Consider the following 114322-nt stretch of genomic DNA (forward strand, 5'->3'; position numbering starts at 1 on the left):
TCACCGGCTGGACCGCGCACATCATCGAGCAGCAAGGATCAAATGCGCTGATCCGCCCACTGTCTGCCTATAACGGGGTTGCCGAACGTCACCTCGGGTGACTGCTCTGACCGCGGGGCCATGCTGTGCGTCTACAGGCATAGTATGGCCCCGTGGTATCCTGGGTACACATGCAGAACATTACCGAAGCCTCCTAGTCCGCACCCTCGAGTTCTTTGTCGAGGGTTTTTTTGTGCCTCAGCGGCGCACACGGCTCCGGGCTACGCTGCTTCTGCATGCGGACATTGGATACGGAATCGGAGTGAAGTTACGTGAAAAAGCGTGTAGCAATTATCGGAGCAGGCCCGAGCGGAATGGCTCAGTTGCGGGCGTTCGAATCAGCCGAACGGAACGGCCACGACGTGCCAGAGATCGTCTGTTTTGAGAAGCAGTCTGACTGGGGCGGCCAATGGAACTACACGTGGATGACCGGCCTGGACCAGCACGGCGAGCCGGTGCACTCAAGTATGTACCGCAACCTCTGGTCTAACGGGCCGAAGGAAGTGCTGGAGTTCGCAGATTACACCTTCGATGATCACTTCGGCCGCGCGATTTCCTCATACCCGCCGCGCCCAGTGCTATGGGATTACATCTCCGGGCGCGTCGAAAAGACCGACGTGCGGAGGCTTGTGCGCTTCGAGACCGTCGTGCGACTCACATCGTTTGACGAGGATTCGGGCATGTTCACTGTCACCAGCGAACACCTGCCCAGCGGCGAAACCACCGTTGAGGAATTTGATCACGTGGTCGTTGCCAGTGGGCATTTTTCATTCCCCCGAATTCCTGAATTTGCCGGCATCGAGACCTTTCCGGGGATCGTCGGCCATGCGCACGATTTCCGTGGCGCGGAATCACTCGTCGGACAGGACGTGTTGCTGATTGGTGCGAGCTACTCAGCAGAAGACATTGGCTCGCAAATGCACAAGATGGGTGCCCGACAGGTCACCATGAGCTACCGGTCAGCACCCATGGGCTATGACTGGCCCGAGGGCATGGAAGAGAAGCCGCTGGTGGAGCGCTTCGACGGCAACACGGTGCATTTCATCGACGGCACGAGCCGAGTGGTTGCTGCGGTCATTTTGTGCACCGGTTATCAGCACAATTACCCATTCCTTGCAGATGATGCGGCACTCGATTCACCGAACAACGTGTATCCCGCGGGGCTCTATAAGGGCGTGGTGTGGAATGAGAATCCTGCGCTGTTCTACCTGGGTGCTCAAGATCAGTGGTTCACCTTCAACATGTTCGATGCGCAGGCCTGGTTGGTGCGTGATTTCATCACAGGGGAGCGCGACATGCCCGCACGTTGGGCTCGCGATGCTGACATCGCCGAGTGGATGCAACGGTTTGAAGCGATTCAGACACCGGCTGATGAGATCCGTTTCCAGGCTGATTACGTGCGCGATCTCATTGAGGCAACCGATTACCCGATGTTCGATCTCGAGCGGGTTGTGGAAATCTTCCTCGCGTGGAAGGCAGATAAGAAGCGCGATATTCTTCGCTATCGAGACGAGGTCTACCGCTCGGTCCTGACGGGAACGCTGGCGGCCAAGCATCACACCCCGTGGCTTGAGGAACTCGATGACAGCGTCGAGCGCTACCTGTCGACTCCAGAGCCGGACGGTGAGAAAAGCAGCCTGAAGGCCGCCTGACATCACGAGACCGCAGACGTGACGAAGTCGCATGATGCGTGTCTCCAGTCTCGGGTGATTCTCAGGGCTGCGTCGCCTGAGCCCGCAGCCTCGCACGGGTGGGCGGCATTCAGATGTCGTTCACTCTTGCGTCAGGTGCGGGCCATGTCGGGGTGGTCGTTCGTTTGATCGGGATCCCTAGGCTCACTCTGGTGCTCGACCCTTTGAGCCTGCGAATCGGCGGGCGGGGCGGGCCACGAGAGGACTACCGTGATTCGTCGCAATCTCATCGCTACCGGAGTAATCGCCACAGTGGCGCTGCTCGGCCTGAGCGCCTGCAGCTCGGGGTCGACCGAGACACCCGATGCCGGGGCCACCGTCGATGCAGCCACTGCCACGAGCGCCGAGGACTTCGGCGGCTTTGAGGCCTTGGTCGCCGCGGCGCAGGCCGAGGGCGAACTGAATGTGATCGCGCTTCCCGAAAACTGGGCCAACTATGGCAAGATCATCGCCGCGTTCGAGGACGAGTACGGGATCACCGTAAACTCCGCCTCACCTGACGTTTCAAGCGCTGAGGAGATTCAGGCCGCCGAGAACCTCAAGGGCCAAGACACCGCCCCCGACGTGTTCGACCTCGGCACGGCTGTCGCGCTCGACAGCCTCGACTACTTTGCCCCGTACCAGGTGCAGACCTGGGACGATATCCCCGCTGAGAACAAGGAAGCCACCGGCCTCTGGGTGAATGACTACACGGGGCTGATGTCAATCGGCTATAACGCGGATCTGGTCGATGCCCCGGCATCACTCAATGACCTTCTGGGCGAGGGCTACAAGGGTGCCGTGGCGCTCAATGGCGACCCGACCCAGGCCGGAGCCGCGTTCGCGGGTGTGGGCCTCGCCACCGTGCAGGGCGGCGGCAGCCTTGACGACTTCCAGACCGGCATCGACTTCTTCGCCGATCTGAACGCTGCAGGCAACTTCCTGACAGTCGATCCGACCCCCGCGACGATCGCCTCGGGTGAGACCCCAGTGGTATTCGACTGGTCGTACAACAACATCGCCGAGAAGCAGAACGTGCCCACTTGGGAGAACCTGGTGTTGCCCGGTGCTGCGTACGGTGCCTATTACAATCAGGCGATCAACATCGGCGCGCCGAACCCGGCTGCTGCCCGCCTGTGGCAGGAGTGGATCTTCAGCGACACCGTGCAGAACCTCTACCTCGAAAGCGGCGCCTTCCCGGTGCGTCTTGCCGCGATGCAAGCCGCTGGCTCGGTTGATGCAGACATTCTGAAGGCAGTTGGTGGACTTCCAGAGGAACTCGTGAGCGCGGACGAGGCGCAGACCACCGCAGCGAACGAGTTGCTCGCCGCTGCGTGGCCCGGCGTTATTGGCTGACCTGCCGAATCGGGATCCTGGTGCCGGGCATCGCCCGGTGCCAGGATCCACCCGCGATTGGACACGCTCATGAAATGGCTTGGTCTTACGCCGTTCGCGCTCTACGTGCTCGTCTTTCTGGCGCTCCCCGCGACCCTGGCGATCGGCACTGGATTCTTCGACTCGGACGGCGAAGTGACGCTCGACAACTTCGCGGTGCTCCTCGAGCCTGCGGTTCAGCAGACCTTCTGGGCATCGATCTGGGTGAGTGCACTCACAGCGCTGCTCGGCGCATCGCTGGGGGCGCTGCTCTGCTATGCCCTGCTTGGCGCGAGAGAGGGCGGTCCGCTGCGTCGTGCGATCGACGTCGCATCCAGCGTGCTTGCCCAGTTCGGCGGGGTCATGCTGGCGTTCGCGTTCATCGCGACTATCGGTATCCAGGGGATCCTCACCGTGTTGCTGCGTGATCAGTTCGGTCTCGATATCTTCGAGAACGGCGTGTGGCTCTACCAACTTCCCGGCCTGATTCTGCCGTACCTCTACTTTCAGGTTCCCCTCATGGTCATTGTGTTTTTCCCGGCGATGCAGGGGCTGCGGCGAGAGTGGGCGGAGGCGAGTGCCACGCTCGGCGGTGGATCGCTGACCTACTGGGGCCGCATCGCGGGCCCGATCCTCGCGCCGTCGTTCCTGGGTTCGCTGCTGCTGCTGTTCGCTAATGCCTTTTCGTCGTATGCAACCGCGGCAGCGCTGATCAGTCAGGGTGCTCAGATCGTTCCCTTGCAAATTCGCGCCGCGCTTATCGCCGAGACCGGGGTCAACCGTGCGAACTCGGCTGGCGCACTGGCGCTCGGCATGTTGCTCGTGATGCTCATCGTCATGGTGGGCTACTCCGCGCTGCAGCGCCGCGCCGCGAGGTGGCAGGGTTGAGCGCCGCGGCCACCTCCCGCGTGGCAAGATCAGTAAGCGGACTGCCTGCGCCGTGGCTGCGACGCACGATTCTCCTGCTGATCTGCGGGGTGTTTCTCGTTCCGATCGTGTCGATGCTGTGGTTCACTTTCCGGCTACAGGGTGGTGGCATTGGGGTTGACCATTGGGTGGCGCTCTTCAACCCGGAGAATGAACGCGCTTACCGCAACCTCGTGACGGGCATCACCAATTCGCTCATTCTCGCGTTGATTACCATCGCGATCGTGTGGCTGCTTTTTCTGCCCACTATCGTTCTCGTGCACCTGCAGTTTCCGAAGCTCGCGCGGGCGTTCGAACTGCTTACCGTGCTGCCAATCGCGATTCCGGCCATCGTGCTTGTCGTCGGATTTGCGCCCCTCTACCGGGCCATCGCGCAGGTGGTAGGCAGCGGTGTGTGGACGCTCAGTCTGGCCTACGGCGTGCTGGTCTTGCCTTTCGCCTACCGCGCTATCGCCTCCGATCTGCAGAGCATGAATGCGCAGACCCTCGCTGAGGCTGCCCGCACCTTGGGGGCGAGCTGGCTGACCGTGCTCACACACATCATCGCCCCGGGACTGCGCTCGGGGCTCACGAGCGCAACCCTGATCACGGCGGCCGTGGTGTTGGGCGAATTCACCGTATCTTCCCTCCTCAACCGCGTCACCATGCAGGTGGCGCTCGTCGAGGTATCCAAGAGCGACCCGTATGCGGCGGTTATCACCTCGCTGCTGTCGCTCATCATCGTTTTCGCGCTGCTATTCGCGTTTGCGTCGCTGAACTCAGCGCGCGGCAGGCGAAGAATTCGACCCCAGGAGGTTGGCACGAATGGCTGACACAGCTGCAGCGCCCATGCTGAAGGGTACCCGGATCACTTTTGCCGGGGTGACCAAGGCCTACGGTTCGAATACTGTCCTCAATCGAATCGATCTCGACGTGCAGCAGGGCGAGTTCGTCGCGTTGCTCGGCCCCTCGGGTTGCGGGAAGACGACGATGCTGCGCTGCCTCGCCGGGCTCGAGGCGGTCACGAGCGGCGGGATTGCCATCGACGGCGCCGACATCGCCCGAGTTCCGGCCAACAAACGCGACATGGGTGTGGTGTTCCAGGCATATTCGCTTTTCCCGCACATGACCGTCAGGCAGAACGTCGAGTTTGGTTTGCGCATGCGCAAGGTCGCCGCGCAGGAGCGCGGAGCCAGGGTGCAGGAGTCCCTCGAACTTGTGGGGCTTGCGCACCTCGGTGGTCGATATGCGCACACGCTCTCTGGCGGTCAGCAGCAGCGAGTTGCGCTCGCCCGCGCGCTCGTTACCAGGCCTCATGCCCTGCTCCTCGACGAGCCGCTCTCCGCGCTCGATGCCAAGGTGCGGGTGCGTCTCAGAGATGAGATCAAGGCGATTCAAACCGAGCTGGGTATCACCACGATATTCGTGACCCACGATCAGGAGGAGGCGCTCGCTGTCGCCGATCGGGTCGCTGTCATGAAAGACGGAGTGATCGAACAGCTCGGTGCACCGGAAGAACTCTATCGGCGCCCGGCAACTCCGTTCGTCGCTCGCTTTATCGGAGAATCCAACCGCATGCAGGGGACGCTCGCTGGCGACGGTGTGCGGATGCTTGGCACTCAACTCCCGGTCATCGCTCACTCCGGTCTGCGCGAGGGATCCGCTGTACACGCATTTGTGCGACCCGAGCAGTTGTTATTAACGAGGGTACCTGCGGGCGAAGACGCGGGGGATCGGCAGGCACGCCTGGGGCACGGCACCGCCGCGGTCGTGGTCTCGAGCGGTTTTCTCGGTGCCCAGCGACGAACCGTCGTTCGACTATCGACTGGAGAGCTGGTGACGGTGCAGCACCCGGCCAGCGAGAGCTTCTCCGTGGATGACCAGGTCAGTGTTCGACTCGTTGGAGACCCGGTCGCAGTGGAACGCGCTGAGCCTGACCCATCGGCTGTTTAGGCGAGATCGCAGCGTTCCGCGAGCAGCGTGACGTGGCGGCCCTGTGTCCGAGTCAGGATCAACGTGGCTCGATTTGGCCCGCGGAGCTTGAGTCGAGTGCGCAGGGCTGCCGGGTCAACGTCGGCCCCACGCTTCTTGATTTCGAGAGCACCGATGCCGCGTTCGGAGAGGGCTCGGCGGAGGTGTTTCTCCTGGCCGGGCAGCTCTTCGAGCACGCGAAATGCCTGCGCGAATGGGGTGGCCCGCAGCGAGTCGGCCGTGAGATAGGCGATCCCCTCACTGACCATGCCCGCTCCGAGTTGCTGGGCGAGCAAGCCGATCAGTCGCGCCCGAATCACCGCACCGTCTGGCTCGTACAGAAACGCTCCGAGTTCACGCGTCTCGGCATCGGGGAAATCGGCTGCCGCTGTGAGCTCGTGCTGCCGGTCGCCGCGCACCACGAGCGCAGCGCGGCCCACTCCCGGGCGAGCGACAGCCCCGAACCACAGCCCGGTCTCGACCACTTGGCCGTCAACCGAGACCCACTGCGCTTCCGCGGACGGCGGAATGAGTTCTCGATCGAATCCCGGGCCTAGCTTCACGCCGGTAGGGAAACGGTCGGAAAGGCCGAACGCGAAGTCAAGCGAGGGGGAATAATCGTCGGGGGAGGAGAGCCTGCGGGTGTCGCGGTGCCCCGCGGTGCGGCGGGCGGGATCCAGGAAGACACCATCGACACTGGTGAGGCTCACCATTTGCGCATCGGTTACGTAAACCCGAGGGGGCAGTGTTGCGTGAGCGTCGGATGCGATGGCGAGGTTGTGTTCGGCAACCCGGGCAGTGAAAGGGTCGATTTCCACGGGCCGCACCTGGACTCCTGCGGCCACGAGTGCGAGTGATTCCGCGCCAATGCCGCAGCCGAGGTCAGCAACAACGCGACAGCCCGCAGTCGCGAAGCGCTGTGCGTGGGTATTTGCCACGACGGCGCGTGTCGCCTGCTCAAGTCCCGCGGGAGTGTAGAGGTAGCGCCTGGCGTGCTCGCCGAATTTCAGGGTGGCCTTCCGGCGCAGATCGGCTTGGCTGAGTAGGGCGGCAGATTCGTCTGGGGGTACTCCCTGAGAGCGTAGCCGCGCTCCCAACTCAAAGGCACCCGATCCGCTCTCAAGCGCACGTTCTACCTCGGCGAGGCGCTCGAGGCCGAGGGAGGTGAAGAGTGTCGACCACCCCGGTGGTGCCTCACGTGAAGCGGGCCCCGGGGTGTTCCCCCGGGGCCCGCTTGCGAATGCTGTCATCCGTTTAGAACGAGTTATCGAATTCGGAAGGATCGAATTCGGAGAAGGCGGCGCCCATGGTTGCGATCATGATGATGATGAACGCAAAGTAGGAAACGACCGCGAGAATCACACCTGCAACCATCACATAGCCGACGATGAGCGCGGTGAGCGCCACACCTCGTCCGGTATCACCGTTGCGCTTGATCTGGCTCATCCCCATGTGGCCAAAGACAATGCCAGCGATTGGCTGCACGAAGGCCAGCACGATGGCGATGAGCGCGAATGCGTTCATGTGCGCCAGCGTGGTGGGTCGAGCTGGAAGCACCGGTTCGGGCTGGTAACTGGCCTGCTGCTCCGAAGCCATCACGGGGGAGGGCTCGTTGCTCTGAAACGGGTCGGTGTCGGGCAGCACCGTGGTGGGCTGTTCCGTTCCGGGCGGGGTGGGTGTTGACATGACTTCTCTCTTTGGTTGTGTGGCCAGTGATTCGACTAGTAGCTGACGCCGCTCATGCCAATCGACGCGATGACCGCGATCCAAATGAAAATGCCGATTACCCAGGCGGCAACACCGATGTAGCCGATGATGAGTGCGGCGATCGCGAGACCGCGCCCGCCCTCACCGGTCTTCTTGATCTGATTCAGTGCGATGTGACCCAGAATGACGCCAACCAAACTCACAATGATCGACGCGATCAGTGCGATGATCGCCATCGTGTTGGTGGGGCGAGGTGCGGGTTGTTGGGGTGCCGCGTACTGCTGCGGTGCCGCGTACTGTGGGGCGGCGGGCTGCTGCGGGGGCACAGGCTGCTGGTTGGGGTCATAGGGGGTCGTCATGTGGGACTCCTCGAATCAGCTGACGGGCTCTGTTGCCCCGGTCAGTCAGTCATGATTATCCCATAGGGGAGCCAAATATTGGGCGAATTTCAGGGGTGAGGCATCGGAACTTTCAGGGGTCTACTGAGCGGAGTGGGTGGGAAGGAAACGCTACGTCTGTGTTCGCCCGCGGCGATACGAGCCCGCAATGCTGGCACTCACCTTGCGAGAGTGCTAGCGGAGACCATAGAATTCCAACAGGGCGCCCGACCTTGGGCGCAGGTCCAGTTTTCCCGCTTCAAGAAAGAGGTCACCCGTGTCGGTCTCCATCAAGCCGCTCGAAGATCGCATTGTTATCAAGCAGGTCGAAGCAGAGCAGACGACCGCTTCAGGTCTGGTCATTCCCGACAGCGCCAAGGAGAAGCCCCAGGAGGGCGAGGTCGTGGCTGTGGGCCCCGGTCGCATTGATGACAAGGGCAACCGCGTGCCGCTCGACGTCTCCGTGGGCGATATCGTGCTCTACTCGAAGTTCGGTGGCACCGAGGTGAAGTACGGGGGCGACGAGTTCCTCGTGCTCTCCGCTCGCGACATCCTCGCGGTGGTTGTGCGCTAGTTTCGCGCGTCACGAGAAGGGCCGGTGCAGTGCACCGGCCCTTCTTTTTTCCCGGAGCGATCGGGCTGTGCTCTGGTACTAGGCTGGCGTGGTGACGAATCGTTCGGGCTACTTCTACGGGGTCGCCGCGTACCTGTGGTGGGGTGCGTTCCCCCTCCTCTTCAGCTTGTTGAGCCCGATCAACCCCCTCGAGATCGTGCCCTGGCGCGTGCTGACTGCGGTTGCCTTTTGTGGCATCGCGATCGCGGTCATGCGGTCGTTCGGCCCCGTTGCACGCATTCTTAAGTCCCCGAAACAACTGACATGGTTCGTGGTTTCGTCGATCCTGCTGTACGCCAACTGGCAGATCTTCGTGATCGCGATCGTCACAGGGCAGATACTGGAAGCCTCGCTCGGGTACTTCATCAACCCGCTCATGACGGTGCTGATTGGTGTGCTCGTGCGGCGAGAGAAGCTGCGGTCGGCCCAGTGGGTGGCAGTCAGCATCGCCGGCATCGGGGTGATGATCGGCGCAATTGCCTACGGAACTTTCCCCTGGCTTGCGCTCGGAATAGCGTTGACGTTCGCCCTCTACGGCGCGGTGCGCAAGCAGGTCAGTGAGGAAATTGACCCGCTCTCTGGCCTCACCGTCGAGACCATCATTGCGCTGCCAGTTGCCTTGGCACAGCTTCTCGTGCTCTTCCTCCTGGGCGGGTCGCTCACCGCTTTTACTCACGGTTCAGCAGTGACAATTCCCCTGTTGCTGAGTGGGGTTGCAACCGCGATTCCGCTGCTCCTCTTTGGAGCGGCGAATCGTCGACTCCCGTTGACGCACCTGGGGTTCATTCAGTTCTTGACACCAATCCTGGGTTTTCTCAGTGGGTATTTCATTTTTCACGAAGAAATGCCACTGACGCGCTGGATTGGTTTTGTCGCGGTGTGGATCGCGCTCGTGATCCTCGTGACCGATATGGTCTTGGCGAGTAGGCGCATGCGAGCCCAGTCGCGGGTCAGTATCGAGCCTCCCGCAACCACAGCTCCAATTACCACTCATCCTGCAGCGTAGCCATCCCGGGAACAACCAGCGGGTCGCTGCGATTACACTGGTGACACGGCCACACCCCGGCCACAGGACGGCGTCGTTCGCTCCCACCGCACCGATCTGCAGAAGAGGTCTTCATGGAACAGCGTGATCCGTTCGCCTTCACCGGGCTCACCTACGATGATGTGCTGCTGCTTCCAGCGCACACCGACGTGATTCCCAGCGAGGCGGATACTTCAACGCAGCTAACTCGTCGCATTCGGCTTGGCATGCCCCTCGTCTCAGCTGCCATGGACACGGTGACCGAGACGCGGATGGCCGTGGCGATGGCACGAAACGGTGGCATTGGTATTCTGCACCGCAATCTTTCGATTCAAGATCAGGCCGAAATGGTTGATCGGGTGAAGCGCAGCGAAGCCGGGATGATCACGAACCCGGTCACCACCCATGTCGATGCGACCGTCGCTGAGGTTGACGCGGTGTGTGGTGAGTACCGAGTATCCGGACTTCCGGTGATCGACAAACAGGGCACGCTCGTGGGCATCATCACCAATCGCGACATGCGTTTCATCGATCCGGCGGAGCGTGCGACGCTGCGCGTCGGCGAGGTCATGACTCGCATGCCACTCGTCACGGCACCCGTGGGCATTTCGCGCGCTGCGGCGGCGGAGATCTTTAACAAGCACAAGATAGAGAAGCTGCCGCTCGTGGATGCAAGCGGTAAGCTCACCGGCCTCATGACGGTCAAGGATTTCGATAAGGAAGAGCAATACCCCAATGCCACGAAGGACGATGCCGGGCGGCTCCGCGTGGGTGCCGGTATCGGCTTCTTCGGCGATGCGTGGAAGCGCGCAGGTGAGCTGCTTGAAGCCGGAGTCGATGTGCTTGTCGTGGATACCGCGAACGGCGACAGTCGGGGCGTGCTCGACATCATCTCAAAGCTCAAGGCCGACCCGGCCTTCGCGGCGATCGATGTCATTGGCGGAAACGTTGCGACATATGCTGGCGCGCGCGCCATCGTTGAGGCGGGTGCCGACGCAGTGAAGGTGGGGGTGGGGCCCGGTTCAATTTGCACAACTCGGGTGATCGCCGGGGTCGGGGTTCCGCAGGTCACCGCCGTGTATGAGGCGGCAAAGGCGGCGACGCCAGCGGGTGTGCCCGTGATTGCTGACGGCGGCCTGCAGTATTCGGGCGATATCGCGAAGGCCCTCGTTGCGGGTGCGTCATCGGTCATGCTCGGTTCGCTCTTCGCCGGTACCGATGAGAGCCCCGGTGACCTGGTCTTTGTGGGCGGAAAGCAGTACAAGAGCTACCGTGGAATGGGTTCGCTCGGAGCGCTGCAGACGCGAGGCGAGCGCACCTCCTACTCGAAGGATCGCTATTTCCAGGCCGACGTGCCGAGCGATGAGAAGCTCATCCCCGAGGGCATCGAGGGTCAGGTGCCCTACCGTGGCCCAGCCGGCGCCGTTGCGCATCAGCTCATCGGTGGCCTGCGCCAGTCGATGTTCTACGTCGGGGCGCGAACGATCGATGAGCTCAAGGAGCGCGGCCAGTTCGTACGCATCACCGCAGCGGGCCTGAAGGAAAGCCACCCGCACGATGTGCAAATGGTCGTTGAGGCACCGAACTACAAGCGGTAGTGAGTTCACCTCGATGTCACACCGAGCCGGTAGGCTGGTGTGGTGAGTAACGAGATCGAAATCGGCCGCGGAAAGCGCGCGCGACGCGTGTACACCTTCGACGAGATCGGCATTGTGCCGACGCGCCGGACGCGCGACCCCGAGGTGGTCTCGACCCAGTGGTCGATCGATGCGTTCCAGTTCGAGATCCCGGTGCTGGGTGCGCCGATGGATTCCGTCATGTCGCCCCAGACCGCCATCGCGCTGGGGCACCTCGGCGGGCTTGGCGTGCTGAACCTCGAAGGGTTGTGGACGCGGTACGAGGATCCGCAACCACTGCTTGACGAACTGGCGACGCTGGGCGATGATGCCGAGACGGTCAAGCGCATGCGGGAGATGTACGCTGCGCCGATCCGCCCCGAGCTGATTCGTGACCGTCTGGGCGAGATTCGCGCCGCTGGGGTCACGGTCGCGGGTGCACTGTCCCCGCACCGCACCGCAGAGTTTCACGACACGGTAATTAAGGCAGGCGTCGATCTCTTTGTGATCCGCGGCAACACCGTGTCTGCCGAGCACGTGTCGGTCGACGGGCGCGAGCCGCTGAATCTCAAGCAGTTCATTTACGAACTCGACGTTCCCGTGATCGTGGGCGGTGCGGCGACTTACCAATCGGCACTGCATCTGATGCGCACGGGCGCGGCCGGTGTGCTCGTCGGTTTCGGTGGTGGCGCATCATCGACCACGCGGGCCACGCTGGGCATTCGCGCACCGATGGCATCGGCGATTGCTGACGTTGCGGGCGCACGATCCGACTATCTTGACGAGTCGGGCGGACGATACGTGCACGTGATCGCTGACGGTGGGCTGGGCACCTCTGGTGACCTCATCAAAGCGGTCGCGTGTGGCTCTGATGCGGTGATGCTCGGTGCGACGCTTGCGCGTGCGACCGACGCCCCCGGGCAGGGTTGGCACTGGGGCCAAGAGGCCCACCACGAAGATCTTCCGCGCGGTAAGCGGATGCGCGTGGGCGGGGTTGCGCCGCTCTCCGAAGTCATCGCGGGGCCCGCGCATGTCGCAGATGGCACGGCGAACCTGATGGGTGCGCTGCGACGGGCGATGGCCACCACGGGCTATTCCGAGTTGAAGGAATTTCAGCGCGTCGGCATTGTGTACGCAGAGCGGTAGGCATCATGGCGCAGCAGGACTCACGAAGTACCGATCGGCTCGGGCCTGCTGAGCGCGACGCAGCGCTCGCCACGCTTCGTGACCCCGAACACGAGCTCGATGTGCTCGTCATCGGTGGAGGCATCACCGGTACAGGGGCTGCGCTCGACGCGGTGACGCGCGGGCTCTCCACGGGAATGGTCGAGTCGCGCGACTGGGGATTCGGTACCTCCAGCCGGTCCTCGAAGCTTGTACACGGCGGGATCCGCTATCTCGAGCAGATGAACTTTTCGCTGGTGCGCGAGGCTCTCATTGAACGCGGCCTACTGCTGCAACGGATCGCGCCGCACCTCGTGCGTCCCGTGCGCTTCCTGTACCCGGTCACGACCCCCGTCATCGAGCGCGTCTACGTGGGTGCCGGAATGATGCTGTACGACCTGTTCGCGCGTTCAGGTGGGCGAGCGCCGGGGGTACCGTGGCATCGCCACGTCTCGCGCAAGGGGTTGCAGCGCGATGCGCCGGGCCTGCGGAGGGGCGCGTTTCGCGGGGGGCTGAGTTACAGTGACGCGCAGGTCGACGATGCCCGATACGTCGCGATGCTCGCGCGCACGGCGGCCTCGTACGGTGCGCACATCGCGAGCAGGGTTCGTGTCGAGGGATTCCTGAAGGTTGGCGAGCGCGTGGTTGGTGTCACCGCGCGCGACCTCATGACCGATGAGACGTTCGAGATTCACGCCAAGCAAGTGGTCAATGCCACGGGTGTGTGGACGAGCGATCTGCAGAAACTCGTGGGGGAGCGCGCCACGTTTTCGGTGCGGTCGTCAAAGGGGATCCATCTGGTCGTGCCGCGCGATCGCTTCCGCTCGAAATATGGTTTGCTGTTGCGCACGGCGAAGAGCGTGCTGTTCGTGATCCCGTGGGGTCGACACTGGCTCATCGGCACCACCGACACTGATTGGGAGCTCGACAAGGCCCACCCCGCGGCGACTGCGGCCGATATCGACTACCTGCTCGAGCAGGTCAACCGAGTGCTGAAGACTCCACTGACCCGCGACGATGTCGAGGGTGTGTTTGCGGGGCTGCGCCCGCTCCTCGCCGGTGAGAGCGATGAAACCTCGAAGCTCTCGCGCGAGCACCTCGTGGCGCAGCCGGTGCCTGGTCTGGTGATGGTCGCTGGAGGGAAGTGGACGACCTATCGCGTGATGGCGAAGGATGCCATCGATGCTGCAGCCGATGCGCTCGATGGTCGCGTGCCGGAATCAATCACGCATGACGTGCCGCTTCTGGGCGCGGAGGGCTACAAAGCGGCCTGGAACCGCCGCAGCCGCGTCGCTCGTGCCTTCGACGTGCACCCCACGCGAATCGAGCACCTGTTGCGCCGGTACGGCTCACTCACCGGTGAACTGCTTGATCTGATCCGGGAGCGACCCGAGTTGGCGGACCCGCTGCCCGGTGCCGACGACTACATCGGGGCGGAGGTGGTGTACGCGGCGAGTCACGAGGGTGCCCTGCACCTTGACGACGTGCTCGCCCGGCGCACCCGCATTTCCATTGAGGCTTGGGATCGCGGGGTCTCAGCGGCTCCGGTTGCCGCCTCGCTCATGGCGGGGGTGCTGGGCTGGTCGAGGGCTCGCACCGAGACCGAAATTGAGCGTTATCGAGCCCGGGTTGAAGCCGAACTCGCGAGCCAGCAACAACTCACTGACGTGGCGGCGGATCGCGTGCGCCTCGGCGCTCCAGAGCCGTCCGCCTGAGCCCTCCGTCCACCTGACTGAGGCCACCACCAGATTCGGTTCAGCCTCGCGGGCTACAATTTGGGGGTGCCGCGCCACACTTGTGGCGCGCGGAATCCGCACCAGTCCCATTCAAGGAGCGCTGCACCATCAGCACCACACTGCCCGCCTCCCGGCGCCCCCAGTACGCGGGGAAGCCCACACTCGGGCAGGTGATGCGCAGACCACAGTGGATCGGCGCGCTCCTGTTGGCGCTCGTCGTCGCGGGCGCGTTCGCCTGGCTCGGTCAGTGGCAGTTGAGTTTTGCCGTACAAGCGGAGAACGATGACGCAGCGAGCAGCGAGATTGCGCGCCCCATATCCGAGGTGACCGATGCCGGCACCTCGGTAGCCGACACCGCCGCGGGCATGGTCGTGACCACCTCAGGCGAATTCGTGCCCGGCGATTTTCAGATCATTGAGCAGCGAATGCACGGCGACGAGCTAGGTGTATGGGTGAGCGGTCACCTCGCTTCTGATGAGGGGCACCTTGCCGTTGCGATTGGGTGGGCGCGAACCGATGCTGATGCCGCGCGAGCGATCGACGCGCTCGAAGTCCGCAGCGCCGTGTCGGGATTGAGCCTTGGGGTTGAAGGGCGGTATATGCCTCCCGACGGTGCGATGCTACCGAGATCTGACGAAGACCCAATGAGCATCACGAGTATGGCCCCGGCGCAACTTGTCAATCTTTGGCAACCCTTCGATGGGTCCGCCTACGCGGGATTCCTCGTCATGCATCCAGGGGAGGGTGAGAGCCCGATCGACAGCTCGACGATGACGAAGCTCGGTCTCGTCGCGATCGATTCGGTTCCGCCGCTTCCCGTGGAAAAGATCAACTGGCTCAACCTCTTCTACGCCGTTGAATGGGTCGTGTTCGCGGGCTTCGCGATCTTCTTCTGGTACCGACTCGCCCGCGACGCATGGGAGAAGGAGCACGAGCTTCGACTGCTTGCCGCAGCCGGGCCGGATGCCCACGAAGCCGGGATCCGCGGAACGGACGCCCCGAGCGGGTCACCGGCCGAACAGGGTTCGCCCTAGTGCAACCGCCGATCCACGATCTCGCACTCGAATAGAATGGACCCCATGGTTCTGCAGCCCAAGCCAGCCGACTACCCGCGGATTCGTCGGGCGCTCAAGGTCTACAAGGTCACGTCTGTGATCACCGGCACAATGCTGTTACTGCTGTGCGCAGTGATGGTCATGAAGTATGCGTTCCAGGTGCAACTGTTTCTGTTTACACCAGACGGCTTTGCCTCGTTCGAGCCGCTTGCGCCCGAGGGTGTGGAGAGCGATTATCAGCCAGCCGGGTTCGACCTCTTCAAAGCGATTCTGATCGCGCACGGCTGGTTCTATGTCGTGTACCTGATCTCGAACTTCATGCTGTGGAGCCCGATGCGCTGGACCTTCACGAAGTTCCTGGTGCTCGCGCTCGGAGGCGTCATTCCGCTCATGTCTTTCTTTCTTGAGGTGCGCGTGGCCCGTCAGGTCAACGCATTCCTCGACTCCCACGGCGATCCGTCACACCCCCAGATTTCACTGGACACCCCCGCGGCCGAAGCCGCCCATTCCTCGGAAGGCCGCCCATGACCGAAAATACCCAAACCTCGCACCAGCCGGTTCTCGTTGTTGACTTTGGCGCTCAGTACGCGCAGCTGATCGCGCGTCGCGTGCGTGAGGCTGGCGTGTTCTCCGAGCTGGTGCCGCACACCATTTCGGCGGCAGAAGTTGAGGCGAAGCGGCCACTCGCAGTGGTGCTGTCTGGCGGGCCCTCGTCGGTCTACGAAGCGGGTGCCCCGCAGTTTGACGCGAGCATCTTCGAGCTGGGCATTCCCGTGTTTGGTATTTGCTACGGGTTCCAGGTAATGGCACGCGCACTGGGCGGCGAGGTTGGGAATACGGGCGACCGCGAATACGGGGCCACGACCGCGACGGTGCACGGTGGCGGTGGCGCGATCCTTTCGGGGCAGCCCGCCGAGCAGAACGTGTGGATGAGCCACGGCGATGCCGTGCAACAGGCGCCTGAGGGTTTCGATGTGTTGGCCGCGACGTCGGTGACCCCCGTCGCCGCGTTCGGTTCCGCCGAGCGCAAGATGTACGGCGTGCAGTGGCACCCCGAGGTGCGGCACAGCGATTTTGGTCAGCGCGTGCTCGAAAACTTCCTCCACGAGGTCGCTGGCATTCCCGCCGACTGGAACGCCGGAAACGTCATCGCCGAGCAGGTGGATCGCATCCGCGCCCAGGTGGGCAGCGGCAAGGTGATTTGTGGGCTCTCGGGCGGCGTTGACTCCGCGGTGGCTGCGGCACTGGTACAGAAGGCAGTCGGCGAGCAGCTCGTGTGTGTCTTTGTGGATCACGGCTTGCTGCGCCAAGACGAACGACGCCAGGTAGAGGAGGACTTCGTCGCCTCCACTGGCGTGCGTCTGGTGACCGTTGACGCGCGGGCCCAGTTCATGTCTGCGCTTGCGGGAGTGACCGACCCCGAGACGAAGCGAAAGATCATTGGCCGCGAGTTCATCCGCACCTTTGAGCAGGCCGAGGCTGAGCTCATCGCGGAGGCCGCTGAAGGTGATGGCGAGCCGATCCGTTTCCTGGTACAGGGAACGCTGTACCCCGACGTGGTCGAGTCGGGCGGAGGATCGGGCACCGCGAATATTAAGAGCCACCACAATGTGGGGGGACTTCCCGAGGACATGAACTTCGAACTGGTCGAGCCGCTGCGCGATCTGTTCAAGGACGAGGTGCGGGCGATTGGACGCGAGCTCGGGTTGCCCGAGGAGATCGTTTCGCGCCAGCCGTTCCCCGGACCAGGCCTCGGTATTCGGATCATCGGCGAGGTCACGGAGGAGCGCCTGGATATTTTGCGGGCGGCCGATGCGATCGCTCGTGAGGAGCTCACGGCGGCCGGCCTCGACGGTGAGATTTGGCAGTGCCCGGTCGTGCTGCTCGCCGATGTGCGTTCGGTGGGCGTGCAGGGCGACGGCCGCACGTACGGGCATCCCGTGGTGCTGCGCCCGGTGTCGTCGGAGGACGCGATGACCGCCGACTGGACGCGCGTGCCCTACGACGTGCTCGCGCGCATCTCGAACCGCATTACGAATCAGGTGCCGGAGGTCAACCGCGTGGTGCTCGACGTGACGTCGAAGCCACCCGGCACAATTGAATGGGAGTAGGCGTGAAACGAGAGGCCATTTCTGGCCTCTCGTAGCCTACTCCGAGGCCGTCTCGGCCTCGGTTGAGTCGTGACTTGGCGTGAAACGAGAGGCCATTTCTGGCCTCTCGTAGCCTACTCCGAGGCCGTCTCGGCTTCGGTTGAGTCGTGACTTGGCGTGAAACGAGAGGCCATTTCTGGCCTCTCGTAGCCTACTCCGAGGCCGTCTCGGCCTCGGTTGGGTCGTGACTTGGCGTGAAACGCATGAGGGGGTGGGTGCCAATGGCACCCACCCCCTCATGCGTTGATCCGCCAGCGAGATTAGTCGCCGCGCAGGATCGCGAGGATGCGCAGGATCTCGAGGTACAGCCAGATCAAGGTGACGGTCAGGCCAAACGCGGCCGACCAGCCGTAACGTTCGGGTACGCGGTTGCGCACGCCGTTCTGGATCAGCTCGAAGTCCATCACGAGGGAGTACGCGGCGAGAAGCACTGCCAGGCCGCCGATCAGCAGGCCGAGCGGAATGCCGAAGACGGTTGCGCCGCGCATGCCCCACGGGTCGTCGGTAGCGCCGAACATCATCATGCCTACGTTGATGAGAGAGAAGACGAGGTAGCCAACCATGGCGACCAGGAAGATCTTGGTCATCTTCGGGCTGGTGCGCACCTTGCCGCTGCGGAAGAGCAGGAGAGTGACACCGAAGACCGAGAAGGTGCCGATGATGGCCTGCGTGACGATGCCCGCCCACTGCGCTTCGAAGATGCCGGAGATGCCGCCCAGGAACAGGCCCTGCGCCGCGGCATAGCCCACGATGAGGGCAACATTCGGCTCTTTCTTGAACGCGTTGACGAGACCCAGCACGAGCCCCACGAGCGCGCCGGGGATCATGAGGATCGGGACGAACCATCCGACCGCCGCGGTGGCGAGTACCACGATGAAGAGCATGACTGTCTTCGAGATCGTGTTCTCGTAGGTCATCGGCTTGTCGCTGCCCACAACGGGGGGCAGCTGTGAGCCGCCGGCGACAGGGGGGCTTGCCGGCTGATCTACGCCCGGCCGCTGCAGGGAGGCGGCTGGCTGGTCGTAAATGCGGCGCAACTCATCGGCAGTGAGGGTCTTGCCATTCAGCGCCGGGTTGTTGGATAGTGCGGGGTTACTCATTCGTCGGGCTCCTTTGCGGGGCGGACTGGATAACCCAACTCTATCTGGGCACCCTTTTCTGCGGGCTGTGATTCTGCCGTGGCACAGTGCTCGTTCGCTGTGGGCGTGCTGCCTGTCTGGCGTGCTCCAAACGTGCTGGGCAAGTCGCCGGGGCGCTACAGTTCCCTTATGCCTCACGACGCAGTACGCCCCGCAGCCCGAGACGCGGCCCGCAGGCCGCTCATCATCGGTCACCGGGGAGCATCGGGGTACCGACCCGAGCACAGCCCCTCGGCCTATCGGCTCGCGTTCGCACAGGGGGTCGATGCGGTGGAACCCGACATCGTGGCGAGCCGGGATGGCGTGCTCGTCGTGCGTCACGAGAACGAAATCTCGGGCACCACTGATGTGGCCTCCCGACCCGAATTCGCAGAACGTCGCACCACCAAGACGGTGGACGGGGTGCGACTCACCGGTTGGTTCACCGAAGATTTCACTTGGGCCGAGCTGCAGACGCTGCGGTGCAGGGAACGTTTGCCCCGGCTGCGTTCCGAGAACACACGATTCGATGGGATCGAGCCCGTTCTGAGGCTCTCTCAGGTGCTCGAACTGATCGACGACGAGGGGCGGTCGCGGGGCACCAAGGTCGCGGCGGTGGTGGAGATCAAGCACGCCCACTATTTCCTCGGCATCGGTCACGACCTCGGTGAGCTTCTCATCGCCGAGCTTGAAGCGGCCGGGTGGGCCGACCGAGAAGACCAGCTCATCATTGAGAGTTTTGAGCTCGGCGTGCTCGACCGGTTGCGGACGGCCGGGGTGAAAGCGCAACTGGTGTTTCTCACTGAGTCCATCGGCACCCCGGCTGATGAGGTGGCGCTCGGAACCGGCGCGCGCAGCTGGCCCTGGTATCGCAGCGACGAGGGCCTTGATTTGCTCGTGGGGCGGGTGCACGGGATCAGTGTGGGGAAGGCTGATCTGTTGGCGTTCGATGGCCGTGGCCGGAAGACCGGTGCGACCGATCTGGTACAGCGCGCCCACGAGCGCGGTCTCATCGTGTACACCTGGACCCTGCGGCCCGAGAATGCGTACCTCAACGCGGCGCACACCCGGGCGGGCGGCAAGGGCGCAGCCGGGGACTGGCGCACCGAATGGGCGCAGGTGATCGCGACCGGAGTTGACGGAATCTTCGTCGACCATCCGGATCTTGCCCGAGGATTGCTGACTTAGGCGCTCCGCTCGCCGACGAGATTCGCTTCCATGAGGGCGCGCAATGCGGTGCCGGAGGCACCGCGATCCACTGCGAAGGCGAGTTTGGCCAGCGCGGATTCGAGCGTCATGTCACCGCCATCGATCACGCCGGTCGCGGCCATCTGGCGGCCGACCGCGTAGCGTTCGAGGTCGATACCCCCGGTGGCGCACTGGGTGATGGCGACCACAGGAAGCCGCGCCGAGACATCACGCAACGCCTCCGTCATGCCCGGGCGCGACATCGGGGCGTTGCCGCTGCCATAACACTCGAGCACGAGGCCGTCGGGTCGTGCGCTCGCCGCCGCGCGCAGGTCGTCAGCGGTCACCCCGGGCACGAAGCGAAAACTCACCACGCGTGCCGATTCTGTGGGGGAGTGGTCTTCCCCGAAATCGAGGCGTGGAATGCCGGTGGCACCCGGCCCCAGCGGGCGCTCCGCGCGAAAGGCTTCGCGCGCGTCCGTTTGATACTTTGTGGCGCGTACCGCGGGAACGAGCGAACCACCAAAGGCCACCGATGCCGGTGCGGTCGAAGCCGCGCGTACCGCAGCCGAGATGGCGAGCGCGAGATTGGCGGGGGCATCGCTGCCCGGGGCTCCGTGTGGCAGTTGACTGCCCGTGATCACGACCGGTGCGCCCAGGTGCGCGAGTTCAAACGCGAGGCGCGCGCCGGTGTAGGCAAGCGTGTCGGTGCCGTGCGTGATCACTACGCCGCGAGGTCGGTGCGTGTTGATCCGCGCTCGGACGGCGCGGGCGATTCGGGGTGCCGTTTCGGCATCTGCGTTCGCGCTGTCGATGGGCGGAGTGAGATGGTTGATGCGAAAGTCCACTCCGCTCCTGGCGCAGATACCGGCGACGAGCGTTTCGAGGGCCTCCGGGAAGTCGGGGTCTGGAACGAGACCTCGACCAGAATCGTGCATCCCGATCGTGCCGCCGGTGGCGAAGACGAGAACTGAGGGGCGTTGAGAGGGGGGCATCCCTCCATTCTCTCGGACTTGTTGAGGTTCGTGTCGGTGGCGGCTTCTAGACTTAACCCACGATGAGTGACTTCGAACTGATTGCGCCAGATGGCACCAACCTCGACAGGCCTGGCGATGCCCGGGCCACCGCAGGAAACGGTGGCGAAGACCCCCTGCTCGCCGGCCTCAACCCGCAGCAGCGACGGGCCGTGGAAGCGCGTGGGCAGGCACTGCTGATCGTCGCCGGGGCAGGCAGCGGCAAGACGCGTGTGCTCACGCACCGTATCGCACAGATCATTCGAAACAGGGAGGCCTGGCCAAGTCAGATCCTTGCGATCACCTTCACCAACAAGGCCGCCGCCGAGATGCGTGAGCGGGTACAAGAGCTGCTAGGTGACGCAGCCGAGGGCATGTGGATCTCGACCTTCCACTCGGCGTGCGTGCGCATTCTGCGCCGGGAGGCGGAGAAATTCGGCTACGTTTCCGGGTTCACAATCTACGACTCGGCCGATTCGAGAGCCTTGCTCAAGCGCTTGATCAAAGACCTGGAGGCCGATACCTATGGCTTCACCCCCGCGAACACTGGCGCCAAGATCTCGAAGCTGAAGAACGAGCTCGCCGACGCCGACTCGTATGCTTCGACCGCAAGTTCGAGCGATCCTCGAGACCGGCTCTTTGTCGAGATCTTTCGCGGGTATGAGCAGGCACTTCGTAAAGCACATGCGTTCGACTTCGACGACCTCATTGGGCAGACGGTGCATCTCTTCCGCTCCCACCCCGAGGTTGCCGCGGTCTACCAACGCAGGTTTCGTCACCTCTTGGTCGATGAATACCAAGATACGAACCACGCACAGTATTCGCTGATTCGCGAGTTGACCCTGCCCGTCGAGAGTTCTCTAGCGGATCGCCTCCAGCCGCCCGTGCGGGAGTCGGAGGTAGATGCGACTGGCCGGATTCCTGGGGCGAGTCTCACGGTGGTGGGTGACAGCGACCAATCGATCTACGCGTTCCGTGGCGCCGACATTCGCAACATAGTGGAGTTCGAGCGCGACTTTGCCGACGCCGAGGTCGTCAAGCTGGAGCAAAACTATCGCTCGACACAGAACATCTTGAGCGCCGCAAACGCGGTGATCGGCAATAACTTCGACCGTCAGGAGAAGAACCTCTGGACAGCGGAGGGGGATGGCGAGAAGATCATCGGGTTCACCGGCTATTCGCAGCACGACGAGGCGCGATTTGTGGCGGAGGAGATCGAAGACCTCCACCGATCCGGCATGGCGTACGGTGACATTGCCGTGTTCTACCGCACCAATTCCCAGACGCGTGCGTTGGAAGAGCTCCTCATTCGATCCGCCGTCCCGTACCGTGTGCTCGGCGGCACGAAGTTCTACGATCGCGCCGAAATCAAAGATGCCATGGCGTATCTCACGAGTCTCGCAAACCCATACGACCCGATTTCGTGGTCGCGACTCATCGCGACCCCCAAACGAGGTATTGGTCCGATGGCAGAGGCGCAACTCGCCAACTTCCAGGAGGCTGAGGGCATCTCGTTTCATGACGCGATGTTGCGTGCCGACGATCTCGGGTTCGGGCCGAAGGTGCGCGGGTCGATCCTCGCCCTCGGCGATCTCTTGCTTCGGGCCGCGCGCATGGCGGCCGGGGGAGGCGGCACGGACGACACGGCCTCACCCAAGCAACCGGCGCCGGTGGCTGACGTGCTGAAGCTGCTGCTTGATGAAACGCAGATGATCGAGCGACTCCGGGAAAAGCGCGATCCGCAAGACGAGGCGCGAGCGGAGAACCTGGAAGAACTCGTTGCGGTTGCCCGTGAATTTGACGTCAAGAATCCGGGCGCGGGGCTGCTCGAATTTCTCACACAGGTGAGTCTCGTGGCTGCGGCTGACGACCTTGACGATGCGAGCGGAACGGTGTCGCTCATGACGTTGCACACCGCCAAGGGGCTCGAGTACCCGGCGGTGTTCATCACCGGGGTCGAGGAAGGCCTGCTGCCTCACCAGATGTCGGTCGATGAGGTCGGTGGTATCAGTGAAGAGCGGCGCCTGATGTATGTCGGCATTACGCGGGCGCGCAGGTTGCTGTACGTCACGCTGGCAAGCACCCGCGCCACCTACGGTGACATCTCGGTGGCGATGCCTTCGCGTTTCCTGCAAGAGATTCCTGAGGGGCTTATTCAATGGCGGCAGTCGCCAGGCGAGGTGACGGGGCGCGGGGGCACCGAATCCCGGGCACTCAATGCCCCGCGGTATTCAGCCTCCGGTGGCCGAAACCCGCGGCAAGTCGGCGGGCGAGGAAGCGATTCGTCGGTCTCGTTTGGTGGCGGATCCGCATCCTCCAGGAGCCTATCTGGCTCCGCGGCAGTCTCGGAACCAGCCAGTGGAAACATGCAGTCGGCGCTCGATAAGTGGCGCGAACGTAAGCGTCTGGCGAAGGAGTCTCAGCGCTCCGGAGCGGGCTTCCCCAATCTGATCGGCCCTGGCGCGCGCGACAACGGCGATCTGCACCTGGTAGCAGGAGACCTGATCCGCCACGAGGAATACGGGGATGGTCGTGTGACCGCAGTGACCGGTGAGGGGTCGAAACAAGTCGCTCACGCGGTGTTTGAGTCTGTTGGCGAAAGAAAGCTGTTGATCAAGCTTTCCCCCATTGAAAAACGATGACTTTCCTCAGGTAATTTCACCGAAGTGCATGGCAAAGTGTTTCCCAGAGTGTCGTTCGTGCATGTTAGGCTGCGCATAATTGTGATCTGGGGCTGGTCATTTCGACTGCATGCACCTGCGATGTGCGGCTCGGAGGCATACGCAAGGCGTCTGAGGTGGCTGAAGACAAGAACGGTGTAAGCAGAGACGTGCTGAATAGTGCCGCAGAATCCCGTGATGAGTTGGGGCGAGGTGAGCGAGGCCCCAGCTCCGCTTTTCGAGCCCGGCAGGATTCGCATTCCTTGTTTCTCATTGCCGCCGGCATTCTGCTGACGTCTACGCTCGTCTTCGATTTTCTGCTCCATCGCGAAGACCTGGATCCCGTGGTGCTCTCGCTACTCATGTTCGTTGCCTTGGCTCTTGGCACTTTCGCGGTGATTCTCGGGAAAAACTTTCCGCATTCGCTCGGGCTGTGCTGCGTCGCAGTGCTTGCTCTCGCAAGCGTGTACTTCATCAGTCCCCTCGGTGATGAACAGTCGGCGGTGTCGAGCATGCAAGAACTGCCCATTCTGGCGCTCTACCTCGCGTGGTTTGTGAGGCGCCCACTTAACCGGGCGCTCCTGTTGGCAAGTCTGGCGCTCATTGCACTGATGATGCTTTACAACCCGGCATTCCATTTCGCCGGTAACCTCGGGGTTGCCGTGGCGATTCAGGCGATCATAGCCACGGTTTTCTGCTTCGAGGTCGGCCAAGCGCTTTGGCGCCGGTCAGAGCACGAGGTCACCACCGATGCACTCACCGGAGCCCTAAACCGCTCAGGTTTCATGAAGCAGCTCCAAGAGGAGATCGCGCGATCATTGCGGTTCAACAGCCCACTCACTCTCGTGGTGATTGACTTTGACTACTTCAAGCAGTTGAACGACCGCGGCGGGCATGCGGCGGGTGACCAGGCTCTCATCGACACGGTGCAGCTCTGGAAAAGGGGTCTGCGGTCTCGAGATCTCATTGGTCGCACCGGCGGCGACGAGTTTGCGATCCTGTTGGACCGCACGGATGCCACTGCTGCCCAGCAAACGATGACTCGTCTGCGGGAGCGATCTCCGCACGCGTGGTCGTGGGGAGTGAGCCAGGCTCGGGAGGGCGACACCATTGAGTCGATGTTTGACCGAGCGGATCAGAAGCTCTACGCGGTGAAGCGAGCGAGAGCGTGAACCGCAGCGGAGATGCCGGCCGGATTGTCGTCCTGGCGCAGCGCGTGCGCGATTTAGGCGTGCGACTGGCGCGTCGGCAGTCGGACTTCTCTGCGGTCAGCGCCGTCCTCACAGCGGTCTTGGCGCTCACGCTTTTGATCGAGGTTGTGGTCGGTCACGCCCATCTTGATCGCCTGCTCGTGCTGTGCTGCCTCATCGGTTTTGCGCTCCTCAGTGTGATCCCACTGTGGGCAGGTCGGCGCTATCCTGGCTGGGCAGGGATCGCCGTGACCGGCGCGCTCGCGCTGTGGTCTGGCTCTTTCGTTTTCCAGACTGCCCACGCGCACACCGAGCTCAGTGCGCTGATTGAGCTCACCATGATTGCGCTGTACTTGGGGTGGTTTTACCGGCCAGCGTTGGCCAGGAGCGCGTTGCTCTTCAACGTGCTCGTGATTCTCGGGGCACTGCTCTGGCGCCCCGAGCCTGCCTCGAGTGGTTATTCCTCGGCAGTAGCCTTTGCCTACGCGGTGATTGTCTCGGTCTTCTGTCTGGAGGCCGGATCCTACTTGCGCCGGCGAGCCCTAGTTCGCGCGAATTTCGATCCGCTGACTGGGGTGCTGAACCGTCGGGGTCTGGCCCGACGCGCGAAACGGATGATCGCAGAGGCGCATCGCTCCGGCGCTCCGCTCACGGTTGCGGTGGTTGACTTCGACGACTTTAAGGCGGTCAACGACGAGGGTGGCCACGCTGCGGGGGATCGTGCGCTGCGCGCCACGGCGAACGTCTGGGTGACGGGCCTGGGCAAAAATGATCTGGTGGCAAGGACTGGCGGGGACGAATTTTTACTCCTGATCCACGCGGATCGGGAAACGGCGCATGCTCGGCTGCAAGAGATTGCACTCGATGCCCCCTACCCCTGGACCTGGGGGCTCACCCAACTGCGCAAGGAAGACACGTTGGATGATCTCATGTCACGGGCAGACAGCCGAATGTACGACGCGAAGGATCAGCGCGAGCCGGGCCATCACTAGGCAAGTACAGCTGCCGCATCGCGGGTGGTAGGCTGTTGAACTGGTCGAACTATCTCGACATCGAGACTTTTCAGCCACGCCAAATCACTCCCAACACTCTAAGGAATGCACGTGGATCTGTACGAGTACCAGGCACGCGATCTGTTCGAGAAACACGGGGTGCCGGTGCTTGCCGGCATCATCGCAGACACTCCGGAGGAGGTGCGTGCGGCGGCCGAGAAGATCGGCGGCGTCGTTGTGGTCAAAGCCCAGGTGAAGACCGGTGGCCGCGGCAAGGCTGGCGGCGTCAAGGTCGCGAAGACTCCCGACGAGGCGTTTGCCGCGGCTGAGTCGATTCTCGGTCTGGACATCAAGGGTCACGTTGTGAAGCGCGTGATGGTTGCAGCTGGCGCTGACATCGCGCAGGAGTTCTACTTCTCCGTCTTGCTCGACCGCGCGAATCGCTCGTACCTGTCGCTGTGTTCGGTTGAAGGCGGCATGGAAATCGAGCAACTTGCAGTGGAGAAGCCGGAGGCGCTGGCGCGCATCGAGGTGGATCCGATCGTTGGGATCGATGCCGTGAAGGCCGAAGAGATCGCTCGTGCGGCGAACTTTCCCGAAGAGCTCGTCGGCAAGGTCGTCCCGGTCTTCCAGAAGCTCTACGAGGTGTACACGAAGGAAGACGCGACGCTTGTCGAGGTGAACCCTCTCGTGCTCACCGGCGCCGGTGAGATTGTGGCACTCGACGGCAAGATTTCGCTCGATGAAAACGCGGCATTCCGTCAGCCAGGTCATGAGGAGCTGACCGATAAGGCAGCTGAAGATCCGCTCGAGGCCAAGGCCAAGGCGCAGGATCTGAACTACGTGAAGCTCGACGGAGAGGTCGGGGTCATCGGAAACGGTGCCGGGCTTGTCATGTCGACGCTTGATGTGGTCGCCTACGCGGGCGAAAACCACGGCGGCGTGAAGCCCGCCAACTTCCTCGACATTGGGGGCGGTGCCTCAGCCGAGGTCATGGCTGCGGGCCTTGACGTGATTCTGGGTGATCCTCAGGTGAAGTCGGTCTTTGTGAACGTTTTCGGCGGCATCACCGCGTGCGACGCGGTAGCAAACGGGATCGTCGGTGCGCTCGCGAAACTCGGCGACGCGGCGAACAAGCCGCTGGTCGTGCGTCTCGACGGCAACAATGTCGAGGAGGGTCGACGGATCCTTGCAGAAGCCGCACACCCACTGGTGACACTGGCCGCCACGATGGACGAGGGCGCCGACAAGGCTGCCGAGCTGGCCAACGCCTGATCACCCACGAGACTGACGAGAGAGTAGAGATATGTCGATCTTCCTGAACAAGGATTCCAAGGTCATCGTGCAGGGCATCACCGGCGCGGAGGGCACGAAGCACACCGCACGTATGCTCGCAGCCGGTACCCAGATTGTGGGTGGTGTGAATGCTCGCAAGGCGGGCACCACCGTCTCGCACGTCGATGCAACAGGCAACGCGCTTGAGCTTCCGGTGTTCGCAACTGTCGCCGAGGCGATGGCCGCGACCGGTGCCGACACCTCGATTGCGTTCGTGCCGCCAGCCTTCACGAAGGATGCCGCGATCGAGGCTATCGACGCAGGCATCGGGCTCCTCGTGATCATCACCGAAGGCGTGCCGGTCAGAGATTCTGCAGAGTTGTGGGCTCACGCGAAGGCCACCGGCAACCAGACCCGAATCATCGGGCCAAACTGCCCCGGCATCATCACCCCGGGTGAGTCGCTTGCGGGCATCACGCCGGCAACCATTGCGGGCAAGGGCCCGATCGGTCTGGTGTCGAAGTCGGGCACGCTGACGTACCAGATGATGTTCGAGCTGCGTGATCTGGGCTTCTCCACCGCCATCGGGATCGGCGGCGACCCCATCATTGGTACCACGCACATTGACGCGTTGGCGGCCTTCGAAGCCGACCCCGAGACGCTCGCGATCGTGATGATCGGTGAAATCGGCGGCGACGCTGAGGAACGCGCGGCCGAGTTCATCAAGGCCAACGTCACGAAGCCGGTTGTCGGCTACGTCGCGGGCTTCACCGCTCCCGAGGGCAAGACGATGGGCCACGCTGGCGCGATCGTTTCAGGTTCTGCGGGAACAGCTCAGGCCAAGAAGGAAGCGCTTGAGGCGGCTGGCGTCAAGGTCGGCAAGACGCCGAGCGAGACCGCGCGGCTGTTGCGCGAGGTCTACGCCGCGCTGTAGTTTTCGCGAGCGGATCATGGAGGCGGGCACCAGCGGTGCCCGCCTCCCTTGCGTGTGCGCTGACGGTTGTCGGGATCGATCGGTAGCCTGGAGAGAATGAAAGCCACACTGACGGCGGTGATCGCCGCGATCGAAGCCGCTGCCATCGCACTCGCGGTGTTTGTTGCGGTCGGCATACCCGGCGTGCTGGTCTGGTGGCTCGCACTTGACCTGGCGGGTGACCCGAGCCAGGCGGTTGCGGGCATCGGCGGGGTGTGGCTGCTCGCACACCTCGTGCCCCTGACGTTTTCACTCACGCCCGACTCCGCACTGGCCCTCGGGCTCGAACCGCAGGCGCTGAGCTTCGTCATCTCGCTCGCGCCCTTGACGCTGTCGTTCCTCACGGCACTGTTGGCGTTCCGATCCGGGTGGCGCTTAGGCAATCGAGGCGGCAGTGGGGTGGCCGCACCACTGGGCGGTGCGGCGGGCTTCGCGGCGGCGGCAGGCGTCGTGGCGTTGATCGCGACACCAGTGCTCGCAGCACCTGTGTGGGTGGCAATACTGGTACCCGTACTCTGGTTTGGGGCGTGGTCGACGTGCGGTTTTGTTGCCCGCGCGGGGGCGAGTGGGCATGACTGGTGGCGATCCGCTGTGCGTCAACTGCAGCGTCGACTCCAGCCGCTGAGCCCACTCGGTGCGGCAGTCCTCCCGACACGCGCGCGGGAAGTGGTGCGGCAGGCAGCCGCCAGCTTTGCGGCTCTGTTGGGCCTCGGCGCGCTCGGCCTCGCGGGCGCGATCGTGGTGGGATACGTCGAGATCGTGACCCTCAGCCAGGGGCTCCAACTGGATCTCTTGGCTAACCTGCTCGTCTTCTTGGCGCAACTTGCTGTGCTTCCGGTGGCGTGGGCTTGGGCGGTCGCGTGGTGTACCGGTGCTGGGTTCGCGATCGGAACGGGCACGTCGGTGACTCCCTTCGATACCCTCCTTGGGCCGTTGCCGTCTCTGCCGCTTCTGGGAGCGATTCCGCAGGCCTGGGGGAACGCGGGAGCGCTAGCTCCGGCACTCGTCGTGCTCGCCGGCGTGTTGGTGGGAGCGCTCGCCGGGGGCAGTCGCGAGTTTCGCCGTGTGCCACTGCTCTCTGCAATCCTGGTACCCGTGTTCGCTGCGGCGTTCACCGGGCTTGCGGTGGTGGGGTTCTCTGCGCTCGCTTCCGGGGCGATTGGGCCGGGCCGCCTCTCCGAAGTGGGCCCAGCGCCGTGGCTTGTCGGAGGTCTTGCTGCGGCTGAACTGGGGGCCGGGATCTTGTGTGGGGTGCTTGCCAGACGGATCGACCATGCCCGATTGCTCGAGAGGGTTCCGCGGCTTCGCCTGGGCGAGCGTGAGAAGCCCACCGAGGCGGCTGACACGCTGCCCCTCACCCCGCTGGTGGTTACGCCTGTCGAAGAACCGGCCGTGTCGCAAGCGCCGACCTCTGCGCTGACGCCGGCTCCTGCCACCGAAATTTCGGCTGTGCCGATCCCGCCTTCGGACGAGAGCGACGAGGAGTCTCTCATGCGGGAATACGCATGGGAAAACGGGGCGCAGCGCATCGACTCGGCCACCCCGAGCGCCCGAACCTCGCGTTGGCGCCGCTGGTTGCCGAAGGGATAGACTGGCACTTCATCCACGGGAGCCCGATCGTCGACGGGCTGAGAGTGAACTGCGCGAGTTCTCACCGTTACACCTGATCTGGGTAATACCAGCGGAGGAAGGAATCATATGATTACGCCTGCCCACAATGAACATTTGACGCGCACGAGTCGCGTGCTGGGGGTATCGGGGCGATCGTCGAGCACCGGCACCGACACCGGCACCGGCACCCGCGCGGCAGGGCGCCGGGTCGCGCACCTCACGGTTGCAGCGACTCTCGGCCTGACACTCGCGGGGTGCGCTGGAGGGGCGACCGACACCGGATCCACTGATGCATCGCGCACCGTCACGCTGGTGACACACGAGTCTTTTCCAGGAGACGCTTTCGCAGCGGCTGCCAGCGTGGCCACGGGATACGAGGTCGAGGTCATCACCGCCGGTGACGGCGGCGAGCTGACCAACAAGCTGGTGCTGACGCAGGGTGCACCGATCGCCGACGCGTTCTTTGGTGTCGACAACGTATTTGCCTCCAGACTGGTTGACCACAACGTTGTAGAGCCCTACCTCTCGGAGGGATTGCCCGCGCGGGCGGCGGAATTTGCGGTAGACGGCGTCGGCTCGCTCAGCCCCGTGACCTTGGGTGCGACCTGCGTCAACATCGATCCTGCGTGGTTCGCCGAGCGGGGTCTCACCGAGCCCGAGGGCTATGACGACCTGACCGATCCCGCCTATGCGGGGCTGACGGTGCTGCTCGACCCGACCTCCTCGTCAACAGGCGCATCCTTCCTTGTCGGCACGGTCGCGGCTTTCGGTAAAGACGGGTTCGCGGAGTATTGGGCGAGTCTTGCCGACAACGGTGTGCGCATCGAACAGGGGTGGACTGAGGCCTACAATGGCCAGTTCACGCAGGGCGGCGGCGAAGGCACCTTCCCGATTGTGCTCTCGTACAGTTCCTCGCCCGCCTGGACGGTCACCGAAGACGGCGCAGCCACAACAACCCGGGCGTTGCTCGATACCTGCTCGTCGCAGGTCGAGTATGCGGGTGTTCTGGCTGGCGCCGAGAACCCGGAGGGTGCCCGCGCAGTGGTCGACTACCTGCTGTCTCGCGAGTTTCAAGACACGATCGCCGACACCATGTATGTATACCCGGTCGATCCCGAAGCGTATGTGCCCGACGACTGGCAGCAGTTCGCTCCGATGCCCGAGGCACCGAACGACCTGACTCCGGCTGAGATTGGGGCCGGGCGAGAGACCTGGTTGAAGGCGTGGAGCGAAGCGACGGGCTGGTAGCAGGGCCGCGCGCCGCCGCGGCGCGATGGCCCGGCCGATGTGGTTGGGCCATCGCCGCGGCGCTGCCCCTGGGTTTTCTCGCTCTCTTCTTTGTGTGGCCGGTTCTCGCGCTCGTGGCAACTGGCCTGTTCGACAGTGGATCGCCCGGTGCTGTGGCACCGAGTTCGGTGTTCGCTGAACCGCGCACCTGGCGGGTCATTGGTCAGACTCTGACGCAGGCACTCCTCGGCACCGCGCTGTCGGTGCTGCTTGGCCTGCCTGCCGCCTTTGTCCTGTACCGGCTGGAGTTTCGCGGGCAGTCGATGCTGCGCGGTCTGGCTACCGTTCCGTTCGTGCTGCCCACCGTGGTCGTCGGCGTGTCCTTCACCGCGCTCCTGGGCCCAGGAGCGCCGCTTTCCTGGCTGGGCCTTGATCAGACGCTGACCGCTATCGTGCTGGCGCTCGCGTTCTTCAACGTGACGGTGGTATTGCGCACCGTGGGCGGCTTCTGGGCACAGCTCGATCCCAAGCCCGAGGAGGCGGCGCGCATGCTGGGTGCCGCACCCGTGCGAGTGTTCCTGACAATCACCCTGCCGGCCCTCGCCCCAGCGATCGCGTCCGCGGCCGCACTAGTGTTCCTGTTCTGCGCAACATCGTTTGGGGTCGTGCTCATCTTGGGGGGGCGTCAGTTCTCCAACATCGAGACCGAAATCTATCGTCTGACCGTGCAATTCCTCGACCTGCGATCGGCGGCGACGCTCTCGATCGTTCAGTTTGCGATCGTTGCCGCGGTTCTGTTGCTCTCCGCCAGGCTGCGCAAAGGGCGAGATCGGGCCATGGCGCTTCGTTACACGAGGCGAGGAGCCATCCGTCCCACGCGCGCCCACGCGCCCGCGATTGCGGTGTTTGCGGCGACAGTGTTGAGCCTGCACGTGTTGCCGATCCTCGCCCTCGTATGGCGTTCGCTTCGGGGCGTAGATGGCTCTCTGAGTTTGGAACACTATGCACACCTGCTCTCGCCGCCGGAAGGCTCGCGGCTGGACGGTACCGTCTTCGACGCAGTGTGGCTGTCTCTGCAGACGGCGACCGCGGCAACCGCGATCGCGATGGTGCTGGGCGTGCTCACGGCGCTCGTCGCGTCGCGCCAGCCGCGCAGCCCGCACCTGCGCTGGGCCACACGCACCTTCGACGGTTTTGTCATGCTGCCACTCGGGGTCTCGGCCGTGACCCTCGGATTCGGTCTGCTCCTCACGATGCACGCCCCGCTCGGCATCGGCTTCGATCTCCGCACCTCGGTGGTGCTGATCCCAATCGCCCAGGCGTTGATCGCTCTGCCACTCGTGGTGCGCACGCTGCTGCCCGTGCTGCGCGGCATCGACCCTCGATTGCGCCAAGCCGCAGCCACGCTGGGAGCCTCCCCGCTACGGATTTTGGCGACCATCGATCTGGCGATGCTTGGGCGCTCCGCGGGCCTCGCCCTCGGGTTTGCGTTCGCGACATCGCTCGGCGAGTTCGGGGCCACGGCCTTCCTGGTTCGCCCGGGTGACCAGACGCTCCCGGTGGTCATTGCTCAGCTCATCGGCCAACAGGGGGCCGAGAACTACGGCATGGCGCTCGCCGCGGCGGTGGTGCTTGGGGCTTTGACCGCAGGCGTCATGCTGGTTGCCGAGCGGTGGCGTGGTGAGGTGGCAGGAGAATGGTGAGCATGACAGAACGAACGGCGACCGAAGCGGGGCTTGATGTCCGCGAGGTAACGGTGCGCCACATGGCATCGTCCCGAGGTGAATCTGGTGGACCCGCCGCGGTCTCGGGTGTCACATTCTCAGTGGATCGTGGGGAGGTCGTGGCGCTTCTGGGCCCGAGTGGGTGCGGCAAATCGACGCTGCTACGGGCCATCGCTGGGCTACAGCCGCTGAGCGGAGGCTCGGTGCAGTGGTCGGGCGACGACCTGGCACGCGTGCCGCCGCATCAGCGAGGGTTCGGGCTCATGTTCCAGGATGCCCAACTCTTCGCGCATCTCTCGGTGGCGAAGAACGTCGCGTACGGCCTCAGTGCGCAGCGCGTGCCCCGTGCGGATCGCGCCGCTCGGGTGGCCGAGCTCCTCGAACTGGTCGGGCTCCCGTCATCTGGCGAGCGGCCGGTGACGGAGCTCTCGGGTGGGGAACAGCAACGGGTTGCACTCGCACGCTCACTCGCGCCCAGGCCGCGGCTGCTCATGCTCGACGAGCCGCTCTCGGCGCTTGATCGTGGGCTTCGGGATCGGCTGGGGGGAGACCTTGCGCGCGTGCTGCGTGCCACCTCGACCACAGCGATTCTCGTCACCCACGATGAGTCGGAAGCCGCCGCAATCGCCGACCGCACGCTGCGGATGCGCGCGGGAAAACTCTTTGATTCGTGAGGCCTGAGTCGACCGCGCGGCGCGTTCTCGCCCAAGGAGGAGCCCTCGTTCCGGCCGTAATTCTGCTCGACGGGCGCTCCGGCTCGGGAAAGACGGTGCTCGCAGAATCGCTGTGCGCGTTGTCGCAGGGCACCATCCTGCACCTTGATGATCTCTACCCGGGTTGGGACGGACTTTCTGCGGGGTCGAGAGCCGTGGCGACGGCCCTACAGACGGGAACCTATAGCCGCTTCGACTGGGTCTCGATGCAATCCGCCGAGCAGATGTCGCTCTGCCGGCACGGCCCGCTCATCGTCGAAGGGTGTGGTGCGGTGACCGCGCGAAACCTGCACGCAGCTCGTGCATGGGCCGCGGGTTTGCCCGTGCACAGCATTTGGCTAGAGTGTCCCACGGATGTTCGTCAGGCGCGCGCACTCTCACGAGACGGTGATATGTTTCGGCCGCACTGGGAGGCCTGGGCCTCGCAGGAGGAGGCACACCTTGCGGTCGAGCGTCCGCTCGCGCTCGCAGCCGAGGTGATTCACTGCCGGTAGACTGGTGTGGTGCTGAAAATCGCGGTCCTCATCTCCGGTGGGGGCAGTAATCTCAAAGCGCTGCTTGACGCGGCGGCGGAGCCGGGGTTTCCCGCTCGCATCGTCGCGGTCGGTAGTGACACGCAGGCGACCGGTCTCGCCTACGCGCAGGCCGCGGGAGTGCCCACCTTCGTTGTTCGACCGAGCGATTACGGCTCGCGCGAGGAATGGGGCCAGGTGCTCGCGGCGGCCCTGCAAGAGCACGGCGTGGGCACGGGCCCAGATCCGGGCCTCGTGGTCAGCGCTGGTCTCATGCGCATTCTTCCCGCTGGCTTCGTACGGCTGTTCTCGCCCCGCCTCATCAACACCCACCCCGCCCTCCTCCCGCTGTTTCCCGGCGCTCACGCCGTGCGTGACGCGCTCGCCGCGGGGGAAACGGAGACGGGGGTCACGGTGCACGTCATTGACGAGGGCGTTGATACCGGCCCAGTGCTCAGACAGGCTCGAGTGGCCATCCTCCCCGGCGAGACCGAGGCGGACCTGCACGAGCGCATCAAACAGATCGAACGGCCGCTCCTCGTTGAGACCGTGCGCGAGATCGCCGAGGGCATCCTCGTACTTCCCGGCGAGCTCGGCTGACGCCGATTCACTCCCGATTCACCCATCCGACAGTCGATCACCCGAGAAGCGGCAGCTGCCGCGTCACGAAGGAGCCCTTTCATGGCAGTTCAGAGCCACGACCCCAGCCTGTACGAGCACCGCGACACCGTGCCGGTGCGCCGGGCACTGATTTCTGTCAGCGACAAGTCGGGCCTGCTCGAACTTGCCTCGGCGCTCGCCGAATCGGGTGTCGAGATCGTGTCGACCGGTTCGACGGCACTGACGATTCGCGAGGCTGGGTATCCGGTCACCGATGTCGCCGAGGTGACTGGCTTCGCCGAGGCGCTTGACGGTCGAGTCAAGACGCTCCATCCGGCCGTGCACGCGGGCCTGCTCGCTGACCTGCGCCTGGCGGATCACCGCGCGCAGCTCGAACAGCTCGGGTTCGCGGCGTTCGAGCTCGTCGTGGTGAATCTGTATCCCTTCGAGCAGACGGTCGCCGCGGGCAAGCCTGCCGCTGACGTGATCGAGAACGTCGACATCGGGGGCCCCGCGATGGTGCGCGCGACCGCCAAGAATCATCCCAACGCGGCGATCGTTGTCTCGCCCGCGCGATATGACGAGGTGATTGCCGCCATCCGTGCGGGAGGCACAACGCTTGCCCTGCGTCGCTCGCTCGCCACCGAGGCGTTTGTGCACACCGCGCAGTATGACGCGGCGGTCGCGAATTGGTTCCTCGATCAAGAAGATGGCGGCTGGGGCGAAGTCGTCGTCGATGTCGATGCCGAGGCCGATGCTTCGGTCGACAGTATCTTCGCCGAGAGCGATGGCTATGTCGGCTACGAAATGTTTGGCCTGCGTGAGCAGGTGCTGCGATACGGAGAAAACAGCCATCAGCGTGCGGCGCTCTTCACCGAGACCGAAGGCGCGGGAATCGCGCAGGCGACACAGCTGCACGGCAAGGAAATGTCGTACAACAACTTTGTCGATGCCGATGCCGCGTTGCGCGCAGCCTTCGATCATGAGCGGCCGGCGGTCGCGATCATCAAGCACGCGAATCCCTGCGGTATCGCGGTCGCGCCCGAGGATGCTTCCGACCCGATCGCTGCGGCTCACGATCTCGCTCACGCCTGCGATCCGGTCTCAGCATTCGGGGGAGTCATTGCGGCGAACCGTGTCGTGACGGCGAAGATGGCTGAAACCGTCGCCGAAATCTTCACCGAGGTGATTGTCGCACCCGGCTTCGAGCCCGAGGCCCTTGCGATCCTGACACAGAAAAAGAACGTGCGACTGCTGGTGCTGCCGGCGGACTTCGCTCCGAACCCGGTTGAGCTACGTCAGGTTTCCGGTGGCTTCCTGCTGCAAGACGCAGACCGCGCCTTTGCCGCGGCGAGCGAGTGGCAGCTGGCCGCCGGAGAAGCTGCAGATGCCGAGACACTCGCCGAGCTTGAGTTCGCGTGGCGCGCGTCTCGTGCGGTGAAGTCAAACGGCATCATCTTGACCGCGAACGGTGCCTCGGTGGGCGTCGGCATGGGCCAGGTCAACCGAGTTGACTCGTGCCGCCTCGCGGTGAGTCGTGCGGGTGAGCGCGCGAAGGGAGCGGTCGCAGCCTCAGATGCTTTCTTCCCCTTCGCGGATGGCCTGCGGGTGCTGCTCGACGCTGGCGTGCGCGCGGTGGTGCAGCCGGGCGGATCGGTGCGAGATGCCGAAGTGATCGAAGTGGCTGTAGCGGCTGGAGTGACCATGTACTTCACGGGCGAGCGGCACTTCTTCCACTAAGCCGGATAGCATTAACCTCATGGAAATTGTTAAGGGAATACTGGTCGTTCTACACATCGTCGGCTTCGCTGCCGTGTTCGGCAGCGTGATGGCTCAGATGCCTGCAGTGAAGCGTGGTCGTGCGATCATCACGAACGGGGTGATCCACGGCCTCAGCACCATGTTCGTCACGGGCCTGCTGCTCGTCGCAATGAAGTACATGCTTGACGAGCCGGTTAACAACTTCAAGATCACGGTCAAGCTCGCGGTGCTCATCGCGATGGTCGTCATCGTGCTGATCAACCGCAAGAAAGAGAGCGTTTCTGCGGGCGTACTGGGCGCTGTCGCTGGCCTCAGCGTCGTCAACGTGGCACTCGCGGTGCTCTGGCACTAGTCGCACAGGCCAAGAAACAGAGGGGGTGGATCACACAGCGTGATCCACCCCCTCTGTGCTGTGCGCGGCTACTTGGTGCGTTCGAGCGTTCCGATCTCTTGCGAATCGGCGTTCATCACCGTCATCGTGTTGTTGTCGATGCGCGCCGTGGAGGCGTCAGACAACCAGGTGTCGACGCCCTCGCAGAACATCAGGGTGGAGCCCATGTCACCGAGTGTGACAGTGTCGCCCGACATCGTGTACGCGCCGAAGATGCCGTTGCAGCCGTCGGAGCCATTGAAGCTTCCGTCTGCTTCAAGAACGAGCCACGGCTCCCCGGTCACATTGGCGGTACCCCAGGTGCCCTGCGCCTTCGAGGTGTCGCCTGAGGCGCACCCGACGAGGGTGAGGGCCGCGGCCGCGAAAGCGGCGGCGGTTAGCAGTGACCTGAGCGTGTGATTCATGTCCACAGACTACCTTCTCGCAGGTGAACAACGGGTGCCGTTTTAGCGCCAGCGGGCACCCCAACCCTGAGATTCACCCGCGGGTGAAATCGCCTGTGAGACGCCGAGTGGATTGTCATCGCGCAGTGCCGCTGGGAGGAAGGCGGCCGGGGCGTTCTGGTACGCGACAGGGCGCAAGAACCGCGTGATTGCCGCGGTTCCCACCGAGGTGCTGGAGTCGTTGGTGGTCGCGGGCCACGGACCCCCGTGCTGCTGTGCGGGGGTGACGGCGACACCGGTTGACCACCCGTTGAAGAGCACCCGACCCACCTGCTGAGTGAGGGCGGCGACCAGCGCCTGCAGCTCCGATGCGTTCTCGGTGTCACCTGCGCCCTCGGCGCTGCTCAGGTGCACCGTGCCCGTCAGGTTGCCCTCGTAGAACTCGGGCATGAGTGCGGCCAGATCGGTTCCGGCGGGTACCTCGACCAGGATCGACAGGGGGCCGAAGGCCTCTTCGACCAGGGCGTGAGTGCTCGTCCGGAAATCTTCGAGGGAGACCGCCACGATGGTGGGCGTCGCCCACCCTTGCTGCTCTTCGTCAAAGCGGATCCCGCCCGCGATTACCGGTCGCACACCGGGGGACGCGAGGATTGCGTCGCGGCGTTCGGCAAACGACTGAGCGATGCGAGGGCCGAGCAGCCGGTGCTCGGGGAGCTCGCGGCCCGCGGCCCGGATCGCCTCGTCAAGCGGTGATCCTTCGGGGATGAACACGAAGCCGGGCTTCGTGCAGAGCTGACCCGCCGAGCCGGAGACACTCGTGAGGTATCCGGCCGCGATTTCGTCGACGCGCTCATCAATGGCTCCAGCGGTAATGAAGACCGGGTTGACGCTTCCGAGCTCGCCATAGAACGGGATCGGGGCGGGACGGGAAGCCGCAATATCGGCGAGCAAGCGACCCACGGCGATGGAACCAGTGAATGAACCAGCCTTGATGCGCGTATCCTTGAGTACCTCAACGCCAGCCTGCTGGCCGTGGATCAGGTGAAAGACTCCCTCGGGCATATCCGACTTCGCGAGGGCCTCGCGAGCAACTTCGGCGGTTGCATCCGAGAGCTCGGGGTGGCCGGAATGCGCCTTCACGATGAGCGGGCAGCCGGCGGCGAGAATCGCTGCGGAATCACCGCCGAGTACCGAGAATGCGAACGGGAAGTTCGAGGCCGAGAAATTGATGACGGGACCGAGCGGCAAGAGCACTCGACGGATGTCGGGGCGCGGGCCCAGCACAAAGGCGGGGTCGGCGTGGTCGATGCGTGCATCGAGGTAGTCGCCCGCGGTGAGAGCCTCGGCAAACAACCGCAGTTGCACGGCGGTGCGCTTCACCTCACCGGTGAGTCGCGCTTCGGTGAGCCCGGTCTCCCGCATCGCGATCTCAACGAGCTGAGGGCTCGCTTCCTCAAGCGCGTCGGCGACGGCGACAATTGCGCGGGCGCGAGCCTCCGGTGCGGTGGCGGCGAACGCGGGCGCTGCCGCAGCGGCCCCGGCGACGACTGCCTCGAGTTCGGGGGACAGTGTGGACTCGACCATGAGCTGATTCCTTTGCGGAGGGGGAAGTGAAGTGGCTTCTTGTGGCCACGAACGACTCGACCATTCTTCCACCACTTCGAACGGGGATGTGACAGGGCAGATCCTGAGAATCCTCGATCTCATTTACTTGAAAGTTTGCGTAAATAGATTCAATCGAATATAGTTGAGGCATCACCCACACTGCGTCGGCACGACGCACACGGTCAACCACTCAGGGAGCATCATGGAATTCGGAGTCTTCTCGGTCGGCGATCTTACGCTCGATCCCACCACCGGAATCATGCCGACCGAACACGAGCGCATCAAGGCGCACGTCGCAATCGCGAAAAAGGTCGAAGAAATCGGCATGGATGTCTTTGCGACCGGAGAGCATCACAACCCGCCATTTTTCCCGTCATCACCGACCACCTCTCTCGCCTACATCGCCGCGGTGACCGAGCGGATCACGCTCTCGACCGCGACGACCCTCATCACGACAAACGACCCCGTGAAGATTGCCGAAGACTATGCAACCCTGCAGCACCTGGCCGATGGCCGAGTTGACCTCGTCATGGGGCGCGGGAACACCGGCCCCGTCTATCCGTGGTTTGGTAAGGACATCCGCCAGGGGATTCCGTTGGCGATCGAAAACTACGCCCTGCTGCGTCGTCTCTGGGATGAGGACGTGGTCGATTGGGAGGGTCAATTCCGCACCCCGCTGCACGGATTCACATCTACGCCGAGACCCCTCGATGGCTTGCCGCCGTTTGTGTGGCACGGGTCGATCCGCAGCCCCGAAATTGCGCACCAGGCGGCCTTCTACGGAGATGGATTTTTCGCGAACAACATCTTCTGGCCCAAGGAGCACTACCAGCGTCTGATTGCGATCTACCGTGAGCGCTACGAGCACTACGGGCACGGCAAGGCGCACCAGGCGATCGTTGGCCTCGGCGGACAATTCTTCATGGCGAAGAATTCGCAGGACGCGGTCAAGCAGTTCCGGCCGTACTTCGACAACGCCCCCGTCTACGGGCACGGCCCGCGGATGGAAGACTTCATGGAGCAAACCCCGCTCATCGTGGGGAGCCCGCAGGAGGTTATCGATCGTACGCTGTCATTCCGCGAGTGGGCGGGCGACTACCAGCGCCAACTCTTCCTCATCGATCACGCGGGCTTGCCGCTGAAGACCGTGCTGGAACAGCTCGACATGTTCGGAGAGCTCGTGCTACCCGTGCTGCGGGCAGAGTTTGCGAAGAACCGGCCGGCAGATGTGCCAGAGACCCCCACGCACAGGTCTCGGCTGGCAGTGAGCAGGGCGGGGCAGCCAGAGGAGCTGCGGGTCCCGTCTCTGGAAGCACGGGCCGCCTGATGAATGCGGATTCGAGTGGGCAGTCCGCGGCAGCAGTCGAGGCTTGGGAGGCACTTTTTCGCGCACAATCGACGCTATTTCGCAAGTTCTCGGATGCGCCCGTCTGGCACGGGCGGACGACCCGGGAGTACGACATTCTTTACCAACTGGGTCGAACTGGCGGAGACGGCATGCGCCAACGCGACCTCACCGATCGCCTGTTCATCTCGCAACCGTCGCTCAGTCGAATGATCGAGCGGCTCGTGAATGAGGGGCTGATCGACCGATGCCCCGACCCGAGGGACGGGCGTGGTGCGATCCTGAAGCTCAGCGACGCCGGCCGGGCGCTGCAACGGCAGATCGGGTCGGGCCACGCGGCCGACATCGCCCAGACGATGCGCGGTCGGCTCAGCGAGTCTGAGTTGCGTACCTTGAAGGAACTGGCGGAGCGGCTTGCGCCGCCCGTTGGACCGGACACCGGAGACAGTGACGTCAGATCATGAGCGAGAGAACCGCCCGAAACATGGATCGACCTCTTGCGGAATCGGGTGGGTGGTGATCTCTGCGCGGGCATGAGCCCACGACACGTTCGCCAGCGACCAGCGATGTGACGACTGCACCGCGGGACTCGGCCGAACACAGTGCCGAGAACACGGAGTTTGTCTGGTTGGTGGCCAACCACGCCCGCACTGACACTCCGTGAAACCAAATTGAAATAATTCATTTATCCGTGCATGAATATGCGGCATAATCCGGAAGCGACCTTCGATCGAGACATTACTTGGCTTGATCAAGAAAACATCTAGATGTAGGTTGTATGTATTCGCTCACATCCGGTGGACGAATGTGTCTCTGGCGAATGTACGAGGGAGTACGGAGCAACCATGGCAGAAACAACGCCCGCAGTCGACCACGATGAGGATGCCGCACACCTGGCATCACTCGGGTACGACTACGACACCACCTTTAAACGCGAGATGAGCTTCTTCGGCAACGTCTCGCTCGGCTTTACCTACCTCTCGCCGATCGCAGGCGTGTACTCGATGTTCGCGATCTCGCTGGGTACCGCAGGCCCCCCGATGGCCTGGGCGCTCGTGATCGCGCTGGTCGGCCAGTTCCTCGTGGGTCTGATTTTTGGCGAGGTCGTTTCCAACTACCCGGTTGCTGGCGGGGTATATCCCTGGTCGCGTCGTCTGTGGGGCCGTAAGTACGCCTGGATGAACGGGTGGATCTACGTGGTCGCGCTCGTCGGCACGATCGCCGCGGTCGCATACGGCGCCGCGCCCTTCGTCGGCTCGCTCTTTGGCGCCACATTAGATTCGGTGGGCACCGTACTCATCGCGCTGGGCACCCTGGTCATCGCGACGATCCTGAACTTCTCCGGCACGAAGGTGCTCAGCGTTGCGGCCATGGTCGGCCTCATCGCCGAGCTCATCGGTGCGGTAGTGATTGGGGTCTACCTGATCTTCTTCGGTCGTCAGCACGAGTGGTCGATCTTCTTCGACAATCAGGGCATCGGTAACGATGCGCCTGGTGGCTACCTCGGGGCATTCGCGGCGGCGGCTCTGATCGGTATGTTCGCCTACTACGGCTTCGAGGCAAACGGCGACGTCGCTGAGGAAATCAAGGATCCGAGTCGGCAGGTGCCGAAGGCGATGCGCATGACCCTCTACATCGGTGGCTTCGCGGCGAACCTCCTTGCTTTCTCGCTCGTACTTGCGGTTCCCGACTTCCAAGCGGTTGCCGATGGTACGGTCACCGACCCAATCGGCGAGTTGCTGATGGCGAACTTCGGCCCGATCTTCCCGATCGTGATGCTGATCATCGTCATCGCGTTCATCTCGTGCATCACCAGCCTGCAGGCAGCCGCCAGCCGTCTGATCTATTCGATGGCTCGAGACGGATTCCTGCCCGGCTCCGAGAAGCTCGCGAAGTTCAACGAGAAGCGCCACGTGCCGAACAACGCACTGCTCGTCGCGGCAATTGTTCCGGGCCTGATAGTGATTCTGTCCCTGTTCCTCGTGCAGGCACTGTTTGCCCTCGTCGGCTTCGGCACCGTGGGAATCTATGTCGGCTTCGGCATGGTGGTGCTCGCCGCACTGCGTGCGCGCATCAAGGGCTGGAAGCCGGCTGGTAAGTTCACGCTCGGTGCCTGGGCTTACCCGGTGAACATCCTGGCGCTGATCTGGGGGGCCGTTGCAGTGATCAACATCATCTGGCCACGTCCCACGGGCGGCACCTGGGTCGAGGACTACCTGCTGATCATGACCACCGTTGGTGTCATCGCCATTGGTTGGATCTACATGCTGGTCTCGAAGGCATACCTTCGCGGTAACGCTCCGGCAGCTGACGCAAGCGGTCCCATCAAGACCATGGTCTAATCACGCACGTTCGCGCGGGCGGCCGACTCTTCGGAGACGGCCGCCCGTCCGTATGTCTAGGAAAGGAAACCCATGCCAGATCTCGCCGTTGATCCCACCGCGTTTGTGCACGGTGCCGAGGAAGCTTCCGGGCCACTCATCCCGGTTGTTGTCTCCCTGACCTTTCCGAACATGGGGGAGGTGTCCCACCAACTCATGTCTGATTTCACGCGGATCGCGTTCGAAGCCGTGCGGGAGGCCGGTGGTCGCCCACGGCTGGTTGATTCCTCAGCGGCCACATTTCACTCCGCAGACGAGGTGTTTGCGGGTGCCGATGCCATCCTGTTCCTCGGGGGTGGCGATGTTGACGGAGCGCTCTATGGAGTTGACGTTCCGCCAGCCAACTCCTATGGGGTGGACCGCAGGGCAGATGACTATTGCATCGATCTACTGAGGGAATCAATAGCACGAGATCTTCCCACGCTTGCGATCTGTCGTGGATCTCAGTTGCTCAATGTTGCCTGTGGAGGCACGTTGATCCCCGACATTGAAAACTACGGACTACACCGTGGCGGGCCGGGTTCTCCCATGTTTCTCGACGAGGAAGTCGTGCTGGAATCGGGTAGCGAGATCGCCAGGATTCACGAACGCACCGAGGTGACGGTGCGTTCTGGGCACCATCAGGCAGTGGCAGAGGTAGGGCCGGAGCTTCGGGTTACGGCTCGCGCTCACGATGGAGTGGTTGAAGGGACCGAGCATCGCACGGCGAGCTGGGTGCTTGGAATTCAGTGGCATCCGGAAGAGCCCGATGCCGACGCGAGCGATCGCGCGCGTGTCTTCGGTGCCTTGGTTGAGCGAGCACGCCAGCAGCGGGATTGAGCCAGGAGCAAACGCCGCGTACATGCGTGTGACAGTCCGATGCTACGGATTTCCACACGGAGACAATCTTCGACCGGCAGTTTGACCTTGCCCCTCTTTGCCAGGCTGTGTGTGAGTCACTCGGTTGACAGAAAGGTCACCCATCATGTCGATCACGCCGGGCTTCACTCTCACGGAAATCCGTGAGTATGTGCACGAGTACCAGAACCTTCCCCATGGCACGAAAACGAGATGGTTGAAAGAGCAAACCTTTTCCAAGCATCAGATCATGCGCTGGCAAGATGCCGTGTTCGGGGGCGATCTCGACCGCGGCATGATTCCGCGAGAGAGTAGCGGTATGACACCAGACGCGAAGGCCCGCCGGGAGATCTCCCACCAGCAGCGCAGCATCCCGAAAGAACAACACGACGCAGAACTCGCCGCGCTCAACGCCCGGATTCGTGAACTCGAGGGAACGAATGACGCGTTGGGAAAAGCTATCGGGCTCTTGCACAAGCTGAACGAGCAAGAGCCCGATACGTTGCCGGCGACCGGGCGAGAGAGTTCATCACCGCCGAGAACCTCCTCGTGACCGAGCTCACCCGCATCACGGGGTCACAGCGTAAGGCCCTGAGCCTTGCGGGGGTGTCCCGGGCGACGTGGCATTACCGGCAACAGCCCCGCCAAGTGGTGATGGCCCCGGTTCCGCAGGCCGAGCGGGCGTACCGGGCACGCATCAGTCCGACCGATCGGGAACGCATCGTGGGGTACATTCTTGCGGGGTGGGCGAAGAGCGTGTCCGTGGATCATGCGTACGCGTCGGCGTGGGATGCGGGAGTGATGCTCGCGTCGCGTCGCACGTGGTGGCGGATCGCTGCCGGCATCGAGGAGCAGATGCTGCGCCCGCAGGTCCCGACCCGGCGCGGGAAACGGGCCCCACGCGAGAAACCCGTCGTGACGGCGACCCGGCCCGGGCAAGCGTGGTCGTGGGACATCACTGACTTGTACTCGCCGTGGTGGGGGAAAACGTTCAAGGCATACAAGATCACCGATATTTTCTCGCGTGAGATCGTGGGGTGGCGGGTCGAGGAACGAGAGGCTGATCACCTCGCGGTCGAGATGTTTGAGACCGCGATCGCCCATTACGGAGCCCCGGAGGTGGTGCATGCGGACTCGGGGTCAGCGATGCGTTCACACGCGCTCCTGAACGCGCTCACCCACCACGGAGTCACGTTGTCGCATAACCGGCCGTACGTCTCGAACGATAACCCGTTCTCCGAGGCCGGGTTCCGCACGATGAAGTACCGGCCCGGCTATCCCAGAGTCTTCGCTGATCTTGCTGCCGCCCGCACGTATCTCGCCGAGTATGTGGCCTGGTACAACACCGAGCACAAGCACTCCGGGATCGCGTTGTTCTCACCCGCTCAGGTCGGTGACGGGTCATGGCGTGAGGTGTGGAAGACCCGCGACCTCGCGTTGCAACACTATTACGACACGCACCCGGAACGGTTCCGCGGGCGCCCGGTTACGCCGGCACCAGCGGACCTCGTGGGAATCAATCTCCCGAAACAAACCACACAACTAACGTCCGAGTGACTCCACACAGCTTGACACAGAGCGTGCACCGGATGTTTGCGCTGCAAACTGCCGGATTGTGGAGAAACTGCCGGTCGAAGGTGGGACAGAACTAGGCGGGGACTCCCGCAGCCTCGAGCACGCCCGGAAGCCACTCGAGTGCCACATCGCTCGGGAGATCCCACGAGGACGCATCGTGCCGGCCGTAGTCGCCCACGCGAACGGCACCCTGCGCGGTGAACCGGCGATCAATGTGCTCGCTGCCCTGGCTGTAGGTCTCTTCGTAGAAGGTGTCACCGAGGCCGAACATGGCATAACGCACGCCGGTGAGGTCGGGCAGGGCCGCGTCGAACGCCTCGGCGAAGGGGATCGCGGTGTTCGGGAGGTCGCCCTCACCATGGGTGGAGCACACCACGACATAGAACGAATCAGGCGTGATCGACTGTGGATCGAAATCTTGCAGGTCGGCCACAACGACCTCGTCGGTCGTCTCGCGCAGTTTTGCGCCCAGATCTTCCGCGATCAATTCTGAATTTCCTGATTCGGTGCCGTATAGCACTGTGAACTTCACAGCTGGTGTCCTCTCGGTCGTGGTCGTGGGTATCGGGTGTGCAGCAAGGGGCTAGCCCTCACCGCGAGCGACCGCAACCATGCGGTCGTGATCTGAGATCTTGCGTCTGACACGATCGGGAGCCGCTGACTCTCGTTCGTGGGTATCGAGCACGAGCCATTGCGAGTAATCGACGGACTTCGCTTGCGCGGCCACCGTTAGGCCACCAAAACCAAGTTTATCTTCCGAAACCGAGAGCTCGCCCGCTTGCAGGTCGGCGGTGATTTCATCGCTGACCGACTTCGCGCACGCACGGTTCTCAGGGATCGCGCCCTGGGGCCCCCGCTTGGCCCAGCCGGTGCGGTAGAGCCCCGGTTCGATTCTGCCGGTCTCCGCTCCCTGCGCGATCAGCGGTTCCAATTCGCCCGATCCGGCTGCTGTAAAGCCGATTGCGGTGATGACGCTGGTTGCGGGGATCGTCAAGAGGTTCGACCCGTCGGTGAGCTCAATGCCGGTGACGTGATCGTCGCCGAGGATGCGCACGGGGGCGAGTGAGAATCGAAGGTTCACCTCCGGGCCGGGGTGTTTCGGCCGATCCGCCGAAACCATTTCGGTGATCGCGGCGAGCCGAGCCGTCTGCGTGCGATCCAGATCGGATCCTGATCCCGTGAGATCGTCGGGGGAGCGATACACGGCTCGCTCCAACGCGGCGAGTTCCTTCAGCATCTGTGGGTCGCCCTTAGAATCCGCGGCTCCCGAACGGCTTACCAGAGTGACCCGTTCCGCGGGATGGGAGAGATACCGTTCCAAATTGGCATCAGCGATGTCGCTCGCCGAGTACCCGGCCCGGTCTTTGACAAGGAAACGAAGGATGTCGAGGGCAACGTTGCCGGCACCGATGATCACGACATCACTGCCCAACTGGGGAAGCTCGTCGCCCCCGCCGGGATGGCTATTGAGCACGCGCGTAATGGTTCCTGCTCCGACCACGCCCGCGAGATCGCCGCCGGGCAGTGCCAGCTCGCGGTCAGCAGCAAGACCGGTTGCCAGCACCACCGCGTCAAAGCAGTCGCGCAAGTCACCCAAACTGAAGTCTGTGCCCACCTCGAGATTTCCCGCGAACCGCACACCCGGCGCCTGGAAGAGGCGTTCAAACTGTCGCGTGATGGCCTTCGTGTGTTGGTGGTCTGCGGCGACACCATAGCGGATCAACCCGAACGGAGAGGCCAAGCGATCGATGATGGTGATCTGGCAGTCGGGCTGCGCACGCAGCAACGCCTGGGCAAGGTAGCAGCCCGACGGGCCGCTCCCCACAATGGCAATCTGTGGCCGAGTTGGGTCGGTCATGCCAGCTCCTTTGCGTGATGGGTAGCCTCCGGGAACGAGGTGCCTATTCAGCATATTCTACGCATAAAACTTCACCTCGTGAATGTTTTATTTCCCTAATGTTTCATTGTCAAAAATTCACAGCTTGTCGACTTGTGAAATAAATCATTCATGTATAGCTTATTTCCCAAGCGCCACTCGCATCCGTGAGCGCGCGCAGGATTCGACAAAGGAGTACGGATGTCCGCAGAGACCGCGCCGGTCGAGGTTCCCTACCTCGATATTGCCTCACCTAGTTTTGCAATGAGCTCCGAAGAAGTTCGCGATGCGCGCGAACGCAATTGGTACGCAAGAACCAACTACGGGTACGGCATCCTGCGTTACAAAGAGGTCACCGAGCTACTCAAGCACCCGAGTCTTAACCAGGGCAGCGCCAAGTGGCCCGAGCACAATGGTGTGCACTCCGGCGTGTTTTACGAGTGGTGGTCGAAGAACCTTCTCGTGCTCGAAGGTGAAGAGCATCACCGCATCAGGCGGCTTCTGAACCCCGCCTTTTCGCCGACGGCCGCGCGTAAGCTTGAGCCGGAGTTCGCCGAGATCGCAAACGATCTCATCGCGGGCATGAAAGCGAAGCACGCACGAGGCGAGCAGGTCGAGTTTGTTGCCGATTTCTCCGAGCCCTTCGCCACCCGCGCGCTGTGCACCATGATGGGGCTCTCGCACGATCACTGGCCATTCATCGCCGATCGTGCCAACACGGTGGGCTATGCACTGAGCGTCTCCATCAAAGAAGACATCGAGCGGATCGACGTTGCGGTGACCGAACTATATGACTTCGTCGACAAGCTCATCGCCGAGCGCAAGGCAGAACCTGGCCAGGACGTGGTCTCGCGCCTCGTGCAGTTCTCTGAGGCCGGTGACAAGCTCACCGACGCGGAGTTGCGTAACGCTCTCGTGCTGATGCTGTTCGGCGGTATGGATACCACGCGAAACCAGATCGGACTCATTCTGCAGACCTTCATGCGTAACCCCGATCAGTGGGATCTGTTGGCACAGAACCCCGAGGAGCTTGCGAAGCCCGCGCTTGAGGAGGCGCTGCGCGTGAACCCGACGACCCGATGGGTGACGCGCGAGGCGAACGAAGACTTCGAGTTTCAGGGTCTCGCGATCGAAAAGGGAACCACGGTGCACCTATTCACGATGTCGAGTGGCACCGACCCCGAGGCGTACCCCGACCCGGACATCGATATTCAGTCTGAGGATCGCAAGCCGCACCACACCTTCGGTGGCGGGGTACATCATTGCCTCGGTCACTACATTGCCCGTGCCGACATGAGCGTGGCACTGCCGTTGCTTGCACAGGCCTTCGGCGACATCACGTGCCCCGGCGGTGACGAGTGGCTGCCCGACTCAGGCAACCACGGGCCAGTGCGACTGCCCATCACCTTCAGCGTGCGCTAGTTCACGCCGATCCACTGTCAATTCACGAACGACACAGCCGTCAACGAGAGGAAATCATGACCGATCTGAGCACAGGAGGGCGCTTCGGCGCGGCCCTGCGTGAGCTGCTGGAAGACGATACCGCCTTCTCGCGCCACCAGGAGGCCAACCTTCGCCCCGAGGTAGTCGAGTCACTGCGCAAGGCGATCGAGGAATCCGGCGTCAAGTACATCTACTACATGCTGCCAACTGTGGGCGGCCGCACGGTCGCCAAGGTGGTGCCCGCCGAGCACTACGATCGCATGCTGAAGAAGGGCATCGCCTTCCACCGCACCGCGCTCACTGACCTGCAGACCAGCCGCGAGGGTGAGCTCATCGGCGGCGGCGTCGATGCGCACGAGTTCTGGGGCCTTCCCGAGCCCGAGACGTTTCAAGTGCTGCCCTGGGATAACGAGGTGGGCCGGATCTTCTGCACCGCCTATGATCCGCCACATTTGGGCGCCGGCGGCGGCCGCCTGATTCCGCTCGACACACGTGCACTCTTCCGCGCAGCACACGCCGGATTCACCGAGCGCACCGGGTTGGAACTGCGTAGCGGCCTCGAGCCCGAAATGTCGTGGGCAGGCCCCGGTATGGAGGTTAACACTAAGGACGACCAGAGCCCGGCCTACCAGGTAGAGAACCTGGAGCGCATGCGCCCCGTCTACAAGAAGGTCTACAGCTACTCCAAGGCGCTGGGTTTCAACATGATCCAGGGTGACTACGAGGATGATGGCCAGCTTGAGCTGAACTGGGAGTATGACCGCGCCGAGCACACCGCGCAACGCATGACGGTCTACCGTCAGGTCTGCAAGCAGGTTGCCCGCGAGCTGGGGCTGCAGACCAGCTTCATGCCGAAGCCCTCCAACGGCAAGATGGGCAACGGTTGCCACCACAACCTCAGCCTGTGGCGCGGCGATGAGAACGTCATTGAAGACGGTCGGGTTGAATTGCACGTCACCGAGACTGCGCGTCACGCGATCGGCGGCATGCTCTTGCACACCCCCGGCTCGATGCTCATCATGGGTTCGACCGTGAACTCGTACAAGCGCTTCTGGGACGCCGGTCAGTTCGCGCCCTCAGGAGCGGACTGGGGCCTCGACACCCGTGGCGTTGCGATCCGCATCTCCGCGAACGGTCGCATGGAGTACCGCCTGCCCGACGCGAGCGTCAACCCCTACCTGTCGCACCTGTACCTGCTCGCCGCGATCGAGCACGGCTTGGAAGCGCAGCTTGATCCGGGTGATCCCGACGCGCCGAGTTCGGTAATCAGCGACCTCGTGGTGCCGAATACACTCGGCATGGCCATCGAGTCATTCGAGGCCGATGAGTACCTCATGGGCGCGATGCCCAAGGAACTCACCGACATCTACCTCAAGCTCAAGCGAGACGAATGGGCGCGCTACTGCGGCCAGATCTCGCAGTGGGAGTTCGATCAGTACTGGGAGGCAATTCCGTGACCCGCACCATCCGTTTGGCCTGCATCGATTCAGAGGCCCTGCCACTCTTCGCGAAGAGCCCCGACGGGGTCACCCGCGACGGGTACGAACCCGAGGCCGCGAAGCTGGTCTTCGACCGTATTGGTGCGAAGATCGAGTGGATCATGGTGCCTTGGGAGGACATGATCCCTGCGGTGCGCCGCGGCGATGCCGACGCAGTGTGGTGTGGCCAGGGCATGACCGCGGAACGCGCGGCACAGGTCGACTTCACGCACCCGTATGCGGTCTTCAACGAGACACTGATCGTGCGCGCTGATGACCCGGCTCGTACACCCGAGCAGCTCGCTGGCTACAAGATCGGGGCCATCGCGAACTCGACGAACATGAAGCTGGCCGAGACATTCCCCGGAGTGGAACTGGTGAGTTTCGGTGCGAGCGATGACGTCTTCAGCGACATGATCGAGGCGACCCGCTCTGGCGCGGTTGACGGATTTGTTGACGACGACGTGGTGATGATTCCGCTCGCGGAGGAGGACCCCGATTTCGTGGTCGCCTTCAACGTCGAGACCCGCAATCGCTGGGGAATCGGTGTTGCGCCAGGCAACGACGCGCTGCGGCTCGAAATCAACGCGGCGCTCGAGGCTGTGCTCGCCGATGGCTCACTCGAGCAGGTGTGGAAGAAGTGGATGCCACTGCTTCCGTTCCCACTGCAGGGGGAGTTCTAAACATGTCCGCACCGCGCATTGGGGTGACCGGCATGTGGTCGAACCAGATTCACGGTCTGCGCTTTGACGGCAGCGCGGTGGCTTCGGCGGTGCTGCGCTCGGTGATTCGCGCGGGCGGTGAGCCCCTCACGCTGTTTGCGGAGAGCTCACTGCCCGCTGCCGAGCGGCTGCGCGGGCTCGACGGGTTGCTAGTGCCAGGTGGCTCGGACATCGATCCGCGGCGATACGGTCAAGAGCCGCTCGAGACCACCTCGACCGCGGATTTTGCAGCTCAGGATCAATTTGAGGCCGACATGATCGCTGCGGCGATCGAGATCGGCTTGCCCGTGCTCGCGATCTGTCGGGGCTTCCAACTGCTGAACATCGAACACGGCGGCACCATGGTGCAAGACGTTGAATCCGACAGCATCCATCGCAACAGCATTCACGATGTGTCGATTGAGGCCGATTCTGCACTCGCCGAAGCTGTCGGAGGTATCCACCTTCCCGTGTCGTCGTACCATCACCAGGCGGTCGATCGCGTTGGTGAGGGTCTCCGAGTTGTGGGCACCGCGCCAGACGGCGTGGTTGAAGCACTCGAACACCCGACCGCAGACCTGCTTGCGGTGCAGTGGCACCCGGAAGATAACGCCGACGTCGATGAGTGCCAGCACGCCATCTTCCAGTGGTTAGTGGATCGCGCGCGCGAGCGCGCTGCGCTGGAGGTTGCGGCGTGAGCGGGCCGCGGGTTCTCGTCGTTGAGCATCAGAGTGATGCAGGGCTCGGACTCGTCGGAGAACGGCTGCGCGACAGTAACGTCGAGATCGTCACGGTCGGGCCGGACGCGGGGGAGTCGGTTCCCGACTCACTGGAGGGCTTCGAGGGATTGATCGTGCTCGGTGGATCCATGGGGCCCACAGAAGACGGAGTGGCGCCCTGGCTCCCGGCGACTCGGAAGCTGCTTGCAGAAGGCGTGGTACAGGGTGTACCCACCCTCGGGATCTGCCTCGGCGCACAGCTGCTCGCCACCGCGACCGGTGGTCACGTGCGCAGCATGCCGGGTGGCCCCGAGGTTGGGGTGCACGGCGTGCAGTTTCACGACAGTGCAGCCCAGGATCCACTGTTTGCTGGTTTTGCGGGGGCGACCCTGCCCGCGGTGCAGTGGCACTGGCTGGAGGCCGACCAGCTCCCCGAGAACGCGAGAGTGCTGGCATCAAACGGAGCGTGCCCGAACCAGGCGTTTCGCATCGGAGATCGGGCCTGGGGTGTGCAGTTTCATCCTGAGGCTCTCGGCGACACCGCCCAGGATTGGGCTGACGATGGCAAGGGTGATTTGGACGAAATCGGGCTCGAGCCCGACGCGGTCGTACGTTCGGTTCGGGCGGCCGAGCCCGACCTCCGGGAGGCCTGGTCTCAGGTGGCCGACCGTTTCGTGGAGATCATTCGGGAAACCAGTCGCTAAGACGCCGAATTCTCGAACGCGTGAGCCGCTGTACTCGAATACTGTGTCGAGTTCAGCGGCTCTCGCCCAGCGGGACGAGGAGTTGCACGTCTCGTGACCCGGGCATGAGCTGAATTCGTCGAAACTTGAGCGAGACGTCGGTGACGTGCTCGCCCGGCAGGAACAGCGACGTGTTGCTGAGAAGCACATTGTCATGGCGACCAACGAGTACCAACTCGTCGGCGCAACTGAGCAGGGTGGGCAGGAGTTCCGCCTCAAGGTCCTCGGCCTGTATGTCATTGCCGACCGCGCCCACGCGTTTGCCCTGCACATCTGCCGGAACGGTGAGTGTCAAGACGTACGCCTCGACACCCAGGTAGTCGATGTACGGCCCGACGAGTGCAGGAATGCCCTCGCTATACGCTCGAATGAACCACTCATGCTGCTCATAGTCGTAGTATCGGTCGGCTCCGGGCACGACCCCAAAAGAATACCGCGCGAATCGGGTCTCATCTTCCCGTACCCACCACTCGAGGTGGCCATTGGGCGTGCCGAGCGCAGAGTGCGCAAAGATGAGGCCGCACCCGTCAACAACAAGGTTGTCAGCCAGGTGATGCGCCGCGATCCCTTTGAGCTTGCGACGACTCGTCTCGGAAAGATCCAGCAGCCCGCTCTCATCGAATCGCAACAGTTCAGTGAGACGAGTGGCAAGGCCCTGCAGGCTGACAAACCGGTCGTCGAACCAGCGACCGAGGGTCTCGACGACGGTCTCAAGCGTCTGCTGTGTAAGTCCCGGTACCGGATTCGCATTCATTGGACGCCTCCAGCTTCGGGCGCGCGCTCTCGGGGAGACGTGTGATGGGGTAACACGAGCTTCGCGTCGATGATGCTGCGCACGTTACGCATGGCGTGTTCCTCGGCAAGTCGTTGCGCCTCGGATGGCTTCTGCTGTTCGATTGCCATGATTAACGCGAGGTGCTCGTTGAAGGCCTCTTGTGACGAGGCGTGCGATGTCTCCGTGCACCACAGGAGTGGCCCAATCTCAGTTTGCAGCCGCTGCTCGGCGGTTAAGAGACGTTGAGATTGACTCAGTACCGCGATCTCGACGTGAAAGCGATTGTCGGTGAGCGAGAGTTCCTGCGCGCCTCGTGACTCTCGAGCGCGAAACGCGAGTTCAGCGAGACGAGTGTGTTTTCCGGGCGGGATGCGCTCGGCAGCGAGCCTGGCTGCCATTCCAGAGATAGCCCCATGCTCGTCAGCGAAGTCGCGCAGCTGCACCACGCTGATGCGGTGAAGCGCAGAAATCAGGGTGTCGGAGGAGGGAAAGAGCGCCTGCACCACGAACGTGCCGCCGTTGCGCCCGCGCCGGGTTTCGACCACACCCTGAGCGCGCAACTGAGCTAGAGCCTTGCGCAGGGTCGCAACCGCGATCCCGAACTGGCTCGCCAGCTCAGCCTCGGGTGGTAGCCGTTCGCCCACCCGCAGCATGCCGAGCGAGATCGCCGACGAAATGCGTTCAGCAATTCCCCGGACCTGATGCCCGGGCTGCTCGCCTTCTGCGTGGAGGTCGGCGCTGCTCAGCAGCGGCTGCTGGACGGAGATGGTCGGGCCTTCCTGCTACTCCGACCCGAGGTGCAGAGCGCGCTGTAGCAGACTTTCCTGCTCCACCGCGTGCACCTTTGCCGACCCCGTTGACGGGGCTGCCGAGGCTGGTCTGGACACCACGCCGATCCTGTCGCTTGCCAGCTGCTTGGAGAGCGCGAGAGAGAAGAAGGGCCAGGCGCCCTGGTTCTCGGGTTCGTCCTGCACCCACACCACTTCCGCTCCTGCGTAGCGTTCCTGCCCAAGCGTGCGGACCAGTTCCGCGACCGGAATCGGGTAGTACTGCTCGATCCGAACAATCGCGATGCGCGGGTCCGGGTTCTTTTCGAGCGCCGCGCGGAGATCGTAGTACACCTTGCCCGAGGTGAGCAGCACCCGCTTGACGCCCGAGTCCGCCGCCTGCGCATCGTCAATCACGGTCTGGAACCCGCCCGTGGTGAAGTCCTCGACGCTCGATGTCGCGCCACGCAGACGCAGCATTGACTTTGGCGTGAACACGATCAGCGGCTTCCGAGGACGGGCGTAGGCCTGCCGGCGAAGCAGATGAAAGTAGTTTGCAGGGGTGGACGGGCGCGCCACGATCATGTTGTCTTCTGCGCACAACTGCAGATACCGCTCGATGCGCGCCGACGAGTGATCTGGCCCCTGGCCCTCGTAGCCGTGGGGGAGCAGCATGACCACCGAGGATTGCTGGCCCCACTTCTGCTCTGCGGCACCAATGTACTCGTCAATGACGCTCTGGGCACCGTTGGCGAAATCGCCGAACTGCGCTTCCCAGAGCACGAGTGCGTCCTCGCGCTGCAAGGAATAGCCATACTCGTATGCGAGCGCGGCGTACTCAGAGAGGAATGAGTCGTAGATCCAGAATCGGCCCTGATCTTCCGAGAGGTTGAGCAGCGGGAGCCATTCTTGACCGTTGGCGCGGTCGTGGAAGACGGCGTGACGCTGCGCGAAGGTGCCGCGCCTCGCGTCCTGACCCGCGAAGCGCACCGAAGTGCCTTCCATGAGCAGGGACCCGAGTGCGAGTAGTTCGCCGTATCCCCAGTCGATCCCACCCTGTTTGCTCATCTCGGCGCGCTTGTTCAGCAGCTGCTGCAACTTCTGGTGCACAGTAAAGCCCTCGGGCGGATGAGCGTGCGCCTCACCGATGCGCTCAATCACGCTGCGATCCACTGCCGTCTCAAGGCTCTGGATGACGGGGATCTCAGAGGTAGCCGGCCCACCGATGCCGCTCTGATCAATGATCGGAATGGCGCCAGTCTGCGCGGCGTGCGTCTCCATGAAGGCCTGCTCCAGGCGGCTCTGGAAATCCTGCTTCGCCTTGTCGTACTCTTCCTCGGTGATGTCGCCGCGACCGACCAAGCCCTCGGTGTAGAGCTTTCTCGTCGACCGCTTCGCCTCGATGAGGTCGTACATCAGTGGCTGCGTCATCGAGGGATCATCGCCCTCATTGTGTCCGCGGCGCCGGTAGCACACCAGGTCGATGATGACGTCGCGATGGAACCGCTGCCGGTACTCGTAGGCGATCTTGCCTACCCGAACGACGGATTCAGGGTCGTCGCCATTGACATGGAAGATCGGTGCCTGCACGACCTTGCCTACATCAGTTGAGTAGATTGCCGTGCGAGAATCCTGCGGCAAGGTCGTGAACCCGACCTGGTTGTTGATGACGATGTGGATCGTGCCGCCCGTGCGGTAGCCGCGCAGTTGCGACATCTGCAGCGTCTCGTAGACCACGCCCTGGCCAGCCATCGCTGCGTCGCCGTGGATGAGGATCGGCAGCGTCGTGAACGAGCCGATGGGCTTGAGGTCTTGCTTTGCGCGCACGATGCCTTCGAGCACGCCGTTGACCGTCTCGAGGTGCGAGGGGTTTGCTGCCAGATGAACGGGCACCTGGGTGCCGTTGGGTGCGGTGAAGACTCCCGAAGTTCCGAGGTGATACTTCACGTCACCAGAGCCGCCCTTGGCGGATTGCGTGCCCTCGAACTCACGGAAAATCTGACCGTAGGTCTTTCCGGCGATGTTGCTGAGAACGTTGAGTCGACCGCGGTGGGCCATACCCATGTCGACGCTGTCGACGCCATCTTCTGCGGCATCGATCAGCATTGCATCCAGCAGCGGGATGACCGATTCGCCACCCTCGAGGCTGAATCGCTTCTGGCCGACGTATTTCGTCTGCAGGAAGGTCTCGAATGCTTCGGCCTCGTTGAGCTTCTCGAGGATACGCATCTGCTCGTCATGGCCAGGCTTCGCGTATGGAACCTCAATCTGCTCACGGAACCATGCCCGCTGCTCGGGATCTTGAATGTGCATATACTCGATGCCGATCTTGCGGCAGTAGGAGTCGCGAAGCACACCGAGGATGTCGCGCAGTCGCATGGTCCGCTTGCCGCCAATGCCGCCGGTGACGAATTCGCGATCAAGATCCCAGAATGTCAGGCCGTGATTCTCGATCTCGAGATCGGGGTGCGTGCGCTGGACATACTCAAGTGGATCGATGTCTGCCATGAGATGACCGCGAACCCGGAAGGAGTTGATCAGCTCTTGCACGCGAGCAGATTTGTCGACCTGACCCGACACATCGACGTGAATGTCGCTGGCCCACTGCACCGGCTTGTAAGGGATTCGCAGGGCGGCGAAAATTTCTTCGTAGAAGCTGTGTCCGCCAATGAGGCGCTCATGCACCTTCTTCAAGAACTCGCCGCTGCCAGCGCCCTGTATCACTCGGTGATCGTAGGTGCTGGTGAGAGTGATGGTCTTCGAGATGCCGAGATTTGTGAGGGTCTCTTCCGCGGCACCCTGGAACTGGGCCGGGTATTCAAGTGCGCCTGCACCGATGATGGAGCCCTGCCCCTGCATCAGTCGAGGAATCGAGTGAACCGTACCAATTCCACCCGGATTGGTGAGCGAAATCGTCGTCCCCTGGAAATCCGCCGCTGCAAGTTTGCCATCGCGGGTGCGCTTGACGAGATCTTCGTAGGCTGCCAGGAACTCGTTGAAATCGAGCGTTTCAGCGCGCTTAATCGAGGGGACGAGGAGTGCGCGGGTACCATCCGGCTTCGGTACGTCGATCGCGATCCCGAGCCCGATGTGCGCGGGCACCACGATGGAAGGCTTGCCGTCTACCTCTTGGTATGACACGTTTTGGCTGGGGAATGTCTTCAGCGTCTGGATCAGCGCCCAGGCAATGAGATGGGTGAAGGACACCTTGCCGCCGCGGCTACGACGCAGATGGTTGTTGATGACAATTCGGTTGTCGATCAGGAGCTTCGCGGGTACCGTGCGCACGCTCGTCGCAGTCGGAACGAGGAGGCTCTGATCCATGTTCTTAGAGAGCGTTCGCGCCATGCCCTTGAGGGGCGTGACCGTGTCTTCTTCGGTCTGCGTCGCGATCGCCTCGGTAATCGGCGCCTTTCGCGGTGCGTCGGCTGGAATCGGCGCGGAGCGTGGGGCCACATTCGTTGTTCGAGAGGGTTGCACGGTCGCCGTAGTGCCCGTCACCGGAGCTGCGATATCGGGCTGCTCACCGGAGTCAGGAAGCGGTGCCGCGTGCGCAGCCGCCTGAACTGGGGCGCTGGCAGGCACGTTCTCTGAGGTTGTGGTTCCCGCGTACTTTTCAAGCACCGGCCACCAGGAGCGATCGACCAGGTTCTTGTCGATTGAGTACTGTTTGAACAGCTCATCGACCAACCAAGCATTCGCACCAAACTCTTCTGCGGAGCCTCCGTTGCCAGAGACGTGGGTCCGCTCAGCCAAAGCGATGTCCTCTCATAGTGATGACGCGCGGGAGTACCCGCTAGAGCACTCGCAGCCACACTGCACGCTCGGGGTCTAGCCTACTTCTTTTGGTTGAGTCGCGTGCGTTCCTTCGAGACACTCAGGGACGTCGCTGCTAGAGTACAAACAATTATGGACGTACCCTCTCGAAGACCGTCGGACCCTCCGAGTACCTGCCGCGCTGACGCGCGGCATCTTGCACGGAGGCAGGGATGAACGAGTGGTGGTTGCTCGGCATCGGGCTGGTGCTCACCTTTGGCACAGGAATCTTCGTAGCTGCGGAGTTTGCCTTGGTGGGGCTGGACCGGCAAGAAATTGAGCGACGGCGCGACGCGGGAGAACTCGGCCTCGATCGAATCATCAAGGGCCTGAAGATCACGTCCACGCATCTGTCGAGTGCACAGTTGGGCATCACCCTCACGACGTTGCTCGCCGGATATACCCTGGAACCCGCACTGAGCGCATTTCTCTCGGGTCCGCTCGGCGCACTCGGTGTGCCGGAGGACTTGCGGCGCACGATTAGTGCGCCTATCGCTATTCTCATCGCGACGCTCCTGTCAATGGTGGTGGGCGAACTCGTACCGAAGAATTTTGCACTCGCGAGACCGTTGCAAACTGCGAAAGTCGTCATGCCGGCTCAGGCAGTCTTTACCACGGTGTTCAAGCCGGCAATTCTTCTCCTCAACGGCGGCGCGAATGGCCTCCTGCGCTCCATCGGCATTGAGCCCAAAGAAGAACTATCGGGAGCCCGCACCGCGGAAGAACTGTCGTCTTTGGTGCGACACTCAGCAAGTGCTGGCTTTCTCGAGGCCGACACCGCGACCCTGCTGGGCCGCACCCTTCGCTTCGCCGAACGTGCGGCAGTCGATGTCATGACGCCGCGAACACGCGTGGAGAGCCTGCACCGACTCGACCCCGCGCAAGCCGTGCTGGAGCTGTCCGGGCGCACGGGATTCTCAAGGTTTCCCGTGATTGACGAGGATCGGGACGATGTCGTTGGCGTGGTGCACGTGAAACAGGCGGTCGCGGTTCCACGCGCCAAGCGGGCGGAGGTGCCGGTGGCCGCGCTCGTAGAGGAGGCGGTCCGCGTGCCCGAGACGATGCGGCTCGACCAACTCCTCGAGGAACTCCGCACCCGCGGGTTTCAGATGGCCATTGTTGTTGACGAGTATGGCGGAACCGCGGGCATCGTGACCCTTGAAGATCTCGTCGAGGAGATTGTCGGTGAGGTGGCGGACGAGCACGATCGTGCCCGTGCCGGTGTGGTCGGTACTGCCGCTGAGATGACGTTTCCTGCTGATCTGCGACCAGACGAGGTGCGCGAGCAAACCGGGATCGAAATTCCAGATGGCGACGACTACGACACCGCGGCGGGTTTCGTGTTGATGACGCTGGGGCGCATCCCGGTGGCCGGAGACGAGGTCAACCTCGACGACGGGGCGAGGCTCCGCGTCGATCGAATGGAAGGCCGTCGTATCTCTCGTCTGCGATATCTGGGTGCGCCGGTTCCCTCTGACGCCGAAGAACCCTCGAGAGCCGTCGAGGCGCAGGCTGAGCCGCGCCCGCTCGAGGGAGGCACGCAATGAGCGACTGGCTGGGAATTCTTTGGTTGGTGGTGCTACTCATCGCGAACGCATTCTTCGTGGGAGCGGAATTCGCGGTCATCTCGGCGCGCCGGTCGCAGATTGAGCCGAAGGCTGAGGCCGGCTCCAAACGTGCGAAAACGGCGCTGTGGGCGATGGAACACGCCACGCTCATGCTTGCGACGAGTCAGCTCGGAATCACCGTGTGTTCGCTGCTCATTCTGAATGTGTCTGAGCCCGCGATCCACCATCTGCTTGAGGGCCCACTTGCGTGGACCGGGCTCTCTGCGCAGGCCGTGAGCATCACCGCCTTCGTGATCGCCCTGCTCCTCGTGACCTACCTGCACGTGGTGTTTGGCGAGATGGTGCCGAAGAACGCGGCGTTTTCCATGCCCGATCAAGCGGTGCTCCTGCTTGCACCGCCGCTCGTTGCCGTCTCGAAGCTCTTTGGCATCGTGATCTCGGCACTCAACGCGATCGCCAACGGCGTGCTGCGCCTGTTTGGGGTCGAGCCGAAATCGGAGACGAACAGCACCTATACGCTCGAAGAAGTCGCGAACATTGTGAGCCACTCAACGCGCGAGGGAGTGCTTGAGGATCGAACCGGCGCGCTGATCGCTGCGTTTGAGTTCACCACAAAGCGTGCGATAGATCAGGTGGTTCCTGCCGACCGACTGGTGGTCTTGCCCTGGGGGTCAACCCCCGAAGATGTCGAAGCCGCGGTCACACGGCACGGCTTTTCCCGCTATCCGATCGAGGACGCAGGGGGCGAGTTCATTGGGTACGTGCACATAAAAGACCTGCTGAGGCTCGGTGAAGAGCGGATCGCCGAACCGATCCCCCCGAAGCGGATCCGCGATATGCTCACCGTGCACGCCGAACTCGACCTCGAGGATGTACTCGCCCGCATGCAGGCCAAGGGGGTGCACCTGGCACGCGTGATCGACTCCGAGGGCACACTGCTCGGCATCATGTTTCTTGAGGACGTGATTGAGGAGCTCGTGGGCGAGGTGCATGACGCGACCCGGAGGCAACGCTTCCAATAACTGGGCTCAGGCCGGATCAAAGTGCTAGGAGCCGCCGGAGCTGCGCACTCACCAGCTCGTGCTCGATGAGGAAGGCGTCGTGACCAAAGGGCGAGTCGAGTCGTGTCGCGGTGTCACCATCGAGGCTGCCGGGGGCGTGCCGCGCGATCTGATCCTGACCTGCGATTGTGAAGAGTCGATCGCTTGGGATGCCGAGCACCAGGGTCGGCATGGTGAGCTGGCTGAGCGCGTCGACCACACCTCCACGGCCACGACCGACATCGTGCGAGTTCATCGCCTGTACTAGCGTGAGGTAGCTGTTCGCATCGAATCGTCGGGTGAACTTGTTGCCATGGAAATCCAGGTACGATTCTACGGCGAAGCGACCGCCACCCCCCAGCGGGCTGACTGCGGATTGCCAGGCCCGACCGAACCGTTCGTCAAGCTCGGTGTGGCTGCGATAATTCAGCAACGCGAGGCGACGCGCTGTGGCGAGGCCGTGGTGCGGGCCGACACCATCCGGCGCGTCATAGTAGTTCCCCCCGCGATACGCGGGATCTGAGCGGATCGCTTCTAGCTGTACCAGGTTCAACCCGATCTGGTCGGCTGTCGTGACTGGCGGGGCTGCGATCACCGCGAGTCGTTCCAGGCGATCGGGGTAGATGAGCGCCCATTCCAGTGCGTGCATGCCACCCATCGAACCGCCGACGACCGAGTGGAAACGTTCAATTCCGAGTGTGTCGGTGAATGCAGCTGTGGCGTGCACCTGATCGCGAATCGTGAGGTACGGAAAGCGGCTGCCCCACTCGTGACCGTTGGGGTCAAGGCTCGCGGGCCCGGTCGAGCCCTGACAGCCGCCGAGCACATTCGGAGCGATCACGAAATACTTGCTGGTATCGAGTGCCTTCCCCGGGCCGACAATCTCAGACCACCAGCCGTCGGTCGAATGCCCAGGGCCAGCCTGGCCCACCAGATGACTGTCTCCGGTGAGGGCGTGAAACACCAGCACGGCGTTGTCACGGGCGGCGTTCAGCTCGCCGAAAGATTCGTAGGCCATGCGCACGTGGGGGAGTTCTGGCCCGGCTTCGGTCTGGAATGCGCCAATAGACACGAACTGGCGCTCGCCCACGGGGTCGCCATCGCGCCAACCGCCGCTGATCGGCGGTCTGCCGTACAGCGCACGCAGCTGAGCGTCAGTGATGAAATCCGTCGGAAACGAATCCTCGGGTGTCTGCCAGTCCATAGCTCCCTATTCTGTCGGGGTTTCGTCGCCAGCGTCGCCACAGATGCCAAAGCGGGCGACTCCACTGGGGAGGCGCCCGCCCGAGGCATGCCAGCGGGTACCCGAAGGGATCCGCCGACTCTGAGTTACTTACGCGCCGGCGCGGGCCTCTGCAACTACCGCGCGAGCAGCGGCGAAGCCCTGCTCAAGATCCGCCTTCAGATCTTCGACGTTCTCGATGCCCACTGAGAGGCGGACGAGGCCTGGGGTCACGCCCGCGGTGAGCTGCTGCTCAGGGGTGAGCTGCGAATGCGTCGTGGATGCGGGGTGAATGATGAGGCTCCGCACGTCGCCGATATTGGCGAGGTGACTGAACAGCTCAACACTCTCGACGAGAGCCTTGCCCGCGTCAACGCCGCCCTTCAGCTCGAACGAGAGCACTGCGCCCACGCCCTTTCGAGCGTATTCGTTGGCTGCGGCGTACCACGGGCTTGAAGGGAGACCGGCGTAGAACACGTTGGCGACATCATCGTGGTTCTCAAGCCACTCGGCGATTTCCTGTGCGTTCTGCACGTGGCGCTCAATGCGCAGCGAGAGCGTTTCAATGCCCTGCAGCAGCAGCCAGGCGCTGTGCGGGGCGATCGCTGAGCCCAGGTCGCGGAGCAGCTGCACGCGAGCCTTGATGATGTAGGCGGCAGCATCGCCCACCGCGGCGGTGTAGCTCGCGCCGTGGTATGAGGGATCGGGCTCGGTGAGACCTGGGAACTTCTCAACGTTCTTCGACCATTCGAACTTACCGCCATCGATGATGGCGCCACCGAGAGTCGTGCCGTGGCCGCCGAGGAACTTTGTCACCGAGTGGATGATGATGTCGGCACCGTACTCGAAGGGGCGAATGAGGTACGGGGTAGCGATGGTGTTGTCGACGATCAGTGGCACGTGGTTTTCGTGGGCCACGTCTGCGACCGTGCGGATGTCGAGAATGTTCACACGGGGATTTCCGACGGTCTCTGCGAAGAACAGCTTCGTGTTCGGGCGCACGGCGCGCTGCCACTCCGCGGCATCATCCTGGTTCTCGACGAAGGTGACCTCGATGCCGAGCTTTGCGAGGGTGTACTTGAAGAGGTTGTACGTGCCACCGTAGATCGAGCTTGACGACACGATGTGGTCACCCGACTCGGCAATGTTCAATACCGCGAAGGTCGAAGCGGCCTGCCCGCTGGCGAGCAGGAGTGCTCCCGTGCCCCCTTCTAGCGCGGCGAGGCGCTCCTCGACCACGGCCTGCGTCGGGTTCATGATGCGGGTGTAGATGTTGCCAAATTCGGTCAGCGCAAAGAGGTTCTTGGCGTGCTCGGTGCTGTTAAACACGTAGGAAGTGGTCTGATAGATCGGCACCGCGCGAGCGTTGGTCGTCGGGTCGGGCTGCGCACCTGAGTGCACCTGCTTGGTCTCGAAGTGCCAGTTCTGCTCAGTCATGGAAGCTCCCTAGAAGAAGAGTGGGTGAAGGATGGAAGACGGTGCCGGGAAATGATGGCCTCAGGCAAGAGTAGGAATCATCTGCACACGTGGCAAGGTGGTGCGACACGGAGTGTCACACACCGCTATTGTCGCGGTGAAGAATGACCCCGAGATTCACCCAAGAATTCACCCAAGAATTCACCCAAGAAATCGCCCGAAAAACTCGTGCGCGATCCGCTGAGGGGATCGCGAAAAGAATAAACTGCGAATGCCGCAACAATTTTGCCGCGCGGCCGGCACTTACCCTGAGGGGAATGCGACTATGTCGTTCTGGACAACAATTTGGGACACCATCTGGTGGTTCATCACATTCTTCATTTTCATCGCCTACCTCATGGCGTTGTTCTCGATCATCACCGACCTGTTCCGTGACCGGAAGCTCGGCGGGTTCGCGAAGGCGATTTGGTTCATCTTCCTCATCTTCCTGCCCTTCCTCACTGCGATCATCTACCTCATTGCCCGGGGAAGCGGCATGGGTGAGCGTGCACAGGCGCAGGCTCAGCAGATCCAGCATGCGCAGGAGGAGTACATCCGCCAGGTCAGCGGTGGTGCCGCAGCTGAGATTGCTGAGGCAAAACGTCTCCTCGACGCGGACGCCATCACCCCTGAGGAGTACGCCGCGTTGAAAGCAAAGGCGCTCGCATAGCGCATGCGGCACGCCGAGGAGTCGCATTTCCACCACGAGATGCAAGTTCATAGTGGAAATGCGACTCCTCGGATATGCCCCTCGACATGCATTCGCGAGAGAGGTATGTCAGAAGACGAAAGTGGGAAATTGGAGGGTAGGGACTTATAGACAAGTCCCCCCGAGGCGCATCATTGGCGTGGCCTCGATATTGCTGCTCACACATGAGGGTGAGGCGTATCTGCGGTCAAATTATCCACAGTTGACGGGAAGCCCAGCTGGCGAGGTTTCGCACCAAGCAGGCTGGCGGAATGACTCCGACTCAGCGCATTCTCCCTCCCGAACTCGGTTCCACTTTCACCGTTGCCGACGCGCTCACTCGCGGAGTGACCCGACGGCAGCTTGATCGCTCGGGCCTGGTCAGGGTGTTCCATGGCGTTCGAGCCCGTGAGGGCACTGAAGCTGATTCCCTGCCGCGTGCATTTGCCCCTCGATTGCGCACTGGCGAGTGCTTCAGCCACGTCACCGCGCTCACACTGCTTGGCTGTCCAGTTCGCGGCGGCGAATCCCTTCACGTGTGTGTGGCAGCCCCGCACACTCGTAACCGGACCCGAGGCATCATTGGCCACCGGCACACGGCTGGATTCATCCCGCACTTCGCCTCGGGTGGTCTCCCCGTCGTGCCGCCGCTGCTCGCGCTCCAGCAGAGTGCATCCTTGCTTGAACTCAAGGAACTGATTGTCGCGATGGATCACCTTGTCCTCGCAGGACCATATCGTGAGCCCACTCTTCGTGTGGAGGAGATTGCTGCCGTGATCGAGCGTTCCTCAGCGCGTGGCGTGCGGCAGCTGCGCCGAGCCCTGGAACTCGCCCGTGTCGGAGCTGAATCACGGATGGAGACGTTGACGCGGCTACTCCTCGCCGCATATGGGCTCGACACTTTCTTCGTGCTGCAACAAGAGGTCTTTGACCAGGCCGGATTCATCGGCAGATTCGATCTCGTCGATGAGGATAGAAAGCTGATCATCGAGTATGACGGTGAGCAGCACCGTCTGAACAGGGTTCAGTACCTGAAAGACGACGAGAGGCTGGAGCGTGCCCGTGCCGCGGGGTATAGAGTCATTCGATTGCGCTTTGAAGATGTGGTTCGGTACCCATCTCGGACTGCCGCAAGGATCGCGACTCACATGGGGCTTGAAGTGAGGCTTCGGCGCGATGCGAGAGAACTGCTCCTGTCATAAACCTCCTGAGTGCTTCCCGTAGGTGCTTCGCCCGCGATGCTGTGCAGCTCCTGGGTGCTGCGGCAGCTGAGGTAGCCAGGCAATTTGCCCGGCACGAAGGGTGGAGAGTTCATCGAGGAGTCGCATTTCCACCAGGAGCCTTCGAAAGATCGTGGAATTGCGACTCCTCGGTGAGTGAGGTGCGCGGTACGCTGCACGAAAGAGACAGCGGATCGAGATCTTTGGGCGGGGATGCGAATGGGCAATCAAGTCAAGCGAGTGGTGGTCACCGGGGCGAGTTCGGGTATCGGTGCGGCGGCTGTGCGTCGCTTCTCGGAGCATGGGTGGCAGACCGTCGCTGTGGCCCGCCGAGCCGATCGGCTGGCTGATCTTGCCTCGGAGACCGGGGCGCATGTCATCGTGTGCGATGTGACCGATGAGGCGCAAGTGGATCGCATGGCCGCCGAGGTCGCTGCGACCGGGGGCGCGGACGCACTCGTGAACAACGCCGGGGGAGCACTCGGGGTGGACTCGATCGAGCGGTCATCCAACGAAGACTGGCGAAAGATGTTCGAGGTGAACGTGATCGGGCTGCGCACGGTCACCGCGGCACTCCTTCCGGTGCTCCGCGACGCGGCGCGCTCACACGGTTGGGCCTCGATCCTGAACGTCACCTCTACGGCCGGGCATGATGCCTACCCAGGAGGTGGCGGCTACAACGCCGCCAAGTTTGCCGCTCACGCGGTCACCGAAGTGTTGCGGCTGGAACTCGCGGGCGAGCCCATTCGTGTCATGGAGCTCGCCCCCGGCCTCGTGCACACGGAGGAATTCACCCTGAACCGGGTGCGCGGGGATGCCGAGGCAGTAGCCCGAACGTACGCCGATGTCATCCCACTCTCGGCCGAGGAAGTCGCACGTGTTCTGGTGGGCGCATTCGAGCAGCCTCCGCACGTCAATCAAGACCTGATCGTGCTGCGCCCTGTCGCGCAGTCCAGTGTCTTTCACACGCACCGCGGAGAACTCGTCCCGCGATCCACCCAGTGACGGTGAAACTGTCTGACCTGGTTGCCGAGGGGGGTATCGCCGAAGACTGGGCTGCGGCTCTTGCCCCCGTCGCGAAGGAACTTGATGACCTCGACGTGTTTGTTCGTCAAGAACAGGCGGCGGGACATCAGGTTTTGCCTGCACCTGAGCGGATCATGGCCGCGTTTCGGCAACCTCTCGCCCAAGTGCGTGTGCTCATTGTGGGGCAAGACCCGTACCCCACGCCGGGGCACCCGATCGGGTTGTCGTTTGCGACCGCTCCCGACGTGCGTCCCCTGCCTCGCAGCCTCGCCAACATCTATCGCGAGCTTCGCGACGACCTGGGTATCGAACCCGCACCGCACGGAGACCTCACCCCGTGGGCAGAGCAGGGCGTGATGCTGCTGAATCGCGTGCTCACCGTGAGCGCGGGTGCCGCGGGATCGCACCGCGGGAAGGGATGGGAGGCGGTCACAGACTGTGCGATCCGTGCCCTGGTCGCCCGTCACGCCCCGCTGGTCGCGGTGTTGTGGGGAAACGATGCGCGGCGGATCAGCCCGCTGCTTGGCGACACCGCGCGAATCGAGAGCGCGCACCCCTCACCGCTGTCGGCCGCGCGGGGCTTCTTCGGGTCGCGACCGTTCAGCTGCGTGAATGAGTCCCTTGTGCGGCAGGGCACCAATCCCATCGCGTGGGGGCTGCCTGAACGTGCGCATCAGCAATGAGCGGGTGCGGTGAGAGCGCGAGTGGTTATGATCGCGGCATGACTGATGCAGTGCTGCTCGAAATCGACCATGGCCTCGCCCGGATCACCCTGAGCCGCCCGGACCGGCTGAACGCATTTAACGCCGACATGGCCGAGGGGTGGGCCCGGGCGACCCGCGAGGCGGTGGCCCGAGAAGACGTCCGTGCGATTCTGGTGCGGGCAGAGGGTCGCGCTTTCTGCGCGGGTGGAGATGTCAAAGCCATGGCGGAGATGGCGGATCGTGGCGAGCAAATGACGGCCCTCGCTCGACGCATTAACGATGGGATCCGTGCGCTGGTTGAGTCGTCGGTTCCGGTCGTCGCGGCGGCTCAGGGCACCACCGCTGGTGGTGGGCTGGGCATTCTGCTTGCGAGCGACTATGCAGTCACTGGCATGAGCTCAAAGATCGGCAGCCTGTACGCCAACGTGGGGCTGTCTCCCGATCTGTCGGTATCGGCGCTGCTCGGGCGCGCGGTGGGTGAGCGCCGTGCGCTCCAGCTCACCCTGCAGGAGCGACTCCTGTCTGCCCAGCAGGCGCTCGACTGGGGCCTCGTCGCAGAGGTGGTCCCAGACGACGCGGTGAGCGCACGTGCGGAGGAGATCGCCAGCCACTGGGTTCAAGGCGCGGCAGACGCGTTCGGGCAGGCGAAGCGGTTGCTTCGCGCCGCTCCCGACCGCGCATTTGCCGCGCAGCTTGACGATGAGGCGATGACGATCGGGAGGTTGTCTCTCGGCCCAGAAGCCGAGGCCCGCATTACGGCATTCGCGAAGCGATAGGTTCCCGGAAGAGTTAGCCGAGCGGCGTGCGAGTGTTCAATGCTTCCAGGAGCGCTCGCTCGCTCTTGATCGTTCCGGGATTTCGTCTGAGCCACGGGCGGAGCACGCGGGTCACGAGCGGCATCATGAAAAACGTCATGATCGGCACCAGCAGGGTGACAGTGAGAACGGACCGCAGAGGAATCGCGAGATCGTCCCACCACCCCAACTGTGAGACGGCGAGGGAGACCAGCAGGTTCAGAGGAAACATGCCCAGCCAAATGGCCACGGCCTGTTTCCATCGCAACGGCGCGGAGCGCACCCCAATCGTGCGCACGGCTCCGGTCTGCACATCGACCGAGTGGCGCAGCTCGGGCCCGTCAAACCACCCCTCGATGCCAGTTCGGCTTTGAACCGTTGCGTCAAGCACGAGTGGATCGCCGCTCCGCAGCCACTTCTGTCGCTCACGGGAGTGCTCCCAGTCAGTGAGCGACTCTTCGTCGCTGAAGCGATAGGTCATGTGCAGCACGTTTTCGTTCTCGGCATCTCGCATGACGCCGACCCCCAGGCAGCCGTGATGCCTTCGCGCGAGGCTGAGGCCCTGGTCGATCCACGCCACCCCGTCTCCCAGGGAGGTGGGGGAGAGCTCTCGCCTGACCGAAACTGTCACTGGATTCGCCATGACCTCATTGCACCGCACCCGTGTGTCGTGCAGGTTTCAGCGTGTATCCAATGCGTGACTCCGGGGTTACGTTTGCGGGTCGCTCCGCTTCGCGGCGCAGGGTGCGAAGATGGTGTCGTGAATATTGTGCTCGGGGTGACCGGCGGCATCGCCGCATACAAGGCCGTATTGCTCGCTCGGTTGTTCGTTGAGGCCGGTCACGAGGTACACGTGGTGCCGACGGCCGACGCCCTGCGCTTTGTCGGGCTTCCGACCTGGGAGGCGATCAGCCGCCACCCGGTGACGTCGTCGGTGCACGACGATGTTCCCGAGGTGCGCCACGTCGCACTCGGACAGCGGGCCGACCTGGTGGTCGTGGCCCCCGCAACCGCGAACACGCTCGCTCGCATGGCGGCTGGTCTTGCCGACGACCTCCTTGGCACCACCCTGCTCGCCACCACTGCCCCCGTGCTCGTCGCGCCGGCGATGCACACCGAGATGTGGCAGCACGCCGCAACCCAGCACAACGTCGAGACGCTCCGCGGCAGGGGCATCGCGTTTGTCGGCCCAGACAGCGGCCGACTCACGGGCGACGACAGCGGCCCGGGTCGCATGAGCGAGCCGACGCAGATCTTTGCGGCGGCACAGTCTCTCTTGGCGGGTCGGCATCCACACGCCTCCGAGTCGCAGATCATAGTGGATCAGCCCACCTCCGATCTCGCGGGCCTCACGGTGCTCGTCAGTGCCGGGGGCACCCGCGAGCCGATCGACCCGGTGCGCTACCTCGGCAATCGCTCAAGTGGCCGGCAGGGCGTGGCGATCGCCGCCGCCGCCGCGGCTCGGGGCGCGCAGGTGGTGCTCCTTTCCGCCAACGTTGACGCTTCCGTGCTTGGCGAGGTGGGGGAGCGATCCACTACGCGCGTCGTTCCGGTCGGCACGGCGGCAGAGCTCGAGGCCGCTGCGCGCACGGAGGCTGCCGGCGCAGACGTCATCATCATGGCAGCCGCAGTGGCCGACTATCGGGTGGCCGAGGTGTCGGAAGGGAAACTTCGCAAGGAGGACACGGGCGGCACGCCTCCCACACTCCAGCTGGTTGAAAACCCAGACATCCTGCGGGGTTTGGTCGTCTCCCGGGCCCCGGGCCAGACGATCGTGGGTTTCGCCGCAGAGACTGTCGAGGGTGAGGATGAGTTGCTGGAGCGTGGGCGGCGCAAGCTCGCACGAAAGGGCGTGGATCTGCTCGCGGTCAATGCGGTGGGGTGGATCGAGGGTTTCGAGTCGGCAGGCAATACCCTGTATATTCTGGACCGAACTGGCGAAGTCGTGCGTCGAATCAATGGCACCAAACGCGAGACTGCAGATGGACTACTCGACTCGGTCTTGGCAGTGCGTCTCGCACGTGATATTCTGTAAGGCCGGGCTCGCCCGGAATTGATAATTCCATAGCGTGTGATGTGAATGCCCCGCGAGGCCAGAAACACTCCGGTGTTTGGGTCTTGCACTCACGGGGCCGATCGGTTTCGACACGTCGTTTTGAGACTGTGAGAAGCGGGTCGAGGACGCGGAGTTATCTCGTAAACGCCCTTCGCAAACTATAGGTGCCAACGTTAAGCGCACCGACTTCGCTCTCGCTGCCTAAGCACGAGACCGAGTCCGTCAGGCCGGGTGTGCCTCCGCCCCGGTTTTCCTGACGTCATCTAGGAGGCTTGCTGGTGCGTTGCGTTTCAGGGCGTACCGGGACTTTTACTGTGACGGGGCCCGTCGCACTAGGTGTTCGTGACAAAGAGCGGGGCCGAGTAGAACGTCTGCACGAAATACACCCGTAGAAGGCATGGAATCATCGAAGTGGACCGGGGTTCAATTCCCCGCGGCTCCACGAGCTTCACATCACACGCTTGGGAATTGGAAATAGGTGAGGGGCCACCCAGTGGGTGGCCCCTCACCTATTTCATTTCCGTGCGGGGCGACCGCCCACCGTGCGGGCTAGCGATCCACGATCTCTGCGCCCTCGGGGAGCTTCGCGCCGAGCGGCAGTCGTACGGTCATGAACTGCTGCCCCGCTGCGGCGGGAGATGGCTGCGCGGTAGTGGCTTGGGACGGAGAAGAAGCTGCTGGCGAGTGATCCTGATCCGTCATTGGAGCGACAGCGCGCTTGACCACCCTCGGCGACGCGTGGCCCATCTTGTCGATCCAGGCGAGCGCGAGGGCCGAGACGATGAACGCCAGGTGGATCGCGACCTCCCACATCACGCCCTCGCCGGAGTAGATCACGCGGCCATCGGCACCGGTGACGATTCCGCCGTCCATACGACCCACCTCGATGAAGGTCTTCAGGAGGTGAATCGAGGAGATCGAGATGATCGAGACGGCGAGCTTGACCTTCAGGAGGTTTGCGTTGACGTGCGACAGCCAGTCGGGCTCGTCGTGGTGGCCAGCAACACGGATCTTCGAGACGAACGTCTCGTAGCCGCCGATGATCACCATGATCAGCAGGTTCGCGATCATCACGATGTCGATGAGCGCGAGCACGCTCAGCATGACCTCGGTCTCGGTGAAGTGGCCGTTTATGATCGCGGTTTCGATGAGGTGCCAGAGCTCGACGAAGAAGAGCACCACGTAGATGGCCTGAGCGATGATCAGTCCCAGGTACAGGGGCGCCTGTAGCCAGCGACTCGCGAAAATGAATCCAGCGAGGGTGCGCGAGGCTAGGCCCGGGCCGGGTAAGGCCGTATCACTGACGGATGAGGTGCGAAACTCGCTCACTGGAGTCCTTTCGAGGCGGATGTCGGAGATAAGCGTAGCGACGCGTATCTCGGGGTTGCCTGAGCAAGTTAGACTTACCGCTGCGAAGGGGAGTATTCCGTTTTGCTCGTATCGTCATCACGCTGGGCTCCGTAGCCCTGCCGGTGCGGGCTCGGCTTCTGCCGGGAAGAGACCTTCGGTCATTCGCGCACCACCCACACCGAAGGTGAACCACCCGATAGTGACTACCGTTCTTCCGCTCTGGTTTGAGATCGGCTCGATGATCGTGCTCGTTGCGATCCTCCTCATCGATCTCCTGCTCATCATTCGACGCCCGCACGCCCCATCGATGAGAGAGGCGAGCCTGTGGGTGGGTTTCTACGTGTTGCTTGCGCTCATCTTTGCCGGTGCCATGTTCATTCTCGGCGATGTGCAGCACGGCACCGAGTTTCTGGCGGGTTGGCTGACCGAGTACAGCCTGTCGATTGACAACCTCTTCGTCTTCGTGATCATCCTGACCCGATTCGGGGTGCCCATTGCGTACCAGCAGCGTGCCCTGATGATCGGCATCATTCTGGCGCTGATCTTCCGTGGCGTCTTCATTTTGGTGGGTGCCGCGCTGATCGAGAACTTCAGCTGGGTCTTTTACATCTTCGGCGCCTGGCTCATCTACACCGCGTGGCAGCAGGCGAGCCACGACGATGGCGAGGGGGACGGCGAGAGCTGGTTCGTGCGGCAGATCAAAAAGGTTGTGCCGTTTTCTGACCACTTTGACGGCGGCAAGCTGCGTACAACCGTCGATGGCAAGAAGATGTGGACGCCGTTCCTCCTGGTCCTCATCGCCCTGGGCACCACCGACCTGCTCTTCGCGCTCGATTCGATCCCCGCGATCTTTGGCATTACCCAGAGCCCGTTTATCGTGTTTACCGCGAACCTCTTCGCGCTCATGGGGCTGCGCCAGCTCTACTTCCTCCTGGGTGGCCTACTCGATCGCCTGATCTACCTGAAGTACGGCATCGCCTTCATTCTCGCCTTCATTGGCGTGAAGCTCGTGCTGCACGCCATGCACGTGAACGAACTCCCATTCATCAACGGTGGCGAACACATTGAATGGGCACCCGAGATCAGCACCTGGGTGTCGCTCGGCGTAATCGTCGCCGCGATGGCGGTCGCGACGGTCGCGAGCCTCCTGAAGATTCGTCGGGATGCGCTCGCATCGGGCGAGCGGCGAGTGCCACGCGGTGCCCCGGTGCAGCCGAAGCAAGACGACGGCGCACAGCACTAGCCAGTGGATCGTGTACCGCCGCCCCGGGTGTGGCGGTACACCCCGGGGCTCGCTGCGATCCCGCACGGCACCCGGTGATAGACTCTCGGCATGCGTACGCGGCAGCTCCTCCTTCCTTGCCGCGACGGGGTGTAGCTTTCGGCCCTCCCGTCGCGGAGTCCAGGCATGGCCGACCCATTCGCGCAGTTGCGCACCGAGCCACGAAGTAGAGATGCACATTCATGACTGAGCAACAGACCAACCCCCGCCCCCGCACCCTGGCAGAGAAGCTGTGGGACGACCATGTGGTTGTGAAGGGCGAAAACGGTGACCCCGATCTGATCTATATCGATCTGCACCTCATTCACGAGGTAACGAGCCCGCAGGCCTTTGACGGACTGCGCGTGGCGGGTCGCCCACTACGGCGTGTCGATCTCATGATCGCGACGGAGGATCACAACACTCCAACCCTCAATATCACGCGGCAGATCGAGGATCCCATCAGCCGCCTGCAGATTGAAACGCTGCGTCAGAACGTCGCCGAGTTCGGCGTGCGTGCCCACCCGCTGGGCGACAAAGAGCAGGGCATCGTGCACGTCGTCGGGCCGCAGCTGGGCCTCACGATGCCGGGCATCACCGTGGTGTGTGGCGACAGCCACACGTCGACGCACGGCGCGTTTGGCGCGCTCGCCTTCGGGATCGGCACGAGCGAGGTCGAGCATGTCATGGCGACGCAGACCTTGCCTTTGAAACCGTTCAAGACGATGGCGATCAACGTCGAGGGCGAGTTGCGCCCCGGTGTCACCGCGAAAGACATCATTCTCGCGGTCATCGCGAAGATCGGTACCGGCGGCGGTCAAGGGTACGTGCTCGAGTATCGGGGGAGCGCCATTCGTGGCCTGTCGATGGACGGGCGGATGACGATTTGCAACATGTCGATCGAGGCCGGCGCCCGCGCCGGAATGGTCGCCCCCGACGAGACGACCTTTGCCTATCTCGAGGGTCGCCCGCACGCGCCGAACGGCGCGAACTGGGATGCGGCGGTCGAGTATTGGAAGACGCTGCCCACCGACGAGGGCGCCGTGTTTGATGCCGAGGTCTTCATCGATGCGAACGAGTTGGAGCCCTTCGTGACGTGGGGCACGAACCCGGGCCAGGGCGTGCTGCTGAGCGATCGGGTGCCCAATCCGGCGGACATCGCTGATCCGAATCAGCGCGCCGCGGCCGAGCGTGCACTCGAGTACATGGATATTGCGGCGGGTACCCCAATGAAGGAGATCGCGGTCGACGCGGTCTTCATGGGGTCGTGCACGAACAGTCGCATGGATGATTTGCGCGAGTTCGCGAGCATCATCAAGGGCAAGCAAATAGCCGACGGCGTGCGTCTGATGGTGGTGCCCGGCTCTGCGCGGGTGCGGCTGGAGGCAGAGGCTGAGGGGATCGACAAGATCGTCGAGGAATTCGGCGGTGAGTGGCGATTTGCCGGGTGCTCGATGTGTCTCGGGATGAACCCCGATCAGTTGGCACCGGGTGAGCGATGCGCGTCGACCTCGAACCGCAATTTCGAGGGGCGCCAGGGCAAGGGCGGGCGGACGCACTTGGTGTCGCCGCTGGTCGCGGCGGCTACCGCCATTCGCGGCACGCTCTCGAGCCCGTGGGATCTGCAGTCAGACGAAGCGCGCGGTATCACGCACGACAAGGTAGGGGCGTAATCATGGAGAAGTTCACGACGTTGACCGGCGTTGCTGTTCCGTTGAAGCGCTCGAATGTCGACACCGATCAGATCATTCCGGCGGAGTTCTTGAAGCGCGTCACGAAGACGGGGTTTGAAGACGCGCTGTTCTTTCACTGGCGTCAAGACCCGGATTTTGTGCTGAATCGGCCCGAGTATTCGGGTGCCGAGGTGCTCGTCGCGGGTGCCGATTTTGGTACGGGTTCCTCGCGTGAGCACGCGGTGTGGGCCTTGCGCGACTATGGCTTCAAGGTCGTAATTTCGCCCAAGTTCGCCGATATTTTCCGTGGAAATTCCGGCAAGCAGGGTTTCCTCGCCGCGGAGGTCGAAGAAGCCGACGTGCAGCGGATCTGGGAGTTTCTCGATGCTCACCCGGGTGCGCCGGTGACGGTGAGTCTGGAAGATCGCACGGTGACCGCCGGGGAACTCACGGTTCCTTTCCAGATTGATGACTACACTCGGTGGCGGCTGATCGAGGGGCTCGACGATATCTCGTTGACCCTCCGCGACGAGCAGGCGATCACGGATTTCGAGGCGAAGCGTCCGTCCTGGATGCCCACCACACTTCCGGCACACACGGCCTAATTTCGAATGAACGGCGGCGACACCATCGAAGACAGCGCGATTTCACAGACTGACGCTGACGAGGGCCTGAAACAGGACGCTCGGAAGGCGGGTGCCCGGGTGGGCCTGACCTCTGACGAGATCATCATCAAGGGTGGGCGGCCACTGAAGGGTCGCATTGAGGTGCGCGGAGCCAAGAACCTCGCCACCAAAGCGATGGTTGCGGCATTGCTCGGAAAGTCACCCAGCGTGCTGCGCAATGTGCCAAATATCTCGGACGTGCGCGTCGTCGCCGGACTGCTCGCCCTCCATGGCGTGCTCATTACTCGGGGCGAAGACCCGGGTGAATGGCGCCTCGATCCCTCGAACGTCGAGCAGGCGCATCATGCCGACATCGACGCGCACGCCGGCTCGTCGCGTATCCCGATCCTCTTCTGCGGGCCGCTGCTGCATCGACTCGGGAAGGCCTTCATTCCCGACCTCGGCGGTTGCCGCATCGGGGATCGTCCCATCGATTTCCATCTCGACGCGTTGCGACAGTTCGGTGCGGTCATCGAGAAACTGCCCAGCGGGATCAGCCTCACCGCCCCCGGCGGACTCAAGGGTGCGAACATTGAGCTGCCCTATCCCTCCGTGGGAGCAACGGAGCAGGTGCTGCTGACCGCTGTGCTCGCCGAGGGGCAAACGGAGTTGCGCAACGCCGCCATAGAACCTGAGATTGTCGACCTCATCTGCATTCTCCAGAAGATGGGCGCCATCATCTCGATGGAGCCCAACCGAGTGATCTTCATCGAAGGTGTCGAGGAGCTTCAGGGCTACACGCATCGTGCGATCTTCGACCGCAACGAGGCCGCCAGCTGGGCGGCTGCCGCGCTGGCCACCAAGGGCGACATCTTCGTCGGCGGCGTCGAACAAGAAGAGATGATGACCTTCTTGAACGTGTTCCGCAAGGTCGGCGGTGCGTTTGACGTGCAAGACGACGGCATTCGCTTCTGGCACCCGGGTGGTGCGCTGAAGCCGGTTACGATCGAGACCGACGTGCACCCTGGCTTCATGACCGATTGGCAGCAGCCGCTCGTGGTCGCGCTGACCCAGGCCGAGGGAGTCTCGACGATCCACGAGACCGTCTACGAGAACCGGTTTGGGTTCACGGATGCGCTCAACACGATGGGCGCGAACATCGTGGTGTATCCGGACGGACTTGCCCATGAGGATCGCCGCGTGCTGCGCCGTGAGTTTGAGCAGGCCGCGGTCATCACCGGCCCCACCCCGCTGCACGGTGCCGACATTGAGGTGCCCGACCTGCGCGGTGGGTTCAGCCACCTCATCGCCGCTCTGACTGCAGAGGGGCAGAGCAAGGTCAGTAATCTCGGCATCATTTCGCGCGGGTACGAGAATTTCATTGAGAAGCTGCGCCTCCTCGGTGCCGACTTCGTGTTCGAGAGCTGAGTTCGCGCGTCCATGCACGCTGATTCTGGGAAGATGAGACTATGCGTGACACCGTAAAAATACGAAGCCGCTCCTCTGCTGAGAAACGGCGCCCCAGCATGTTCTGGGTGCTGGCTTCGCTCATTCTGCCGGCCTGGTCGTGCATGGTGCGGTATCGTTTTACCCCCGATTCACAATTACCCAAGACCGGGCCGTTCATCCTGTCGCCGAATCACTACAGCGAAATCGACCCCATCGCGGTCGGTGCGGGCGTGTGGCATCTCGGTCGACTCCCGAGGTTCATGGCCAAGGCGAGCCTCTTTCGAAATCCGCTCATTGGGTGGGTGTTCCGTTCCACCGGACAGGTGCCGGTAGAGCGTGTGGGGACTGCGGGTGCGAGCGCGTTGGGCGCGGCCGGGGAATTGATCCGCAATAACTCCGGGGTGATTGTGTATCCCGAGGGTTCCCTCACTCGCGATCCGGACCTGTGGCCGATGCGCGGAAAGACCGGGGCGATCCGCCTGGCGCTCGAATCTGGAATCCCAGTGATCCCGATGGCGCACTGGGGCACGCAAGAGCTGATGCCAAGGTACGCGAAGCGGATCCACCCCATCCCGCGGAAGACCATTCACGTCGCGGTGGGCAAGCCCCTCGACCTCTCTCGTTTTCAGGGTCGCGAGATCGATCAGAAGACGGTCACCGAGGCCACCGAGGTGTTGATGACCGAGATCACCAGGCTTCTCGCGGGACTGCGCGGGGAAGAACCGCCCACAGAGCGCTGGAATCCGGGCAAGCACCAGCAGAGCGAAACGGGGCGCTTTTGACGACCCGTCCCATCGATATCGTCACCGCGAACCTGCGGCGCAATCGCGGGCGCAAGGTTGCCGTGATCGGGGCGGGCAGCTGGGGTACCACCTTCGCGAAGGTGCTCGCCGATGCGGGTTGTGACGTGACCGTGTGGGCGCGCAGGCCCGAGCAGGCGCAGGAGATTCAGGTTGCCAAGCGCAACTCGCAGTACCTGCCCGGCATCAACCTGCCGAAGTCGCTGAAGGCGACCAGCGAGGTGGATCAGGCGCTGCGCGGCGCGAAGCTCGTATTCTTGGCTGTGCCGAGCCAGACGCTACGCGAAAATCTCCGTGACATTGAGCCGCATCTCGAACGCGGCAGCGTGCTCGTCAGCCTCGTGAAGGGGGTGGAACGATCCACCACCATGCGCATGTCGGAGGTGATTGCCGACACCCTCGATATCGGTCCTGAGCGAATCGGGGTGCTCTCGGGCCCGAACATTGCGCTCGAGATCGCGAAGGAGCAGCCCACGGGCGCGGTGGCCTCGAGCGGATCGATCGAAGTGGCGCTCGAGATCGCGACCGCATGCTCAGCCAAATACTTTCGCACGTATGTGAATACCGACGTGGTGGGTACCGAGCTCGGCGGCGTGCTCAAGAACCTCATCGCGCTGGCCATCGGCATCGTCGATGGGGTGGGCTACGGCGAGAACACAAAGGCCGCGATTATCACCCGCGGTCTCGCCGAGATGACGGAATTTGCGGTGGCATCGGGGGCGGATCCGAGCACGCTGGCCGGGCTCGCCGGCCTGGGCGACCTCATCGCGACCTGCCAGTCGCCGCTCTCGCGCAACAACACCGCGGGGCGATTGATCGGGCAGGGCTTCTCGCTCGAAGAAACGAAGCAGCAGATGCAGCAGACCGCCGAGGGCATCACGTCGGTGGCCTCGGTGCTCGAGCTCGCGCATGAGCGCGGGGTGCCGATGCCGATCGTCGAGCAGGTGCAGATGGTGCTGAGCGGAACCATGGCACCGAAAGACCTGGGGCCTCACCTGGCCACCGAAGATGATGTGCCCAAGCCCGAGCTGAGTCTCGGCGGCGAGAAGCCGGGCGCCTGGCGCCGATTTGTTGACCGATTGAAGGGAACCCCCGCGTGAGCGCAGAAGACCTGTGGCCCAAGAAGCGCACCGTCGTGTTGCTGTTCGGCGGCCGCTCCAGCGAACACGAGATCAGCTGTGTTACCGCTGCCGGGGTGCTGCGATCCATCGATCGTTCGCGGTTTGACGTGATCCCGGTCGGTATCTCCAAGCGCGGGGCGACGGTGCTGCTCGGCGAGGAGGACCTGTCGAGTTACCGGCTGGAGGCGGGCGCGCTGCCCGAGGTTCCCGAGAATGGCACCCGGGTGCTCTGGCCTGCGTCGACCGAGACGAGCACCCTCACCGTCATCGAGCAAGACGGGCACCTGCGTTCGCTCGGTCACGTCGACGTCGTGCTACCCATGTTGCACGGCACCTTTGGCGAGGATGGCACCGTGCAGGGCATGCTCGAGCTGGTCGACCTTCCCTACGTCGGAAGCGGTGTGCTCGGCTCCGCGCTGTGCATGGACAAGCACGCGGTGAAGACCGTGCTCGCCGACGCAGGCATCGCCGTGGCGCCGTGGCGGATGGTAACGCGCGAGCAGTTGGAGCGTGATCCCTATCTCGTAGACAGTCTCGCCGATGGCCTCACCTACCCGCTCTTTGTGAAGCCGAACCGAGCGGGGTCGAGCGTCGGTGTGAGCCGCGTCACCGAGCCGAGCGGCCTGGGCCCGGCCCTCGAGCTCGCCTTCGCGGAGGACCGCGTGGTGCTCGTGGAGTCGGGGGTTGCCGGGCGTGAGGTCGAGATCGGGGTGTTGCAGGGCCGAGACGGCGCGCTGCCGCGCACGAGCGCGGTCATCGGCGAGATCGTGTTCACCGGCCGTGACTTCTACGACTACGAGGCGAAGTACCTGGGGGCAGCGGGAATCGAACTCGCACTGCCCGCGAAGGTGACCGACGGGGAGTTTCACGCGATCCGCGATGCCGCCGTGCGCGCCTTCGAGGTGACCCAGTGTGCGGGGCTTGCCCGCATCGACTTCTTCCTCACCGAAGCAGGCCCGGTCTTGAACGAGATCAACACGCTGCCCGGTTTCACTCCCATCTCGATGTACCCGCGGCTGTGGGAGGAATCGGGAATGGGCTACACGGCGCTCATCACCGAACTCATCGAGCTCGCACTCGAACGGCGCACGCGATGAGTGGCGAAAAGCCCGGCACCGAGGTGCTCGTCTCCTACGTGCACGGTGGCGCGGGTATGCCGGAGGGGTTTCGACAGGGGCTCACCGACTCTGCCGAGCGCGTTAGCGGGCTGCTGCGCGAGCGCGGCCTGTCGGTGCGCATCATCGACGCGGCAGAGCCGGGTGTCGCGCCCGCTGAGGCGCTCGCGGGAGCCTCGGGGCTGATCGTGCTGGGCGGCGGTGATGTCGCGCCAGAGGTGTACGGTCAGGCTGCCCTGGTCGATAACCTCTACTACGTCGACGCCGCCGCGGATCGCTTCGAGATTGAACTCGTGCGCCGCGCCTCCGAGGCGGGCACCCCGGTGCTCGGAATTTGCAGAGGGTCTCAGGTCATCAACGTCGCCTTTGGCGGCTCACTCGTGCAAGATCTCGGCCCGGGCCTGCATAATCGCGAGGTCGTCGGCGACCCGTGGACCGATCACGATGTCGCGCTCGAAGCCGAGACGCGGGTGGCTGAGCTGTTCGGTGAGGAGCGGGTCACGGTGCGTACGGGGCACCATCAGGCAGTGGATCGCCTCGGCGAGGGTCTCCGCGTCGCCGCCCGAGCCGACGACGGGGTGGTCGAAGCGACGGAAGGAATCGATCGCTGGATCGTCGGGCTGCAGTGGCATCCCGAGGAGGCGCAGGGCGATCCGATTGCACTCGAACGATTCTTTGACGGATTCTCTGCCGCGGTGCGCGAGGACTCGCTCGAAGGCTAGTCGAAGTCGAGCGTATCGGTGAGGCTCGTGCACTGCCTGGTCTGCGGAAGCAGCTTCGCGACCGCGCCGAGATCCACTACCGTCTCGGTGCCACTGGCCTTCTCTGAGTCAACGATCACGGCGAGACCCGGGCTACGACCGTAGGCCTCGAACTTGTAGAGCGGTGCGTTGTCTCGGTTGATGACCCAGTCGACACCACTGACGTTGACGCAGTCGTCGGTGGTCGGGCCAGTCGGTTCGATGCCGCAATACAGCAGCACACCAGCGGGATCGCCCCACGCCCCGGTGGACTGGGCGTTCGTGGTGCGCCGCTCGAGATCGGCGACCGTATCGGGAAGGCGCACGATGACATCGGCACACGCGGGGTCGTTCGCGTCGGGCGCCGGGTCCATGGGCACGATGCCCGAGCATCCAGTGAGTGTGCTCGCGAGGGTCAGCGTGGCGGCTCCGAGGGCGAGGGCACGTAGACGAATCGACACGGCTCCAGCTTATCGCCGGGTGCCTGGGGGCTGGCCTCGTCTCTGCGACGGTAGGTTGGTGGGCATGGGTGAGCGGCAGACAGTGGATCACGGCCAGACCGTTGGCGAGGTCGGCGAATCGGGGGCGCTGGCGGCGATCCTCGCGCGGCTGCGACCGGCTCGTTCGGCGAGCGTCGGCCCGGGCGACGATGCCGCGGTGCTCACGAGTCGCGGGGACACGGTGGTCACCACCGACACCATGATCGAGGGGCCCGACTTCCGGCTCGCCTGGCACTCCGGCTATGAGCTCGGGTGGAAGCTCGCCGCGACGAACCTGTCTGATGTCGCCGCGATGGGCGCACGCCCGACCGCGCTGACCGTTGCGCTGGCATGCCCGCGAGAGACTCCGGTTGCCCTGCTGGCCGAGATCGCACGGGGCATAGATGCCGCCTGCGCGGAGCTCGCGCCCGGGTGCGGCGTGGTCGGCGGCGATCTAGGCCGGGCTGCGGTTCTGATGGCATCGATTACCGCGCTCGGCGATCTTGAGGGCCGCGGCCCGGTGCTGCGTTCCGGCGCGCGTCCGGGCAATGTGGTGGCGTACGCGGGGGATCTGGGTCTCTCGGGAATCGGCCTCTCTGCCCTGTTTGGGCTTGCCGAGGCATCGGAGTCGAGTGAAGCAGTGCGCCTCGCGGAGCGCCCCCCGACTGATCCTGTTCGAAATCAGACGAGTGACGCGGTGCCCGATGTGAGCTCGGAGCTTGCCCTGCTGCGCGAGCGACACCCAGCTGCCCTCTCGGCGCACCTGGCACCGATTCCGCCGATCCACCTGGGAATCGTTGCCGCCAACGCGGGTGCGACCGCGATGCTCGACGTGTCAGACGGGCTGTCGCTCGATGCGGCCAGGCTCGCGCGCGCGAGTGGGGTCACCCTGGCACTCGACGCGAACCTGCTCGCGGCGCACTTCGGCCTGCAGCGCGGTGAGATCGTGTCGCTTGAGGCGATGCTCACGGGTGGCGAGGATCACGGACTGCTCGCGACGTTCCCGGCCGTGACGACCGCGGAGATTCCTGAGGGGTTTCGCGTGATCGGCGAGGTGGTTGCGACGCGCAGTGAAGGCCCGCTCCTGGTCGGTGGATCGCCGTACGAGCCGCGCGGATGGGACCCCTACGTCATCGGGGCCTCGCCCTCGAGGGGCTGGGACCCCAGCGTCGAAGCCCCGCCCCTTGGGGGTGGGCGCTAGTGGCTCCTTCGTCCCGTGGGAAGGGGCCACAGTCGCCCACCCGGGGTCTTGACGCCGCGACGGGGCTGCCAGCATGCGGTGTCGATGTCTCTGTGTGCGGTGCCGGCTCAGGAACCCGCGGCGAGCCGCAGCGCGGCCCACAGCTCCGCACGAGTGCCCGGGTCATCCAGATCGCGCTCCACCAAACTCGCGGCGGTCTGCATGCGCGCGCGCAGCGTGTGCCGGTGCACCCCCAACGCGGCGGCGGCGGGGCTGGTCTGACCGTGGTGAGCGAGCCACACCTCGAGGCTGTGCGCGATCGCGTCACCGTGCCGCTGATCGTGCTGGCGGAGCGGGGCGAGTAGCCCGAGTGCACGTCGTCGCGCCTCCGGCTCGGCCGCGAGCAGGTCGAACAACCCCGCGTGCATGCTCGGTTGATAGTCGACTGGGCCCGGGGTGGTCTCGCCCGCCTTGCCTGGCGCCTTCGCGCGTTCAAGTGCGAGTTCGGCCTGTTCGATGAGTTCGGCCAGGTCGTCGAGTGACCCGCGGGTGCTTACCCCTGCGGGCACATGGTGATCCACCAGCACGCGACGCACGGACGCGACGAGCGTCGCGTCGCAGATCAGCACCGCTCCCACGCCGAAGGGTGCCGTGAGGAGCCCCGCGCTGCTGCCGGCGAGCGAGCGCAGGTCTTCGGTGAGTTTCGCGCCGAAGTCGGCAACGTGGTCGATACGCACCGCCGCGACCCGGCCCCGGGGGAGGCGCGAGAGCACCCCGCGTGCGACCCGTTCGGCGAGCTCGGTCTCGCCCGCGAGCAGCAGCTGCACGACGGCTGACCGCAGCGCCACCTCGGCCTCACCGAGCCCCGTGCGGTGCTCCAGTTGCACCGTCGCGAGCGATGCCACGAGCCCAATCAGTGTGCGCTCGGCGTGGTCGGGGGTCGTGCTCGCCGGGGTCACGAGCACTCCCAGCAGGTGCCCGCTGCGACCGAGGGTTTGTAAGTGGATCGGCACGTCGCCCAGACTTCGCACGCGACTGGCGCGAGTGCCGCGTTCGATCAGGTCGCGCGACTCTCGGCGGATCCACTCGGCCTGTGTCGAATTTCGCTCGGTGCGCGGCGCGAAGTCGATCAGCCTACCGGTGCGGTCGGCGATGGCGACCCACTTGCCGAGGCGGGCGGCGGCCTCGCGCACCGCCGCAGCGATGCCGTCGCGCTGCAGTGCCGCGCTTGCCACGGCGCGCTGCGATTCGAGTGCCCAGGCGTCGCGAGCGTGCGACTGCGCATCGAGGAGCCTGGCCGCGGTCTGCACGATGGCGATGAACGGGGTTTCGTACGGCACGCGAAACAGGGGCAGACGGAGCTTCTCGCAGGCCTCGATCAGCAGGGGAGGGGTGCGCTCCCACACGATGCCGACACCGAAGCCGAGTGCGGCGACACCCGCGGACTGCAGGCGCTCGACGTAGGCGTTTGCCTGTTCGATGGTGAGGCTTGCGGAAAACTGGTTGCCGGTCGTGAGGAGCACCGTGCGGGGAGTGAGGAAGGGCGTGGGATCGAGCATGTCGCTGCCGTGCACCCACAGCACGGGGAGCTCGGCAGTTGCCTCGGAGGCCTCCTCAGAGCTGCCTGCAATCAGCACCAGCCCGAGCGGGTATTGGCGGATAAGCGTGCCCAGCTCGATCGTGGGGTGCAGCGGGAGCGAGGGGGTAATCACCGTGCCTCCTTCGGGAGAGTCCAGCCCGCGGGCCTCGATTGCCATAGTGGCGAATCTTGCTTCTACAAATCACCATAGTGGCAAATTGCCGGCGGCGGCTGCGAGCCTATGCTGGGTGCAGGATCCACCGGCGTTGGTGCTGGGGATCGAATCATCGCGACTGCTCCGGCAGCGCACGCACAGAAGGAGAAGTTTCGATGTCAGATGTCACTCTTCAGGGCGGCCCCTCGCTGCCACAGGAGCGCAAGCTTGTCACCGCTATCCCCGGCCCCAAGTCGCAGGAGCTCATGGCGCGCAAGAACGCGGCCGTTGCCTCGGGCGTGGGCGTGGCACTGCCCGTCTCTATCGTGGCTGCCGGCGGTGGCGTCATGGTCGATGCCGATGGCAACTCGCTCATCGATCTGGGCTCGGGCATTGCGGTCACGGGCGTCGGCAACTCGGCTCCTGCCGTGGTCGAAGCAGTGGTGAACCAGGTACAGCAGTTCACCCACACGTGCTTCACCGTCACCCCGTACGAGGGATACGTAGCGGTCGCTGAGAAGCTCAACGAATTGATCCCCGGTGATCACGAGAAGCGCTCTGCACTGTTCAACTCTGGTGCCGAAGCCGTTGAGAACGCGATCAAGATCGCACGTCACTACACCAAGCGCAACGCAGTGGTCGTCTTCGACCACGCGTATCACGGTCGCACCAACCTCACCATGGGCATGACCGCCAAGAACATTCCCTACAAGGATGGCTTTGGCCCGTTTGCTCCCGAGGTGTACCGGGTTCCGACCTCGTACCCGTACCGTGACGGGCTCACGGGCGCTGAGGCCGCCGCGATCGCACTGACACAGATCGAAAAGCAGGTCGGAGCATCGAACCTTGCCGCGATCATCATTGAACCCATTCAGGGCGAGGGCGGATTCATCGCTCCCGCCGAGGGCTTCCTTCCCGCGTTGAGCGAGTGGGCAACCAAGAACAACGTCGTCTTCATCCTCGACGAGGTGCAGACCGGCTTCGCCCGCACCGGTGATCTGTTCGCCGCGAACCACGAGGGTGTCGTCGCAGACATCGTGACCACGGCGAAGGGCATTGCGGGTGGCCTCCCGCTGTCGGCCGTCACCGGTCGCGCCGAGATCATGGATTCTGCTCATGCCGGTGGCCTCGGTGGCACCTACGCGGGCAGCCCCATCGCCTGCGCGGCTGCGCTCGCCACGATCGAGACCTACCAGGCCGAGAACCTTGCAGAGCGTGCTCGCGAGATCGGCGCGATCATCGACGAGTTCTTCACCGAGCTGCAGAAGAATGACGATCGCATCGGAGACATTCGCGGTCGCGGCGCGATGAAGGCGGTCGAACTCGTCGAGTCCGGCAGCACCAAGCCGAACGCCGCACTGACCAGCGCGATCGCCAAGTTTGCCGGCGAGCAGGGTGTCATCCTCCTCACCTGCGGCACCTACGGCAACGTGATCCGCTTCCTGCCCCCGCTGTCGATCGGCGACGAACTGCTGCGCGAGGGCCTGCAGGTCGTTGCAGATGCGCTCAAGGCCTCGGCCTGATCCACCTCTGATCAACTGAATTGCGGGGCTCGAACGGCGCACGCTCGAGCCCCGCTCACGAAAGGAAACGACTCATGGCACTGAAGCCCAACGAGCAAGAGTTGCTCGATAGCGTCCAGTCCGGCCTCGGCATCGGCGGCACCTGGCAGCCCTCCGCCACCGGCGCGACCTTTGGCGTGCAGGACCCGGCAACCGGCGAGACCATTAAGACGATCGCTGATGCGACGGTCGAGGATGCCGTGCGCGCCCTCGACGCAGCCGTTGCCGCTCAGGATGCCTGGGCCGCAACCCCGTCACGCGTGCGCTCGAACATCTTGCGTCGCGCCTTCGACCTGCTCATGGAGCGCAAAGAAGACTTCGCGCTGCTCATGAGCATGGAGATGGGCAAGCCCATCGCCGAGGCTCGCGGCGAGGTGAACTACGGTGGCGAGTTCCTGCGCTGGTTCTCCGAAGAAGCCGTCCGCGTGCGCGGCGACTACCGAGAGAACCCCGAGGGCACCGGTCACATGGTCGTCTCGCACATTCCGGTGGGTCCGACCTACTTCATCACCCCCTGGAACTTCCCGCTCGCAATGGCCACGCGCAAGATCGCTCCGGCGCTCGCCGCCGGCTGCACCGTGGTCATCAAGCCCGCGGCACTCACCCCGCTCACCACGATCTTCTTCGTGCAGTTGCTCGAAGAGGCGGGCCTGCCCGCCGGCGTCGTGAATGTGGTGCCGACCTCGAAGTCGAGCGCACAGTCGAGCGCGCTGCTGAGCGACACCCGTCTGCGCAAGCTCTCGTTCACCGGTTCCACTCCTGTCGGCGTGAAGCTGCTCGAGGCCGCCGCGCAGAACGTACTTCGCACCTCGATGGAGCTCGGCGGCAACGCCCCGTTCGTGGTCTTCGATGACGCCGATCTCGACCGTGCGGTCGAGGGTGCGCTGCTCGCGAAGTTCCGCAACATCGGTCAGGCATGCACTGCGGCGAACCGCATCATCGTGCACGAGTCGGTCGCCGACGAGTTCGCGCGTCGCGTGGGCGAGCGCGTCGCGCAGATGACCATCGGTCGTGGCGCGGAAGAGGGCAACGACATCGGTGCGCTCGTCGACGAAAAGGCCGTGGCAAACACCGCGCGCCTTGTCGCAGACGCGGTTGAGACCGGCGCTACCATCGTCACCGGTGGCGAGTCGATCGACGGCCCGGGCCACTTCTTCCAGCCCACCGTGATCGACAACCTCAGCCCGCAGTCGGCGATCATGCGTGAAGAGATCTTCGGGCCGGTGCTTGGCATCATCCGCTTCTCAACCGAAGAAGAGGCTGTCGAGATTGCAAACAGCACCGAGTACGGTCTGGTCAGCTACGTGTTCACCGAGAACATCCACCGCGGCCACCGCATGATTGAGAAGCTCGAGACCGGCATGATGGGTCTGAACACCGGCCTGGTCTCGAACGCTGCGGCCCCCTTCGGTGGCATCAAGCAGTCGGGTCTCGGCCGCGAGGGCGGCTTCGAGGGGATCCACGAGTTCCTCTCGACGAAGTACACCCTGCTGCCGCGATAGGTATTGTCGCGTCGCACGATCCGCACGATCCGAACGATCCGAACGATCCGAACGATCCGCACGGCCCCGTGTGCCCCGTGCGCGAACCGGCCCCGTCAGCTTCGGCTGGCGCGGGCCGGTTTTGCGTTTCCGGGGTCGAGTGTGGTCGCCGAATGGACGCTCTCGCAGGGTTCAGAGGCTCGAAAGCGTGCGCGGATGTCCACCCGAGGGTGACCGGTGAGGTCGGTGGTTGTGCGGCTGACGCTCGCGCAGGCTTCGGACGGCGGGAACCCTGCGCGGGTGTCCACGCGAGCGTGAACGATGTGGACGGTGGCTGAGTCAGAGCGGCAGAACTCGCAAAACGCGATGCGTTTTTCCTAAGCGAGCCGCCTGTCGGCGGCAGAATCTGCGCAACGCTGTGCGTTGCTTCTCGCAGACCGCCTGTCGGCGGCAGAATCTGCGCAACGCTGTGCGTTGCAATCAAGCAGATTCTGCCCACCACAGCGCGGTCTCGCCGTAACGCTTCTCCTTGATGCGTGCGAGACCCGCCGGCCACGTCGGCTCGGGCGAGCGCGTACTTCGCTCCACCAGCACGACCGCATCCTCTGCGAGAAGGGGCACCACCGCAGTGAGATTCGAGGTGAGTTCCTCCTCACCCAACTCATACGGCGGATCCAGCATCACGACATCCCATTTCACCAGTGGATCCAGGCCCTCCAGGAACGCCTGCACCGATTGGCGCGCGACCGTAACTCGGGGGGCCTGACTCTTGGTGAATGCCGCAGTTACGGTCTTCGCGTTCCGCGCGGCAACCTGGGCGGACTGCGGATGCTTCTCGACGAGCGCGACCTCGCTGGCGCCGCGGCTCGCAGCCTCGAGGCCGAGGGCCCCCGAGCCGGCATACAGGTCGAGGACTCGGGATCCACTGTCGAGACCCCACGACCCCAGGGTGGAGAAGATCGCCTCGCGTACGCGGTCGGTGGTCGGGCGCGTGCCCGACTTTGGTACCTCGAGCCGGAGAGACCCGGCCACGCCCGCGATGATTCTGGTCACCCACCCAGGATATCGGGCCTTGGCCAACGGCAGCCGGGCTGTAGCTGTAGCCGTGGCTAGGGGATGGGTGAGCGTGTCGGCACCGGGCGCTAGCCTGGGTGCATGAGCACGATCACCCTCGACACGCGCCTCGATGGCGTCGTCGGTGGGCGCACCGCGAAGGCCCTGGAGAAGGCCTTCGACATGCACACGGTGCGCGACCTGCTCTGGCATTTTCCGCGCCGCTACTCCAACCGCGGCGAGCTGACCCCGCTTGTGGGCCTCCCCATCGGCGAGCACATCACGGTGTTGGCCCAGGTGCTCGATGTGCGTCAGCGCACGATGCAGCGCCGGGGTGGCAGCTTACTCGAGGTGCGTATCACTGATGGTGTGGGCACGCTGCAGCTCACCTTTTTCAATCAGCCGTGGCGGGCAGGCGATTTGCACGCTGGGGTGCGTGGCATTTTCGCGGGCAAGGTGAGCGAGTACAAGGGTCAGCTGCAGTTGCAGAACCCCGATTATCAACTCTTTGCCGATCGTGAGGAGGCTGCGGCAAACGGCTTTCCCGGCGGATCACGGGGTGAACTCGATGGCCCCAGCACCCCTCGTGCCACCGGTGCCCCCGGGCCCCTTGATGACCCCGGCGAGCAACCGGGTGAACGGCCGGGGCAGCTCGAAGTTGCGACCGACAAGTTCGACGAGGCTGCAGCCCTCGCTTTCGCTGAGCGCCCGGTGCCGATTTACCCGGCAACATCGAAGCTCGCGAGCTGGGTGATCCAGAAGGCGGTCGAGATGGCGCTCGATGCGCTTGACCCACAGCTCACGGTGGCGGATCCGCTCCCGCCCGAGGTGCGCGAAGCAGGCGCAGCGATCAAGTTGGGCGTGGCGCTTGAGCTGATCCACCGCCCGGAGCGCCCCGCTGACTGGAAACTGGCGCGAGACAGCATGCGCTTTCGCGAGGCGTTCGACCTGCAGCTCGGGCTGCTCGACCGCAGGCGAAGGCTCGGCGAGGCCCCGAGCACGCGGCGTCCCAAGATTTCCGGCGGGCTGCTCGACATATTCGACGCCGGGCTGCCGTTCGAGTTGACCGCCGGGCAGATCGAGGCGGGCGAGGTGATCTCGCGCGAACTCGCGCGCCCGCACCCGATGCACCGGTTGCTACAGGGCGAGGTGGGCTCGGGCAAGACGATCGTGGCGCTCCGGGCGATGCTCCAGGTCGCCGAGGGCGACGGCCAGAGCGCGATGCTCGCCCCCACCGAGGTGCTCGCCGGGCAGCACTTTCGTAGCGTCACCGAATCGCTTGGCCCCGCGCTCACCGAGAAGCTCCACCCCGTGCTCCTCACGAGCAAGATGCCCGTCGCGCAGCGGCGCAAGGCGCTGCTGGCGATCGCCAGCGGGTCGGCGCGCATCGTGGTCGGCACGCACGCGCTCATCAGCGAGCACGTCGCGTTCTACGACCTCGGGCTCGCGGTGATCGACGAGCAGCACCGATTCGGGGTCGAGCAGCGAGAGGCCCTGCGCCAGAAGGGCAACGAGCCGCACGTGCTCGCGATGACCGCCACGCCGATCCCGCGCACGGTCGCGCTCACCGCCTTTGGTGACCTCGAGACCTCCACCATGCGCGACCTGCCTCCGGGCCGGCAACCGATCGAGACGTTCGCGGTGCCGGTGCACGAGAAGCCCGGGTGGGCCGAGCGCGCCTGGGTGCGCGCCACTGAGGAGGTGGCCAAGGGGCGTCAGGTGTACGTCGTGTGTCCGGCGATCGCCGCGGGCAAGCGGGAAGAGGGCGATGACGAGCCTGCGCCAGAGCCAGATTCGGGGGGCGGATCGCGAGCCACCCCCGATCCAAAGACCCTCGCAAGCGTCGAGCAGACCCTCGAAGAGCTCGCCGGGCGCCCCGATTTTGCTGGGCTGCGGCTCGCCGCGTTGACTGGTGCGATGAAGCCCGACGAAAAGGATCGGGTGATGCGGGCGTTCGCGGCCGGCGAGATCGACGTGCTCGTGGCCACCACCGTGATCGAGGTGGGGGTGAACGTGCCCAACGCCTCGATGATGATCGTGCGCGATGCCGACCGGTTTGGGGTGTCGCAACTGCATCAGCTGCGCGGTCGCGTGGGCCGGGGTGAGCACCCGGGGCTGTGCCTCTTGCTGTCGGGGGCTGAGGAGGGGAGTCACGCGCGCGAGCGGATCGCCGCGGTCGCCGCGACCACCGACGGGTTCGCCCTCGCCGAGATTGACCTCGAGCTGCGGCGCGAGGGTGACATTTTGGGCACGGCGCAGTCGGGTGGGCGATCCACGCTGAAGCTGCTGCGGGTGGCCGAGCACGGCGAGCTCATCGTGCGCGCGCGGGAAGTGGCGGCGGAGCTGCTGCGACGCGATCCACACTTAGAAACCGCGCCGCTGCTGCGGGAGGCGCTTGAGCGAGAGGCCGAGTTGCGGTCGCTCGACAACCTCGCGAAATCGTAGGGTCGACTTCTGAGGTGTTTTTCGGGCTTCGCCGGGGCGCACCCCATAGGCTTAGGGCATGAGCAGTATCGCCGTTGTGCCCGGTTCGTTTGACCCCGTGACTCTCGGGCATCTTGACGTGATTCGTCGGGCCGCCGCAATCTTCGACCAGGTGCACGTGCTGGTGGTGCACAATCCCGGCAAGAACGCGATGCTGCCGATCTCGGAGCGTATGAACCTCATTCAGAAGGCGATTGACGACGATCCCGAGATGCCGAAGGGCAAGATCATCGTCGCGTCGTGGTCGGTGGGTCTGCTCGTCGATTACTGCACCGAGGTGGGTGCGACGGTGCTCGTGAAGGGCATCCGCTCGCAGATCGACGTGGCATACGAGACGCCGATGGTGCTGATGAACCGCAGCCTGGCCGGTGTCGAGACGATCTTCCTCCTGCCCGATCCCGGGCATGCGCACGTGTCGAGCTCGCTCGTGCGGCAGGTGGCCGCGCTGGGCGGCGACGTGTCACCCTATGTCCCGCACGCGGTCGCCAACTATCTCGATACGACGCGTCCCGCCTAGCATGCGCGGCAGCTACGGCGCGTCCATGTCGCGCGAACCGCGGGTCGCGGTGTACTTTGATTTCGACAACATCGTGATTTCTCGGTACGACCAGATCAACGGGCGGCAGGCGTTTCGGCGCGACTTTCCGGGGGCCGCAGGCCGCGAGGCGATGACGCCAGAGGTGCGGGATCGCCTGCGTGCCGCGAACGTGAGCATCGACGCGGTGCTCGACTATGCGGCGACCTTCGGGGCGCTCGCCGTGTGTCGTGCCTACGCAGACTGGTCGCACCCGGTGAACGCCTCGTACCGAGGTGATCTGACGGCCAGAGCGGCCGATCTTGTGCAAATGTTTCCGCTGAGCGTGCGGCGCAAGAACGGGGCCGACATCCGCCTCGCGGTCGACGCGATGGAAGACCTGTTTGTGCTCGACGATGTGACGCACGTCGTGATCGTTGCCGGCGATTCGGATTTCGTGCCGCTCGTGCAGAAGACGCGCCGCATGGGTCGCTACGTCGTGGGCATCGGGGTGGCCGGGGGCACGAGCCGCATCCTTGCGGGTGCGTGCGATGAGTACGCCGACTATGACGCGCTGCTCACCGACGAAGATACTGAGCTCGACGAATCTGAGATCGAGGAAGATCCACTCGATGTGCCAGCGATCGTCAACACCGACATCACCGAGCAGCCGGTGGTGGATCGCCCAGCGCCAGAGGCCGCAAAGTCCGACGCAGCGCATCGGCGTCGTCCGGGGCCGCTGCTGCGCAAGGCGCTGCTGCTGCTCGAGACGAAGACCGACGAGGAATGGCAGCGCGCCTCGGACGTGAAGAACCAGATGCTGCGCATGGATCCCTCGTTCCAAGAGCGGGAGCTGGGCTTCTCCTCGTTCACCGAGTTCGTGAAGGCCTACCTGGGCATCGTCGAACTCGACCTGAGCAGCAGCCCGCACCTCATCCGCCGCAGGCCCGGCGCGCACTGACCGCAGCCCCACACACAGGCTGCATCGAGGAGGCAGCGGTTAGGCTGAAGCGGTGAGTAGCATGCGCCAGTACCAAGAGAACGTTCGCGACATCATGAACCGCCCGGGCGAGATGCGCGAGCGCGAGCGCACGTTCGCCGTACCAGAGGGGTTTGGAGAGGCGCTCGCGACGATTCCCGCGGGCGAGTCGCTCGACCTCGAGGTGCGCCTCGAATCCGTGCACGAGGGCATTTTGGCCTCCGCCCACGTCGCCACCACGATGCACGCGGAGTGCGGCCGGTGCCTCGAGAAGTTCACCGCTCCGTTCGAAGTCGAATTCCAAGAACTTTTCGCGTATACTCCTACGGAGGCCGACGAGTATGGGGTTCACGGTGATCACGTGGATCTTGAACCCCCGCTCCGAGACGCGGTAGTGCTTGCACTTCCGTTCCAGCCTGTGTGTCGCCCGGACTGCGCGGGGCTCGACCCCGAGTCCGGTGAGGTGCGTGATGCCAAGGCTGCAGCCGAGCCCAGTGCGCCGTTAGACCCCCGTTGGGCGGCGCTGGCCGGTTTGCTGGCCGAAAATAATGACGTGGATCGGCACACCGATCCTGGAAGCAAGTAGGAAAGAGAGCATCATGGCTGTTCCCAAGCGTAAGATGTCGCGCTCGAACACCCGCCACCGCCGTTCGGCGTGGAAGGCCGAGGCGCCAAAGCTGGTCAAGACCGTTGAGAATGGTCGCACCGTCTACAGCCTGGCGCACCGCGCTCGCGTAGTCGAGGATTCAAACGGCACCCCGTTATTCCTTGAGTACAAGGGCCGCAAGGTCGCTGACGTTTAAGCAGTCTGGCGTGCACGCAGATCACACTCTGCACGGCACCGAACAGCTGCAAGCTGAGCCGTCGGGCTCGCCTGAGGGCGGCCCCGGCGGCTTTCTTGCGCGGTTCGACGTGGCCGTGACCCCCGAATTGCTCGAGTTGGCGCTCACGCACCGCTCGTGGGCGTATGAGCACGGCGGCGCGCCGCATAACGAGCGACTCGAGTTCTTGGGCGATGCGATCCTGGGCCAGGCGGTCACGGTGAAGCTTTACACCGACTACCCCGAACTCAGCGAGGGCGAGCTCGCCAAGCGTCGTGCGGCCCTGGTGTCGAGCGTCGCGCTCGCGGAGGTCGCTCGCAGCATCGGGCTCGGCTCAGAGGTGAAACTCGGTGTCGGAGAAGAGCGCACCGGCGGCAGGGAGAAGGACTCGATCCTTGCCGATACCGTCGAGGCGGTCATCGGCGCGGTCTACCTGTCGACGAACACGGAGGTCGCTTCGGCGTTCGTGCTCGACCTCATCGAGCCGCTACTTGCCGACCCCGAGCGCTTCACTGTCGCGCTCGATCCGAAGACTTCTCTGCAGGAAGAGGCAGCCGCACGCGGTCTGCCCCACCCGCCCTACGAGACGACCGGAGAAGGCCCGGATCACGACCGTCGGTACACCGCGCGTGTCGAACTCGCTGGTGTGACCGGTCACGGCAACGGCACGAGCAAGAAGGTCGCCGAGCTGGCGGCCGCTCGTCACGCGGTCGAGCAGCTGCGGGCCGGCAGCGGTGCCCCGGCTTCTTCGGGGTCTCAGAAGAAACGCAAGCAGCCGGGCACATAACCCGTGCCAGAACTTCCCGAGGTCGAGGTGGTTCGTGCGGGCCTCGCGCCGGCGATCACCGTTGCGCGGGTCGTCGCGGTCGAGGTGGTGGATCCGCGCGCCCTGAAGCGACACCTGCCCCTCGGCGGTGTCGAAGCTGCGGGCGTCGGTCGTCACGGGGTCAGCCTCGATGCCGAATCGGGGGCGCTTCGCGCCGCCGACTTCGAGCGACGCCTCACCGGGGCGGTGCTCGGCGCTCCCGCGCGGCGAGGCAAGTTCCTGTGGGTGCCGCTCGCAGGCACAGGCGAGGCCCTGCTCGCGCACCTCGGCATGAGCGGGCAGTTGCTGCTGCGCGCCCACGAGGCACCCGACGATAGGTTTGTGCGGATCCACCTGTGGATCTCGCACCCCACGCATGGTGAGCTGCGCCTCGACTTCGCCGACCAGCGTCTCTTCGGGTCGCTTGCGATCGACGCGCTGGTGCCGACGCCAGACGGAAAGCCCGGCGGAATTGGCACGGATCTCGCCGCGATCCCGGGGCAGGCGCTGCACATTGCGCGCGATCCACTCGACCCGGCCTTTGACGACGCGGCGTTCGTGCGGGGCCTGCGCGCGCGCCGCAGCGCGGTGAAGGTGGCGCTGCTCGACCAGACCCTGGTGAGCGGCATCGGCAATATCTACGCCGATGAGGCACTGTGGCGGGCGCGGGTGCACCCCGAAACCCCGGCGTCGCTGCTCAGCGTGCGGAAGGCGCGCGAGTTGCTCAGGGGGACACGCGAGGTGTTCGCGCAGGCGCTCGCCGAGGGCGGCACGAGCTTCGATGCGCAGTACGTGAACGTGAACGGGCAGGCGGGGTATTTCGCCCACTCGCTCAACGCGTACGGGCGCACTGGGGCACCGTGCCCGCGGTGCGGCACGCCGATCCGCAAGATCACCCTTGTGGGGCGCTCGTCGCACTTCTGCCCGAGGTGTCAGCGGAAACGTGAGCAGCAGGGAGTGTGAAGTCGTTCACGGCTTCGTACTCCTGTCAGACGGATCCACCGCGGTGCTGGTCTCAATACCGGCGCCCGACGACCTTCGCTGAGACGAGCATCCATACGGTGATCAACAGTGCGATCGAGAATAGTCCCGTGAGCGAATACAGCAACACGGGTGAGTTTACTGCCGCGTCACCCTCCGGCGGCTCTGGCGGTTCGCCTGAATCGGCGAGGAAGTCGCCCTCCGGCACACTTTCGCTGGTCGAGAGGTTCTGTGCGTCAATGAGCACTTCAACGCTCGTCGTGAGGCCAGCAGCAGTGAATTCAACCTGCACGTGATGCACCCCAAGCCCTAGCGCTGGCAATGCCACCTGCGCGTGTCCATCTTGAACCTCAAGTTCCGTGTCCAGAATTGTGCCGTTCAGTGCTACCAAGCCGTCCCCATCAACCAGCTCTCCAGGGCTGGCTGCAGTTAACAACGAAGCGGTGGAAATGTTGGCCTCGCCTGCATTCGCGGGCTCGTCACAGGCATCGGCTGATCCACTGACTTCCACCGGATGTGTCAACACACACAGATGAAGGAGTACTGGAAAATCGGATGGCACGGGAACGACGTACCGCGGAATAGATCGAGATGGATCCAGTGTGCTGCCTTCGATAGCGTCCTCCGGGCAGTATTGCATGGTCACGGCTTCGCGGCCTTCTGGGTCGAGGCCGAGCGTGGCAAAACACTCTGTTGCAATATCGAAAGCATGCACGACTTGCTCTGGGAGATCCTCTGGGGAAGCCTGCTCGGAAAATTCCTCTAACTCGTCCTCTTCCCACAAAGGGACCGAGCCGGGGCGGTCGGGCGAACCGATGACCTTGCAGGCTCCCGTGAGCGGGATGCCGAAGCTTGATACACGATATTGGTAGGCCTCAACGAACACGGTGCCCGGAGGGCAGGTGGGTACGAGCGACGACTTCTGGAGCTCGTCGTCGGTCTCGTCCTCGAATGCGTGGTTCTGGAAGAGTGCAAGCAAATCGTCGTGACGGTCTTGGTCCCACAGTGTTGAGCGAGGCTTCGCCGCCAAGTAAGTGCGAATGTCAGAGCAAGCGTCGACTTCCTGGGTAATGCACCACTCAAGGGGATCAGCAGAGTCGGGCAGCAACGGATCCGAAGGCGACGTGTCAGCGGGATAACCCGAGGTCACCGTGAGTATCGCGGCCTCCAGATCACCGTGACTATGCGACTCGGTCACTGCTACTGCCGACTGCAGGGGCGATGCCATGGCGGGATCTGCCACACCGGTGGGAGCCACACCGACTGCGCCGGCAAGTGCGAGGGCCCCGAACAGTCGAAACATGCCGATGTGAATGGTATTCATACTTGCACGCTATCTCGCAAGAGCTGAGATGTCACCCTGGGTCATCTGACTCGCCACGCCGGAATGCCGTCAGCTCTTCAAGCTCGAGTGCCAACCGCTCCACCCGTTGCGTCGCCTCGTTGCCAGGGTGTTAGCACCGGCGGTGAGTGGCAACGCATGTGGCTTGCTTGCAATGAACCAGTTGTACAGTTGCGGAGTTCAAATGTACAATTTAAGGATGATTACTCTCGCTTCGTCAGACGCTCGAAAGAATTTTGCTGACGCTGTGCGCCAAGCCCAATCTGACCCGGTAATCATCGAAAAGCGTGGCCAACGGGAAGCGGTGATCATTGCGCCGGAACTGTTCGATCGTTTCGTGGAAGCTGCCGAGGAACTTGAAGATATCACTGCGTTTGATGCAGCGATGGAAGAAGAAGGCGACAACATTCCCTGGGATGAAGTGAAAGCAGAGTTGGGCTGGGTGTGAGCTATCGCATCGAAGTTCGCCCTGCCGCGCTGCGAGCACTTCGTAAGATTCACCCTGATGATCGCAAACGAATTCAAGGCGCGATCGCACTGTTGGCTCAGGAACCGAGACCGCCCGGCGCGACAAGTCTGCGCGGCCGCGATGGCATCAGAGTTCGCGTGGGTGACTATCGGATTATCTACACCGTTCAAGGCGAAGTGCTGCTTGTCGTCGTCGTAGGCCGTGGGCACCGAAAAGAGATCTATCGTTAAGGTTGGGGCATGGCTCTCCACTTCATTACCGGTGCCGGCTCAGGAATCGGCGAGGCGCTCGCCACGCGACTTGTGGATTGCGGCGACGACCTCGTGCTGCTTGCTCGAAGCGAGGACCGCGCCCACGTGCTGCGCGAACGGTTCCCAGGTGCCACGACGGTCGTCGCGAACCTGGCGGAGCCCGAGCGGATCGCCGAGACGCTCAGCGGGCAGCGACTCCCGGAGCGGCTGGACTCCCTGATCCATGTCGCGGGTGTCGTTGAGCTCGGCCGAGTCGACGCACTCCCGGTAGCGTCCTGGGTCTGGCAGCTCGGGGTCAACCTCATCGGGCCCGCTGAGCTCACCCGCATTTTGCTTCCGGCTCTCCGCGGCACAAAGGGACAGGTCGTGTTCGTGAATTCGGGGGCAGGGCTGCGCACTTCCCCCGAGTGGTCGGCGTACGCGGCATCGAAGCACGGCCTCAAAGCGCTCGCCGACGGGCTGCGCGCCGAGGAGGCCGCGCACGGCGTTCGGGTTTCGTCGATCTTTCCGGGGCGCACCGCGACGCCGATGCAGGCGCAGGTGCACGAGCAAGAGGGGCGACCCTACGACCCTTCGAACTTTATTGACCCGGAATCGGTCGTGACCGGAATCCTTACGATGCTCGATCTGCCGCGCGACGCGCAGATCACCGATCTGATGGTGCGACCAGGTATCTGAGCCACAAGAGACCGGAGGTTGCAACCGCGGCCTTGGTGCCAGACTCTCGGGCAGGTTGCGTCATCTCCTACCTGTGCAGCAGGCCGTTGTTACCAATATTTGGTGCATGGGTACGAACACCTCGATCAGTCTGGACGAGCACTTTTCCGCGTTTCTCTCCCGCGAAGTGGCAACGGGGCGCTACCGATCGGCGAGCGAGGTCGTTCGCGCGGGATTGCGGCTGCTCGAGGATCAGGAGACTCAGATGTCTGCTCTGCGCGCCGCGCTGCTCGCGGGCGAAGCGAGCGGAAAGCCTGAAGCCTTCGACTTCGATGCGTTCATCACTGCGAAAAAACAGTTAGCGGTTACCGGCTCACTCCGGCCGCGCAACGTGACCTCTCCTCGATCTGGGATTTCACTCAGAAGCAGTGGGACATCCGTCAAACTGAGACGTACGTGACCGAGATCCGCATTCTGCACCAGCGAATGGATCCGACGCGCCACGACGAGGGCGGACCAAGTTAGAGTGAGTCAGGTTTGAATGTGTACACAGATGCTACTATTGCCACTATGGAAACAGTTTCTCGTGAAGTTACCACTCGCGAACTCCGCAGTCAGCTTTCCGACGTGCTCGGTCGCGCAATGTATGCGGGGGAGCGCATTGGCGTAACCCGCAACGGCAAGCTCGCAGCTGTCGTGGTGAGCGTTGAAGACCTTGCGGCACTTGAGGCGTTCGAGATGAGTCAGGATGTCGCGGCCTACCGTGAAGCGAAGGCTGAGGATGATGGTGAGCGGATCAAGCTCGCAGATCTGCGTAGCGAACTCGCGTCGTGATCTACGAGGTCGAGTTCACCACGGCGGCGGCTCGGCAGGTGCGAAAGCTGCCAGCTCAGGTTCGGACTAGAGTGCTCGACGCGATTGAGTCTCTGACCGAAGACCAGCGACCTCCTGGTTCGCGGAAGATCGTCGGTGAAGACACCGCGTGGCGGATCAGAATCGGCGACTACCGAGTGATCTACGACATTCTTGATCAGGTACTCGTGGTGTCAGTCGTGCGTGTAGCCCACCGTCGAGAGGCATATCGGTAGTGTGAAGCGTGAGGTCGACTCAGAGGCTCCGTTTGACGCGCTTCGTGACTGGGGCGTGTGCTCCTGCGATTGATTCCGTGAGTACTGACGGCATCACCCCCGACAGCGTGTGGTTAAGCGCGCAGGGGAGAACCCACTACGGTGAACTGATTTCCACCCATCTGGCCTGTGAGCAGCGGCATGGCTTCAGCGATCGCCGCTCGAACGCTCTCGAGCTGCAACGAACTCTGGTGTGCTTCTGCCGACTCCCAGATTTCCGCGACGAACACAGTGTCTGGTTCGTCGGGGTTGATCCCGACCTCGTACAGCACGCAGCCCGCGTCGCTGAGGTCTCGATTCAACCGAGTAAGGATCGCGACAACCTCGTCTCGCTTTCCCGGCTGAGTTTCAAGCGTTCCCACGTTCGCAAAGGTCATAGCGCCAATGCTAGGGCGATCCATCGCGGCCGACTAGATTCTGAGCGCCCCGAGCTCGAGTCGGGCAGTGGGATCCGCGTCGAGCCGCGGCAGCGTGATCAGCTCGCCGCCGACCTGCTCCAGACACCACTGCACCCGCGCGGTGAACAACCCTAGGCCCTGCGCCGACAGCATTCCGTCGTGAGTCAGGTACGCGCGACGCGGCGCGGCGGTCAGCACGAAATCCATCACCTGCGCGATGTTCGACCACGGCGACCCGATCGGCACGCCCAGCACATCGGCGAGAAACGGCGGCCGCGTCAGGTCGTCGCCGCCATACGCGAAGGTGCCGTTCACGCGCACCCCCACGTTGTCGATCACCGGAATGCTGGCGTGCAGCACCTCGTGGCGGCGACCATAGAATTCCAGCGCAAACGGGCCCGCCTGGTGCGTGTCGCCTTCGCGCACAACCAGCACATTGTGGATCCCGGCCGCCGCCAGCGCGTCGGCCGTCGCCTGTGTGGTGAACACCGGGGCGTCGGGGGCGGTGGCGCGCAGCGCAGCCACGTTCTCGGGGGTCCAGTGGTCGGCATGCTCGTGCGTGATCACGATTCCCGCAATCGGTGCCGCCGCCTCGGTCGCGGTGCTGAGCTCCGCTCCAGACGAGAAGCTGCCCGGGTCAACGAAGAGCGAGGCCCCATCGAGCTCGAGAACGACACCGGCATGGGAAAGGCGGAAGCACTGCATGCCCCCGATACTAGAGCTTCGACACGCGAGCGGGCAGATCCACCGCGGATTTTGCATCGCGCCGGTGATGTGCCAAGATAGTCTAGTTGCCACGGCAGGGGATTCCCCGGCCAAGGAACACGGCCCCATCGTATAGCGGCCTAGTACGCTGCCCTCTCACGGCGGTAACGCGGGTTCGAATCCCGCTGGGGTCACCAGTGAAACCCCCTCCACTCGGAGGGGGTTTCGTCGTATTCGCTTGCTGACTCTGGGCTTCTAGCTCCGACTCTGTGCCTCGACCCTGCTCGTCCACCCTGCTCGTCGACCCGTGTCTGCCTGCCGTGGCATCCGCCCGGTCGGGCGCGTGTGGCTCCTTCGTCGCCAGGCAAGCAACAACTTGCGCCCTAGCTGAAATTGAAAGAGGTTGGTTGCGTAACCCAAGAGACCTGTGTCGGGCGCGTGAGGCTCCTTCGTTGCCAGGCAAGCGACCACTTGCGCCCTACCCAAAGCGGGGAGGTGGTTTGAAGAGCAGAACCACGCGACGTGGTTGGGGGGAACGCCCACAAGGGTGCCAGAATGGGGGCAGACAGTTCAGCGCCCAGAAGGCAGAGCGCGCAAGACGGGAACGGTGGGGTATGGCGACGAGTGTGGCAGTAGCGGGTGCCTCCGGGTATGCGGGCGGCGAGCTTCTCCGCCTAATCGCCGAGCACCCCGAGTTCGAGCTTCGCACGGTCACCGGGCACTCGAGCGCGGGCACCCCGCTCATCGAGTCCCAGCCGCACCTGCGCTCGCTCGCGCACCTCACCATTCAAGAGACCACCCCCGAGGTGCTCGACGGGCACGACATCGTGTTCTTCGCCCTGCCCCACGGTGCGTCGGGCACGCTGACCGCGCAGCTCACGAACGTGCGCCTCGTGGTCGATTGTGGGGCGGATCACCGCTTACGCGAGCGCGACGACTGGGTCACGTTCTACGGTGGCGAGCACCACGAGCCGTGGACCTACGGCGTGCCCGAGCTGCTCGTGCGCGGTGCCGACGGCGGCTTCACCAAGCAGCGCGAGGCATTGCGACGCGCCGAGCGGATCGCGGCCCCCGGCTGCAACGCGAGCACCGTGTCGCTGTCGCTCGCCCCGGGCATCGCGGCCGGCGTCATCGAACCCCTCGACATCGTGTCGGTGCTGGCAGTGGGCCCCAGCGGCGCGGGCAAGGCGGCGAAGACGCACCTCCTCGGTGCCGAGCTCATGGGCACCGCAAACCCCTACGCGGTGGGCGGATCGCACCGGCACATTCCCGAGATCCAGCAGGTGCTGCGCGACGCAGGCGCGACAGTAACGCCGACGATCAGCTTCACCCCGGTGCTCGTGCCTATGAGCCGCGGGATCCTCGCGACCTCCACGGCGCGCATTGCTGAAGGCGTGACCGCGACTCAGGTGCGGGCAGCCTGGGAGCAGGCCTACGCCGACGAGCCGTTCGTTCACCTGCTGCCCGCCGGTCAGTTTCCGCGCACCGCCGACACCCTCGGCGCAAACACCTGCCTCATCGGCCTCGCCGTCGACGAGGCTGCCGGCCGTGTCGTGGTGGTGGCCGCCCTTGACAACCTGACCAAGGGCACGGCGGGAGCCGCGATCCAGTCGGCCAACCTCGCCCTCGGTCTCCCCGAAGCCACCGGCCTGAGCACGAATGGAGTCGCCCCGTGACCGTGACCTTCCCGAAGGGGTTCCGCTCGGCGGGCATCGCCGTGGGCCTGAAGTCGACCGGCAAGCCCGACCTGGCGCTTGTCGTGAACGATGGCCCGGCGCGCGCCGCCGCGGTCGTCTTCACGAGCAACCGGGCGCAAGCCAACCCGATCCTGTGGAGCCGCAAGGTCGCCCAGAATGGCCCGGCGCGCGCCGTCGTGCTGAACTCCGGGGGAGCCAACTGCTTCACCGGCGACTTCGGCTACGAGACCACACGGCTCACGGCAGAGGCCGTGGCTACTGCGCTCGGTAGCGACCCCAATGGCGATGCCAGCGACAGCGCCGCAGACGATATTCTCGTCTGTTCGACCGGTCTCATTGGCACCGGCGACCAGTCCTTCCGCGACAAGATCGTGGGCAACATCCCACAGCTCGTGCAGGCGCTCGCCGCTGACGACACGACGGCCCCCGCCGCGATCCTCACCACCGATTCGGTCGAAAAGACGGCCTCGCACGAGGGTGACGGCTGGCGTATCGGCGCAATGGCGAAGGGTGCCGGCATGCTCGCGCCCGGCCTCGCCACGATGCTGGTCGTCATCACCACCGACGCACACATCGACAATGAGGTGGCGGATCGCGCCCTGCGCGGTGCGACCGGCGGTAGCTTCGACCGTTTAGACTCCGACGGCTGCATGTCGACGAACGACCAGGTAACGCTGCTCGCGAGCGGCGCGAGCGGGGTCACCCCCGACGAGGAAGAGTTCGCGGCGGCACTCGCCGCGGTCTGCGACAGCCTCGCCGCCCAGCTGCAGGCCGATGCCGAGGGTGCGAGCCACGACATTGACATCGAGGTGATGGGCGCGGCGAGCGTCGCAGACGCTGTCGAAGTGGGTCGCTCGGTTGCCCGCAACAACCTGTTCAAGGCCGCGATCTTTGGCAACGACCCCAACTGGGGCCGCGTGCTCGCCGCGATCGGCACCACGGAGGCCGCGTTCGACCCGTACCAGGTCGACGTCAGCTTCAACGGGGTGCGACTGTGTCACGCGGGCGGGCCGGATCGCCCGGTCGACGAGTGCGACCTCACCCCGCGCAAGACGCACGTGCTCATCGAGCTGTATGCGGGCGAACACACTGCGACCGTGCGCACGAACGACCTCACGCACGACTACGTGCACGAGAACAGCGCGTACTCGAGCTAAGGGTGACGATGACGAACACGACGAGTCCGCTGAAGCACGAAGAGGCGGCCGCGAAGGCCGAGGTCTTGATCGAGTCGCTGCCGTGGTTGAAGAAGTTCCGCGACGCAATCGTGGTGATCAAGTTCGGCGGCAACGCGATGGTCGACGAGGCGCTCATGCAGGCATTCGCCGAAGACGTGGTCTACCTCAGGCACACCGGCATTCGCCCGGTCGTGGTGCACGGCGGCGGCCCGCAGATCACCGACATGCTCGGGCGCCTTGGCATCGCGAGCGAGTTCAAGGGCGGCTATCGGGTCACCACGCCCGAGGCGATGGACGTGGTGCGCATGGTGCTCACCGGCAAGGTGAACCCCGAGCTCGTCGACCAGATCAACGCGCACGGCCCCCTCGCCGCGGGAACCACGGGGGAGGACGCGGGCCTGTTCATCGGCCGTCGTCGCCCCCCGATCGAGGTCGACGGCGAGATGGTGGATCTCGGTCTCGTGGGTGACGTGGTGGGCGTGCGCCCCGAGCCCGTGCTGGCACTGCTCGATGCGGGATTGATTCCGGTGGTCGCGGGCATCGCCCCCGATGAGGATCAGCCCGGCGCGTCCCTAAACATCAACGCCGACGCGGCCGCCTCGGCCCTCGCCAGTGCGCTGGGTGCCGAGAAGCTCGTCATCCTCACCGACGTCGCCGGCCTCTACGCGAACTGGCCCGACCGCGACTCGCTCGTCTCGAGCATCGGCGCCAGCGAGCTCGAGGAGCTGTTGCCGAGTCTCGAATCGGGCATGATCCCGAAGATGCGCGCATGCCTCGACGCGGTGCGCAGCGGCGTGCCGAAGGCCGCCATCATCGACGGGCGAGAGCCGCACTCGGTGCTGCTCGAGATCTTCACGGCACGCGGCATCGGCACAGAGGTTACCGCGTAGCAACGCCGGGCCCGATCCACAATCGAAAGAGACAACTGCACAACCTAGGGGGATGTCATGCGTCGCATACTTGAGCACTTGGTGCTAACGGGCACGGTGCCGAAAGACACCATGACCGCGGCGATCGCCAAGGTGGGGGAGCGGCGCGCCGAGCGCGAGTTGCTCGCGACCGGCAAGCTCGACAGTGTGGACCTCGCGAAGGCGCTCGCATTCACGCAGAGCCTGCGCTTCGTTGACCTGCTCGAAACCCCGGTCGATCAGCGCGCCGTTGCGAAGCTCGCCCCCGACCTCGCGCGCCGTCACTACGTGTTGCCGATCGCGCTCGAAGGTCACGAGCTCACGCTCGCGATGGTAGATCCCGACGACGTCATCGCGCTTGACGACGTGGCGGGATCCACCGGCCTCACGGTGGTGCCGGTGGTGGCGACGCGGGAGGCGATGGCGGCGGCCCTCGACCGCTATGTGCGCCTCGACGACCAGATCGCCGACCTGACGAGCGAGCTGGGTGCCAGCGCCCCGACGACCGGCGGCACCGACGCGACCGAGAGTCTCGAAGACGAAGACGGCGATGTGCCGATCGTGCGCTTCGTGAACCTCATCATCTCGCAGGCGATTCAGGATCGCGCCTCCGACATTCACATCGACCCCACCGAGAAGCGACTGCGCGTGCGGTACCGCATTGACGGCGTGCTGCACGACGTGCAGCAGGCGCCGACCTCGATCAAGGACGGCGTGATCTCGCGACTGAAGATCATGAGCGGGATCGACATCGCCGAGCGGCGCAAGCCCCAGGATGGCCGCATTTCGGTGACCCACAACGGTCGCTCGATTGACCTGCGCGTGGCGACGCTGCCCACGGTGTGGGGCGAGAAGATCGTCATGCGTATTCTCGACAACTCGGCATCGAAGATCAAGCTCTCAGACCTTCACATGTCGCCGCGCAACATGGACGTGTACTCGCAGTCTTTTAAGAAGCCGCACGGCATGCTGCTCGTGACCGGGCCTACCGGCTCGGGCAAGTCGACCACGCTGTACACGACGCTCAGCGAGGTCGCCCGGCCCGAGATCAACGTGATCACCGTCGAAGACCCGGTGGAGTACCGGATGGATGGTGTGAGCCAGATGCAGGTGAATCCGCGCGCGGGCCTCACCTTCGCGAGCGCGCTGCGGTCGATTCTGCGTGGCGACCCCGACGTGGTGCTTGTGGGTGAGATCCGCGACGCGGAGACCGCGCAGATCTCGATCGAGGCGGCCCTCACCGGGCACCTCGTGCTGTCGACCCTGCACACGAACGACGCGCCGAGCGCGATCACGCGACTCGTCGAGATGGGTATCGAACCCTTCCTTGTGGCCTCGGCGCTTGAGTCGGTCGTTGCGCAGCGGCTTGCGCGGCGGCTGTGCGACAAGTGCAAGGTGATGCGCAAGCCCGACGGGGAGCTGCTCGAGCGGTTGGGGTTCACGATTCCGGGCGGCGAGGCGCTTGTGGGCGAGCCCGTCGGCTGCTCGCGCTGCTCGAACACCGGGTATCGGGGGCGCGTCGCGTTGCACGAGGTGATGATCGTGAGCGAGGGGGTACAGCGTCTTGCGGTTGCTCACGCCTCGGGGCTTGAGGTGCGCGAGTTGGCGGTCGAGGAGGGTATGGTCCCGCTGCGAGAAGACGGGTGGCGCAAGGTGCTCGAGGGCATCACCTCGATCGAAGAAGTGCTGCGCGTCGCGTCGTGAGTTTTTCAGCTTCGGCATTGCCGGCGCATCGGTGTAGCACTGGTTACACTGTGATGAGGTTGCCGCTTGCGTGGTGCCAATAAGGGGGACGTAATGACGGGTTCGTTCGTGTTGGATGATGCGCTGGCGCATGTGGCGAGTGTGCAAGCTTCTGACTTGCATTTGGCGGTCGGATCGCCGCCGGTGATTCGCGTCGATGGGCAGCTGCAGCATCTGCCGGGCGGTTTTGAACGTTTCACGCCCGACACACTGCGCGAGGTGTTGCTGTCGATCGTCACCCCCGATCAGCGAGAAAAACTGGAGACCGAGCTCGAGCTTGATCTCGCCTATTCGGCCGTGGGCGTTGGCCGGTTTCGCGTGAACATGTATTGGCAGCGCAACTCGCTGGGCGCGGCGTTCCGCTTCATCGACAACAAGATTCGCACGCTCGACGAACTGGGCATGCCCCCGCAGGTGCGCGACTTTGCGTACCTGCCGCGCGGGTTGGTGCTCGTCACCGGGCCCACGGGGTCGGGAAAATCGACCACCCTCGCATCGCTCATCGACGTCGTGAACACCGATTTGGCGTGTCACGTGATGACGGTGGAAGACCCGATCGAGTTCTTGCATAAGCACAAGAAGTCGATTGTGAATCAGCGCGAGGTCGGCACCGACACGCATACCTTCGCGGCGGCGCTGAAGCATGTGCTGCGGCAGGATCCCGACGTGATTCTGGTGGGCGAGCTGCGCGATCTCGAGTCGATCTCGGTGGCGCTCACCGCGGCCGAGACCGGGCACCTCGTGTTTGCGACCCTGCACACGGTCGACGCGGCGCAGTCGATCGACCGCATCATCGACGTCTTCCCGTCACATCAGCAGGGCCAGATTCGCACGCAGCTCTCGGCCAGCCTGCAGGGCGTGATCTCTCAGACACTGCTGCGCAAGATCGGGGGTGGCCGCGTGGTCGCAACTGAGGTCATGAAGATGACCCCCGCGATCGGGCACCTCGTGCGCGAGGCGAAGTCACACCAGATCTACTCGAGCTTGCAGTCCGGAGCCGAGCACGGCATGCACACGATGGATCAGTCGCTCGCCGACCTCGTGCGGCAGGGCATCGTGACCTACGACCACGCGCGCGAAAAGGCCAGCGACCTGAAGAGTTTTGAATCGCTGGCGACCCGTGGTGCCGGCGATCGTGATGCCGCTGCGGACGCGATGGCGGTTTCCGGCCTGGGCTTTGACGACGAGTTCGCCGTCACCGACCTGCCACGACGCAAGAGGTTCTAGTACATGGCCGAGTCGACGACCCTCTACGTCTACCGAGCGCGCAACAGCGCTGGCAAGACGGTCAAGGGGCGCCTGCACGCCGCGAGCGAGGCCGCGGCCGTGAACGCGGTCGAGGCGCAGGGCCTGATTCCGGTCTGGGTCAAAGACAACGATTCTCTGGGCCTCAACAAAGACCTCAACATTGCGTTTCTGGAGAAGAAGCCGAGCCTGAAAGACCTCGCGATTGCCTCGCAGCAACTCTCGGTGATGGTGGGCTCGGGCGTCACGATCTTGCGCGCCCTCGAAATCGTGAGCCAACAGACGGAGAACCAGATTCTCGCGAAGGGCTTTGCCGATGCGCGTCGCGAGGTCGGGCAGGGTTCGTCACTGTCTGCCGCAATGGAGCGCCGCCCGAAGGTCTTTCCGCTCATCATGGTGAATCTGGTGCGCGTCGGCGAGGCGGGCGGCTTTCTCGACGAGGCACTGGAATCTGTGGCGAAGAACTTCGAAACCGAGCTCAAGCTCCAGCAAAAGGTCAAGGGCGCGATGGCGTACCCCGTCGTCGTGCTGTTCGTCGCGATTCTCTCGGTGATCGCCATGCTGGTGTTCGTGGTGCCGACCTTCGAGAGCCTCTTCGCCGGGTTCGGCGACGAGCTTCCCGTGCCCACGCAGATTCTGGTCGCGATGTCGCGCTCGGCGGTGGTGTGGGTGCCGCTGCTCGCGATCATCTCGATCGCGGTGGCGTTCTGGTACTCACGCAACAAGAATGAAGAGAAGGTTCGGAAGGTCGTCGACACCGCAAAGGTGAACATGCCGATCTTCGGGCAGCTCTTTCGCAAGGTGGCGATCGCACGCTTCAGCCGCAACCTCGCGGTGATGCTGAACGCGGGCGTGCCCATGCTCCAGGCGATCGGGCTTGTCGCGAAGGTGTCGAGCAACTGGGTGATCGAGCAGGCGCTGCTCGAGGCCGAGAACTCGGTGCGCCACGGCCGCCCCTTTGCACTGCCGCTCGCGCAACACGACGTGTTTCCGCCGATGGTGACCCAGATGGTCGCGGTTGGGGAGGACTCGGGCGCGCTCGACAAGATGCTGAAGAGCATCGCCGAGTTCTACGACCGTGAGGTCGAGACCGCAGCGGATCAGCTGACCTCCCTCATCGAACCGCTGCTCATCGTGCTCGTTGGCGTGGTGATCGGTGGCATGGTCGTTGCGCTTTACCTCCCGATCTTCGGCCTCGTTGGCGCCATTCAGGGCTGAGATTCGCCGCTCCAGACACAGTGGCACTCGGTGCCAAATGAAATGTGTAGAACGGCAACGCTACGCAAAGTTGTACTGGATCCCAGTAGACTGAGGGTGTTCCCGGATCAGCACCGTTCGGGAGCCATAACATCCCGGTGCATTGACCTATGGAGTCACACATGCTTGAGCGTATGAAGAACGTTCTGAAGAACCGCAAGGCAGACGGAGACAAGGGCTTCTCGCTCGTTGAACTCGCGGTTGTCATCGTTATTATCGGCATTCTTGTTGCGATCGCTATTCCTGTGTTCAGTGGAATTCAAAAAGGCGCGGTTGATGCTCGTGCGGATGCCGCTGCAGCAAACGGCTCATCTGTTGTGGCATCGATCATCGCCGGAGGTGGAACCGCTACTGACGCTGACGTTGAAAATCTTGTCACCACACCCGACACGATCGCAGTATCCAACGGCGATGACATCACTGAATATTGCGTTACAGTGACCTACGCTGATGGAAACAAGACTAGCTCTGAGGCTGGCCCCTGTCCTGCCGCTCCCGCTTCTGGCGAATAGGGCTAAGGAATTGTCACTTGAGTGAGTGGAAGCCGTATTGCCTCCACTCACTCAGGCGAAAATTTATTCATAACAGGTTAAGAGGGATGTGAGGTCGGTGCTCCGAGCAGTGGTCCGCCCAAGAACATCCGATTCTGGTATCGGCATGACCGAACTCGCGGTCGCGATCGTCGTGCTCGGCATCGTGCTCGTGGGGCTCTTTCCGCTGGTGATCGACTCCGTGCGTCTCGCAGTTCAAAACGCCGACGTAGCGCAGGCGAACCGCATAGTCGCAACTCAACTCGATCAGAGCCGCGACGAACTCTCGATCAAGGTCTGCGACTCGGCGGCTGTGGAGACACAGAAGCCGCTGACACTCACCGCGCCAGACAATCAGAAGTTTCAGGCAGATCGTTCGGTGGTCTGCGGTTCTGATCGCCTGGCCACCGTCACAATTCGGGTGCAGGCGCTTTCCGCCGACACCAACACAATCGCTGAAGCCACCACCCAGGTGGTCACCGCCGAAAGCACACCATGAACCGCGACCGCAGGGCAGCTGATGCAGGCTTCAGCCTGGTCGAACTCGCGGTCTATATCGTGGTGCTCGGCCTAATCTCCACCGTCATTGCGACCACCATGGTGAGTCTGTTCCGCTCGGAGTCCACCGTTTCTGGCCTCACTACCTCAGCGAGCGACGGCCAGAACGCCGCCACCATCCTCCGCGCAGACATCCGCAACGCGCGGGAGTTTCGGGTCACCGACGGCGGAGCAACGCTCACCGCGTCGGTCGCGGGGCGATCCGCCTCAATTACCTGGCAGTGCGTGCGCTGGCAGGTTACCGGCTCGGGAAACGAGCGCATCCTCACTCGCGACGAGAAACCTGATGCTGCTGGCCAGCCCTGGAATACGGTCGGAAGTCTCCCTATATTCTTGACCGAGGTCGGGCCTCGCACCGACGGTGCCACGACCTTTCCCTTCTTCGCGGGCGGGGCCGCCTCCGGGGTGGAGGGAACCCTGACCTACTCCTGGCGGGTGGGCACCTCCGACGGGGGCACGATTAACATCGTCGGCGACACCCGCAATCGCACTCAGGGACAAGTGGCCAACCCAGCCACGACGTGCTTCTGAGAACTAGGCTGTATCGAGAGGAGGAACGCATGACCCCCCGTGGCACGCATCCTCACCACACGCTCCGACTTCGTCTGCGCAACGACCGCGGCATCGCACTCCCGATGGTGCTCATGGTGTTCATCGTTGGGGTCGCGCTGATCTCTGCATTTCTCGTCGCTATTGTCGGCTCCTCACAGGTCACGGCAACTAACAAGAACATCGTGCAGGCTCAGGCCGCCGCAGAGGCCGGTATTGCCGCTGCCGAGGCCACAATGCGCTCAGCTACCATCGACCCGTGCCTCACCGATTTGAGCGCACTCGCCTCTACCGGCACTCTGACATACAGCTTTGCGACCGCCGTGCCCACCTGTGAGGGTGTCGCTCCCGATCGCCGTGTCGTAATCCGCGCTACCGGCACTGCAAGCGGAGCGAGCGCGACGGTTGAGACCGTCTACCGCTGGGTGCCTGGCGGAGGCACCTCCGGTGGCGCCGGTGATTACTTCATGTACGTCGCGGGTACGAGTGACCTGCAAAACAATTCAATTGCTTTCCTGGGTGGAACCAGCCCGAACCCAGTAATCGCAATGGCAGAATCCGGTCTTGCCTGCAAAGGTCAAATTATGCCTGGATCTTTGCTTATCAAGGGCAATTTCACCGTTGATTCCGGTGGCACGGTCACAGACTCCGCCGGAAAAGCCTTCAACTGCATCGTCAAAGGTTCAGCACATTTTGGAAGCAACCTCAACATCAATGCAACTTTGAAGGTCGAGGGTGACCTTCGCTCAGCTGGCACCGGGGAAGTTCCCATTAAGGGTGACGTAACGGGCAGTGTCTTTGCCAATGGCGCGGTAACACTTTCGGACGGGGGGTTGGTCGGCGGGAATATCTCTACCAGCAGTAACGTCTCCGTCGGTGATAACGCTCGAGTGGGTGTTTCAGGAACTCCGGAAAACGACGGAAACATTAATGCAGACGGAAACGTGACACTCGGATCAGGGTCGGTCGTGGAAGGCAGCGTCACCGCGCGCGGCACAGTCACTCTCACCGGTACGGCTCGGGTAAAAGGCAGTATCACTGCGATTGGTGATGTGAGCCTCGCCGCAACCTCAAACGTCGAGGGTGACGTTACCAGTGGCGGCAAGATCGACGCGAACGGGCAGGTCGGGATCATTCGCTCCACCACCGATCACGCAGCCGGCAACCTCACCACCTCGGGAGGAATATCGGTCGCTAACGGTCGTGAGGTTCCCGGCCGTATCCGCGCCGGATCAAACGTCGACCTTAATGGCGGCAACTGGGTCGGCCGCACCCTCAGCGGATGTGTGGTTCAAGCTCCAACAGTGAACTGGAATTCCCCGCCTACGGGCCTTGATGTCAATGCGCGGAAGTGCACCTCGACCGCAGGTGCACCGGCTACCCCAACGGTGAGCCTGGTGGGTGCGGTGCCTGCCCCGCCGTTTGCGCCGTGGCGCGAATACACGCACACCCCCGAACAAGCCGCGCTCTGGGCAGGCTTCGAAGTGAAGACATACACGGGTTCGACCCAGTGCGAGCCCTGGAACAAGGCTCAATTCAATGATTGGAAGCAGCTCGGCAGTTCCAGCGGGCCGGTGCTTTACGATCTGCGCGACTGTGGGCTTCTCGACCCGCAGAACGTCGCTGTTGAGGTTCGTTCAGACGCAGTCTTGCTGGTCGATCGGGTGAACTTTAAGAACGTAACCGTGACCTCCCAAGGCGGCATTGCTCGCAAACTTTGGATCGTAGACCCTGGAACACGAGCCGCCTGCACTGTCGGATCTGACTCGGTCACCATTGACGGTACTGACTTCAATTCACCCATCACGACGATGGTCTACACCCCGTGCGGCGTGCACATGCAGAACTCCTCGGTAGTCGGATCGATATACGCCGGCGGCTACTTCACTCAAGGAAGTGCTATTCAGAATTCCCTGACCTTTAGCCCGATAGGGCTTCCGGGTTGGGGTTCCGGGGGCACCACTGGTGGCGGTGGTGGCACGACCTCAGGCACACCTCGGCTTGGCGAGGACATATTGCTCCAGCGCAACGTCGACTGATGCAGGCGTGGGTACCGGCCGCGGCCGGAGTGTTTGGGCTGCTCATTGGGTCGTTCCTTAACGTCGTGATCTGGCGGGTGCCGCGGGGGGAGTCACTGCTGCCCGACAGTCACTGCCCGAGGTGCGATGCTCGTATCCGCCCGTGGCAGAACATACCGATTGCCTCGTGGCTGCTACTTCGGGGCCGATGTTCGAGCTGTGACGACCGAATTAGCGCGCGCTACCCGCTCGTAGAGATTGCGACTGCTGTCGCGTTTGCGCTCGTGGCCTGGTGGGTGACAACCCAGGTCGCTGCAACCTATCCGGCGGCATGGCTTGTTCTCGCCGCATACCTGTGGCTGGCTGCGATCAGCATCGCCCTCACGCTGATCGATCTCGAGCACAAACGGCTTCCTGACGCGATCGTCGTGCCCAGCATCGCGGTCGTGACCGTGCTGCTCGGTGTCGCGGCGGCACTGAGCAGCAACTGGTCGCAAGTCGTGTCGACTCTGGCAGGTGCGGCGATCCTCTTCGTTGCCTACTTCCTGATCGTGCTTGTCTACCCGCGCGGTCTTGGCGGGGGTGACGTGAAGCTCGCGCCGGTGCTCGGCGCGGCACTCGGCTTCGTCGGCTGGGACGCCCTCGCGGTCGGTGCCTTCGCCGGTTTCGTGCTCGGTGCGGTCTTCGGCCTATCCCTCATCGCGCTGAGGCGCGGAGGGCGAAAGACTGAGATCCCGTTCGGCCCATTCATGCTCGCGGGCGCCTGGGTCGGCGTGTGGGCGGGACCTGCCATCATGCACGCCTACCTGTCACTCTGGGCACTAGGCTAAGGGAAAGTGAACAATGTGCACTGACCGACCGGCAAAGGGGAGCTGAATGGCCACACGCACCATTGGCCTGGACATTTCTGCCCGGCGACTTCTTGCCGCGGAAGTGAGTGGGAGTATTGGCCGTCACCCGACGCTGCACCGTGTGCACGCGGTCGAACTGCCCGAGGGAGCGGCAAGAGACTCCGAGGTTATCGACGTACCGGCCGTCTCGAACGCGCTGAAGCAGCTGTGGCGCGAAGGCGGCTTTAGGAGCAAGCGTGTGGTACTCGGAGTGGGGAACCAGCGTGTGCTTGTGCGTGACCACACGGTGCCCCTGATGCCGCTGCCGCAACTGCAGCAGGCCCTTCCCTATCAGGTGGCCGATCTTCTTCCGGTGCCCGTGACCGAGACGATTCTCGACTTCTATCCCGTCGCTGAAGTCGAGGGCAGCGATCCGCCGCAGGTGCAAGGGCTGCTTGTCGCCGCCATCAAAGACAGCGTCGAAACCAATGTGGCCACGCTTGAAGACGCAGGGCTCCGGGCCGCGGGCGTAGACCTCTCGCCATTCGGGATGCTTCGGGCGCTGATGCCCGGCGGGCAGCTGAACGGCTGCCACACCGTGGTGTACCTTGGCGCGCGCACCACCTTCATCGTGGTCGCGGTAGACGGCACCCCACGCTTTGTGCGCATCGTACCCGCGGGCGGAGAGACGGTCACCGACGCGGTGGAGGATCTCACCGGGTTGGAGCGTGAAGAGGCTGACGCTCTGAAGATGACCATCGGCATCGACCAGGGCGCCGATCCGCAATATCGCGAGACAGCCGACGCGATGCTCGCAGCCCTCCGCAGCATCTTCGGGTCTATCCGCAGCACGAACAGCTACTACCTCAGCAACCTCGGGGGGCAACCCATCGAAAGCCTGATCGTGATGGGTGCCGAGACCCTCGTGCCAGGCTTTGTTCGCGCGGTCGGTGAATACGTCGATCTGCCGGTCACAGTCGGCACGCCCCGGGTGGGCGTGCGCGTCGACAAGAGCCTCGACCCCGAGACCTTCGCCAGGTACGAACAAGAACTCGCGATTCCCATCGGTCTGGGTTTGAGGAAGGGGTAGCCCATGGCAATGAAACGAAGCCCCATTGAGTTTGGTCGCAGCCCCAGAGTCAACCTCCTGCCCGAAAAACAGCGCGCCGAGCAGCGGCACGAGCAGACGCTTCCGAAACTGTTGCTCGCGCTCGTTGCGAGCGGTGTCGTGGCCGGCCTCATTTTCGCCGCGGGCACGATTCCCGTGACCCTCGCGAATCAGGAACTTGCCGCAGTGGAAGCTGAATCGCAGTCGTTGAATGGCGAGATCGCGAGCTTCGGTAAGGCGCAGGAGATGCTGTCCGCAGTGGGCGGCCGGTCATCCGATCGCCTGGTGATCACCGAAACCGAGGTGCTCTTCATGGAGCTACGCGATCAAGTGCTCGGCAGTGTCCCCGAGGGCTCGAGCATCGTGAAGTTCGCGGCGGCCCTGCCCGGCGGCGAGGCAGACGCGGCGGTTGCTGAGGCCTGCGCGGCGACCGGATCGTCTCTCGATCTCACGCTGGCGACCCCCGGCGAGGGCGGCCTGAGTGCCGCCGCAGCATTCCTCGAGCGCGCCAGCAAGCTCGACGGCTTCGTCTGCGGGCTCGTGATCGGCAATACGTTACTCAGTGCGGGGGACACGACCTCCTCTGAAACCCAACTTCGTCTCGTCTTCGACGACACGGTGCGGGCCGGTCGCTTCGTTGAGGAGGAAGCTCAGTGAGTGCAAAAACCCGACTCTGGGTGCTGATCACCGGCGTGCTGTGCGCATTCGTGGTGCTGTACGGCGTGGTCGCCGGCCTGTTGCCACAGTTGACCGCGGCATCGACCACGAGATCACTCGCCGATAACACTGCACTGACCGTCGAGACACAGCGAGCGCAGCTCGCGATCCTGCAGCAGGCCGACGCAGACTCCGAAGAGCTTCTCGCCGAACTGGCGGAGCTCGAGATCGCGATTCCTGTGTCCACGGATTGGCCGGTGTTCCTTCGAGAACTCGCAAATATCCAAGGCCAGTCCGGCGCGCTCTTGTCGGAGTTCTTGGTGGGCGAATCGATTCTTCCCGAACCCGCTGCGGCCGAAGCAACGCCCGCAGACCCCGCAGCGACAGCGGAGGCCGCTCCGGCGGATCCCGCAGTTGCTGAAGGCGCCGCGGGAGCCTCCGCCGCCGCGACCGGACTCGTCGAGATCCCCATCACCGTCACGGTCACCGGCACGGCAGATCAGGTCGCACAGTTCTTCCGTCTGCTTCAGACTGGGGATCGCCTGGTGTTCGCACAATCCGTCGACATTGACAGCACGGGTGAGACGACGAACGGTACGCTGCTCGGGTCACTCTTCGTGGTGCCCGAGTGATCCGTGCCGTGCCCCTCGCAGCTGAGCAAGTTGCTTCTATAGACTGAACTGCATGGCCGACACTCAGCTAGACCACCGGCTCACGCCCTTCAGGGCATTTCTCTTCGACCTCGACGGGGTGGTGACCCCGACCGTCACGCTGCACATGCAGGCGTGGCGCGAGACGTTCAACCAGTATTTCGCGGGCCGCGGGCTTGAGCCGTTTCGTGATGAGGAGTACTACACCTCCCTCGACGGGCGGCCGCGTTTCGACGGCGTAGCCACGGTGCTCTTCTCTCGCGGCATCGAACTCGCCGCGGGCACGCCCGCCGACGACGACTTCTTCAGCATTTGGGGCATCGGCAACCGAAAGAACCGCGTCTTCGCCGACCTGCTCGCGAGTGACGGGATTGACCCCTACCCGGGCACGATCAGCCTGCTCGATGAGCTGGCGCAACTTGACGCGCAGATCGGCCTCGTGTCGAGCTCACGCAACGCCGAGGCGGTGCTCGCCGCCGCCGGCGTGCGCGATCGCTTCGAAGTGGTGGTCGACGGGCTCGTGGCCGCCGCCGACGGGCTGCCCGGTAAGCCGAACCCAGACACATACGTTGCCGCAGCCGAGCGGCTCGGTGCGGCACCCGCCGAATCCGTCGTATTTGAAGATGCCGAGTCGGGCGTTGCCGCCGGCCGTGCCGGGGGCTTCGGTCTCGTCGTGGGTGTCGACCGGGGGGCCGGCGCAGACGCGCTGCTCGCCGCGGGCGCAGACCTCGTGGTCGCAGACCTAGATGAGTTGGTGCGATGAGCCTCAGGCCCGACCCCTTCGGTGCGCGAGTCGAAGAGCTTCGTCGCGACTTTGGCGACGACCCCTGGCGGCTCACCGTTCACGGCACGAGTCGCGAAAGCGCCGCGGTCGACGAGACCCTCTTCGCGCTCGGCAACGGCTACCTTGGCATGCGCGGCAACCACGAAGAGGGCACCCCGCTGGGCAGCCACGGCACCTTCATCAACGGCCTGCACGAGACCTGGCAGATCCAGCACGCCGAGGGTGCGTACGGATTCGCCGAGCAGGGCCAGACCATCGTGAACGTGCCCGACGCGAAGACGACCCGCATCTATGTCGACGACGAGCGACTCAATCTCGACACCTCCGAGATACTCGACACCCACCGCACCCTCGACCTGCGCGCCGGTACGCTCACCCGCACGCTGCTCTGGCGCAGCCCCACCGGCAAGCGCGTGCGCGTCGAAACGCGCCGACTCGTGTCGCTCGCCTCGCGTCACCTGGCGACGCTCGAGATGCGCGTCACCTTGCTCGACGCCGATGCCGACGTGTCGGTGAGTAGCCTGATCCTCAACCGCCAAGACCTGGGCCGCGTGCGCACCGAAGAGGCCGACGGGGTTGGCGGTGAGCTGCCCGCGGGGGATCCCCGTCAAGCCGAGGTCATGCGCGATCGAGTGCTCGATCCCGGCCCGATGGTGCGCGACGGACAGCGCAGCATGCTCAGCTACCGGGTGCACAACTCGGGCATGGCGGTCGCGGTGGGGGTGGATCACGACTTCGACTCCGGTCTCGGCGACCTGGCCGAGAACGGGTGGAGCTTCCAAGTCGACGGCACGGCCGACCGGCTGCGGCACGTCTACCAGGGCGTGGCGCGTGCCGGGCGCACGATCCGCCTGCAAAAAACCATCGTGTACCACGCCTCCGCGAAGGCGACCCAGAGTGAGCTCATC

109 protein-coding genes, 1 tRNA gene, 1 other RNA gene and 1 riboswitch (2 of these 112 running past the window's edge) are annotated in these 114322 nt (G+C 63.8%); of the genes, 89 read left to right on the forward strand and 22 right to left on the reverse strand.

What is annotated here, in order from left to right; genetic code table 11:
- The 6 genes from ACTNFK_RS04580 to ACTNFK_RS04605 form a co-directional block, all read left to right on the forward strand.
- On the forward strand, positions 1 to 101 hold the 3' portion of the coding sequence (locus ACTNFK_RS04580) for a bifunctional 2-methylcitrate synthase/citrate synthase (RefSeq protein WP_435936241.1). Its footprint begins 1018 nt before the window's first position; the window shows 101 of its 1119 coding nt (coding positions 1019-1119); its start codon lies beyond the left edge, outside the window; it ends in the stop codon at positions 99 to 101.
- Between the two features lie 210 nt (positions 102 to 311).
- Positions 312 to 1691, forward strand: a complete 1380-nt coding sequence (locus tag ACTNFK_RS04585; protein ID WP_435936242.1) for a trimethylamine monooxygenase — start codon at positions 312 to 314, stop codon at positions 1689 to 1691.
- A gap of 249 nt (positions 1692 to 1940) precedes the next feature.
- Positions 1941 to 3065: an ABC transporter substrate-binding protein gene (locus ACTNFK_RS04590; protein ID WP_435936243.1), complete on the forward strand. Its 1125-nt coding sequence runs from the start codon at positions 1941 to 1943 to the stop codon at positions 3063 to 3065.
- A 69-nt stretch (positions 3066 to 3134) separates the two neighbouring features.
- Positions 3135 to 3971, forward strand: coding sequence for an ABC transporter permease (locus tag ACTNFK_RS04595; protein WP_435936244.1), 837 nt, complete (start codon positions 3135 to 3137; stop codon positions 3969 to 3971).
- Positions 3972 to 3991: 20 nt separating this feature from the next.
- On the forward strand, positions 3992 to 4822 hold the full coding sequence (locus ACTNFK_RS04600) for an ABC transporter permease (protein ID WP_435936245.1): 831 nt from the start codon (positions 3992 to 3994) through the stop codon (positions 4820 to 4822).
- Positions 4815 to 5942 carry an ABC transporter ATP-binding protein gene (locus tag ACTNFK_RS04605; RefSeq protein WP_435936246.1) on the forward strand — a complete coding sequence of 376 codons (1128 nt, stop codon included), beginning with the start codon at positions 4815 to 4817 and terminating at the stop codon, positions 5940 to 5942. Before ACTNFK_RS04600 ends, ACTNFK_RS04605 begins: the two co-directional genes overlap by 8 nt.
- Here the strand turns inward: ACTNFK_RS04605 and ACTNFK_RS04610 are convergent.
- From ACTNFK_RS04610 to ACTNFK_RS04620, 3 genes are read right to left on the reverse strand one after another with little or no spacing between them, the layout of a single operon-like run.
- Positions 5939 to 7210 carry a THUMP-like domain-containing protein gene (locus tag ACTNFK_RS04610; RefSeq protein ID WP_435936247.1) on the reverse strand — a complete coding sequence of 424 codons (1272 nt, stop codon included), beginning with the start codon at positions 7208 to 7210 and terminating at the stop codon, positions 5939 to 5941. The two genes, ACTNFK_RS04605 and ACTNFK_RS04610, sit on opposite strands and share 4 nt — an antisense overlap.
- Before the next feature lie 4 nt (positions 7211 to 7214).
- The gene (locus tag ACTNFK_RS04615; protein WP_435936248.1) at positions 7215 to 7646 is read right to left on the reverse strand and encodes a DUF4190 domain-containing protein; all 432 of its coding nucleotides are present in this window, start codon (positions 7644 to 7646) and stop codon (positions 7215 to 7217) included.
- A 35-nt stretch (positions 7647 to 7681) separates the two neighbouring features.
- A complete protein-coding gene (locus ACTNFK_RS04620) occupies positions 7682 to 8026 on the reverse strand; it encodes a DUF4190 domain-containing protein (protein WP_433645919.1) in 345 nt (114 codons plus the stop codon).
- A 295-nt stretch (positions 8027 to 8321) separates the two neighbouring features.
- On the opposite strand from ACTNFK_RS04620, the gene groES reads away from it, so the two are divergent.
- From groES to guaA, 8 genes are all read left to right on the forward strand, one after another.
- Positions 8322 to 8618 carry a co-chaperone GroES gene (groES, locus tag ACTNFK_RS04625; protein WP_433645918.1) on the forward strand — a complete coding sequence of 99 codons (297 nt, stop codon included), beginning with the start codon at positions 8322 to 8324 and terminating at the stop codon, positions 8616 to 8618.
- 91 nt (positions 8619 to 8709) lie between these two features.
- On the forward strand, positions 8710 to 9663 hold the full coding sequence (gene rarD, locus ACTNFK_RS04630) for an EamA family transporter RarD (RefSeq protein WP_435936249.1): 954 nt from the start codon (positions 8710 to 8712) through the stop codon (positions 9661 to 9663).
- 113 nt (positions 9664 to 9776) lie between these two features.
- Entirely contained in the window at positions 9777 to 11279 is a 1503-nt protein-coding gene (gene guaB, locus ACTNFK_RS04635) for an IMP dehydrogenase (RefSeq protein WP_433645916.1), read from the forward strand.
- Positions 11280 to 11321: 42 nt separating this feature from the next.
- Positions 11322 to 12443, forward strand: a complete 1122-nt coding sequence (locus tag ACTNFK_RS04640) for a GuaB3 family IMP dehydrogenase-related protein (RefSeq protein WP_433645915.1) — start codon at positions 11322 to 11324, stop codon at positions 12441 to 12443.
- 5 nt (positions 12444 to 12448) lie between these two features.
- On the forward strand, positions 12449 to 14176 hold the full coding sequence (locus tag ACTNFK_RS04645; RefSeq protein WP_433645914.1) for a glycerol-3-phosphate dehydrogenase/oxidase: 1728 nt from the start codon (positions 12449 to 12451) through the stop codon (positions 14174 to 14176).
- A 194-nt stretch (positions 14177 to 14370) separates the two neighbouring features.
- The gene (locus tag ACTNFK_RS04650) at positions 14371 to 15231 is read left to right on the forward strand and encodes an SURF1 family cytochrome oxidase biogenesis protein (protein WP_435936271.1); all 861 of its coding nucleotides are present in this window, start codon (positions 14371 to 14373) and stop codon (positions 15229 to 15231) included.
- 45 nt (positions 15232 to 15276) lie between these two features.
- Positions 15277 to 15780 (forward strand): DUF3817 domain-containing protein, encoded by a 504-nt coding sequence (locus ACTNFK_RS04655; protein ID WP_435936250.1) that lies wholly within the window; start codon positions 15277 to 15279, stop codon positions 15778 to 15780.
- Positions 15777 to 17363 carry a glutamine-hydrolyzing GMP synthase gene (guaA, locus tag ACTNFK_RS04660; RefSeq protein WP_435936251.1) on the forward strand — a complete coding sequence of 529 codons (1587 nt, stop codon included), beginning with the start codon at positions 15777 to 15779 and terminating at the stop codon, positions 17361 to 17363. Before ACTNFK_RS04655 ends, guaA begins: the two co-directional genes overlap by 4 nt.
- A gap of 299 nt (positions 17364 to 17662) precedes the next feature.
- Here guaA and ACTNFK_RS04665 read toward each other — a convergent pair whose 3' ends face one another.
- The gene (locus tag ACTNFK_RS04665; protein WP_435936252.1) at positions 17663 to 18502 is read right to left on the reverse strand and encodes a Bax inhibitor-1/YccA family protein; all 840 of its coding nucleotides are present in this window, start codon (positions 18500 to 18502) and stop codon (positions 17663 to 17665) included.
- Between the two features lie 168 nt (positions 18503 to 18670).
- Between ACTNFK_RS04665 and ACTNFK_RS04670 the strand changes: the two genes are divergently transcribed.
- Positions 18671 to 19708, forward strand: a complete 1038-nt coding sequence (locus ACTNFK_RS04670; protein WP_435936253.1) for a glycerophosphodiester phosphodiesterase family protein — start codon at positions 18671 to 18673, stop codon at positions 19706 to 19708.
- Here the strand turns inward: ACTNFK_RS04670 and ACTNFK_RS04675 are convergent.
- Positions 19705 to 20703, reverse strand: coding sequence for an asparaginase (locus ACTNFK_RS04675; protein ID WP_433645909.1), 999 nt, complete (start codon positions 20701 to 20703; stop codon positions 19705 to 19707). The two genes, ACTNFK_RS04670 and ACTNFK_RS04675, sit on opposite strands and share 4 nt — an antisense overlap.
- A 62-nt stretch (positions 20704 to 20765) precedes the next feature.
- Between ACTNFK_RS04675 and ACTNFK_RS04680 the strand changes: the two genes are divergently transcribed.
- The 13 genes from ACTNFK_RS04680 to ACTNFK_RS04740 all read left to right on the forward strand — a co-directional run bounded on the left by ACTNFK_RS04680 (position 20766) and on the right by ACTNFK_RS04740 (position 36311).
- The gene (locus ACTNFK_RS04680; RefSeq protein WP_435936254.1) at positions 20766 to 23363 is read left to right on the forward strand and encodes an ATP-dependent helicase; all 2598 of its coding nucleotides are present in this window, start codon (positions 20766 to 20768) and stop codon (positions 23361 to 23363) included.
- Between the two features lie 281 nt (positions 23364 to 23644).
- Complete coding sequence (locus ACTNFK_RS04685) at positions 23645 to 24553, forward strand: GGDEF domain-containing protein (protein ID WP_435936255.1); 909 nt, start codon at positions 23645 to 23647, stop codon at positions 24551 to 24553.
- Positions 24550 to 25563 carry a GGDEF domain-containing protein gene (locus ACTNFK_RS04690; RefSeq protein WP_435936256.1) on the forward strand — a complete coding sequence of 338 codons (1014 nt, stop codon included), beginning with the start codon at positions 24550 to 24552 and terminating at the stop codon, positions 25561 to 25563. The genes ACTNFK_RS04685 and ACTNFK_RS04690 overlap by 4 nt, the downstream gene beginning before the upstream one ends.
- Positions 25564 to 25674: 111 nt before the next feature.
- Complete coding sequence (gene sucC / locus ACTNFK_RS04695) at positions 25675 to 26838, forward strand: ADP-forming succinate--CoA ligase subunit beta (RefSeq protein WP_433645905.1); 1164 nt, start codon at positions 25675 to 25677, stop codon at positions 26836 to 26838.
- Positions 26839 to 26869: 31 nt separating this feature from the next.
- The gene (gene sucD, locus ACTNFK_RS04700; RefSeq protein WP_435936257.1) at positions 26870 to 27772 is read left to right on the forward strand and encodes a succinate--CoA ligase subunit alpha; all 903 of its coding nucleotides are present in this window, start codon (positions 26870 to 26872) and stop codon (positions 27770 to 27772) included.
- A 96-nt stretch (positions 27773 to 27868) separates the two neighbouring features.
- Positions 27869 to 29401, forward strand: a complete 1533-nt coding sequence (locus ACTNFK_RS04705; protein ID WP_435936258.1) for a cell division protein PerM — start codon at positions 27869 to 27871, stop codon at positions 29399 to 29401.
- Between the two features lie 5 nt (positions 29402 to 29406).
- Positions 29407 to 29518: riboswitch (TPP riboswitch) on the forward strand.
- On the forward strand, positions 29510 to 30670 hold the full coding sequence (locus ACTNFK_RS04710; RefSeq protein ID WP_445117197.1) for a thiamine ABC transporter substrate-binding protein: 1161 nt from the start codon (positions 29510 to 29512) through the stop codon (positions 30668 to 30670). Its footprint overlaps the riboswitch before it by 9 nt.
- The gene (locus ACTNFK_RS04715; protein ID WP_435936260.1) at positions 30646 to 32352 is read left to right on the forward strand and encodes an ABC transporter permease; all 1707 of its coding nucleotides are present in this window, start codon (positions 30646 to 30648) and stop codon (positions 32350 to 32352) included. The genes ACTNFK_RS04710 and ACTNFK_RS04715 overlap by 25 nt, the downstream gene beginning before the upstream one ends.
- A gap of 2 nt (positions 32353 to 32354) precedes the next feature.
- Entirely contained in the window at positions 32355 to 33047 is a 693-nt protein-coding gene (locus ACTNFK_RS04720; protein WP_435936261.1) for an ABC transporter ATP-binding protein, read from the forward strand.
- Positions 33044 to 33580, forward strand: a complete 537-nt coding sequence (locus ACTNFK_RS04725; RefSeq protein WP_435936262.1) for a nucleoside/nucleotide kinase family protein — start codon at positions 33044 to 33046, stop codon at positions 33578 to 33580. Before ACTNFK_RS04720 ends, ACTNFK_RS04725 begins: the two co-directional genes overlap by 4 nt.
- A 9-nt stretch (positions 33581 to 33589) precedes the next feature.
- Entirely contained in the window at positions 33590 to 34198 is a 609-nt protein-coding gene (purN, locus tag ACTNFK_RS04730) for a phosphoribosylglycinamide formyltransferase (protein ID WP_435936263.1), read from the forward strand.
- Positions 34199 to 34279: 81 nt separating this feature from the next.
- Entirely contained in the window at positions 34280 to 35938 is a 1659-nt protein-coding gene (gene purH / locus ACTNFK_RS04735) for a bifunctional phosphoribosylaminoimidazolecarboxamide formyltransferase/IMP cyclohydrolase (protein WP_435936264.1), read from the forward strand.
- Positions 35939 to 35957: 19 nt separating this feature from the next.
- Positions 35958 to 36311 carry a hypothetical protein gene (locus ACTNFK_RS04740; protein ID WP_433645896.1) on the forward strand — a complete coding sequence of 118 codons (354 nt, stop codon included), beginning with the start codon at positions 35958 to 35960 and terminating at the stop codon, positions 36309 to 36311.
- A gap of 68 nt (positions 36312 to 36379) precedes the next feature.
- On the opposite strand, the gene ACTNFK_RS04745 is transcribed toward ACTNFK_RS04740, so the two are convergent.
- Positions 36380 to 36754 (reverse strand): META domain-containing protein, encoded by a 375-nt coding sequence (locus ACTNFK_RS04745; RefSeq protein WP_435936265.1) that lies wholly within the window; start codon positions 36752 to 36754, stop codon positions 36380 to 36382.
- A 42-nt stretch (positions 36755 to 36796) separates the two neighbouring features.
- The gene (locus ACTNFK_RS04750) at positions 36797 to 38317 is read right to left on the reverse strand and encodes an aldehyde dehydrogenase (NADP(+)) (protein WP_435936266.1); all 1521 of its coding nucleotides are present in this window, start codon (positions 38315 to 38317) and stop codon (positions 36797 to 36799) included.
- A 223-nt stretch (positions 38318 to 38540) separates the two neighbouring features.
- Here ACTNFK_RS04750 and ACTNFK_RS04755 point away from each other — a divergent pair, with 223 nt between their 5' ends.
- The 6 genes from ACTNFK_RS04755 to ACTNFK_RS04780 all read left to right on the forward strand — a co-directional run bounded on the left by ACTNFK_RS04755 (position 38541) and on the right by ACTNFK_RS04780 (position 44458).
- On the forward strand, positions 38541 to 39665 hold the full coding sequence (locus tag ACTNFK_RS04755) for an LLM class flavin-dependent oxidoreductase (protein ID WP_433645893.1): 1125 nt from the start codon (positions 38541 to 38543) through the stop codon (positions 39663 to 39665).
- Positions 39665 to 40147 carry a MarR family winged helix-turn-helix transcriptional regulator gene (locus ACTNFK_RS04760; RefSeq protein WP_433645892.1) on the forward strand — a complete coding sequence of 161 codons (483 nt, stop codon included), beginning with the start codon at positions 39665 to 39667 and terminating at the stop codon, positions 40145 to 40147. Before ACTNFK_RS04755 ends, ACTNFK_RS04760 begins: the two co-directional genes overlap by 1 nt.
- Before the next feature lie 381 nt (positions 40148 to 40528).
- Positions 40529 to 42025, forward strand: coding sequence for an APC family permease (locus ACTNFK_RS04765; protein WP_433645891.1), 1497 nt, complete (start codon positions 40529 to 40531; stop codon positions 42023 to 42025).
- A 72-nt stretch (positions 42026 to 42097) separates the two neighbouring features.
- On the forward strand, positions 42098 to 42883 hold the full coding sequence (locus ACTNFK_RS04770) for a gamma-glutamyl-gamma-aminobutyrate hydrolase family protein (RefSeq protein ID WP_433645890.1): 786 nt from the start codon (positions 42098 to 42100) through the stop codon (positions 42881 to 42883).
- A 145-nt stretch (positions 42884 to 43028) separates the two neighbouring features.
- Positions 43029 to 43454: a hypothetical protein gene (locus ACTNFK_RS04775; RefSeq protein WP_435936267.1), complete on the forward strand. Its 426-nt coding sequence runs from the start codon at positions 43029 to 43031 to the stop codon at positions 43452 to 43454.
- On the forward strand, positions 43451 to 44458 hold the full coding sequence (locus ACTNFK_RS04780) for a DDE-type integrase/transposase/recombinase (RefSeq protein ID WP_435936268.1): 1008 nt from the start codon (positions 43451 to 43453) through the stop codon (positions 44456 to 44458). Before ACTNFK_RS04775 ends, ACTNFK_RS04780 begins: the two co-directional genes overlap by 4 nt.
- Before the next feature lie 91 nt (positions 44459 to 44549).
- Here ACTNFK_RS04780 and ACTNFK_RS04785 read toward each other — a convergent pair whose 3' ends face one another.
- Together ACTNFK_RS04785 and ACTNFK_RS04790 are read right to left on the reverse strand one after the other, a co-directional pair.
- Entirely contained in the window at positions 44550 to 45008 is a 459-nt protein-coding gene (locus ACTNFK_RS04785) for a flavodoxin domain-containing protein (protein ID WP_435936272.1), read from the reverse strand.
- 51 nt (positions 45009 to 45059) lie between these two features.
- The gene (locus ACTNFK_RS04790; RefSeq protein WP_435936273.1) at positions 45060 to 46334 is read right to left on the reverse strand and encodes an FAD-dependent oxidoreductase; all 1275 of its coding nucleotides are present in this window, start codon (positions 46332 to 46334) and stop codon (positions 45060 to 45062) included.
- Between the two features lie 219 nt (positions 46335 to 46553).
- On the opposite strand from ACTNFK_RS04790, the gene ACTNFK_RS04795 reads away from it, so the two are divergent.
- The 5 genes from ACTNFK_RS04795 to ACTNFK_RS04815 are packed head-to-tail and all read left to right on the forward strand — an operon-like array spanning position 46554 to position 51397.
- Positions 46554 to 47774, forward strand: coding sequence for a cytochrome P450 (locus ACTNFK_RS04795; protein WP_433645887.1), 1221 nt, complete (start codon positions 46554 to 46556; stop codon positions 47772 to 47774).
- Positions 47775 to 47830: 56 nt separating this feature from the next.
- On the forward strand, positions 47831 to 49252 hold the full coding sequence (locus tag ACTNFK_RS04800; RefSeq protein ID WP_433645886.1) for a glutamine synthetase family protein: 1422 nt from the start codon (positions 47831 to 47833) through the stop codon (positions 49250 to 49252).
- Positions 49249 to 49956 (forward strand): substrate-binding periplasmic protein, encoded by a 708-nt coding sequence (locus ACTNFK_RS04805; protein WP_433645885.1) that lies wholly within the window; start codon positions 49249 to 49251, stop codon positions 49954 to 49956. The genes ACTNFK_RS04800 and ACTNFK_RS04805 overlap by 4 nt, the downstream gene beginning before the upstream one ends.
- A gap of 2 nt (positions 49957 to 49958) precedes the next feature.
- Positions 49959 to 50672, forward strand: a complete 714-nt coding sequence (locus ACTNFK_RS04810; RefSeq protein WP_435936274.1) for a gamma-glutamyl-gamma-aminobutyrate hydrolase family protein — start codon at positions 49959 to 49961, stop codon at positions 50670 to 50672.
- The gene (locus tag ACTNFK_RS04815) at positions 50669 to 51397 is read left to right on the forward strand and encodes a type 1 glutamine amidotransferase (protein ID WP_435936275.1); all 729 of its coding nucleotides are present in this window, start codon (positions 50669 to 50671) and stop codon (positions 51395 to 51397) included. Before ACTNFK_RS04810 ends, ACTNFK_RS04815 begins: the two co-directional genes overlap by 4 nt.
- A gap of 52 nt (positions 51398 to 51449) precedes the next feature.
- Here ACTNFK_RS04815 and ACTNFK_RS04820 read toward each other — a convergent pair whose 3' ends face one another.
- From ACTNFK_RS04820 to ACTNFK_RS04830, 3 genes are all read right to left on the reverse strand, one after another.
- A complete protein-coding gene (locus ACTNFK_RS04820; RefSeq protein ID WP_435936276.1) occupies positions 51450 to 52190 on the reverse strand; it encodes a cache domain-containing protein in 741 nt (246 codons plus the stop codon).
- Positions 52187 to 52864: a FadR/GntR family transcriptional regulator gene (locus tag ACTNFK_RS04825; protein ID WP_445117198.1), complete on the reverse strand. Its 678-nt coding sequence runs from the start codon at positions 52862 to 52864 to the stop codon at positions 52187 to 52189. The genes ACTNFK_RS04820 and ACTNFK_RS04825 overlap by 4 nt, the downstream gene beginning before the upstream one ends.
- Before the next feature lie 129 nt (positions 52865 to 52993).
- The gene (locus ACTNFK_RS04830) at positions 52994 to 56734 is read right to left on the reverse strand and encodes a multifunctional oxoglutarate decarboxylase/oxoglutarate dehydrogenase thiamine pyrophosphate-binding subunit/dihydrolipoyllysine-residue succinyltransferase subunit (RefSeq protein ID WP_435936277.1); all 3741 of its coding nucleotides are present in this window, start codon (positions 56732 to 56734) and stop codon (positions 52994 to 52996) included.
- Positions 56735 to 56967: 233 nt separating this feature from the next.
- On the opposite strand from ACTNFK_RS04830, the gene ACTNFK_RS04835 reads away from it, so the two are divergent.
- Complete coding sequence (locus ACTNFK_RS04835; RefSeq protein WP_435936278.1) at positions 56968 to 58341, forward strand: hemolysin family protein; 1374 nt, start codon at positions 56968 to 56970, stop codon at positions 58339 to 58341.
- On the forward strand, positions 58338 to 59384 hold the full coding sequence (locus ACTNFK_RS04840) for a hemolysin family protein (RefSeq protein ID WP_435936279.1): 1047 nt from the start codon (positions 58338 to 58340) through the stop codon (positions 59382 to 59384). Before ACTNFK_RS04835 ends, ACTNFK_RS04840 begins: the two co-directional genes overlap by 4 nt.
- A gap of 16 nt (positions 59385 to 59400) precedes the next feature.
- Here the strand turns inward: ACTNFK_RS04840 and metX are convergent, their stop codons facing one another.
- The gene (gene metX / locus ACTNFK_RS04845) at positions 59401 to 60606 is read right to left on the reverse strand and encodes a homoserine O-acetyltransferase MetX (RefSeq protein WP_435936280.1); all 1206 of its coding nucleotides are present in this window, start codon (positions 60604 to 60606) and stop codon (positions 59401 to 59403) included.
- Positions 60607 to 60735: 129 nt separating this feature from the next.
- Positions 60736 to 62061 (reverse strand): bifunctional o-acetylhomoserine/o-acetylserine sulfhydrylase, encoded by a 1326-nt coding sequence (locus ACTNFK_RS04850; RefSeq protein WP_433645877.1) that lies wholly within the window; start codon positions 62059 to 62061, stop codon positions 60736 to 60738.
- A gap of 304 nt (positions 62062 to 62365) precedes the next feature.
- On the opposite strand from ACTNFK_RS04850, the gene ACTNFK_RS04855 reads away from it, so the two are divergent.
- The 5 genes from ACTNFK_RS04855 to ACTNFK_RS04875 all read left to right on the forward strand — a co-directional run bounded on the left by ACTNFK_RS04855 (position 62366) and on the right by ACTNFK_RS04875 (position 66493).
- The gene (locus tag ACTNFK_RS04855) at positions 62366 to 62749 is read left to right on the forward strand and encodes a PLDc N-terminal domain-containing protein (RefSeq protein WP_433645876.1); all 384 of its coding nucleotides are present in this window, start codon (positions 62366 to 62368) and stop codon (positions 62747 to 62749) included.
- 290 nt (positions 62750 to 63039) lie between these two features.
- A complete protein-coding gene (locus tag ACTNFK_RS04860) occupies positions 63040 to 63969 on the forward strand; it encodes a DUF559 domain-containing protein (RefSeq protein WP_433645875.1) in 930 nt (309 codons plus the stop codon).
- Between the two features lie 237 nt (positions 63970 to 64206).
- Positions 64207 to 64992, forward strand: a complete 786-nt coding sequence (locus ACTNFK_RS04865) for an SDR family oxidoreductase (protein ID WP_433645874.1) — start codon at positions 64207 to 64209, stop codon at positions 64990 to 64992.
- Positions 64989 to 65696 carry a uracil-DNA glycosylase gene (locus tag ACTNFK_RS04870; RefSeq protein ID WP_435936281.1) on the forward strand — a complete coding sequence of 236 codons (708 nt, stop codon included), beginning with the start codon at positions 64989 to 64991 and terminating at the stop codon, positions 65694 to 65696. The genes ACTNFK_RS04865 and ACTNFK_RS04870 overlap by 4 nt, the downstream gene beginning before the upstream one ends.
- A 38-nt stretch (positions 65697 to 65734) precedes the next feature.
- Positions 65735 to 66493: an enoyl-CoA hydratase/isomerase family protein gene (locus ACTNFK_RS04875; protein ID WP_435936282.1), complete on the forward strand. Its 759-nt coding sequence runs from the start codon at positions 65735 to 65737 to the stop codon at positions 66491 to 66493.
- A 13-nt stretch (positions 66494 to 66506) separates the two neighbouring features.
- Here the strand turns inward: ACTNFK_RS04875 and ACTNFK_RS04880 are convergent, their stop codons facing one another.
- Complete coding sequence (locus tag ACTNFK_RS04880; RefSeq protein ID WP_435936283.1) at positions 66507 to 67154, reverse strand: antibiotic biosynthesis monooxygenase; 648 nt, start codon at positions 67152 to 67154, stop codon at positions 66507 to 66509.
- 117 nt (positions 67155 to 67271) lie between these two features.
- On the opposite strand from ACTNFK_RS04880, the gene coaBC reads away from it, so the two are divergent.
- The gene (coaBC, locus tag ACTNFK_RS04885; RefSeq protein ID WP_435936284.1) at positions 67272 to 68546 is read left to right on the forward strand and encodes a bifunctional phosphopantothenoylcysteine decarboxylase/phosphopantothenate--cysteine ligase CoaBC; all 1275 of its coding nucleotides are present in this window, start codon (positions 67272 to 67274) and stop codon (positions 68544 to 68546) included.
- A 93-nt stretch (positions 68547 to 68639) separates the two neighbouring features.
- Positions 68640 to 69012, forward strand: a transfer-messenger RNA (tmRNA) gene (gene ssrA / locus ACTNFK_RS04890).
- 104 nt (positions 69013 to 69116) lie between these two features.
- Here the strand turns inward: ssrA and ACTNFK_RS04895 are convergent.
- The gene (locus ACTNFK_RS04895) at positions 69117 to 69896 is read right to left on the reverse strand and encodes a TIGR00645 family protein (protein WP_435936285.1); all 780 of its coding nucleotides are present in this window, start codon (positions 69894 to 69896) and stop codon (positions 69117 to 69119) included.
- A 220-nt stretch (positions 69897 to 70116) separates the two neighbouring features.
- Between ACTNFK_RS04895 and ACTNFK_RS04900 the strand changes: the two genes are divergently transcribed.
- The 8 genes from ACTNFK_RS04900 (at position 70117) to ACTNFK_RS04935 (ending at position 78663) form a co-directional block, all read left to right on the forward strand.
- A complete protein-coding gene (locus ACTNFK_RS04900; protein WP_433645868.1) occupies positions 70117 to 71160 on the forward strand; it encodes a TerC family protein in 1044 nt (347 codons plus the stop codon).
- 221 nt (positions 71161 to 71381) lie between these two features.
- Positions 71382 to 72851: a 3-isopropylmalate dehydratase large subunit gene (leuC, locus tag ACTNFK_RS04905; RefSeq protein ID WP_435936286.1), complete on the forward strand. Its 1470-nt coding sequence runs from the start codon at positions 71382 to 71384 to the stop codon at positions 72849 to 72851.
- A gap of 2 nt (positions 72852 to 72853) precedes the next feature.
- A complete protein-coding gene (leuD, locus tag ACTNFK_RS04910) occupies positions 72854 to 73456 on the forward strand; it encodes a 3-isopropylmalate dehydratase small subunit (RefSeq protein ID WP_435936287.1) in 603 nt (200 codons plus the stop codon).
- A 6-nt stretch (positions 73457 to 73462) separates the two neighbouring features.
- Positions 73463 to 74884, forward strand: coding sequence for a UDP-N-acetylglucosamine 1-carboxyvinyltransferase (gene murA, locus ACTNFK_RS04915; RefSeq protein ID WP_435936288.1), 1422 nt, complete (start codon positions 73463 to 73465; stop codon positions 74882 to 74884).
- Between the two features lie 41 nt (positions 74885 to 74925).
- The gene (locus ACTNFK_RS04920; protein ID WP_435936289.1) at positions 74926 to 75687 is read left to right on the forward strand and encodes a lysophospholipid acyltransferase family protein; all 762 of its coding nucleotides are present in this window, start codon (positions 74926 to 74928) and stop codon (positions 75685 to 75687) included.
- The gene (locus ACTNFK_RS04925) at positions 75684 to 76805 is read left to right on the forward strand and encodes an NAD(P)H-dependent glycerol-3-phosphate dehydrogenase (protein WP_433645863.1); all 1122 of its coding nucleotides are present in this window, start codon (positions 75684 to 75686) and stop codon (positions 76803 to 76805) included. Before ACTNFK_RS04920 ends, ACTNFK_RS04925 begins: the two co-directional genes overlap by 4 nt.
- Positions 76802 to 77923: a D-alanine--D-alanine ligase family protein gene (locus ACTNFK_RS04930; protein ID WP_435936290.1), complete on the forward strand. Its 1122-nt coding sequence runs from the start codon at positions 76802 to 76804 to the stop codon at positions 77921 to 77923. Before ACTNFK_RS04925 ends, ACTNFK_RS04930 begins: the two co-directional genes overlap by 4 nt.
- Positions 77920 to 78663, forward strand: coding sequence for a gamma-glutamyl-gamma-aminobutyrate hydrolase family protein (locus ACTNFK_RS04935; protein WP_435936291.1), 744 nt, complete (start codon positions 77920 to 77922; stop codon positions 78661 to 78663). The genes ACTNFK_RS04930 and ACTNFK_RS04935 overlap by 4 nt, the downstream gene beginning before the upstream one ends.
- Here ACTNFK_RS04935 and ACTNFK_RS04940 read toward each other — a convergent pair.
- On the reverse strand, positions 78660 to 79142 hold the full coding sequence (locus tag ACTNFK_RS04940) for a DUF3515 family protein (protein ID WP_435936292.1): 483 nt from the start codon (positions 79140 to 79142) through the stop codon (positions 78660 to 78662). The genes ACTNFK_RS04935 and ACTNFK_RS04940 overlap by 4 nt on opposite strands.
- Positions 79143 to 79206: 64 nt before the next feature.
- Here ACTNFK_RS04940 and ACTNFK_RS04945 point away from each other — a divergent pair, with 64 nt between their 5' ends.
- Positions 79207 to 80361, forward strand: a complete 1155-nt coding sequence (locus ACTNFK_RS04945; RefSeq protein WP_435936293.1) for a thiamine-phosphate kinase — start codon at positions 79207 to 79209, stop codon at positions 80359 to 80361.
- Between the two features lie 107 nt (positions 80362 to 80468).
- On the opposite strand, the gene ACTNFK_RS04950 is transcribed toward ACTNFK_RS04945, so the two are convergent.
- Complete coding sequence (locus ACTNFK_RS04950) at positions 80469 to 82097, reverse strand: PucR family transcriptional regulator (protein ID WP_435936294.1); 1629 nt, start codon at positions 82095 to 82097, stop codon at positions 80469 to 80471.
- Between the two features lie 152 nt (positions 82098 to 82249).
- Here ACTNFK_RS04950 and gabT point away from each other — a divergent pair, with 152 nt between their 5' ends.
- Both gabT and ACTNFK_RS04960 read left to right on the forward strand, forming a co-directional pair.
- Entirely contained in the window at positions 82250 to 83596 is a 1347-nt protein-coding gene (gene gabT / locus ACTNFK_RS04955; RefSeq protein ID WP_435936295.1) for a 4-aminobutyrate--2-oxoglutarate transaminase, read from the forward strand.
- 74 nt (positions 83597 to 83670) lie between these two features.
- On the forward strand, positions 83671 to 85137 hold the full coding sequence (locus tag ACTNFK_RS04960; protein WP_435936296.1) for an NAD-dependent succinate-semialdehyde dehydrogenase: 1467 nt from the start codon (positions 83671 to 83673) through the stop codon (positions 85135 to 85137).
- Positions 85138 to 85596: 459 nt separating this feature from the next.
- On the opposite strand, the gene rsmD is transcribed toward ACTNFK_RS04960, so the two are convergent.
- Entirely contained in the window at positions 85597 to 86169 is a 573-nt protein-coding gene (rsmD, locus tag ACTNFK_RS04965; RefSeq protein ID WP_435936297.1) for a 16S rRNA (guanine(966)-N(2))-methyltransferase RsmD, read from the reverse strand.
- Between the two features lie 102 nt (positions 86170 to 86271).
- Between rsmD and ACTNFK_RS04970 the strand changes: the two genes are divergently transcribed.
- From ACTNFK_RS04970 to mutM, 7 genes are all read left to right on the forward strand, one after another.
- On the forward strand, positions 86272 to 88614 hold the full coding sequence (locus ACTNFK_RS04970; protein WP_435936298.1) for an ATP-dependent DNA helicase RecG: 2343 nt from the start codon (positions 86272 to 86274) through the stop codon (positions 88612 to 88614).
- Positions 88615 to 88672: 58 nt separating this feature from the next.
- Complete coding sequence (gene coaD, locus ACTNFK_RS04975; RefSeq protein WP_435936299.1) at positions 88673 to 89170, forward strand: pantetheine-phosphate adenylyltransferase; 498 nt, start codon at positions 88673 to 88675, stop codon at positions 89168 to 89170.
- 25 nt (positions 89171 to 89195) lie between these two features.
- Positions 89196 to 90128, forward strand: a complete 933-nt coding sequence (locus ACTNFK_RS04980; RefSeq protein ID WP_433645852.1) for an NYN domain-containing protein — start codon at positions 89196 to 89198, stop codon at positions 90126 to 90128.
- A 61-nt stretch (positions 90129 to 90189) separates the two neighbouring features.
- Complete coding sequence (locus ACTNFK_RS04985) at positions 90190 to 90732, forward strand: YceD family protein (RefSeq protein ID WP_435936383.1); 543 nt, start codon at positions 90190 to 90192, stop codon at positions 90730 to 90732.
- 13 nt (positions 90733 to 90745) lie between these two features.
- Positions 90746 to 90949, forward strand: coding sequence for a 50S ribosomal protein L32 (rpmF, locus tag ACTNFK_RS04990; protein ID WP_433645851.1), 204 nt, complete (start codon positions 90746 to 90748; stop codon positions 90947 to 90949).
- Between the two features lie 109 nt (positions 90950 to 91058).
- The gene (rnc, locus tag ACTNFK_RS04995) at positions 91059 to 91754 is read left to right on the forward strand and encodes a ribonuclease III (RefSeq protein ID WP_435936384.1); all 696 of its coding nucleotides are present in this window, start codon (positions 91059 to 91061) and stop codon (positions 91752 to 91754) included.
- Between the two features lie 3 nt (positions 91755 to 91757).
- Entirely contained in the window at positions 91758 to 92735 is a 978-nt protein-coding gene (gene mutM / locus ACTNFK_RS05000) for a bifunctional DNA-formamidopyrimidine glycosylase/DNA-(apurinic or apyrimidinic site) lyase (RefSeq protein ID WP_435936300.1), read from the forward strand.
- Between the two features lie 52 nt (positions 92736 to 92787).
- Here mutM and ACTNFK_RS05005 read toward each other — a convergent pair whose 3' ends face one another.
- Complete coding sequence (locus ACTNFK_RS05005) at positions 92788 to 94077, reverse strand: hypothetical protein (protein WP_435936301.1); 1290 nt, start codon at positions 94075 to 94077, stop codon at positions 92788 to 92790.
- 217 nt (positions 94078 to 94294) lie between these two features.
- Here ACTNFK_RS05005 and ACTNFK_RS05010 point away from each other — a divergent pair, with 217 nt between their 5' ends.
- From ACTNFK_RS05010 to ACTNFK_RS05035, 6 genes are all read left to right on the forward strand, one after another.
- The gene (locus tag ACTNFK_RS05010) at positions 94295 to 94543 is read left to right on the forward strand and encodes a type II toxin-antitoxin system Phd/YefM family antitoxin (RefSeq protein WP_433645848.1); all 249 of its coding nucleotides are present in this window, start codon (positions 94295 to 94297) and stop codon (positions 94541 to 94543) included.
- Positions 94540 to 94794 (forward strand): type II toxin-antitoxin system RelE family toxin, encoded by a 255-nt coding sequence (locus tag ACTNFK_RS05015; protein WP_435936302.1) that lies wholly within the window; start codon positions 94540 to 94542, stop codon positions 94792 to 94794. The genes ACTNFK_RS05010 and ACTNFK_RS05015 overlap by 4 nt, the downstream gene beginning before the upstream one ends.
- A 9-nt stretch (positions 94795 to 94803) precedes the next feature.
- Positions 94804 to 95493, forward strand: a complete 690-nt coding sequence (locus ACTNFK_RS05020; protein WP_435936303.1) for an SDR family oxidoreductase — start codon at positions 94804 to 94806, stop codon at positions 95491 to 95493.
- A gap of 106 nt (positions 95494 to 95599) precedes the next feature.
- Positions 95600 to 95932, forward strand: a complete 333-nt coding sequence (locus tag ACTNFK_RS05025) for a type II toxin-antitoxin system ParD family antitoxin (RefSeq protein ID WP_445117199.1) — start codon at positions 95600 to 95602, stop codon at positions 95930 to 95932.
- Between the two features lie 110 nt (positions 95933 to 96042).
- Positions 96043 to 96306: a type II toxin-antitoxin system Phd/YefM family antitoxin gene (locus ACTNFK_RS05030; RefSeq protein ID WP_435936305.1), complete on the forward strand. Its 264-nt coding sequence runs from the start codon at positions 96043 to 96045 to the stop codon at positions 96304 to 96306.
- On the forward strand, positions 96303 to 96560 hold the full coding sequence (locus ACTNFK_RS05035; RefSeq protein WP_435936306.1) for a type II toxin-antitoxin system RelE family toxin: 258 nt from the start codon (positions 96303 to 96305) through the stop codon (positions 96558 to 96560). Before ACTNFK_RS05030 ends, ACTNFK_RS05035 begins: the two co-directional genes overlap by 4 nt.
- A 113-nt stretch (positions 96561 to 96673) precedes the next feature.
- On the opposite strand, the gene ACTNFK_RS05040 is transcribed toward ACTNFK_RS05035, so the two are convergent.
- The gene (locus tag ACTNFK_RS05040) at positions 96674 to 96976 is read right to left on the reverse strand and encodes a putative quinol monooxygenase (RefSeq protein WP_435936307.1); all 303 of its coding nucleotides are present in this window, start codon (positions 96974 to 96976) and stop codon (positions 96674 to 96676) included.
- 33 nt (positions 96977 to 97009) lie between these two features.
- Complete coding sequence (locus ACTNFK_RS05045) at positions 97010 to 97702, reverse strand: MBL fold metallo-hydrolase (protein ID WP_435936308.1); 693 nt, start codon at positions 97700 to 97702, stop codon at positions 97010 to 97012.
- Between the two features lie 121 nt (positions 97703 to 97823).
- On the opposite strand from ACTNFK_RS05045, the gene ACTNFK_RS05050 reads away from it, so the two are divergent.
- The 17 genes from ACTNFK_RS05050 to ACTNFK_RS05130 form a co-directional block, all read left to right on the forward strand.
- A tRNA-Glu gene (locus tag ACTNFK_RS05050) sits at positions 97824 to 97899 on the forward strand.
- Positions 97900 to 98316: 417 nt separating this feature from the next.
- Positions 98317 to 99378: an N-acetyl-gamma-glutamyl-phosphate reductase gene (argC, locus tag ACTNFK_RS05055; RefSeq protein ID WP_435936309.1), complete on the forward strand. Its 1062-nt coding sequence runs from the start codon at positions 98317 to 98319 to the stop codon at positions 99376 to 99378.
- On the forward strand, positions 99375 to 100556 hold the full coding sequence (gene argJ / locus ACTNFK_RS05060; protein ID WP_435936310.1) for a bifunctional glutamate N-acetyltransferase/amino-acid acetyltransferase ArgJ: 1182 nt from the start codon (positions 99375 to 99377) through the stop codon (positions 100554 to 100556). The genes argC and argJ overlap by 4 nt, the downstream gene beginning before the upstream one ends.
- Before the next feature lie 8 nt (positions 100557 to 100564).
- Complete coding sequence (gene argB / locus ACTNFK_RS05065; RefSeq protein WP_435936311.1) at positions 100565 to 101467, forward strand: acetylglutamate kinase; 903 nt, start codon at positions 100565 to 100567, stop codon at positions 101465 to 101467.
- Positions 101468 to 101524: 57 nt separating this feature from the next.
- Positions 101525 to 103189, forward strand: a complete 1665-nt coding sequence (locus ACTNFK_RS05070) for a GspE/PulE family protein (RefSeq protein WP_435936312.1) — start codon at positions 101525 to 101527, stop codon at positions 103187 to 103189.
- Between the two features lie 93 nt (positions 103190 to 103282).
- A complete protein-coding gene (locus tag ACTNFK_RS05075; RefSeq protein WP_435936313.1) occupies positions 103283 to 104455 on the forward strand; it encodes a type IV pilus twitching motility protein PilT in 1173 nt (390 codons plus the stop codon).
- Between the two features lie 3 nt (positions 104456 to 104458).
- On the forward strand, positions 104459 to 105691 hold the full coding sequence (locus tag ACTNFK_RS05080) for a type II secretion system F family protein (protein ID WP_433647300.1): 1233 nt from the start codon (positions 104459 to 104461) through the stop codon (positions 105689 to 105691).
- Positions 105692 to 105852: 161 nt separating this feature from the next.
- Positions 105853 to 106242: a prepilin-type N-terminal cleavage/methylation domain-containing protein gene (locus ACTNFK_RS05085; RefSeq protein WP_435936314.1), complete on the forward strand. Its 390-nt coding sequence runs from the start codon at positions 105853 to 105855 to the stop codon at positions 106240 to 106242.
- A 145-nt stretch (positions 106243 to 106387) separates the two neighbouring features.
- Positions 106388 to 106759 (forward strand): type II secretion system protein, encoded by a 372-nt coding sequence (locus ACTNFK_RS05090; protein ID WP_435936315.1) that lies wholly within the window; start codon positions 106388 to 106390, stop codon positions 106757 to 106759.
- Positions 106756 to 107349 (forward strand): PulJ/GspJ family protein, encoded by a 594-nt coding sequence (locus ACTNFK_RS05095; RefSeq protein ID WP_435936316.1) that lies wholly within the window; start codon positions 106756 to 106758, stop codon positions 107347 to 107349. Before ACTNFK_RS05090 ends, ACTNFK_RS05095 begins: the two co-directional genes overlap by 4 nt.
- A 29-nt stretch (positions 107350 to 107378) precedes the next feature.
- Positions 107379 to 109406 carry a polymer-forming cytoskeletal protein gene (locus ACTNFK_RS05100; protein ID WP_435936317.1) on the forward strand — a complete coding sequence of 676 codons (2028 nt, stop codon included), beginning with the start codon at positions 107379 to 107381 and terminating at the stop codon, positions 109404 to 109406.
- Complete coding sequence (locus ACTNFK_RS05105) at positions 109406 to 110215, forward strand: prepilin peptidase (protein ID WP_435936318.1); 810 nt, start codon at positions 109406 to 109408, stop codon at positions 110213 to 110215. The genes ACTNFK_RS05100 and ACTNFK_RS05105 overlap by 1 nt, the downstream gene beginning before the upstream one ends.
- A gap of 46 nt (positions 110216 to 110261) precedes the next feature.
- Positions 110262 to 111305, forward strand: a complete 1044-nt coding sequence (pilM, locus tag ACTNFK_RS05110; RefSeq protein ID WP_435936319.1) for a type IV pilus assembly protein PilM — start codon at positions 110262 to 110264, stop codon at positions 111303 to 111305.
- 3 nt (positions 111306 to 111308) lie between these two features.
- Entirely contained in the window at positions 111309 to 111980 is a 672-nt protein-coding gene (locus tag ACTNFK_RS05115; RefSeq protein WP_435936320.1) for a PilN family protein, read from the forward strand.
- The gene (locus ACTNFK_RS05120) at positions 111977 to 112612 is read left to right on the forward strand and encodes a hypothetical protein (RefSeq protein WP_435936321.1); all 636 of its coding nucleotides are present in this window, start codon (positions 111977 to 111979) and stop codon (positions 112610 to 112612) included. The genes ACTNFK_RS05115 and ACTNFK_RS05120 overlap by 4 nt, the downstream gene beginning before the upstream one ends.
- A 52-nt stretch (positions 112613 to 112664) precedes the next feature.
- On the forward strand, positions 112665 to 113393 hold the full coding sequence (locus ACTNFK_RS05125) for an HAD family hydrolase (protein WP_435936322.1): 729 nt from the start codon (positions 112665 to 112667) through the stop codon (positions 113391 to 113393).
- A protein-coding gene (locus ACTNFK_RS05130) for a glycoside hydrolase family 65 protein (RefSeq protein ID WP_435936323.1) crosses the window boundary here: on the forward strand, positions 113390 to 114322 show its beginning. Its footprint extends 1629 nt past the window's final position; the window shows 933 of its 2562 coding nt (coding positions 1-933); the start codon lies at positions 113390 to 113392; its stop codon lies off the right edge, out of view. Before ACTNFK_RS05125 ends, ACTNFK_RS05130 begins: the two co-directional genes overlap by 4 nt.

Source organism: Leucobacter fengyongliangi, from assembly GCF_052386045.1.

Bases quoted from the DNA above. Each gene is read 5' to 3' on its own strand.
- ACTNFK_RS04665 (WP_435936252.1), bottom strand. From the start codon at position 18,502: ATGAGTAACCCCGCACTATCCAACAACCCGGCGCTGAATGGCAAGACC.
- rpmF (WP_433645851.1), top strand. From the start codon at position 90,746: ATGGCTGTTCCCAAGCGTAAGATGTCGCGCTCGAACACCCGCCACCGC.
- metX (WP_435936280.1), bottom strand. From the start codon at position 60,606: ATGGACTGGCAGACACCCGAGGATTCGTTTCCGACGGATTTCATCACT.
- ACTNFK_RS05045 (WP_435936308.1), bottom strand. From the start codon at position 97,702: ATGCAGTGCTTCCGCCTTTCCCATGCCGGTGTCGTTCTCGAGCTCGAT.
- ACTNFK_RS05075 (WP_435936313.1), top strand. From the start codon at position 103,283: ATGACGGGTTCGTTCGTGTTGGATGATGCGCTGGCGCATGTGGCGAGT.
- ACTNFK_RS04820 (WP_435936276.1), bottom strand. From the start codon at position 52,190: ATGAATGCGAATCCGGTACCGGGACTTACACAGCAGACGCTTGAGACC.
- ACTNFK_RS04945 (WP_435936293.1), top strand. From the start codon at position 79,207: ATGGGTGAGCGGCAGACAGTGGATCACGGCCAGACCGTTGGCGAGGTC.
- ACTNFK_RS04760 (WP_433645892.1), top strand. From the start codon at position 39,665: ATGAATGCGGATTCGAGTGGGCAGTCCGCGGCAGCAGTCGAGGCTTGG.
- ACTNFK_RS05070 (WP_435936312.1), top strand. From the start codon at position 101,525: ATGCGTCGCATACTTGAGCACTTGGTGCTAACGGGCACGGTGCCGAAA.
- ACTNFK_RS04855 (WP_433645876.1), top strand. From the start codon at position 62,366: ATGTCGTTCTGGACAACAATTTGGGACACCATCTGGTGGTTCATCACA.
- ACTNFK_RS04645 (WP_433645914.1), top strand. From the start codon at position 12,449: ATGGCGCAGCAGGACTCACGAAGTACCGATCGGCTCGGGCCTGCTGAG.
- ACTNFK_RS04840 (WP_435936279.1), top strand. From the start codon at position 58,338: ATGAGCGACTGGCTGGGAATTCTTTGGTTGGTGGTGCTACTCATCGCG.
- ACTNFK_RS04800 (WP_433645886.1), top strand. From the start codon at position 47,831: ATGACCGATCTGAGCACAGGAGGGCGCTTCGGCGCGGCCCTGCGTGAG.
- ACTNFK_RS04670 (WP_435936253.1), top strand. From the start codon at position 18,671: ATGCCTCACGACGCAGTACGCCCCGCAGCCCGAGACGCGGCCCGCAGG.
- ACTNFK_RS05010 (WP_433645848.1), top strand. From the start codon at position 94,295: ATGATTACTCTCGCTTCGTCAGACGCTCGAAAGAATTTTGCTGACGCT.
- ACTNFK_RS04750 (WP_435936266.1), bottom strand. From the start codon at position 38,317: ATGGTCGAGTCCACACTGTCCCCCGAACTCGAGGCAGTCGTCGCCGGG.
- ACTNFK_RS05085 (WP_435936314.1), top strand. From the start codon at position 105,853: ATGCTTGAGCGTATGAAGAACGTTCTGAAGAACCGCAAGGCAGACGGA.
- ACTNFK_RS04810 (WP_435936274.1), top strand. From the start codon at position 49,959: ATGTCCGCACCGCGCATTGGGGTGACCGGCATGTGGTCGAACCAGATT.
- ACTNFK_RS05115 (WP_435936320.1), top strand. From the start codon at position 111,309: ATGGCAATGAAACGAAGCCCCATTGAGTTTGGTCGCAGCCCCAGAGTC.
- guaA (WP_435936251.1), top strand. From the start codon at position 15,777: ATGACCGAAAATACCCAAACCTCGCACCAGCCGGTTCTCGTTGTTGAC.
- argC (WP_435936309.1), top strand. From the start codon at position 98,317: ATGGCGACGAGTGTGGCAGTAGCGGGTGCCTCCGGGTATGCGGGCGGC.
- ACTNFK_RS04880 (WP_435936283.1), bottom strand. From the start codon at position 67,154: ATGGCGAATCCAGTGACAGTTTCGGTCAGGCGAGAGCTCTCCCCCACC.
- ACTNFK_RS05095 (WP_435936316.1), top strand. From the start codon at position 106,756: ATGAACCGCGACCGCAGGGCAGCTGATGCAGGCTTCAGCCTGGTCGAA.
- leuD (WP_435936287.1), top strand. From the start codon at position 72,854: ATGGAGAAGTTCACGACGTTGACCGGCGTTGCTGTTCCGTTGAAGCGC.
- sucD (WP_435936257.1), top strand. From the start codon at position 26,870: ATGTCGATCTTCCTGAACAAGGATTCCAAGGTCATCGTGCAGGGCATC.
- ACTNFK_RS05040 (WP_435936307.1), bottom strand. From the start codon at position 96,976: ATGACCTTTGCGAACGTGGGAACGCTTGAAACTCAGCCGGGAAAGCGA.
- ACTNFK_RS04980 (WP_433645852.1), top strand. From the start codon at position 89,196: ATGTCGCGCGAACCGCGGGTCGCGGTGTACTTTGATTTCGACAACATC.
- ACTNFK_RS04615 (WP_435936248.1), bottom strand. From the start codon at position 7,646: ATGTCAACACCCACCCCGCCCGGAACGGAACAGCCCACCACGGTGCTG.
- coaD (WP_435936299.1), top strand. From the start codon at position 88,673: ATGAGCAGTATCGCCGTTGTGCCCGGTTCGTTTGACCCCGTGACTCTC.
- ACTNFK_RS04860 (WP_433645875.1), top strand. From the start codon at position 63,040: ATGACTCCGACTCAGCGCATTCTCCCTCCCGAACTCGGTTCCACTTTC.
- ACTNFK_RS04970 (WP_435936298.1), top strand. From the start codon at position 86,272: ATGAGCACGATCACCCTCGACACGCGCCTCGATGGCGTCGTCGGTGGG.
- ACTNFK_RS04835 (WP_435936278.1), top strand. From the start codon at position 56,968: ATGAACGAGTGGTGGTTGCTCGGCATCGGGCTGGTGCTCACCTTTGGC.
- argB (WP_435936311.1), top strand. From the start codon at position 100,565: ATGACGAACACGACGAGTCCGCTGAAGCACGAAGAGGCGGCCGCGAAG.
- ACTNFK_RS04705 (WP_435936258.1), top strand. From the start codon at position 27,869: ATGAAAGCCACACTGACGGCGGTGATCGCCGCGATCGAAGCCGCTGCC.
- ACTNFK_RS05100 (WP_435936317.1), top strand. From the start codon at position 107,379: ATGACCCCCCGTGGCACGCATCCTCACCACACGCTCCGACTTCGTCTG.
- guaB (WP_433645916.1), top strand. From the start codon at position 9,777: ATGGAACAGCGTGATCCGTTCGCCTTCACCGGGCTCACCTACGATGAT.
- gabT (WP_435936295.1), top strand. From the start codon at position 82,250: ATGTCAGATGTCACTCTTCAGGGCGGCCCCTCGCTGCCACAGGAGCGC.
- ACTNFK_RS04675 (WP_433645909.1), bottom strand. From the start codon at position 20,703: ATGCCCCCCTCTCAACGCCCCTCAGTTCTCGTCTTCGCCACCGGCGGC.
- ACTNFK_RS05030 (WP_435936305.1), top strand. From the start codon at position 96,043: ATGGAAACAGTTTCTCGTGAAGTTACCACTCGCGAACTCCGCAGTCAG.
- ACTNFK_RS04655 (WP_435936250.1), top strand. From the start codon at position 15,277: ATGGTTCTGCAGCCCAAGCCAGCCGACTACCCGCGGATTCGTCGGGCG.
- ACTNFK_RS04795 (WP_433645887.1), top strand. From the start codon at position 46,554: ATGTCCGCAGAGACCGCGCCGGTCGAGGTTCCCTACCTCGATATTGCC.
- ACTNFK_RS05105 (WP_435936318.1), top strand. From the start codon at position 109,406: ATGCAGGCGTGGGTACCGGCCGCGGCCGGAGTGTTTGGGCTGCTCATT.
- ACTNFK_RS05090 (WP_435936315.1), top strand. From the start codon at position 106,388: ATGACCGAACTCGCGGTCGCGATCGTCGTGCTCGGCATCGTGCTCGTG.
- ACTNFK_RS04850 (WP_433645877.1), bottom strand. From the start codon at position 62,061: ATGACTGAGCAGAACTGGCACTTCGAGACCAAGCAGGTGCACTCAGGT.
- ACTNFK_RS04775 (WP_435936267.1), top strand. From the start codon at position 43,029: ATGTCGATCACGCCGGGCTTCACTCTCACGGAAATCCGTGAGTATGTG.
- ACTNFK_RS04720 (WP_435936261.1), top strand. From the start codon at position 32,355: ATGACAGAACGAACGGCGACCGAAGCGGGGCTTGATGTCCGCGAGGTA.
- ACTNFK_RS04595 (WP_435936244.1), top strand. From the start codon at position 3,135: ATGAAATGGCTTGGTCTTACGCCGTTCGCGCTCTACGTGCTCGTCTTT.
- ACTNFK_RS04650 (WP_435936271.1), top strand. From the start codon at position 14,371: ATGCGCAGACCACAGTGGATCGGCGCGCTCCTGTTGGCGCTCGTCGTC.
- ACTNFK_RS04755 (WP_433645893.1), top strand. From the start codon at position 38,541: ATGGAATTCGGAGTCTTCTCGGTCGGCGATCTTACGCTCGATCCCACC.
- ACTNFK_RS04745 (WP_435936265.1), bottom strand. From the start codon at position 36,754: ATGAATCACACGCTCAGGTCACTGCTAACCGCCGCCGCTTTCGCGGCC.
- ACTNFK_RS05025 (WP_445117199.1), top strand. From the start codon at position 95,600: ATGGGTACGAACACCTCGATCAGTCTGGACGAGCACTTTTCCGCGTTT.
- leuC (WP_435936286.1), top strand. From the start codon at position 71,382: ATGACTGAGCAACAGACCAACCCCCGCCCCCGCACCCTGGCAGAGAAG.
- ACTNFK_RS04950 (WP_435936294.1), bottom strand. From the start codon at position 82,097: ATGGCAATCGAGGCCCGCGGGCTGGACTCTCCCGAAGGAGGCACGGTG.
- ACTNFK_RS04790 (WP_435936273.1), bottom strand. From the start codon at position 46,334: ATGACCGACCCAACTCGGCCACAGATTGCCATTGTGGGGAGCGGCCCG.
- ACTNFK_RS04825 (WP_445117198.1), bottom strand. From the start codon at position 52,864: ATGCTGCGGGTGGGCGAACGGCTACCACCCGAGGCTGAGCTGGCGAGC.
- ACTNFK_RS04770 (WP_433645890.1), top strand. From the start codon at position 42,098: ATGCCAGATCTCGCCGTTGATCCCACCGCGTTTGTGCACGGTGCCGAG.
- murA (WP_435936288.1), top strand. From the start codon at position 73,463: ATGAACGGCGGCGACACCATCGAAGACAGCGCGATTTCACAGACTGAC.
- ACTNFK_RS04865 (WP_433645874.1), top strand. From the start codon at position 64,207: ATGGGCAATCAAGTCAAGCGAGTGGTGGTCACCGGGGCGAGTTCGGGT.
- ACTNFK_RS04985 (WP_435936383.1), top strand. From the start codon at position 90,190: ATGCGCCAGTACCAAGAGAACGTTCGCGACATCATGAACCGCCCGGGC.
- ACTNFK_RS04960 (WP_435936296.1), top strand. From the start codon at position 83,671: ATGGCACTGAAGCCCAACGAGCAAGAGTTGCTCGATAGCGTCCAGTCC.
- ACTNFK_RS04920 (WP_435936289.1), top strand. From the start codon at position 74,926: ATGCGTGACACCGTAAAAATACGAAGCCGCTCCTCTGCTGAGAAACGG.
- ACTNFK_RS04765 (WP_433645891.1), top strand. From the start codon at position 40,529: ATGGCAGAAACAACGCCCGCAGTCGACCACGATGAGGATGCCGCACAC.
- purH (WP_435936264.1), top strand. From the start codon at position 34,280: ATGGCAGTTCAGAGCCACGACCCCAGCCTGTACGAGCACCGCGACACC.
- ACTNFK_RS05005 (WP_435936301.1), bottom strand. From the start codon at position 94,077: ATGAATACCATTCACATCGGCATGTTTCGACTGTTCGGGGCCCTCGCA.
- ACTNFK_RS04935 (WP_435936291.1), top strand. From the start codon at position 77,920: ATGAGTGGCGAAAAGCCCGGCACCGAGGTGCTCGTCTCCTACGTGCAC.
- ACTNFK_RS04875 (WP_435936282.1), top strand. From the start codon at position 65,735: ATGACTGATGCAGTGCTGCTCGAAATCGACCATGGCCTCGCCCGGATC.
- ACTNFK_RS05125 (WP_435936322.1), top strand. From the start codon at position 112,665: ATGGCCGACACTCAGCTAGACCACCGGCTCACGCCCTTCAGGGCATTT.
- ACTNFK_RS04620 (WP_433645919.1), bottom strand. From the start codon at position 8,026: ATGACGACCCCCTATGACCCCAACCAGCAGCCTGTGCCCCCGCAGCAG.
- ACTNFK_RS04605 (WP_435936246.1), top strand. From the start codon at position 4,815: ATGGCTGACACAGCTGCAGCGCCCATGCTGAAGGGTACCCGGATCACT.
- ACTNFK_RS05020 (WP_435936303.1), top strand. From the start codon at position 94,804: ATGGCTCTCCACTTCATTACCGGTGCCGGCTCAGGAATCGGCGAGGCG.
- ACTNFK_RS04710 (WP_445117197.1), top strand. From the start codon at position 29,510: ATGATTACGCCTGCCCACAATGAACATTTGACGCGCACGAGTCGCGTG.
- ACTNFK_RS04610 (WP_435936247.1), bottom strand. From the start codon at position 7,210: ATGACAGCATTCGCAAGCGGGCCCCGGGGGAACACCCCGGGGCCCGCT.
- pilM (WP_435936319.1), top strand. From the start codon at position 110,262: ATGGCCACACGCACCATTGGCCTGGACATTTCTGCCCGGCGACTTCTT.
- ACTNFK_RS04680 (WP_435936254.1), top strand. From the start codon at position 20,766: ATGAGTGACTTCGAACTGATTGCGCCAGATGGCACCAACCTCGACAGG.
- ACTNFK_RS05080 (WP_433647300.1), top strand. From the start codon at position 104,459: ATGGCCGAGTCGACGACCCTCTACGTCTACCGAGCGCGCAACAGCGCT.
- ACTNFK_RS04740 (WP_433645896.1), top strand. From the start codon at position 35,958: ATGGAAATTGTTAAGGGAATACTGGTCGTTCTACACATCGTCGGCTTC.